Source organism: Streptomyces sp. NPDC001373, from assembly GCF_042895815.1.
Taxonomy (GTDB): Bacteria; Actinomycetota; Actinomycetes; order Streptomycetales; family Streptomycetaceae; genus Streptomyces.
Genome location: NZ_JBIAWQ010000002.1, coordinates 1 through 110,910, shown reverse-complemented (window position 1 = coordinate 110,910; position 110,910 = coordinate 1). Strand labels below are relative to the sequence as shown.

General features: G+C 72.4%; 109 protein-coding genes, 4 tRNA genes and 3 pseudogenes (1 of these 116 only partly in view). 54 read left to right on the top strand and 62 right to left on the bottom strand.

All coding sequences use genetic code 11. The features are described 5' to 3' along the window. Both thiC and ACFY15_RS05835 read left to right on the top strand, forming a co-directional pair. Positions 1-935 carry the 3' portion of a phosphomethylpyrimidine synthase ThiC gene (gene thiC, locus ACFY15_RS05840; protein ID WP_390686158.1) on the top strand. 853 nt of this gene lie to the left of the window's left edge, so only the last 935 of its 1,788 coding nucleotides appear in the window; its start codon lies beyond the left edge, outside the window; it ends in the stop codon at positions 933-935. Between the two features lie 120 nt (positions 936-1,055). Beyond that, positions 1,056-2,105, top strand: coding sequence for an aldo/keto reductase (locus ACFY15_RS05835; RefSeq protein ID WP_390686378.1), 1,050 nt, complete (start codon positions 1,056-1,058; stop codon positions 2,103-2,105). A 24-nt stretch (positions 2,106-2,129) separates the two neighbouring features. Here ACFY15_RS05835 and ACFY15_RS05830 read toward each other — a convergent pair whose 3' ends face one another. From ACFY15_RS05830 to ACFY15_RS05815, 4 genes are all read right to left on the bottom strand, one after another. Next, on the bottom strand, positions 2,130-3,290 hold the full coding sequence (locus tag ACFY15_RS05830) for a glycosyltransferase (RefSeq protein ID WP_390686157.1): 1,161 nt from the start codon (positions 3,288-3,290) through the stop codon (positions 2,130-2,132). A 526-nt stretch (positions 3,291-3,816) separates the two neighbouring features. Next, entirely contained in the window at positions 3,817-4,644 is an 828-nt protein-coding gene (locus tag ACFY15_RS05825) for a hypothetical protein (RefSeq protein WP_390825092.1), read from the bottom strand. Between the two features lie 148 nt (positions 4,645-4,792). After that, complete coding sequence (locus ACFY15_RS05820) at positions 4,793-5,968, bottom strand: metallophosphoesterase (protein ID WP_390686377.1); 1,176 nt, start codon at positions 5,966-5,968, stop codon at positions 4,793-4,795. 217 nt (positions 5,969-6,185) lie between these two features. Continuing rightward, on the bottom strand, positions 6,186-7,301 hold the full coding sequence (locus ACFY15_RS05815; RefSeq protein ID WP_390686155.1) for a LacI family DNA-binding transcriptional regulator: 1,116 nt from the start codon (positions 7,299-7,301) through the stop codon (positions 6,186-6,188). Positions 7,302-7,663: 362 nt separating this feature from the next. Here ACFY15_RS05815 and hisC point away from each other — a divergent pair, with 362 nt between their 5' ends. Continuing rightward, complete coding sequence (gene hisC, locus ACFY15_RS05810) at positions 7,664-8,743, top strand: histidinol-phosphate transaminase (protein ID WP_390825091.1); 1,080 nt, start codon at positions 7,664-7,666, stop codon at positions 8,741-8,743. Between the two features lie 3 nt (positions 8,744-8,746). Here hisC and ACFY15_RS05805 read toward each other — a convergent pair whose 3' ends face one another. Continuing rightward, positions 8,747-9,115 carry a cyclophilin-like fold protein gene (locus ACFY15_RS05805; protein WP_390686153.1) on the bottom strand — a complete coding sequence of 123 codons (369 nt, stop codon included), beginning with the start codon at positions 9,113-9,115 and terminating at the stop codon, positions 8,747-8,749. A 225-nt stretch (positions 9,116-9,340) separates the two neighbouring features. Between ACFY15_RS05805 and ACFY15_RS05800 the strand changes: the two genes are divergently transcribed. Genes ACFY15_RS05800 through ACFY15_RS05785 form a run of 4 tightly spaced genes read left to right on the top strand, consistent with a single transcriptional unit; the run spans position 9,341 to position 17,224 of the window. Then, a complete protein-coding gene (locus ACFY15_RS05800) occupies positions 9,341-10,846 on the top strand; it encodes a cytochrome ubiquinol oxidase subunit I (protein ID WP_390686152.1) in 1,506 nt (501 codons plus the stop codon). 18 nt (positions 10,847-10,864) lie between these two features. Continuing rightward, positions 10,865-11,866 carry a cytochrome d ubiquinol oxidase subunit II gene (cydB, locus tag ACFY15_RS05795; protein ID WP_390686151.1) on the top strand — a complete coding sequence of 334 codons (1,002 nt, stop codon included), beginning with the start codon at positions 10,865-10,867 and terminating at the stop codon, positions 11,864-11,866. Between the two features lie 44 nt (positions 11,867-11,910). Next, positions 11,911-15,450: a thiol reductant ABC exporter subunit CydD gene (cydD, locus tag ACFY15_RS05790; protein WP_390686150.1), complete on the top strand. Its 3,540-nt coding sequence runs from the start codon at positions 11,911-11,913 to the stop codon at positions 15,448-15,450. 37 nt (positions 15,451-15,487) lie between these two features. Then, the gene (locus ACFY15_RS05785; RefSeq protein ID WP_390686149.1) at positions 15,488-17,224 is read left to right on the top strand and encodes a GAF domain-containing sensor histidine kinase; all 1,737 of its coding nucleotides are present in this window, start codon (positions 15,488-15,490) and stop codon (positions 17,222-17,224) included. Positions 17,225-17,261: 37 nt separating this feature from the next. Here the strand turns inward: ACFY15_RS05785 and ACFY15_RS05780 are convergent, their stop codons facing one another. Then, complete coding sequence (locus ACFY15_RS05780; protein ID WP_390686148.1) at positions 17,262-18,143, bottom strand: Cof-type HAD-IIB family hydrolase; 882 nt, start codon at positions 18,141-18,143, stop codon at positions 17,262-17,264. A gap of 93 nt (positions 18,144-18,236) precedes the next feature. Here ACFY15_RS05780 and ACFY15_RS05775 point away from each other — a divergent pair, with 93 nt between their 5' ends. Beyond that, positions 18,237-19,139 (top strand): LLM class flavin-dependent oxidoreductase, encoded by a 903-nt coding sequence (locus tag ACFY15_RS05775; RefSeq protein WP_390686147.1) that lies wholly within the window; start codon positions 18,237-18,239, stop codon positions 19,137-19,139. A 39-nt stretch (positions 19,140-19,178) separates the two neighbouring features. Here ACFY15_RS05775 and ACFY15_RS05770 read toward each other — a convergent pair whose 3' ends face one another. Then, positions 19,179-19,718 carry an RNA 2'-phosphotransferase gene (locus ACFY15_RS05770; RefSeq protein ID WP_390825090.1) on the bottom strand — a complete coding sequence of 180 codons (540 nt, stop codon included), beginning with the start codon at positions 19,716-19,718 and terminating at the stop codon, positions 19,179-19,181. Between the two features lie 129 nt (positions 19,719-19,847). Here ACFY15_RS05770 and ACFY15_RS05765 point away from each other — a divergent pair, with 129 nt between their 5' ends. Then, the gene (locus ACFY15_RS05765; protein ID WP_390825089.1) at positions 19,848-20,633 is read left to right on the top strand and encodes an aquaporin; all 786 of its coding nucleotides are present in this window, start codon (positions 19,848-19,850) and stop codon (positions 20,631-20,633) included. 115 nt (positions 20,634-20,748) lie between these two features. Here the strand turns inward: ACFY15_RS05765 and ACFY15_RS05760 are convergent, their stop codons facing one another. The 4 genes and pseudogenes from ACFY15_RS05760 to ACFY15_RS05745 all read right to left on the bottom strand — a co-directional run bounded on the left by ACFY15_RS05760 (position 20,749) and on the right by ACFY15_RS05745 (position 24,538). Then, positions 20,749-21,663: a MerR family transcriptional regulator gene (locus ACFY15_RS05760; protein WP_390686144.1), complete on the bottom strand. Its 915-nt coding sequence runs from the start codon at positions 21,661-21,663 to the stop codon at positions 20,749-20,751. A 10-nt stretch (positions 21,664-21,673) separates the two neighbouring features. Then, positions 21,674-21,814 (bottom strand): annotated as a pseudogene (locus tag ACFY15_RS05755) (metal-dependent hydrolase); the annotation flags it as partial. A 67-nt stretch (positions 21,815-21,881) separates the two neighbouring features. After that, positions 21,882-23,657, bottom strand: a complete 1,776-nt coding sequence (locus tag ACFY15_RS05750) for an SDR family oxidoreductase (RefSeq protein ID WP_390825186.1) — start codon at positions 23,655-23,657, stop codon at positions 21,882-21,884. Between the two features lie 5 nt (positions 23,658-23,662). Then, a complete protein-coding gene (locus ACFY15_RS05745; RefSeq protein WP_390825088.1) occupies positions 23,663-24,538 on the bottom strand; it encodes a M24 family metallopeptidase in 876 nt (291 codons plus the stop codon). Between the two features lie 223 nt (positions 24,539-24,761). Here ACFY15_RS05745 and ACFY15_RS05740 point away from each other — a divergent pair, with 223 nt between their 5' ends. The 5 genes from ACFY15_RS05740 (at position 24,762) to ACFY15_RS05720 (ending at position 29,014) form a co-directional block, all read left to right on the top strand. After that, positions 24,762-25,757 (top strand): ABC transporter ATP-binding protein, encoded by a 996-nt coding sequence (locus tag ACFY15_RS05740; RefSeq protein WP_390825086.1) that lies wholly within the window; start codon positions 24,762-24,764, stop codon positions 25,755-25,757. Beyond that, positions 25,747-26,634 (top strand): ABC transporter permease, encoded by an 888-nt coding sequence (locus ACFY15_RS05735; protein WP_390686141.1) that lies wholly within the window; start codon positions 25,747-25,749, stop codon positions 26,632-26,634. Before ACFY15_RS05740 ends, ACFY15_RS05735 begins: the two co-directional genes overlap by 11 nt. Next, positions 26,631-27,542, top strand: coding sequence for an ABC transporter ATP-binding protein (locus ACFY15_RS05730; protein WP_042818920.1), 912 nt, complete (start codon positions 26,631-26,633; stop codon positions 27,540-27,542). Before ACFY15_RS05735 ends, ACFY15_RS05730 begins: the two co-directional genes overlap by 4 nt. Positions 27,543-27,560: 18 nt before the next feature. Then, on the top strand, positions 27,561-28,280 hold the full coding sequence (locus ACFY15_RS05725) for an ABC transporter permease (protein ID WP_042818919.1): 720 nt from the start codon (positions 27,561-27,563) through the stop codon (positions 28,278-28,280). A gap of 80 nt (positions 28,281-28,360) precedes the next feature. Continuing rightward, positions 28,361-29,014: a rhomboid-like protein gene (locus ACFY15_RS05720; protein ID WP_390825085.1), complete on the top strand. Its 654-nt coding sequence runs from the start codon at positions 28,361-28,363 to the stop codon at positions 29,012-29,014. A gap of 156 nt (positions 29,015-29,170) precedes the next feature. On the opposite strand, the gene ACFY15_RS05715 is transcribed toward ACFY15_RS05720, so the two are convergent. From ACFY15_RS05715 to ACFY15_RS05675, 9 genes are all read right to left on the bottom strand, one after another. After that, positions 29,171-29,977, bottom strand: a complete 807-nt coding sequence (locus ACFY15_RS05715; protein WP_390825185.1) for an HAD family hydrolase — start codon at positions 29,975-29,977, stop codon at positions 29,171-29,173. 2 nt (positions 29,978-29,979) lie between these two features. Then, the gene (gene serS / locus ACFY15_RS05710) at positions 29,980-31,257 is read right to left on the bottom strand and encodes a serine--tRNA ligase (RefSeq protein ID WP_390686138.1); all 1,278 of its coding nucleotides are present in this window, start codon (positions 31,255-31,257) and stop codon (positions 29,980-29,982) included. 537 nt (positions 31,258-31,794) lie between these two features. After that, positions 31,795-32,730, bottom strand: coding sequence for a prephenate dehydratase (gene pheA, locus ACFY15_RS05705; RefSeq protein ID WP_390825084.1), 936 nt, complete (start codon positions 32,728-32,730; stop codon positions 31,795-31,797). Between the two features lie 42 nt (positions 32,731-32,772). Then, positions 32,773-34,059, bottom strand: coding sequence for an iron uptake transporter deferrochelatase/peroxidase subunit (gene efeB, locus ACFY15_RS05700; protein WP_390686136.1), 1,287 nt, complete (start codon positions 34,057-34,059; stop codon positions 32,773-32,775). Between the two features lie 5 nt (positions 34,060-34,064). After that, positions 34,065-36,110 carry a copper resistance protein CopC gene (locus ACFY15_RS05695; RefSeq protein ID WP_390825083.1) on the bottom strand — a complete coding sequence of 682 codons (2,046 nt, stop codon included), beginning with the start codon at positions 36,108-36,110 and terminating at the stop codon, positions 34,065-34,067. A gap of 22 nt (positions 36,111-36,132) precedes the next feature. Next, complete coding sequence (locus ACFY15_RS05690; protein WP_390825082.1) at positions 36,133-36,660, bottom strand: copper chaperone PCu(A)C; 528 nt, start codon at positions 36,658-36,660, stop codon at positions 36,133-36,135. Then, the gene (locus ACFY15_RS05685; protein ID WP_390825081.1) at positions 36,657-37,310 is read right to left on the bottom strand and encodes an SCO family protein; all 654 of its coding nucleotides are present in this window, start codon (positions 37,308-37,310) and stop codon (positions 36,657-36,659) included. The genes ACFY15_RS05690 and ACFY15_RS05685 overlap by 4 nt, the downstream gene beginning before the upstream one ends. Positions 37,311-37,420: 110 nt before the next feature. Continuing rightward, on the bottom strand, positions 37,421-38,137 hold the full coding sequence (locus tag ACFY15_RS05680) for a YcnI family protein (protein ID WP_390825080.1): 717 nt from the start codon (positions 38,135-38,137) through the stop codon (positions 37,421-37,423). A gap of 110 nt (positions 38,138-38,247) precedes the next feature. Next, a complete protein-coding gene (locus tag ACFY15_RS05675; protein ID WP_390825079.1) occupies positions 38,248-39,051 on the bottom strand; it encodes a hypothetical protein in 804 nt (267 codons plus the stop codon). 326 nt (positions 39,052-39,377) lie between these two features. Here ACFY15_RS05675 and ACFY15_RS05670 point away from each other — a divergent pair, with 326 nt between their 5' ends. Then, positions 39,378-39,857, top strand: a complete 480-nt coding sequence (locus tag ACFY15_RS05670; protein ID WP_390686130.1) for an ATP-binding protein — start codon at positions 39,378-39,380, stop codon at positions 39,855-39,857. A gap of 58 nt (positions 39,858-39,915) precedes the next feature. On the opposite strand, the gene ACFY15_RS05665 is transcribed toward ACFY15_RS05670, so the two are convergent. Next, positions 39,916-41,382: an aminopeptidase P family protein gene (locus ACFY15_RS05665; RefSeq protein WP_390686129.1), complete on the bottom strand. Its 1,467-nt coding sequence runs from the start codon at positions 41,380-41,382 to the stop codon at positions 39,916-39,918. 134 nt (positions 41,383-41,516) lie between these two features. Beyond that, complete coding sequence (locus ACFY15_RS05660; RefSeq protein ID WP_390825078.1) at positions 41,517-43,103, bottom strand: PP2C family protein-serine/threonine phosphatase; 1,587 nt, start codon at positions 43,101-43,103, stop codon at positions 41,517-41,519. A gap of 419 nt (positions 43,104-43,522) precedes the next feature. Here ACFY15_RS05660 and ACFY15_RS05655 point away from each other — a divergent pair, with 419 nt between their 5' ends. Further along, complete coding sequence (locus ACFY15_RS05655) at positions 43,523-44,251, top strand: bifunctional DNA primase/polymerase (RefSeq protein ID WP_390825077.1); 729 nt, start codon at positions 43,523-43,525, stop codon at positions 44,249-44,251. Between the two features lie 109 nt (positions 44,252-44,360). Continuing rightward, on the top strand, positions 44,361-44,918 hold the full coding sequence (locus ACFY15_RS05650) for a hypothetical protein (protein ID WP_390825076.1): 558 nt from the start codon (positions 44,361-44,363) through the stop codon (positions 44,916-44,918). Between the two features lie 213 nt (positions 44,919-45,131). Here the strand turns inward: ACFY15_RS05650 and ACFY15_RS05645 are convergent, their stop codons facing one another. The 3 genes from ACFY15_RS05645 to ACFY15_RS05635 all read right to left on the bottom strand — a co-directional run bounded on the left by ACFY15_RS05645 (position 45,132) and on the right by ACFY15_RS05635 (position 47,927). Next, positions 45,132-46,106 carry a DUF5926 family protein gene (locus ACFY15_RS05645; RefSeq protein ID WP_390686125.1) on the bottom strand — a complete coding sequence of 325 codons (975 nt, stop codon included), beginning with the start codon at positions 46,104-46,106 and terminating at the stop codon, positions 45,132-45,134. 275 nt (positions 46,107-46,381) lie between these two features. Next, positions 46,382-46,984, bottom strand: coding sequence for an ATP-binding protein (locus ACFY15_RS05640; RefSeq protein ID WP_390686124.1), 603 nt, complete (start codon positions 46,982-46,984; stop codon positions 46,382-46,384). Positions 46,985-47,069: 85 nt separating this feature from the next. After that, positions 47,070-47,927 carry a glycerophosphodiester phosphodiesterase gene (locus tag ACFY15_RS05635; protein WP_390686123.1) on the bottom strand — a complete coding sequence of 286 codons (858 nt, stop codon included), beginning with the start codon at positions 47,925-47,927 and terminating at the stop codon, positions 47,070-47,072. A gap of 210 nt (positions 47,928-48,137) precedes the next feature. Here ACFY15_RS05635 and ACFY15_RS05630 point away from each other — a divergent pair, with 210 nt between their 5' ends. The 14 genes from ACFY15_RS05630 to ACFY15_RS05565 all read left to right on the top strand — a co-directional run bounded on the left by ACFY15_RS05630 (position 48,138) and on the right by ACFY15_RS05565 (position 61,727). Next, on the top strand, positions 48,138-49,670 hold the full coding sequence (locus tag ACFY15_RS05630) for a S1C family serine protease (RefSeq protein ID WP_390686122.1): 1,533 nt from the start codon (positions 48,138-48,140) through the stop codon (positions 49,668-49,670). 99 nt (positions 49,671-49,769) lie between these two features. Continuing rightward, complete coding sequence (locus ACFY15_RS05625; RefSeq protein WP_390686121.1) at positions 49,770-50,675, top strand: LysR family transcriptional regulator; 906 nt, start codon at positions 49,770-49,772, stop codon at positions 50,673-50,675. Between the two features lie 102 nt (positions 50,676-50,777). Beyond that, the gene (locus ACFY15_RS05620) at positions 50,778-51,326 is read left to right on the top strand and encodes a cysteine dioxygenase (RefSeq protein ID WP_390686120.1); all 549 of its coding nucleotides are present in this window, start codon (positions 50,778-50,780) and stop codon (positions 51,324-51,326) included. Next, positions 51,326-52,372: a YeiH family protein gene (locus ACFY15_RS05615; RefSeq protein WP_390686119.1), complete on the top strand. Its 1,047-nt coding sequence runs from the start codon at positions 51,326-51,328 to the stop codon at positions 52,370-52,372. The genes ACFY15_RS05620 and ACFY15_RS05615 overlap by 1 nt, the downstream gene beginning before the upstream one ends. Before the next feature lie 187 nt (positions 52,373-52,559). Further along, a complete protein-coding gene (locus tag ACFY15_RS05610) occupies positions 52,560-53,498 on the top strand; it encodes a trypsin-like serine peptidase (RefSeq protein ID WP_390686118.1) in 939 nt (312 codons plus the stop codon). Positions 53,499-53,558: 60 nt separating this feature from the next. Next, positions 53,559-53,643: transfer RNA gene (locus tag ACFY15_RS05605), tRNA-Ser, on the top strand. A 218-nt stretch (positions 53,644-53,861) separates the two neighbouring features. Next, entirely contained in the window at positions 53,862-54,194 is a 333-nt protein-coding gene (locus ACFY15_RS05600) for a DUF6344 domain-containing protein (RefSeq protein ID WP_390825075.1), read from the top strand. Between the two features lie 337 nt (positions 54,195-54,531). Next, positions 54,532-55,683, top strand: coding sequence for an acyl-CoA dehydrogenase family protein (locus ACFY15_RS05595; protein WP_390825074.1), 1,152 nt, complete (start codon positions 54,532-54,534; stop codon positions 55,681-55,683). Continuing rightward, complete coding sequence (locus tag ACFY15_RS05590) at positions 55,680-56,669, top strand: bifunctional MaoC family dehydratase N-terminal/OB-fold nucleic acid binding domain-containing protein (RefSeq protein ID WP_390825073.1); 990 nt, start codon at positions 55,680-55,682, stop codon at positions 56,667-56,669. The genes ACFY15_RS05595 and ACFY15_RS05590 overlap by 4 nt, the downstream gene beginning before the upstream one ends. A gap of 1 nt (position 56,670) precedes the next feature. Then, on the top strand, positions 56,671-57,705 hold the full coding sequence (locus tag ACFY15_RS05585) for an acyl-CoA dehydrogenase family protein (protein ID WP_390825072.1): 1,035 nt from the start codon (positions 56,671-56,673) through the stop codon (positions 57,703-57,705). Beyond that, a complete protein-coding gene (locus ACFY15_RS05580) occupies positions 57,702-58,091 on the top strand; it encodes a MaoC family dehydratase (RefSeq protein WP_390825071.1) in 390 nt (129 codons plus the stop codon). Before ACFY15_RS05585 ends, ACFY15_RS05580 begins: the two co-directional genes overlap by 4 nt. Further along, positions 58,088-59,254: a lipid-transfer protein gene (locus ACFY15_RS05575; protein ID WP_390686093.1), complete on the top strand. Its 1,167-nt coding sequence runs from the start codon at positions 58,088-58,090 to the stop codon at positions 59,252-59,254. Before ACFY15_RS05580 ends, ACFY15_RS05575 begins: the two co-directional genes overlap by 4 nt. 133 nt (positions 59,255-59,387) lie before the next feature. Continuing rightward, positions 59,388-59,921, top strand: a complete 534-nt coding sequence (locus ACFY15_RS05570) for a SigE family RNA polymerase sigma factor (RefSeq protein ID WP_390686092.1) — start codon at positions 59,388-59,390, stop codon at positions 59,919-59,921. A gap of 156 nt (positions 59,922-60,077) precedes the next feature. Continuing rightward, positions 60,078-61,727 carry a long-chain fatty acid--CoA ligase gene (locus ACFY15_RS05565; RefSeq protein WP_390825070.1) on the top strand — a complete coding sequence of 550 codons (1,650 nt, stop codon included), beginning with the start codon at positions 60,078-60,080 and terminating at the stop codon, positions 61,725-61,727. 22 nt (positions 61,728-61,749) lie between these two features. Here ACFY15_RS05565 and ACFY15_RS05560 read toward each other — a convergent pair whose 3' ends face one another. The 3 genes from ACFY15_RS05560 to ACFY15_RS05550 form a co-directional block, all read right to left on the bottom strand. Further along, positions 61,750-62,325, bottom strand: a complete 576-nt coding sequence (locus tag ACFY15_RS05560) for an antibiotic biosynthesis monooxygenase (protein WP_390825069.1) — start codon at positions 62,323-62,325, stop codon at positions 61,750-61,752. 13 nt (positions 62,326-62,338) lie between these two features. Next, positions 62,339-65,599 (bottom strand): PAS domain-containing protein, encoded by a 3,261-nt coding sequence (locus ACFY15_RS05555; RefSeq protein WP_390825068.1) that lies wholly within the window; start codon positions 65,597-65,599, stop codon positions 62,339-62,341. A gap of 119 nt (positions 65,600-65,718) precedes the next feature. Beyond that, positions 65,719-66,138 (bottom strand): SSI family serine proteinase inhibitor, encoded by a 420-nt coding sequence (locus ACFY15_RS05550; protein WP_390686081.1) that lies wholly within the window; start codon positions 66,136-66,138, stop codon positions 65,719-65,721. Positions 66,139-66,349: 211 nt separating this feature from the next. Between ACFY15_RS05550 and ACFY15_RS05545 the strand changes: the two genes are divergently transcribed. Continuing rightward, positions 66,350-66,440, top strand: a tRNA-Ser gene (locus ACFY15_RS05545). 331 nt (positions 66,441-66,771) lie between these two features. Beyond that, positions 66,772-66,844 (top strand) — tRNA-Arg (locus ACFY15_RS05540). Between the two features lie 70 nt (positions 66,845-66,914). Here ACFY15_RS05540 and ACFY15_RS05535 read toward each other — a convergent pair. Then, positions 66,915-67,841 carry an SMP-30/gluconolactonase/LRE family protein gene (locus ACFY15_RS05535; RefSeq protein WP_390686080.1) on the bottom strand — a complete coding sequence of 309 codons (927 nt, stop codon included), beginning with the start codon at positions 67,839-67,841 and terminating at the stop codon, positions 66,915-66,917. Positions 67,842-67,945: 104 nt separating this feature from the next. On the opposite strand from ACFY15_RS05535, the gene ACFY15_RS05530 reads away from it, so the two are divergent. From ACFY15_RS05530 to ACFY15_RS05490, 9 genes are all read left to right on the top strand, one after another. Further along, positions 67,946-68,380 (top strand): Lrp/AsnC family transcriptional regulator, encoded by a 435-nt coding sequence (locus ACFY15_RS05530; RefSeq protein WP_390686079.1) that lies wholly within the window; start codon positions 67,946-67,948, stop codon positions 68,378-68,380. Further along, on the top strand, positions 68,377-69,273 hold the full coding sequence (locus ACFY15_RS05525) for a DUF2797 domain-containing protein (protein WP_390686078.1): 897 nt from the start codon (positions 68,377-68,379) through the stop codon (positions 69,271-69,273). The genes ACFY15_RS05530 and ACFY15_RS05525 overlap by 4 nt, the downstream gene beginning before the upstream one ends. A 102-nt stretch (positions 69,274-69,375) precedes the next feature. After that, a complete protein-coding gene (locus ACFY15_RS05520; protein WP_390686077.1) occupies positions 69,376-69,714 on the top strand; it encodes an antibiotic biosynthesis monooxygenase family protein in 339 nt (112 codons plus the stop codon). After that, positions 69,698-70,579, top strand: coding sequence for an amidohydrolase family protein (locus tag ACFY15_RS05515; RefSeq protein ID WP_390825067.1), 882 nt, complete (start codon positions 69,698-69,700; stop codon positions 70,577-70,579). Before ACFY15_RS05520 ends, ACFY15_RS05515 begins: the two co-directional genes overlap by 17 nt. Positions 70,580-70,664: 85 nt before the next feature. Next, the gene (locus ACFY15_RS05510; RefSeq protein ID WP_390686075.1) at positions 70,665-71,432 is read left to right on the top strand and encodes a response regulator transcription factor; all 768 of its coding nucleotides are present in this window, start codon (positions 70,665-70,667) and stop codon (positions 71,430-71,432) included. Between the two features lie 83 nt (positions 71,433-71,515). Next, positions 71,516-73,024, top strand: coding sequence for a sensor histidine kinase (locus ACFY15_RS05505; protein ID WP_390686074.1), 1,509 nt, complete (start codon positions 71,516-71,518; stop codon positions 73,022-73,024). 25 nt (positions 73,025-73,049) lie between these two features. Then, positions 73,050-74,324 (top strand): glycosyltransferase, encoded by a 1,275-nt coding sequence (locus ACFY15_RS05500; RefSeq protein ID WP_390686073.1) that lies wholly within the window; start codon positions 73,050-73,052, stop codon positions 74,322-74,324. Continuing rightward, complete coding sequence (locus tag ACFY15_RS05495; protein ID WP_390686072.1) at positions 74,321-76,603, top strand: glycosyltransferase family 39 protein; 2,283 nt, start codon at positions 74,321-74,323, stop codon at positions 76,601-76,603. Before ACFY15_RS05500 ends, ACFY15_RS05495 begins: the two co-directional genes overlap by 4 nt. Before the next feature lie 90 nt (positions 76,604-76,693). Beyond that, a complete protein-coding gene (locus tag ACFY15_RS05490) occupies positions 76,694-77,350 on the top strand; it encodes a TetR/AcrR family transcriptional regulator (protein WP_390686071.1) in 657 nt (218 codons plus the stop codon). Here the strand turns inward: ACFY15_RS05490 and ACFY15_RS05485 are convergent. Both ACFY15_RS05485 and ACFY15_RS05480 read right to left on the bottom strand, forming a co-directional pair. Beyond that, positions 77,329-78,999 (bottom strand): MDR family MFS transporter, encoded by a 1,671-nt coding sequence (locus ACFY15_RS05485; protein WP_390686070.1) that lies wholly within the window; start codon positions 78,997-78,999, stop codon positions 77,329-77,331. The genes ACFY15_RS05490 and ACFY15_RS05485 overlap by 22 nt on opposite strands. Positions 79,000-79,012: 13 nt before the next feature. After that, positions 79,013-79,444: a MarR family winged helix-turn-helix transcriptional regulator gene (locus ACFY15_RS05480; RefSeq protein ID WP_390825066.1), complete on the bottom strand. Its 432-nt coding sequence runs from the start codon at positions 79,442-79,444 to the stop codon at positions 79,013-79,015. A gap of 115 nt (positions 79,445-79,559) precedes the next feature. On the opposite strand from ACFY15_RS05480, the gene ACFY15_RS05475 reads away from it, so the two are divergent. Next, entirely contained in the window at positions 79,560-79,793 is a 234-nt protein-coding gene (locus ACFY15_RS05475; RefSeq protein ID WP_390686068.1) for a hypothetical protein, read from the top strand. Between the two features lie 13 nt (positions 79,794-79,806). On the opposite strand, the gene ACFY15_RS05470 is transcribed toward ACFY15_RS05475, so the two are convergent. The 10 genes from ACFY15_RS05470 to ACFY15_RS05425 all read right to left on the bottom strand — a co-directional run bounded on the left by ACFY15_RS05470 (position 79,807) and on the right by ACFY15_RS05425 (position 86,701). Beyond that, positions 79,807-80,673 carry a hypothetical protein gene (locus ACFY15_RS05470; RefSeq protein ID WP_390686067.1) on the bottom strand — a complete coding sequence of 289 codons (867 nt, stop codon included), beginning with the start codon at positions 80,671-80,673 and terminating at the stop codon, positions 79,807-79,809. A 91-nt stretch (positions 80,674-80,764) separates the two neighbouring features. Beyond that, positions 80,765-81,604 (bottom strand): RNA polymerase sigma factor SigF, encoded by an 840-nt coding sequence (locus ACFY15_RS05465; protein WP_390686066.1) that lies wholly within the window; start codon positions 81,602-81,604, stop codon positions 80,765-80,767. 231 nt (positions 81,605-81,835) lie between these two features. Beyond that, positions 81,836-82,726 (bottom strand): RNA polymerase sigma factor SigF, encoded by an 891-nt coding sequence (locus ACFY15_RS05460; protein ID WP_390686065.1) that lies wholly within the window; start codon positions 82,724-82,726, stop codon positions 81,836-81,838. 215 nt (positions 82,727-82,941) lie between these two features. Beyond that, positions 82,942-83,103 carry a hypothetical protein gene (locus ACFY15_RS05455; RefSeq protein ID WP_167747595.1) on the bottom strand — a complete coding sequence of 54 codons (162 nt, stop codon included), beginning with the start codon at positions 83,101-83,103 and terminating at the stop codon, positions 82,942-82,944. 407 nt (positions 83,104-83,510) lie between these two features. Beyond that, positions 83,511-83,801 (bottom strand): hypothetical protein, encoded by a 291-nt coding sequence (locus ACFY15_RS05450; protein ID WP_390686064.1) that lies wholly within the window; start codon positions 83,799-83,801, stop codon positions 83,511-83,513. Between the two features lie 89 nt (positions 83,802-83,890). Further along, a tRNA-Ser gene (locus tag ACFY15_RS05445) sits at positions 83,891-83,975 on the bottom strand. A gap of 77 nt (positions 83,976-84,052) precedes the next feature. Beyond that, a complete protein-coding gene (tadA, locus tag ACFY15_RS05440) occupies positions 84,053-84,481 on the bottom strand; it encodes a tRNA adenosine(34) deaminase TadA (RefSeq protein ID WP_390686373.1) in 429 nt (142 codons plus the stop codon). 110 nt (positions 84,482-84,591) lie between these two features. Beyond that, on the bottom strand, positions 84,592-85,140 hold the full coding sequence (locus tag ACFY15_RS05435; protein ID WP_390686063.1) for a hypothetical protein: 549 nt from the start codon (positions 85,138-85,140) through the stop codon (positions 84,592-84,594). A gap of 216 nt (positions 85,141-85,356) precedes the next feature. Next, a complete protein-coding gene (locus tag ACFY15_RS05430; RefSeq protein ID WP_390686062.1) occupies positions 85,357-85,560 on the bottom strand; it encodes a hypothetical protein in 204 nt (67 codons plus the stop codon). Positions 85,561-85,741: 181 nt separating this feature from the next. Further along, positions 85,742-86,701 carry a universal stress protein gene (locus ACFY15_RS05425; RefSeq protein ID WP_390686061.1) on the bottom strand — a complete coding sequence of 320 codons (960 nt, stop codon included), beginning with the start codon at positions 86,699-86,701 and terminating at the stop codon, positions 85,742-85,744. Between the two features lie 188 nt (positions 86,702-86,889). Between ACFY15_RS05425 and upp the strand changes: the two genes are divergently transcribed. Beyond that, positions 86,890-87,525: a uracil phosphoribosyltransferase gene (upp, locus tag ACFY15_RS05420; protein WP_030225496.1), complete on the top strand. Its 636-nt coding sequence runs from the start codon at positions 86,890-86,892 to the stop codon at positions 87,523-87,525. A gap of 12 nt (positions 87,526-87,537) precedes the next feature. Here the strand turns inward: upp and ACFY15_RS05415 are convergent, their stop codons facing one another. Both ACFY15_RS05415 and ACFY15_RS05410 read right to left on the bottom strand, forming a co-directional pair. Next, positions 87,538-88,212 carry a LytR C-terminal domain-containing protein gene (locus ACFY15_RS05415; protein ID WP_390825065.1) on the bottom strand — a complete coding sequence of 225 codons (675 nt, stop codon included), beginning with the start codon at positions 88,210-88,212 and terminating at the stop codon, positions 87,538-87,540. A gap of 114 nt (positions 88,213-88,326) precedes the next feature. Beyond that, the gene (locus tag ACFY15_RS05410) at positions 88,327-88,623 is read right to left on the bottom strand and encodes a type II toxin-antitoxin system VapB family antitoxin (protein ID WP_008740979.1); all 297 of its coding nucleotides are present in this window, start codon (positions 88,621-88,623) and stop codon (positions 88,327-88,329) included. Between the two features lie 88 nt (positions 88,624-88,711). Between ACFY15_RS05410 and ACFY15_RS05405 the strand changes: the two genes are divergently transcribed. After that, complete coding sequence (locus ACFY15_RS05405) at positions 88,712-90,367, top strand: helicase HerA-like domain-containing protein (RefSeq protein ID WP_390825064.1); 1,656 nt, start codon at positions 88,712-88,714, stop codon at positions 90,365-90,367. Positions 90,368-90,439: 72 nt separating this feature from the next. Beyond that, complete coding sequence (gene opcA, locus ACFY15_RS05400) at positions 90,440-91,375, top strand: glucose-6-phosphate dehydrogenase assembly protein OpcA (RefSeq protein WP_390686058.1); 936 nt, start codon at positions 90,440-90,442, stop codon at positions 91,373-91,375. Here the strand turns inward: opcA and ACFY15_RS05395 are convergent. Then, complete coding sequence (locus tag ACFY15_RS05395; protein ID WP_390686057.1) at positions 91,321-91,797, bottom strand: cupin domain-containing protein; 477 nt, start codon at positions 91,795-91,797, stop codon at positions 91,321-91,323. The genes opcA and ACFY15_RS05395 overlap by 55 nt on opposite strands. A 131-nt stretch (positions 91,798-91,928) precedes the next feature. Then, positions 91,929-92,519, bottom strand: coding sequence for an HhH-GPD-type base excision DNA repair protein (locus tag ACFY15_RS05390; RefSeq protein ID WP_390686056.1), 591 nt, complete (start codon positions 92,517-92,519; stop codon positions 91,929-91,931). Between the two features lie 133 nt (positions 92,520-92,652). On the opposite strand from ACFY15_RS05390, the gene ACFY15_RS05385 reads away from it, so the two are divergent. Next, positions 92,653-93,465 (top strand): VOC family protein, encoded by an 813-nt coding sequence (locus tag ACFY15_RS05385; protein ID WP_390825063.1) that lies wholly within the window; start codon positions 92,653-92,655, stop codon positions 93,463-93,465. Positions 93,466-93,513: 48 nt separating this feature from the next. Next, a complete protein-coding gene (locus ACFY15_RS05380) occupies positions 93,514-94,206 on the top strand; it encodes a DUF6882 domain-containing protein (RefSeq protein WP_390825062.1) in 693 nt (230 codons plus the stop codon). Between the two features lie 34 nt (positions 94,207-94,240). On the opposite strand, the gene ACFY15_RS05375 is transcribed toward ACFY15_RS05380, so the two are convergent. The 3 genes from ACFY15_RS05375 to ACFY15_RS05365 all read right to left on the bottom strand — a co-directional run bounded on the left by ACFY15_RS05375 (position 94,241) and on the right by ACFY15_RS05365 (position 96,788). Further along, positions 94,241-95,113 carry a helix-turn-helix domain-containing protein gene (locus ACFY15_RS05375; RefSeq protein WP_390825061.1) on the bottom strand — a complete coding sequence of 291 codons (873 nt, stop codon included), beginning with the start codon at positions 95,111-95,113 and terminating at the stop codon, positions 94,241-94,243. A 311-nt stretch (positions 95,114-95,424) separates the two neighbouring features. Next, positions 95,425-96,096 carry a DUF4097 family beta strand repeat-containing protein gene (locus ACFY15_RS05370; RefSeq protein WP_390686052.1) on the bottom strand — a complete coding sequence of 224 codons (672 nt, stop codon included), beginning with the start codon at positions 96,094-96,096 and terminating at the stop codon, positions 95,425-95,427. 218 nt (positions 96,097-96,314) lie between these two features. Beyond that, positions 96,315-96,788: a MarR family winged helix-turn-helix transcriptional regulator gene (locus tag ACFY15_RS05365; RefSeq protein ID WP_390825060.1), complete on the bottom strand. Its 474-nt coding sequence runs from the start codon at positions 96,786-96,788 to the stop codon at positions 96,315-96,317. A gap of 70 nt (positions 96,789-96,858) precedes the next feature. On the opposite strand from ACFY15_RS05365, the gene ACFY15_RS05360 reads away from it, so the two are divergent. After that, positions 96,859-97,182 (top strand): HGxxPAAW family protein, encoded by a 324-nt coding sequence (locus ACFY15_RS05360; RefSeq protein ID WP_390686050.1) that lies wholly within the window; start codon positions 96,859-96,861, stop codon positions 97,180-97,182. Here ACFY15_RS05360 and ACFY15_RS05355 read toward each other — a convergent pair whose 3' ends face one another. After that, positions 97,183-97,548: an ATP-binding protein gene (locus tag ACFY15_RS05355; protein WP_390825059.1), complete on the bottom strand. Its 366-nt coding sequence runs from the start codon at positions 97,546-97,548 to the stop codon at positions 97,183-97,185. Between the two features lie 141 nt (positions 97,549-97,689). On the opposite strand from ACFY15_RS05355, the gene ACFY15_RS05350 reads away from it, so the two are divergent. From ACFY15_RS05350 to ACFY15_RS05340, 3 genes are all read left to right on the top strand, one after another. Beyond that, positions 97,690-98,541, top strand: a complete 852-nt coding sequence (locus tag ACFY15_RS05350) for a helix-turn-helix domain-containing protein (RefSeq protein WP_390825058.1) — start codon at positions 97,690-97,692, stop codon at positions 98,539-98,541. Beyond that, entirely contained in the window at positions 98,538-98,723 is a 186-nt protein-coding gene (locus ACFY15_RS05345; protein ID WP_390825057.1) for a DUF397 domain-containing protein, read from the top strand. The genes ACFY15_RS05350 and ACFY15_RS05345 overlap by 4 nt, the downstream gene beginning before the upstream one ends. Positions 98,724-98,859: 136 nt before the next feature. Next, positions 98,860-99,279 carry a molybdopterin-binding protein gene (locus ACFY15_RS05340; protein WP_390686046.1) on the top strand — a complete coding sequence of 140 codons (420 nt, stop codon included), beginning with the start codon at positions 98,860-98,862 and terminating at the stop codon, positions 99,277-99,279. A gap of 28 nt (positions 99,280-99,307) precedes the next feature. Here the strand turns inward: ACFY15_RS05340 and ACFY15_RS05335 are convergent, their stop codons facing one another. From ACFY15_RS05335 to ACFY15_RS05320, 4 genes are all read right to left on the bottom strand, one after another. Then, positions 99,308-99,616: a hypothetical protein gene (locus ACFY15_RS05335; protein WP_390825056.1), complete on the bottom strand. Its 309-nt coding sequence runs from the start codon at positions 99,614-99,616 to the stop codon at positions 99,308-99,310. Between the two features lie 63 nt (positions 99,617-99,679). Continuing rightward, complete coding sequence (locus ACFY15_RS05330) at positions 99,680-100,033, bottom strand: helix-turn-helix domain-containing protein (RefSeq protein WP_390825055.1); 354 nt, start codon at positions 100,031-100,033, stop codon at positions 99,680-99,682. Between the two features lie 40 nt (positions 100,034-100,073). After that, positions 100,074-100,484 carry a MarR family winged helix-turn-helix transcriptional regulator gene (locus ACFY15_RS05325; RefSeq protein WP_390686043.1) on the bottom strand — a complete coding sequence of 137 codons (411 nt, stop codon included), beginning with the start codon at positions 100,482-100,484 and terminating at the stop codon, positions 100,074-100,076. A gap of 38 nt (positions 100,485-100,522) precedes the next feature. Beyond that, entirely contained in the window at positions 100,523-101,365 is an 843-nt protein-coding gene (locus ACFY15_RS05320) for an NAD(P)H-binding protein (RefSeq protein ID WP_390825054.1), read from the bottom strand. Between the two features lie 110 nt (positions 101,366-101,475). Here ACFY15_RS05320 and ACFY15_RS05315 point away from each other — a divergent pair, with 110 nt between their 5' ends. Beyond that, positions 101,476-101,964, top strand: coding sequence for a MarR family winged helix-turn-helix transcriptional regulator (locus ACFY15_RS05315; RefSeq protein ID WP_390686041.1), 489 nt, complete (start codon positions 101,476-101,478; stop codon positions 101,962-101,964). Here ACFY15_RS05315 and ACFY15_RS05310 read toward each other — a convergent pair. Both ACFY15_RS05310 and ACFY15_RS05305 read right to left on the bottom strand, forming a co-directional pair. Further along, positions 101,961-103,346, bottom strand: coding sequence for a carotenoid oxygenase family protein (locus ACFY15_RS05310; protein ID WP_390825053.1), 1,386 nt, complete (start codon positions 103,344-103,346; stop codon positions 101,961-101,963). The two genes, ACFY15_RS05315 and ACFY15_RS05310, sit on opposite strands and share 4 nt — an antisense overlap. Next, complete coding sequence (locus tag ACFY15_RS05305) at positions 103,343-103,897, bottom strand: hypothetical protein (RefSeq protein WP_390825052.1); 555 nt, start codon at positions 103,895-103,897, stop codon at positions 103,343-103,345. The genes ACFY15_RS05310 and ACFY15_RS05305 overlap by 4 nt, the downstream gene beginning before the upstream one ends. 113 nt (positions 103,898-104,010) lie before the next feature. Here ACFY15_RS05305 and ACFY15_RS05300 point away from each other — a divergent pair, with 113 nt between their 5' ends. Then, positions 104,011-104,523 (top strand): PadR family transcriptional regulator, encoded by a 513-nt coding sequence (locus ACFY15_RS05300; protein ID WP_390686038.1) that lies wholly within the window; start codon positions 104,011-104,013, stop codon positions 104,521-104,523. 58 nt (positions 104,524-104,581) lie between these two features. Here ACFY15_RS05300 and ACFY15_RS05295 read toward each other — a convergent pair whose 3' ends face one another. The 7 genes and pseudogenes from ACFY15_RS05295 to ACFY15_RS05265 form a co-directional block, all read right to left on the bottom strand. Then, positions 104,582-105,157: a hypothetical protein gene (locus ACFY15_RS05295; RefSeq protein WP_390825051.1), complete on the bottom strand. Its 576-nt coding sequence runs from the start codon at positions 105,155-105,157 to the stop codon at positions 104,582-104,584. A 76-nt stretch (positions 105,158-105,233) separates the two neighbouring features. Continuing rightward, positions 105,234-105,677, bottom strand: coding sequence for a luciferase family protein (locus ACFY15_RS05290; protein ID WP_042809829.1), 444 nt, complete (start codon positions 105,675-105,677; stop codon positions 105,234-105,236). A gap of 71 nt (positions 105,678-105,748) precedes the next feature. Further along, complete coding sequence (locus ACFY15_RS05285; RefSeq protein ID WP_390686036.1) at positions 105,749-106,300, bottom strand: NADPH-dependent FMN reductase; 552 nt, start codon at positions 106,298-106,300, stop codon at positions 105,749-105,751. A 130-nt stretch (positions 106,301-106,430) separates the two neighbouring features. Continuing rightward, positions 106,431-107,042: pseudogene (locus tag ACFY15_RS05280) on the bottom strand (ATP-binding protein); the annotation flags it as partial. Positions 107,043-107,103: 61 nt separating this feature from the next. Further along, complete coding sequence (locus tag ACFY15_RS05275; protein WP_390825050.1) at positions 107,104-109,539, bottom strand: helicase C-terminal domain-containing protein; 2,436 nt, start codon at positions 109,537-109,539, stop codon at positions 107,104-107,106. Between the two features lie 452 nt (positions 109,540-109,991). After that, positions 109,992-110,414, bottom strand: coding sequence for a PIN domain nuclease (locus tag ACFY15_RS05270; RefSeq protein WP_390825049.1), 423 nt, complete (start codon positions 110,412-110,414; stop codon positions 109,992-109,994). Beyond that, positions 110,411-110,533: pseudogene (locus ACFY15_RS05265) on the bottom strand (type II toxin-antitoxin system VapB family antitoxin); the annotation flags it as partial. The pseudogene ACFY15_RS05265 and the gene ACFY15_RS05270, both read right to left, overlap by 4 nt. Positions 110,534-110,910: the final 377 nt, after the last annotated feature.

The following is a 110,910-nucleotide window of genomic DNA, read 5'->3' as shown; positions in this document are numbered from 1 at the left end:
AGCAGGGCGTCGACTACATGACGGTCCACGCCGGCGTGCTGCTGCCGTACGTGCCGCTGACGGCCCGCCGCAAGACCGGCATCGTCTCCCGCGGCGGCTCGATCATGGCCGCCTGGTGCCTGGCGCACCACAAGGAGAACTTCCTCTACACGAACTTCGAGGAGCTCTGCGAGATCCTCGCGGCGTACGACGTCACGTACTCGCTCGGCGACGGCCTGCGCCCCGGCTCCATCGCTGACGCCAACGACGCCGCGCAGTTCGCGGAGCTGAAGACGCTGGGCGAGCTGAACACGATCGCCAAGCGGCACAACGTGCAGACGATGATCGAGGGCCCGGGCCACGTCCCGATGCACAAGATCAAGGAGAACATCGACCTCCAGCAGGAGATCTGCGAGGAGGCGCCGTTCTACACGCTCGGCCCGCTGACCACGGACGTCGCGCCCGCGTACGACCACATCACCTCGGGTATCGGTGCCGCGATGATCGCCTGGTGGGGCACCGCGATGCTCTGCTACGTGACGCCCAAGGAGCACCTGGGCCTGCCCAACCGCGACGACGTGAAGACCGGCGTCATCACGTACAAGATCGCGGCCCACGCGGCGGACCTGGCCAAGGGCCACCCGGGTGCCCAGGAATGGGACGACGCCCTTTCGGACGCGCGGTTCGAGTTCCGCTGGGAGGACCAGTTCAACCTGGCCCTCGACCCCGACACGGCCCGCGAGTTCCACGACGAGACGCTCCCGGCCGAGCCGGCCAAGACCGCGCACTTCTGCTCCATGTGCGGTCCGAAGTTCTGCTCGATGAAGATCTCCCAGGACATCCGCCGTGAGCACGGCGGCGACCTGAAGGCGGAGGAGATCGAGGCGGGCATGGCGGAGAAGTCCGCCGAGTTCGCCGCCTCGGGCAACCGCGTCTACCTCCCGCTGGCGGACTGAGCCGACCGTACGGACCTGCCCGCGACCTCAGGGGGGAGTCGCGGGACGGTTCGGGCGACTGCCAGGAACGGGGTCTTGTGCTGGAGTGCGCTCCAGCCCCTAGAGTGCGGCCGCATGACCATGCGATACCGGAATCTGGGCGGGACCGGCATAGAGGTGAGTGCCCACTGCCTCGGCACGATGATGTTCGGGGCGGTGGGGAACCCGGATCACGCGGAGTGCGGGCGGATCATCCACGCCGCCCTCGACCAGGGCATCAACTTCGTGGACACAGCCGACATGTACTCGGCGGGCGAGTCCGAGGTGATCGTCGGCAGGGCGCTCAAGGGGCGGCGTGACGACGTGGTGCTCGCCACCAAGGTCCACTTCCAGATGGGAGAGGGCCGCAACCGCAGCGGGAACTCGCGGCGCTGGATCGTGCGGGCGGTCGAGGACAGCCTGCGGCGGCTGGACACCGACTGGATCGACCTGTACCAGGTGCATCGGCCCGACCACTCGACCGATGTAGAGGAGACGCTGTCCGTCCTGGGCGACCTCGTCAGGGCCGGGAAGATCAGGTCCTTCGGCTGCTCGGCCTTTCCCGCCGAGGAACTCGTCGAGGCCCATCACGTCGCCGAGCGCCGGGCCCTGCCCCGGTTCCGTACCGAGCAGCCGCCGTACTCGATCCTCGCGCGCGGCATCGAGGCCGACGTGCTGCCCGTCGCCCGGCGATACGGGATGGGCGTGCTGACCTGGAGCCCCCTCGCCTCGGGCTTCCTGAGCGGGAAGCAGCGGCTCGGCGGCCCGGTCGACCTGACCACCGGGCGGGCGAAGCTGAACCCGGCCCGCTTCGACCCGGCGATTCCGGGCAACGTGGCCAAGCTGGAGGCCGTGGAGAAGCTCGTGGCGATCGCCGACGACCTGGGTTGCACGTTGCCGGAGCTGGCCGTGGCGTTCCCCGTCGCCCATCCGGCGGTCACCTCGGTGATCATCGGGCCGCGCACGATGGACCAGTTCGAGTCCCTGGTGAAGGGGGCCGGGCTGGTCCTCGACGACGCGGTGCTCGACCGGATCGACGAGGTCGTGCCGCCGGGTGTGAACCTCTACCACCCGGACGGTGTCTGGCGCCCGCCGGCCCTCACGGATGCCACCCAGCGGCGGCGCCCGCTCGGTGACCGGGCCGCAGGCTGAGGCTGCCCCTCCGGCAGGACGGCCTCAGGCCCGGCGCTTGGCGCGGCGTTTCGCCGGGGGGCGGCTCCGGGTGGTGGCCGGAAGAGGGGTGGACGGACGTTTCACGTGAAACATCGCCGGTTCCAGCTTTCTCCGCGCGAAGTCCAGGTTCCCGGCGACCCGTTCCCGGTGCGCGTCGGGCAGCCTCCCCTCGCGCAGCAGGCGCTCGCAGCACTCCAGTGACTCGCGGTACTCGCCGACCCAGTAGGAGGCGATGGCGAGTTCGTCGAGCGCCCGCCACTCGTGCCAGGCGTGCTCCACGAAGAGGACGTCCTTCGGGTAGGGGATGCGGGCCGCCTCCTTGGCGAACACATAGGCCAGCGGCCACCGCTCCTCCACGCGGCAGAGACCCGCGAGGTCCCCGATCGCCTCGGCGCGCGAGGGCCTGCTCTCGAAGGCGCGGAGGTAGCGGTCCATCACCTCGGCCGCGGGCCGGCCCAGGCCCGCAGCGGCCCGTGCGGCGTAGACCCGGGCGAGGTACGTCTCCTCGTGGAAGCCGACCATGGCCGCCCGGCGGTCGTAGGCGGCGAGGGATTTCTCCTGCTCGCCCGCGTCCCGCCAGCTCTGACCGAGGTAGAACATGTAGCGGGCGTTGTCGGGCTCCTTGGCCAGCCCCTCTTCGAGGAGGGCCGCATCGCGCAGGTACTTCTGCCGCTGGCCGCCCTCCCGGAGCCGGGCGCCCCCGCCGATGCTGAGGATGTGGGCGCCGTTGAGCGTGCCGAGGCTGTACTCGCCGCCGCAGTCGATGTACTCGTGGAGCACGCCGACGTACCGCCAGGGCAGGCGGGTGGAGACGAGCGCCGCCCGGTAGTGGACGATCGGCCCGTCGTGCAGGGCGATCCGGTACGCGTCGAGGGTCAGCTCCGGCATCCGGAACCCGGGGTCCACCTCCATCGCGTCGTCGGCGTCGATGAACAGCAGGTAGTCGGCACTGGCGCGGGCGAGTTCGATCGCCTCGGTCCGGCTGCCGTCGAATCCCTTCCAGGGGCGTTCGTGGAGGGTGCCGGGGAGGTCGCCGAAGCAGTCCCTGATGACGTCCTGGGTGCCGTCCGTCGAGCCGGTGTCCACGATCACCCACGTGTCGATCAGGGGACGTACCGAGTCGAGGCATTTCCGAATGGTGGGGGCCTCGTCCTTGACGATCATGTTCAGACAGACTTTTGGTCTCACGGGTCCCGTCCGCTGGTGTGGGCCGTGCGTTCTGGCGGCCGGCCGGGTCGGATGGATCGTCGGGGACTCTAGGGAGGGTGTGCCGGGCGTCGGCGGGCGGCGCGCCGGGAAAGCCCGAGTTGGCCCGATTGGGGCATTGGCTCAGGCGGTGTGGAAAGCCCGCCAGTCCGAGGGGGAGCGAGGCCAGGGCGCCTCCCACCAGCCAGGCCCTGCTCCGCGGAAGAGGGCCGAGGGGAGTCCCGTGGTCGTGGTGGCGCGGCAGGCCGGCCCGGCGGTGGCCGCGGCCGGCCCTGCGCTGGGCGTTGGCGAGGGCCACCGCAAGCGGAAGACGCACCACCACGGGGACGATGACGACGACCGGCCGGAGGCCCCTCGGGCCGACCGGGCCCCGCCGGCGGTGGCCAGGACGACGAGGGCTGCCGCGGCCTGCGGGGTCCGTGTCTCACATGCAACCTGGCGTGGCCTCCCGTTCCCGCCCCGGGGGCGGACATCAGGTAGGCGATCAGTCCGGCCGGTGCTCCGGGCCGCCGAAGTCCGGGCTCGTGAAGTCCGGGCTGGAGTAGCCCGGACGCGGGCCGGGCGTCCCGTCGGACGGGCTGCTGAAGTCGGGACGGGTGTATCCCAGGTTGGGGATGCGCCCGGCCTCCGGCGTACGGGGCACCGGGTAGCCCGTCCCGGCGGTCGGATCGGCCAGTGCGTCGCGCAGGAACGGCATGATGCCCCGCTCCAGCAGCGCGTTGCGCCAGGCCTCCCGGGCCCGCGCGAGCTCGTCGGGTATCGGCACGCTCTCCTCCGCGGCCACCTCGGTGGAACTGTTGCGCAGGGCCGCCACCAGCAGCGAGACCACCGTGAAGACCAGCGCGACCACGGTGAGCCCGCCGAAGAGCCAACCCGCCGTCAGCATCGTCCGTGCGAAGGCGGGTGCGGGGTCGACCGCCTTCAGGCAGTAGCCCACCAGCAGGAAGATCAGCATGGCCGTCCCCGCGAGGACCGGTGCGAGGACGGCCACCACCGCGCTCAGGCCGGCGCCGCCCTCCCCTGGCTCGGCGTCGTCCCCGTCGGCTTCCTCGTCGGTGTTCCCGCGGCCCGTCAGGGCCTCGTCGCGCAGTTCCTCCCGTACTTTCACGTAGTGGGCGTACTCGGCGGCCGCCGCGGCGGTCAGCAGCGCGATGGCGCTCAGGGCCATCGCGCGCAGTTGTTCGGCGTTCAGCCGTTCGCCGAGGCCGGCGAGTTCGGGCCGTTCGTCCGCCGTGCGCAGCGCCTCGTCGAGGAGCCGGTCGAATTCGGGTCGGTCTTCGATGAGCAGGTGCGGACCGCTGGTCATGTGCATCCCCCGATGCCCCGTACGAGCCGGTATGCCCGCGTAGAACCGGGCGCCGGCCCAAACGGAGGAGAGCCTGCTACGGACAGGGCGATGGTAGAGCGCCCCGGCCATGGGGTGACAGGGACTTTCGGGAAATACCCCGCTCCGTGAACGCTCAGTCCCGCAAAGGCAGTTGTTGGACCAGCAGTTTGCCCGCCATCGTCACGCCGCCGTCCATCGCGATGGCCAGTCCGTCCGCGTACACGTGCGGTCCGTCGACGGACTCCGGCCCGTGGGCCTCGTCGCCGTCCTCGGTGCCGACCTCGCCGAGCAGGTACGGGATGGGGCTGTGGCCGTGGACGACGCGGCCTCCGCCGTAGGTGGCCAGCAGCTGGCGCACGGCCTGCGGGCCCGTCTCCTCGTCGCGGAAGGCGAAGCGCTTGGTGAACTTGCGGAACAGGTCCCAGGTGGTGTCGGCGTCGTTGCGGTTGAGCAGCTCGTGGATGGTGTCGTTGACGTCCTCGATGGAGTCGCCGTAGTCCAGGTAGGCCGTGGTGTCGGAGTGGAGCAGCAGGTGCCCGTCCGCCAGGGTGGCCGCGTCCAGCCGGGACATCCACTGCAGGTGGACGTCCTCCAGGCGCTCCATGTCGGTGCGCTGTCCCCCGTTGAGGAGCCAGGCGGCCTGGAAGGTGGCCGTGCCGGCGCCGGAGTTCACGGGGGTGTCGCCGAACCGCTTCGCGCCGATGAGCAGCAGTTCGTGATTGCCCATCAGGGCCTTGCAGTAGCCGCCGGCGGCGGCGGCCTCGGCGGACAGCCGCATGACGAGGTCGATGACGCCGATGCCGTCGGGGCCGCGGTCGGTGAAGTCGCCGAGGAACCAGATCCTGGCGTTCCCGGCGGACCAGTGGCAGTCGGCGTCGATGAGGTTCTGCGCCTGGAGCTCGTGGACGAGCTCGTCGAGGTAGCCATGGACGTCGCCCACGACGTAGAGGGGGCCGGGGCCGGCGCCCGGGGCCTCCTGCGGGACGTACTGGACCTGGACGGTGTCCCCGGGCCCGCCCGTGGCACCGCGCCCGATGACGGGCAGGTCGCGCTGGGTCGGGGTGTAGCCGTCGAGGTCGTCCTCGGGCGCGGCCGGGACCTCGGTGTGGGCGGAGGCTGTGCGCTGCTGCGGAACGCTCTCCGGTGCGTAGTACGCGGGGTGCTCGCCGTACGCGGGCGCGTCGCCGGGCAGGCCGGCGGACGCGGCGTACGGCGCGGGTTCGTTGACCGGCACCCGGAAGTCCCGCAGCGTGTCCGTCCGCATCGCGGGTCCCTGACCGGCCCCCTGAGTCATCGACCCCTCCACCACCGTCGCGCTGCCGTACACCTGCGGACCCTGCTCACCTCCGGGGCGGAGGGTCCGTGATGTCGTGCGCCCATCATAGGAATGCGGCTCGCGCTCTGTGACGCACCAGGGGTGGTGAATCCTGGGCGGAACCAAACCTTCCTGCACTTTTGGCCTGATATGAGGGTTGTTGAAATCCTCGGCGGAACCGCCGAACCCGCCGAATGCGGGGGTCCGGCGATCAGTCCTGAGCCGGTGAGCGGGGTGGGCTGACGGTGGTCCGGGGGGTTCTGCGCTGCGAGGACGTGCGGATGATCAGCTCGGTCGGGACGACCTGTTCGACCGGGCGTCCCGTGTCGACCCCCTCGATCGCGTCGATCAGCAGCTGTACGACGGCGGTTCCGATGCGGCGCGGTTTGAGGGAGAGCGTGGTGATGGGCGGCTCGGTGTTCGCGTAGACGGTGGACTCGCTGCAGCAGACGAGCAGCAGGTCCTCGGGGACCCGCAGCCCGTAGCGCCGGGCGGCGGCGAGCAGGTCGGTGCCGTTCGGGTCGAAGAGACCGTAGACGGCGTCGGGTCGGTCGGGCCGGGCGAGGAGGCGGTCGGCGGCGACGGCGCCCGCGCAGGGGTCGTGCGCGGGGTAGGACTCGTAGACGGGGTCCTGGCCGACCCGCGCGCACCAGCTGAGGTAGGCGGTCGTGGAGAGCCGCGTGTAGGTGTCGGTGGTGGTGCCGGTCAGCAGCCCGATCCGGCGGGCGCCGGCGGCGGCGAGGTGGTCGAGCAGGCCCAGTACGGCCGCCTCGTGGTCGTTGTCGACCCAGGCGGTGACGGGGAGGGTGCCGGCGGGCCGGCCGTCGGAGACCACGGGCAGGCCCTGGCGGACGAGCTCGCTGACGACCGGGTCGTGGTCCGAGGGGTCGATGACGACGGTGCCGTCGAGGGCCACGTTGGACCAGACGTCGTGCCGTGAGGTGGCCGGCAGGATGACGAGGGCGTAGCCGCGGGCGAGCGCGGCGGAGGTGGCGGCCCGCGCCATCTCCGCGAAGTACGCGAATTCGGTGAAGGTGAAAGGTTCATCCCCGTACGTCGTCACGGTCAGGCCGATGAGGCCCGACTTTCCGGTACGGAGGGTGCGGGCGGCGGCGGAGGGGCGGTAGCCCAGCCGGTCGGCCACCTCGCGGACGTGGCGGCGGGTGGCGTCCGGCAGCCGTCCCTTGCCATTGAGCGCGTCGGAGACGGTGGTGATGGACACCCCCGCGGCGGCGGCCACGTCCCTGATCCCGGCCCGGCCCTGTCGGCCGCCGACCCGCCGGGTGGTCTCGGCCCGGCTCACGTGATGCTTCCCTGCTGCTGTCATGGCGAGCCGATAGTAGGGCTCGGACGGCAGGGTGGTTCAGGTGCATATGCACGGGTTGACAGGCACGTTTCTGCTTGGTTCGCCACCCATAATGACCTTGGAATTGAAGGTATTTGGTGATTTAGGCCAAGGGTGAGGCTTGTCGGCGGGTACGAGCATGCCAAAGAGCGGCGGCGACTGGCCGCTGGCAACTCACCTGCACGAGGGACGCGCGCCACGGCGCGGGCCACCGGCGCGCGCATATATGCGCGCGCTCCCCCTGTGTTCCTGGCGCCCGCCATTCTCGGATCGGCGGAATCCTCATATGGTGAGCAGTATTGAGTCGACGGAGACGTCGACGGGACGGTCGAGGAGGACCTGCGGTGAGCGAGAAGAGCCCGAAGCTGCGCGCCGAGCTGGACGGCATCCCCACCTACAAGCCCGGCAAGCCCGCTGCACAGGGCGGGGCCGTGGCTTTCAAGCTGTCCTCGAACGAGAACCCCTACCCGCCGCTTCCGGGGGTCCTGGAGACGGCGGTCGAGGCCGCCGGCCGCTTCAACCGCTACCCGGACATGGCGTGCACCGGCCTGGTGAACGAGCTGGCCGAGCGCTTCGGGGTGTCGGCCGAGCACATCGCCACGGGCACCGGCTCCGTGGGCGTGGCCCAGTCGCTGATCCAGTCGACGGCCGGCCCGGGTGACGAGGTCATGTACGCCTGGCGGTCCTTCGAGGCCTACCCGATCATCACGCAGATCTCGGGCGCCACGTCCGTGCGGGTCCCGCTGACCGACGGGGACGTCCACGACCTGGACGCGATGGCCGCCGCGATCACCGAGCGGACGCGGCTGATCTTCGTTTGCAACCCCAACAACCCGACCGGCACCGCCGTGCGCCGCGCCGAGCTGGAGCGGTTCCTGGACCGCGTGCCCTCGGACGTCCTGGTCGTGCTGGACGAGGCCTACCGCGAGTTCGTCCGCGACACCGACGTGCCGGACGGCATCGAGCTCTACCGCGACCGCCCCAACGTCGCCGTGCTGCGCACCTTCTCCAAGGCCTACGGCCTGGCCGGACTTCGCGTCGGCTTCGCGGTGGCGCACGAACCGGTCGCGGCGGCGCTGCGCAAGACGGCGGTGCCCTTCGGGGTCAGCCAGCTGGCGCAGGACGCGGCGGTCGCCTCACTGCGCGCCGAGGACGAGCTGATGGGCCGGGTCGGGGCGCTGGTGTGCGAGCGCAACCGGGTGCACGAGACGCTGCTCGCGCAGGGCTGGACGGTTCCGGACACGCAGGCGAACTTCGTCTGGATGAGGCTGGGGGAGCGGACCGCCGAGTTCGCGGCGGCCTGCGAGAAGGCCGGTGTGGTGGTCCGGCCCTTCGCGGGCGAGGGCCTGCGGGTCACGATCGGTGAGACCGAGGCGAACGACCTCTTCCTGCACACGGCGGAGGCCTTCTTCAAGGAGCTGTAGTCCTCAGACCGGTTCCACGCAGATGGGGTCGCCGTCGCGGACGGTGGCCAGGAGGCGGGGGTCGCCGTCGAACGAGCCGAGCACGTTGCACGGGCTCGCCAGGCGGCTCTCGCCTCCGCGCGAGATGGGCGTGGAGCCGTAGGGCAGCGCGAGCGCGTCGCCCTCGGTCCAGAAGGAGACCGTGCCGGGCTCCACGACCTGGCGGGCGCCGTGCTCCAGGTCCACGGACACGCCCGTGTCGAAGTAGACCTCCTCGCCCCAGGTGTGGGCGGAGGCGGAGATCGGAAGGGCCGCGACCAGCGCCTTGCCGGTCGGGGTCTCGTCGAGGGTCGCGGTGAGCAGGCCCGCAGGCCATGAGATGCGAATCTTCATGAGCACATTCAACAATCTGTTGAATTTCTTCGCCAGGGGGACCCGGGCTCCGGGCTCCGGGAGTCGAGGGGGGTACCCCGCCTGTTTCCGGCCAAAGCCTGTAGGACATAATTGCTTGTGAATGTGAACGCGTTCACAAGCGTGTCCTGCTTCCTCCTGTTATGGGAGGGAACCCGCCAGGCAGACTGCCCGCTGTGACCACGGCGACGACAAGGAGCAGACGACGTGGACCTAGCTTTGGCGCCTGAGACATTGGCGCGCTGGCAGTTCGGCATCACCACCGTCTATCACTTCCTCTTCGTTCCGCTCACGATCTCGCTCGCCGCGCTGACCGCCGGCCTGCAGACCGCCTGGGTGCGTACCGAGAAGGAGAAGTACCTCAGGGCCACGAAGTTCTGGGGCAAGCTTTTCTTGATCAATATCGCGATGGGTGTCGTCACCGGCATCGTCCAGGAGTTCCAGTTCGGCATGAACTGGTCCGACTACTCGCGATTTGTGGGTGACATCTTCGGAGCGCCGCTGGCCTTCGAGGCGCTGATCGCCTTCTTCTTCGAGTCGACCTTCATCGGTCTGTGGATCTTCGGCTGGGACAAGCTGCCGAAGAAGATCCACCTGGCCTGCATGTGGATGGTCTCGCTTGGCACCGTCCTGTCCGCGTACTTCATCCTCGCGGCGAACTCCTGGATGCAGCACCCGGTCGGCTACCGCATCAACGAGGAGCGGGGCCGGGCCGAGCTCACCGACTTCTGGCGCGTCCTCACGCAGGACACCGCGCTCACCCAGTTCTTCCACACCATCACGGCCGCCTTCCTGGTCGGCGGCGCCTTCATGGTCGGCATCTCCGCCTTCCACCTCGCCCGCAAGAAGCACATCCCCGTGATGCGCAGCTCGCTGCGGGTCGGCCTGGTGGTCATGATCATCGCTGGTCTGGGCACCGCCCTCAGCGGGGACATGCTCGGCAAGGTGATGTTCAAGCAGCAGCCCATGAAGATGGCCGCCGCCGAGGCCCTGTGGGACGGGGAGGCCCCCGCGCCCTTCTCCGTCTTCGCCTACGGCGACGTCGACAAGGGCCACAACAAGGTGGCCATCGAGATCCCGGGTCTGCTGTCGTTCCTGGCCAACAACGACTTCGACTCCTTCGTCCCCGGCATCAACGACGTCAACAAGGCCGAGCAGGAGAAGTTCGGCCCTGGCGACTACCGGCCCAACATCCCCGTCGCCTACTGGGGCTTCCGCTGGATGATCGGCTTCGGCATGGCCTCCCTCGGCATCGGCGTGCTGGGGCTGTGGCTGACCCGCAAGCGCTTCCTGCTGCCGCCCGCGCTGCGCACCGGAGAGGACGAGGTCCCCCATCTCGTCCTCTTCAAGAAGGCGCTCAGCCCGAGGTTCTCGCAGCTCTACTGGCTCGTCGCGCTCTGGACCATGTGCTTCCCGCTGCTCGCCAACTCCTGGGGCTGGATCTTCACGGAGATGGGCCGTCAGCCCTGGGTGGTCTACGGAGTCCTGCGCACCCGGGACGCGGTCTCGCCGAACGTCTCGCAGGGCGAGGTGCTGACCTCGATGATCGGCTTCACGCTGCTCTACGCCGTCCTCGCCGTGATCGAGGTCAGACTCCTCGTGAAGTACGTCAAGGCCGGCCCGCCCGAGCTGACGGAGGCCGACCTCGACCCGCCCACCAGGATCGGCGGGGACGACAAGAACGCCGACCGGCCGATGGCCTTCTCGTACTGAGGCAGGAGGGAGCACACCATGCAGCTTCACGACGTCTGGTTCGTACTCATCGCCGTCCTGTGGACCGGCTACTTCTTCCTGGAGGGCTTCGACTTCGGCATCGGCGTACTCACCAAGCTCCTCGCACGCGACCGCACCGAGAAGCGGGTGCTGATCAACACGATCGGACCCGTCTGGGACGGCAACGAGGTCTGGCTGCTCACGGCGGGCGGTGCCACCTTCGCCGCCTTCCCTGAGTGGTACGCCACCCTCTTCTCCGGCTTCTACCTGCCTTTGCTGCTCATCCTGGTCTGCCTGATCGTCCGGGGTGTCGCCTTCGAGTACCGGCACAAGCGGTCCGGGGAGCGGTGGCAGACCAACTGGGAACACGCCATCTTCTGGGCCTCGCTGATCCCCGCCTTCCTCTGGGGCGTGGCCTTCGCGAACATCGTCCGCGGGGTGAAGATCGACCAGCACATGGAGTACGTCGGAAGTCTCTTCGACCTGCTCAACGTGTACGCGCTCCTCGGCGGACTGGTCACCCTCACCCTGTTCACCTTCCACGGCGCCGTGTTCGCCTCGCTCAAGACCGTCGGTGACATCCGGGACCGCTCGCGTGCGCTGGCGACCCGGCTGGGCGCGGTGGCTGCCGTGCTGGCCCTGGCCTTCCTCATCTGGACCCAGGTCTCGCGCGGTGACGGCCGGAGCCTGATCGCCATGGCCGTCGCCGTGGCCGCGCTGGTCGCCGCCATCGGCTGCAACCTGACGGGCCGGGAGGGCTGGTCCTTCGCCCTGTCGGGGATCACCATCGCGGCGGCCGTCGCGATGCTCTTCCTGACGCTGTTCCCGAACGTCATGCCGTCCTCGCTGAACGAGGCGTGGAGCCTCACGGTCACCAACGCCTCGTCCACCCCGTACACCCTGAAGATCATGACCTGGTGCGCCGGTGTGGCCGCTCCGCTCGTGATGCTCTACCAGGGCTGGACGTACTGGGTGTTCCGCAAGCGGATCGGTACGCAGCACATCGCCGACGCGCACTGATCCGTGCGCGACCCCCGCCCGACCCTGCCGAGGGGATGTTTCACGTGAAACCGATCGACCCGCGCCTGCTCCGGTACGCCCGCTCCACCCGCCTCTTCCTGGGGGCGGTGGTGGCTCTCGGGCTCGCCGGGGCGGGGCTGGTCGTCGGCCAGGCGATGCTCATCGCCGAGATCGTGGTCGGAGCCTTCGAACGAGGACGGGACGCGGGGGACCTGCGCACGCCACTGCTGCTGCTCGCGGCAGTGGCGCTCGGACGCGGGCTGGTGGCCTGGCTCACCGAGCTGGCCGCCCACCGGGCCGGCGCGGCGGTCAAGTCGGAGCTGCGCGGCCGGCTGCTGGACCGGGCCGCGGACCTCGGGCCCAGTTGGCTCGGCGGGCAGCGCACCGGATCCCTGGTGTCCCTCGCCACCCGGGGGGTGGACGCGCTCGACGACTACTTCTCCCGCTACCTGCCCCAGCTGGGGCTCGCGGTGGTGGTGCCGGTGGCGGTCCTCGCCCGCATCGTCACCGAGGACTGGGTGTCGGCGGCCATCATCGTCGTCACGCTGCCGCTGATCCCGCTGTTCATGATCCTCATCGGGATGGCCACCCAGAGCCGGATGGACCGCCAGTGGCGGCTGCTCTCGCGGCTTTCGGGGCACTTCCTCGACGTGGTGGAGGGACTCCCGACGCTGAAGGTCTTCGGGCGGGCCAAGGCGCAGGCCGAATCCATCCGCAAGATCACCGATGACTACCGCCAGGCCGCGATGCGCACGCTGCGCATCGCCTTCCTCTCCTCCTTCGCCCTCGAACTGCTCGCCACCCTGTCGGTGGCGCTCGTCGCGGTGACCATCGGCATGCGGCTCGTGCACGGGGAGCTGGACCTGTACACGGGCCTCGTCATCCTGATCCTGGCCCCGGAGGCCTATCTGCCGCTGCGGCAGGTCGGGGCCCAGTACCACGCGGCCGCCGAGGGGCTGGCCGCGGCGGAGGAGATCTTCACGGTCCTGGAGTCGCCGGTCCCCGGCCCGGTCGCCGGGGCCGCCGTGCCGGCCGCCGCACCGGTCATCGAGCTCGACGCGGTCGAGGTCCGCCACGAGGGCCGCAGCGCTTCCTCCCCCGGGCCGGTGTCGCTCGTCGTCGGGCCGGGCGAGTGCGTGGCCCTCACCGGACCGAGCGGCGCGGGCAAGTCCACGCTGCTGAACGTGCTGCTCGGCTTCGTCACGCCGACGGCCGGGCGGGTACGGGTCGGCGGCACGGACCTGGCCGGGCTCTCCCTCGCGCAGTGGCGGGAGCGGATCGCCTGGGTGCCGCAGCGGCCGCATTTCTTCGCCGGAACCATCGCCGAGAACGTCCGCCTGGCACGGCCCGGGGCCGACGACGACGCGGTGGAGGCGGCGCTGAGGGACGCCGGGGCCTGGGAGTTCGTCTCCGCGCTGCCGCGCGGGACGCGGACCCTGCTCGGCGAGGGCGGTACCGGCCTGTCCGCGGGGCAGCGCCAGCGGCTGGCCCTGGCGCGGGCGTTCCTCGCGGACCGGCCGGTGCTGCTGCTGGACGAGCCGACGGCCGCCCTGGACGGGGAGACCGAGGCCGCGGTCGTGGATGCCGTGCGGCGTCTCGCGGTCGGGCGGACCGTGCTCCTCGTGGTGCACCGGCCGGCGCTGCTGGCGGTCGCCGACCGGGTGGTGGCGGTGGGCGAGGGTGTCGCCGACGCGGCGGCGGAGAGCACGTCCCCGGTCCCGGGCAGCGCAGCGGCCCCGCAGGCCGCGGCCGGGATGTCCGATCCCGGGGAGTGGATCCTCGGGACCGCCCGGGAACGGGCCGGCGGCGGGGGTGCGGAGACCGGCGGCGGAGACCCGCTGCGCCGGGTGCGGGCCGTGGCCGCGGCATGGCAGGGACGGTTCCGGCTCGGGCTGTTGCTCGGGGCGCTGGCCGTCGGGTGCAGCGTCGGGCTGATGGCCGTGTCCGGATGGCTGATCTCCCGGGCGTCCGAGCAGCCGCCCGTGCTGTACCTGATGGTGGCCGTCACGGCGACCCGGGCCTTCGGCCTGGGGCGGGCCGTCTTCCGCTACGCCGAGCGCCTGGTGTCGCACGACGCCGTCCTGCGGATGCTGGCCGACCTGCGGGTCGCGGTGTACCGGAGGCTGGAGCGGATCGCGCCCGCCGGACTGCGCGAGCAGCGGCGCGGTGACCTGCTGTCCCGGCTGGTGGCCGATGCCGACGCCCTCCAGGACTACTGGCTGCGCTGGCTGCTGCCGGTGGGCACCGCGGTGCTCGTCGGTACCGGATCGGTGGCCTTCACGGCCTGGCTGCTGCCCGGGGCGGGCGTGGCGCTCGCGGTGGGGCTGCTGGTGGCGGGGATCGGGGTTCCGCTGGTCAGCGGGGTCTGCTCGCGGAGTGCCGAGCGGCGGCTCGCGCCCGCCCGGGGCGAGCTCGCCACCCGGGTGGCCGACCTGCTGACGGGCACCGCCGAACTCACCGTCGCCGGGGCCCTCGCCGACCGGAAGTCCAGGGCGCGGGACGCCGACGGGGCGCTCACCCGGATCGTCTCGCGCGGGGCCGCTGCCGCCGGACTGGGCGGCGGGCTGTCGGCCCTGGTGTGCGGGCTCACCGTGGTGTGCGCCGCGTTCGCCGGTGCCGGCGCCGTCGCGGACGGCCGGCTGTCGGGCGTGGCCATGGCGGTGGTGGTCCTGACCCCGCTCGCCGCGTTCGAGGCGGTCGGCGGGCTGCCGACGGCCGTCCAGTACCGGCAGCGGGTGCGCCGTAGCGCCGAGCGGGTGTACGAGGTCATCGACGCGCCCGAGCCCGTCGCCGAGCCGGCCGAGCCGCAGGAGCTGCCGTCCTCGCCGTTCCCGTTGCGGCTCACGGGACTCGCCGCCCGCCACGCGGGCCAGGAGCGGGACGCGCTGCACGGACTGGACCTGACCCTGGAGGCCGGCCGGCGCATCGCGGTCGTCGGGCCCTCGGGCTCGGGCAAGACCACGCTGGCCCAGGTCCTGCTGCGGTTCCTGGACCCGCGCGAGGGCGCGTACACCCTGGGCGGGACGGACGCGCGCGCCTGCGACGGCGACGCCGTACGCCGCTTCGTGGGCCTGTGCGCCCAGGACGCGCACCTCTTCGACAGCTCGGTCCGCGAGAACCTGAGGCTGGCCCGGCCCGGCGCGGACGGGGCGCAGCTGAGGGAGGCGCTTGCCGCGGCCCGGCTGCTGGAGTGGGCCGACGGGCTGCCGGACGGCCTCGACACCCTGGTCGGCGAACACGGGCAGCGGCTCTCGGGCGGCCAGCGCCAGCGGCTCGCCCTGGCACGGGCCCTGCTCGCGGACTTCCCCGTGCTCGTCCTCGACGAGCCGGCCGAGCATCTGGACCTGGCGACCGCGGACGCCCTGACGGCGGACCTGCTGGCGGCGACCGAGGGACGTGCCACCGTGCTGATCACGCACCGGCTCGCCGGGCTGGACGCGGTGGACGAGGTGCTCGTGCTGGACCGGGGCGCGGTCGTGCAGCGCGGGGCGTACGCAGAGCTGGCGGCCGTTGAGGGTCCGCTGCGGAGCCTGCTGGAGCGGGAGCGGCAGGCAGGTGCGATTCCGGCCGACTCCGTGGGCTGACTTTCTCTCCTAAACGGGACTAACTAGGCTCAAGAGCATGTCAGTGCAGGAGTCGCAGGAATCGTCGGAGCCCGCCCGTCACGCGCAGGACCCGATGGAGGCCGCCACCCGGGCCACCCGCAGCCTCCAGGGGCTGTCCACCGAGCTGACCGCCCGGGTTCCGCAACTGCTGGAGGCCATGCGCTCCGTCGGGACCGGCCTCGAACTACACTCCACGCTCGACCGCATCTGCGAGACGGCCGCCGAGCTCGCGGACGCCCGATACGCGGCGATCGGCGTCGTCGACACGGACGGCCCCGGGCTCTCCGACTTCGTGACCTTCGGGCTCAGCGCCGAGCAGGCGCAGCGGATCGGCCACCGTCCGGACGGCAAGCGGGGCTTGCTCGGCGCGCTGATCTCCCATCCCGACACGGTGCGGCTCGCCGATCTGACGAAGGATCCGCGCTCGGCGGGCTTTCCCCTGCACCACCCGCCCATGAAGACCTTCCTCGGCGTCCCGATCAGGGTGCAGGGGGAGATCTTCGGCAACCTCTACCTCGCCGAGAAGAACGGCGGCGGCGAGTTCAACGACTACGACGTCCACATGGTCCGGGTTCTCGCCACGGAGGCGGGCATCGCCGTCGGCAACGCCCGACTGTACGAGGCCGCCACCCAGCGGGAGCGCTGGATCGACGGCTCGGTGGCCGTCACCACCGCCCTGCTGTCGGGCGGGGACGCGGATGACGCCCTGGCGGTGGTCGCCGAGCAGGCCCGCCACCTCGCCGACTCGGCGGCCGGGATCGTGATGCTGCCGGCGGAGGAGGGCGGGATGGAGATCGTCGCCGTCTCCGCCGACGACCCGGCGACCTCGCTGGGCGTGGTGATCCCCGCCGAGAGCCCGGTGGTGGTTCAGCTCTTGCGGGGCGAGCCGGTCTTCGTGGAGGACGCATCCGTCGATCCCCGCATGATCAGCAGGCTCACCAGCCAGTACGGGCCCTGCATGATGCTCCCGCTGCACAGCGGCGGGCGGGTGCTGGGGGCGCTGGTCACCCCGCGGGCCCGGGGTCGGAGGCCGTTCACCGAGGCGGAGCGGACCCTGGCCACGCAGTTCGCCTCCCAAGCCGCCCTCGCGCTCATGATGGCCGAGGCTCAACGCGACCGGGAGCGGCTCGCGGTGTTCGAGGACCGTGACCGGATCGCCCGCGATCTGCACGACCTGGTCATCCAGCGGCTGTTCGCCACCGGGATGATGCTGGAGGGCGCGCAGCGCCGCTCCATCGTCCCGGAGGTCCGCGACGGGGTGGGGAAGGCCGTGGACGAGCTGGACGTGACGATCCAGGAGATCCGTACCGCGATCTTCGCTCTCCAGCAGGGCCCGGCGGAGGCTCCGTCGGGGCTGCGCACCCGTGTGCTGCGGGAGATCAACATGGCTGCCGTCCCGCTGGGCTTCAAACCCGCGCACCGGTTCGTCGGGCCGGTCGACGCTGCTGTTGGCGAGCTGGTCGGCAAGAACCTGATCGCCGCCCTGCGCGAGGCCCTGTCGAACGCGTTCCGGCACGCGGACGCGTCCCGGATCGAGGTGGTGGTCGACTCCACCGTCAGCCTCTCCGACGGCCGGCCCGGGGTGCGGCTGGAGGTCGCTGACGACGGGGTGGGCATCCCGGAGGGTGGGCGCCGCAGCGGTCTGCGCAACCTGCGCCGCAGGGCCGAGTCCCTGGGCGGCTCCAGCTGGTACGGGCCGGGGATCGCGGAGGACGGCGGCGGGACCGCCCTGGTGTGGGAGGCCCCGCTCTAGAAGGTCCGTGCCGCGGTGCCCGATCCGGGCGGTCCGATCAGGCGCGCGCGGCGCGTTCGGTGAGGAGGCGCTCGATGACTACGGCGACCCCGTCCTCGTTGTTGTCCACGGTGCGGCCTGAGGCGGCCGCGATCACGTCCGGGTGGGCGTTGCCCATCGCGTACGAGGACCCGGCCCAGCGGAGCATCTCGACGTCGTTGGGCATGTCGCCGAAGGCGACGACCTCGGCCGGGGAGATGCCGCGCTCGGCGCAGCACAGCTCCAGGGTGCTGGCCTTGGACACGCCGAGCGCACTGATCTCCAGCAGGGCGGTCGGGCTGGAGCGGGTGATCGAGGCGTAGGCTCCGGCGGCCGAGCGGGCCAGGGCGAGGAACTCGTCCGGGGTCAGCTCGGCGTGGTGCGCGAGCAGCTTGAGCACCGGTGCGGAACTTTCGTCCGCCTCCTCCCGCAGCAGCTTCTCGGCGGTGGCGACGGTGGCACCCGGGTCCTGGAAGAAGGGCGGGTAGGCCGGCTCGTAGTTGATGCCGGTGGTCATCTCGACCGCGAAGGAGGTGCCGGGGACGGCCGCACGCAGGGTGTCGACGACCGTGAGCGCGGTGGCCCGGGGCAGGGCACGTACCTGGACGAACTCCCGTCCGGCGTGCAGGTCGACCACGGCGGCGCCGTTCGCACAGATCGCCAGGCCGTGTCCGTGGACGTGGTCGCTGACCACGTCCATCCAGCGGGCCGGGCGGCCTGTGACGAAGAAGACCTCGATTCCGGCCTCTTCGGCAGCGGCGAGCGCGGCCACCGTGCGCAGCGAGACGGACTTGTCGTCGCGCAGCAGGGTGCCGTCGAGGTCGGTGGCGATGAGCCGGGGTGCGGGGAAGGGCCCGTCCGGGCGCTGGGGAGCCAAGGTCACCGCTCCATCTTCGCCCATGAGTTCCCACCCGTTCACCATGATCGGGAGGAGATGTTTCACGTGAAACGTGGCTCACAGCGCAGGAGCGGATCGCACCGTAGGCTCGGCGCCATGAGTCTTCGCTTGAGCACCGTGATCCTGCCGGTCCGTCCGTGGCACGACGGCGGCCGTGACCAGTGGGAGCGGGCCGAGCGGCTCGGGTTCCACACTGCCTACACCTATGACCACCTGACCTGGCGGACCTTCCGTGACGGCCCCTGGTTCGGCGCGATGCCCACCCTGACCGCCGCTGCGACCGTCACCGACCGGATCCGCCTGGGCACGCTGGTCACCTCGCCGAACTTCCGGCACCCGGTGACCCTGGCCAAGGAGCTGATGTCCCTGGACGACATCTCCGGCGGCCGGATCACCCTCGGTATCGGTGCGGGCGGCAACGGCTTCGACGCGACGGCCCTGGGGCAGGAGGAATGGAGCCCGCGTGAGCGCGCGGACCGCTTCGCCGAGTTCGTCCCGCTGCTGGACCGGCTGCTGACCGAGCCCGCCGTGACCCACCAGGGCACCTTCTACTCCGCCGAGGAGGCCCGCAACATCCCCGGCTGCGTCCAGCGCCCGCGTCTGCCGTTCGCCGTCGCCGCGACCGGCCCGCGGGGTGTGAAGCTGGCGGCCAGGCACGGCCAGGCCTGGGTGACCGCAGGTGACCCCAAGGTCTTCGAGGGCACGCCCGAGCAGTCGCTGGAGGCCCTGCGCGGTCAGGTCGCCAAGCTGGAGAAGGCCCTGGCGGAGATCGGGCGGGAGCCCGCGTCCATCGAGCGGGTCCTGCTGACCGGGTTCACTCCGGAGCGCAGCAGCATGCTGGAGTCCGTGGACGCGTTCGTCGACTTCGCCGGGCGCCACCGCGAGCTCGGCTTCACCGAGCTGGTCGTCCACGCCCCGATCCCGGATTCCGACTTCGCGGCCGACGAGAGCGTCTTCGAGCGGATCGCCACCGAGGCGCTCTCCCAGCTGGGCGCCTGACGCCCGGCCCCCGGCCCTCCGACCGGGGTTCCCTCGCCGCTACTGGAAGCGCAGGAACTCCGGCGGTACGGCGTCCGCCAGCCATACCCCGTTGGCGCTGACCCGGAAGATGTGCCCGGCCGCGCGCATCGCACCCGCGTCCACCGCGAGGACCACCGGGCGGCCCCGGCGTGCCCCCACGCGGGTCGCCGTCTCGCGATCGGGCGACAGATGCACGTGGTGGCGGGCCATCGGGCGCAGGCCCTCGGCGCGGATCGAGTCCAGGGACCGGGCGACGGTGCCGTGGTACAGGTACGCCGGCGGTTCGGCCTCCGGCAGGCCCAGGTCCACCGCGACGGTGTGACCCTGGCTGGCCCTGATCCGGGTGCCCTCGACGGCGAACCGCTGTTTGTCGTTGGCGGCGACCACGTGGTCCAGTTCGGCCCGGCTGAAGGGGAACCTGTGTGCCGCCGCCGCGCGCAGCAGGTCGTCGATCTCCACCCAGCCCTGTGGGTCGAGCGTCAGTCCGATGCGTTCCGGCTGATGCCGCAGGTGTTTCGAGACGTACTTGGACACCTTCACGGCACGTTTCTCGTCCATGTGCCCAGCGTGCCGCCTTGATCGGGTCGCCGACAGGCATTTTCCCCCTCGCCGGCGTCCACCGCCCCTATCGCCATTCCAAGATGCGGAATATATTTTCCGCTGAACGGCTATTCAGAGGGAGAGACTATGACAAATAAGGCTTCACTGCTGCGGCGCACGGCTGCCGAGCTCATCGGCACCGCGAGCCTGCTCGTGGTGGTGATCGGGTCCGGCATCCGGGCCGGGTCCCTCAGCCGCGACACCGGTGTCGCCCTCGTCGCCAACTCACTGGCCTCCGCAATCGGCCTGGGTCTGATCATCACCCTCTTCGCCCCCCTGTCCGGCGCCCACCTCAACCCCGTCGTCACCCTCACCGCGTGGTGGGCCCGGCGTGCCGGCGGCGAGGGGCTTGACGCCCGGGAGGCCTTCGCCTACGCCGTCGCTCAGACCGCCGGGGCCGTCGGTGGCGCCGTCCTGGCCGAGGTGATGTTCGGCCGCACCCCCGGGACCTTCTCCACCCAGGTCCGCGACGGCGGCCATCTGCTGCTCGGTGAGATCGTCGCGACCGCCGGACTGGTCCTGGTCATCCAGGGGCTCGGCCGCATCGGCCGCCCGAGGCTCATCCCGGTCGCGGTCGCCGCGTACATCGCCGCCGCGATCTGGTTCACCTCGTCGGGTTCCTTCGCCAACCCGGCCGGCACGGTCGGCCGCGCCTTCAGCGACTCCTTCACCGGCATCGCCCCGCAGTCGCTGCCCGGGTTCGTCGCGGCACAGTTGGCCGGCGGCGTCCTCGGCCTCGCCCTGGCCACGCTCCTCTACGGGCGCGAGCGCGGCCGGCTGGCGTCCGGGCCGGCGTCCTCCGGGCAGCCGGACGTGCAGACCTCATTGGCCGATATGCCCCGCTCCGGTGCCGGGTTCGAGGCGATCGTCTGACGCGCCCTCCGTGTTGCCCACAGGAAAAGGAGAGTTGTCCACAGCCGTTTCGGCGGGTTTCGCTGTCATCTGAGCGATTCGCCCTGGGGATCGCCTGTGGACTACCGATCGAGCATTACCGGCCGCCCCTGTTGGCCAGGTCGTTCATCGTCCGGGCCTGGAGTTCGCGTTCCGTCGCGGCCCGGACGAACTCCGCCACGTGCTCCGGGCCCACCAGTTCCTGCACCGCCCGCACCGTCTCCGCGGGCAGCGCCACCGGTGCGGGCCCCGTCGGCTGGAGCGCGCCCGGGGCACCCAGGTGGCGCTGGAGGTGCCGGGTCGCGAACAGCCGCATCGCCCGCGCCAGTTCGGCGTCGACCGTCTGCTGGGCCAGGGGCCGCAGCCTGCGCACCATCGTCGCCGCCTCCGCCGCGTCCGAGTCCGTCGGCGGCACCTGCCCGAGGTAGCGGCCGAAGACGTGCTCGGTGGTGAACTCCAGGAAGCGCGAGGCGATGTGCTCGACCTGCCCGCGCAGTTCCCGCAGATGACCGGTGATCGCACCGAGGGGCACCCCGGCCGCGTACAGCTCGGCCGCGACCGCCAGTTCCTGCGGCGAGGGCACCAGGAACTCGTCCGGGCGGCCCGGGATCCGCTCCAGCACCCCGAGGTCGCAGGCCTCGTCCACCGCGCCCTCGTCGGGCAGGCCGCCGAACCGCGCGTCGAGGTCCTCCCGGCTGATCCGGTCGGCCTCCTCGTCGGTCCACGGCCCGTGCACCTCGGCGACCAGGCCGAGTACGCCGCCCAGTCCGCGCCCGGCGTCCCACGCCTCCAGCAGCTCCTTGATGGAGGCCAGGGTGTAGCCGCGGTCCAACAGGTCCGCGATCTGGCGCAGCCGTGCCAGATGCGTGTCCCGGTACACGTTGGACCGGCCCCTCCGCTCCGGCTTCGGCAGCAGGCCGCGGTCCTGGTACGCACGGATCGTGCGCACGGTCGCCCCGCTGTGGTGGGCCAGATCCTCGATCCGGTACTCGGCTGGCGCCTGATCGGACAATCCCGGCTCCCTACGACATGGCGGCTGGGCCGACCGCGCCCGCCGCGGTCCGGGCGGCAGGAGGCGCCGCCAGGTACTCGGCCGCGTTGAGCAGCGAGCCCTCCTGCGAGGGATGGTACGACCGCCGGATGGAGCGGGGTACGCCCGTGCCGGGCCCGGTGCGCGGCGGACCCGGACTCCGGCCGGCCGGGACCGGGCCCGCCCGGCCGGAGCCCGGTTCACAGCCGGGGTTCCAGCCTCGCGATCCTTCGCAGCGTGTTCGGCATGAACCGGGACATCCACAGCGCGCCCTTGGACTCGGGGGTCACCGGCACCACCGCCCGGTTCTCCACCACCGCCCGCAGGACCGCGTCGGCGACCTTCTCCGGTGGGAAGTTCCGCAGCCCGTACAGCCGCGAGGACCGCTCCTGGCGGCGCTTCTCCTCGGCCGCGTCCACGCCCGCGAACCGGGAGGTGGCGGTGATGTTGGTGTTCACGATGCCCGGGCATATCGCCGAGACCCCGATCGACCGGGACGCGAGCTCCGCGCGCAGGCACTCGCTCAGCATCAGCACCGCGGCCTTGGAGGTGCTGTAAGCGGGCAGGGTCCGCGAGGGGAGATAGGCGGCGGCGGAGGCGGTGTTGACGATGTGCCCGCCCTGACCACGGTCGGCCATCTGCTTCCCGAAGATCCGGCAGCCGTGGATGACCCCCCACAGGTTCACGTCGAGGACCCTCTTCCAGTCCTCGGAAGAGGTGTCGAGGAAGGAACCCGACAGCCCGATGCCGGCGTTGTTCACCAGCACGTCGACGATGCCGTACTCGGCGGCCACCTTCCCCGCGAGCTTCTCCATCGCCTGCTCGTCGCTGACGTCGACGCACTCCCCCCAGGCGTCGGCGGCACCGACGAGCCGGGCCATCCCGGCGGTGCGGGCGGCCCCCTCGCCGTCCCGGTCCACGGCCACGACCCGGGCCCCGGCCTCGGCGAAGGCGAAGGCGGTGGCCCGCCCGATACCGCTGGCGGCGCCGGTGACGAGGACCAGCTGCCCCGCGAACCGGTCGGCGTACTTCCCCGGGGCCTTGCGCTCCGGCGCCTTCGCCGTAGGCTCCTCCCGGGCGGTGACGAACTCGCCGATCCAGGCGGCCACCTGGTCGGGCCGGGTCCTGGGGATCCAGTGCTTCGCCGGCAGGGTGCGCCGCACCAGGCCGGGGGCCCACCGCTCCAGGTCGTCGTAGAGACGCTCGGAGAGGAAGGCATCGCCGGTCGGGGTGATCAGCTGCACCGGCACGTGCGCGAACGCGTCGATACGCGGCCGGCGCAGGCGCGGCCGGACGTTGTCGCGGTACAGCCAGGCACCGTGCGCCGCGTCCGAGCGCAGCGAGGCCGTCGGATAGGCGGGGCCGGCCGGGACCTCCTTCAGACGGGCCAGGATCTTCGGCCAGCGGTTGCCCAGTGGCCCGCGCCAGGCGAGCTCCGGCAGCACCGGGATGTGCAGCATGCCCACGTACCAGGACTTCGACCCCTGGTTCAGCAGCTGGGCGGCCCGGCGCGGGGTGGGCCGGGCCATCCGCTTCTTGATCCAGTGCCCGAAGTGGTCGAGGGAGGGACCGGACATGGAGGTGAAGGAGGCGATCCGGCCCTCTGTGCGGGCGACCGTCGCGAACTCCCAGCCCTGGACGGATCCCCAGTCGTGGCCCACCAGGTGCACGGGCCGGTCCGGGCTGACGGCGTCCACCACGGCCAGGAAGTCGTCGGTCAGCTTCTCCAGCGTGAAGCCCCCGCGCAGCGGGACAGGAGCCGAGGACCGGCCGTGGCCGCGCACGTCGTACAGCACCACGTGGAACCGGGCCGCGAGCCGCTCGGCCACCTCTGACCAGACCTCCTTGCTGTCCGGGTAGCCGTGCACCAGGACCACGGTCGGCCGGTCCGGCTCGCCGAGCTCGACGACGCACAGCTCGATCCCGCCCGTGCTCACCCGGCGCTCGCGCGCGCCCGCCAGGGCCGTACCGCTCATCCCGCTCATGCCGCCTTCTCCTCGGTCCAGCGCCGCACGTGCGGCAGGTCGTCGTCCAGCCAGAACGCGCTCTCCTCGGGATCCCGGGAGTCGGTGACGACCAGGATCTCCTCGAACTTCGCCCCCGTGCCCCGGAAGCCCAGGTGCGGCTCCACCGCCCACAGGCCGGGCTGCGGCAGGTGGTCGGAGAAGCGGTAGGGGCTCCACAGCGGGGACCAGCCCTCGCGGTGGCCGTGCAGGGCGTCGGAGGCCAGCCCCCTGAGGGACCGGACGCCGAACCCGAACACGGTCGGGGACCAGCGGCGCTCCCCGACCCGGTCCATCTTGTGCGCGATCACTCCGAACGGATAGGCCCGGTGCCGGTTGGCGTACCCCTGGCGGGTCATCAGCCGCTCGACGTTCTCGTAGATCTCACGCAGCGGGCGGCGCTCGCGCACCTGCTCCAGGATCAGCGCGCGGTGCGGCCGCAGGTCGGACATCAGCCGGTCCTGCACCGGATTGAGGCCGAGGCTGCCCGAGTAGCCGATGTCGGCCGCGTAACCGCGGTGGACCGGCGCCATGTCGAGGATGAACGGCATCCCCGGCTCCAGCCTCCGGTTCGTGGGGAAGAACTGGAGCGGGATCCTGAAGCCCGCGAAGGCGGTGCGGTCCCCGAACCACGCGAAGGGCAGGTGGAACCAGTCCCGCACCCCCCGCTCGCGCAGCCACTCGCGCTGCATCCGGGCCGCCTCGCGCTCGGTCACCCCGGGGCGCAGCTGCGCCGCCACGGTCTCGGCGCACTCGTACGCGAGGCGCTGGACCTCCCTGAAGCCGCGCAGCTCGGCGGTGAGCCGCACCGGGCCGTGCGCGGTGCGTTCCCTCGTGTCCGTGTCCCCAGCCATGCCAGCCGTCCGTCCCTGTTAGCCGTACGCGCCGAAAGTTGACACTGATGAATGTGACAATGACCGGAGATCGCGTCAAGGGCCGTGCACGGACCTGTGGACAACTCCGCGGCCCGCCCGGCCGGCGTCAGCCTCGCGTCAGGGTCCGTAGTCCTCAAGGCGGAGATTGGGTCCCGCTCCAGGTCTGACGACCCGGCCGGGCCCCGCCACTAACGTCGGACCCGTGACTGTCATCGCGACCGAAAGCCTGAGCAAGCGGTACCCCCGAGTGACCGCCCTCGACCGGCTCTGCCTGGACATCGGCCCCGGAGTGACCGGGCTCGTGGGCGCCAACGGAGCCGGCAAGTCCACGCTGATCAAGATCCTGCTCGGGCTGTCCCCGGCCACCGAGGGACGCGCCGCCGTCCTCGGACTGGACGTCGCCACGCACGGCAGTGCCATCCGCGAGCGCGTCGGCTACATGCCCGAACACGACGCCCTGCCGCCCGACGTCTCGGCCACCGAGTTCGTCGTCCACATGGCGCGCATGTCCGGGCTGCCGCCGACCGCCGCCCGCGAGCGGACCGCCGACACCCTGCGCCACGTCGGGCTGTACGAGGAGCGCTACCGCCCCATAGGCGGCTACTCCACCGGCATGAAGCAGCGCGTCAAGCTCGCCCAGGCTCTCGTCCACGACCCGCAGCTGGTCCTCCTCGACGAGCCGACGAACGGGCTCGACCCGGTGGGCCGCGACGAGATGCTCGGCCTGATCCGCCGCGTCCACACCGACTTCGGCATCTCCGTCCTGGTCACCTCCCACCTCCTCGGCGAGCTGGAGCGGACCTGCGACCACGTCGTCGTCATCGACGGCGGCAAGCTGCTGCGCTCCAGCTCGACCAGCGACTTCACCCAGACCACGACCACCCTGGCGGTCGAGGTCACCGACTCCGACGCGCAGCCGGACGGAACGGCCGCCCTGCGCAAGGCACTCACGGCGGCGGGCATCACCCTCCACGCGGGCGAGGAGCAGGGCCTGCCCGGAGCCGGCCACATCCTCCTCGTCGAGGCGACGGGCGAGGACACCTACGACGTCGTGCGCGACACCGTCGCCGATCTCGGTGTCGGCCTGGTCCGCATGGAACAGCGCCGCCACCACATCGCGGAGGTCTTCCGCGAGAGCGACCAGTCCGCGCAGCGGATCCAGATCCAGCAGAGGGGAGCCGGTACCGATGGCGCCTGAGACCTCCACCCAGATCCACAACATCGGCTACCGGTCCTACGACGGTCCCCGGCTCGGCCGCTCCTACGCCCGCACCTCGCTCTTCTCGCAGTCGCTGCGCGGGGCGTACGGGCTGGGCCGCTCCGCCAAGTCCAAGGTCCTGCCGATGATCCTCTTCGCGGTGATGTGCGTCCCCGCGCTGATCATCGTCGCGGTGGCCATCGCGGTGCCCGGCTCCACCGACCTGCCGATCAAGTACACGACGTACGCCCTGACCACCCAGGCGGTCATCGGCCTCTACCTCGCGTCCCAGGCGCCCCAGTCGGTCTCGCGGGACCTGCGCTTCAAGACGGTGCCGCTGTACTTCTCGCGGCCCATCGAACGGGTCGACTACGTCCTGGCCAAGTACGCCGCGATGGCATCGGCCCTCTTCATCCTCACCGCCACCCCGCTGCTGATCATGTGGATCGGCTCGCTGCTGGCGAAGTTCGACTTCGGCCACCAGACCAAGGGATTCGGGCAGGCACTGGTGTCGGTACTCCTGCTGTCGCTGCTCTTCGCGGGACTCGGCCTGGTCATGGCCGCGCTCACCCCCCGCCGCGGCTTCGGCGTGGCCGCGGTCATCGCGATGCTGCTCATCCCCTACGGCGCCGTCTCCACCGTGCAGGCGGTCGCCTACGGGACCGGGAACACCGGCCCGATCGAGTGGCTGGGCCTCTTCTCCCCGATCACCCTGATCGACGGCGTGCAGACCGCGTTCCTCGGTGCGACCTCCGCCTTCCCGGGCGGCGAGGGCCCTTCGGCCGGCACCGGCTTCGTCTACCTGCTCGTCATCCTCGGCCTCATCGCCGGCTCCTACGCCGCCCTGATGGCCCGCTACCGGAAGGCCGGGCTGTGACCACCATCGACATCGACCACGCCTCGCGCTGGTTCGGGAACGTCGTCGCCGTCAACGACGTGACCATGCGCATCGGCCCCGGCGTCACCGGCCTCCTCGGCCCCAACGGCGCGGGCAAGTCCACCCTGATCAACATGATGGGCGGCTTCCTCGCCCCCTCCACCGGCACCGTCACCCTCGACGGCGCCCCGATCTGGCGCAACGAGCAGGTCTACCGCCAGATCGGCGTCGTACCCGAGCGCGAGGCGATGTACGACTTCCTCACCGGGCGGGAGTTCGTCGTCGCCAACGCCGAGCTCCACGGGCTGGACGACGCGGCGGCCCAGCGGGCGCTGGCCACCGTCGAGATGGAGTACGCCCAGGACCGCAAGATCGCCACGTACTCCAAGGGCATGCGCCAGCGTGTGAAGATGGCCTCCGCGCTGGTCCACGAGCCGTCGGTGCTGCTGCTCGACGAGCCCTTCAACGGCATGGACCCGCGCCAGCGCATGCAGCTCATGGATCTGCTGCGGCGGATGGGCGACGAGGGCCGCACCGTCCTGTTCTCCTCCCACATCCTGGAGGAGGTCGAGCAGCTGGCCTCCCACATCGAGGTGGTCGTCGCCGGCCGGCACGCGGCGTCGGGAGACTTCCGCAAGATCCGCCGCCTGATGACGGACCGCCCGCACCGCTACCTCGTCCGCTCCTCCGACGACCGGGCCCTCGCCGCGGCCCTGATCGCCGACCCGTCGACCGCCGGCATCGAAGTCGACCTCAAGGAGGGGGCCCTGCGCATCCAGGCCGTCGACTTCGGCCGGTTCACCGAGCTGCTGCCCCGGGTCGCCCGGGCGCACGGCATCCGGCTGCTGACGGTCTCGCCCTCCGACGAGTCCCTCGAGTCGGTCTTCTCCTACCTCGTCACGGCCTGAAAGGAGCTGGCAACCACCATGTACGAACCCACCGTCGCCCGGCTCACCTACCGGGCCCTGCTCGGCCGGCGCCGGGCCGCGATCCTCTTCGCGCTGCCCGCCCTGTTGATCGTCATCTCCGTCGCCGTCCGGTTCTTCACCGGGGTGGACGACAAGGTCGCAGCGGAACTACTCGGCGGCTTCGCGCTCGCCACGATGGTCCCGCTGATCGGCGTCATCGCCGGAACCGGTGCCATCGGCCCGGAGATCGACGACGGCTCGATCGTCTACCTGCTCTCCAAGCCGGTGAAGCGTCCGACGATCATCATGACCAAGCTGATCGTCGCGATCGCCGTCACGATGGCCTTCTCCGCCGTCCCCACGCTGATCGCGGGCTTCATCCTCAACGGCAACGGCCAGCAGATCGCTGTGGCCTACACCGTCGCGGCGCTCGTCGCCTCGATCGCCTACAGCGCCCTCTTCCTGCTGCTGGGCACCGTCAGCCGGCACGCGGTCGTCTTCGGCCTGGTCTACGCCCTGATCTGGGAGTCCCTCTTCGGCAGCCTCGTCTCCGGTGCCAAGACCCTCAGCGTCCAGCAGTGGGCCCTGGCCCTGGCCGAGAAGATCGCCGGACAGGGGTACGTCGACTCCAGCGTCGGCCTGCCCACCGCCGTGCTCCTGCTCGTCGCGGTCACCGTCGGCGCCACCGCGTACGCGGGCCAGAAGCTGCGCCGCCTCACCCTGGCCGGCGAGGAGTAGCCGCCGCCGAAGGTCCGAAACCGTGCCCCGCCCGGCCCACCGGTCAGGCGGGGCACGGCCGTACGGGGCATCATCGGGGCATGATCGAGCACACCGGACCCGAGCCGTCCAGGCCCGTGCGGGCCTGGATAGGTTCCTCGCCCGGCACGCACATATGGCTGCTGATCGTGGCTCTGACCAGCATCGTCGTGGCGATCGCCCCGGACCGGCTCGACCACGTGCTGCTCCACCGCAACAGCAGCAACATCCACCAGCTGGTCAAGTACCCCTTTCGGGCCCTGCTCAGCAGCGCCTTCTGGATCGAGAACCCGGCTTCGCTCCCCCTCTACGCCCTGCTGTTCGAGGTCTTCCACGCCACGGTGGAACGCTGGCTCGGCACCCTGCGCTGGCTGGTGATCGTCGCGACCGCCCATATCGTCGCCACCCTCGCGAGCCAGAAGGTCCTCCTGATGGCCATTCAGGACAACCGTGCGCCGCACAGCATGACCCACGTCGTGGACATCGGCGTCAGCTACGGGCTCGCGGCCTCCGCCGGCGTCCTGACCTACCGGCTCCCGGACCCCTGGAGATGGCTGTACCTGGTCGGGGTCGTGGCCTTCTTCGGGATCCCCCTCGTCACCGGTGGCACCTTCACCGACCTCGGCCACGCCATCTCGCTGGCCGTCGGGCTGCTGGCCTGGCCGCTGACCCTCCACCCGGAGCCTCAGGGAGACCATGTTTCACGTGAAACATGAGCCGGTCGAACCGGAGGAGCATACGGAAATTCGCTGGTAAGGGGCGTGCGGCCCCGGCACAGTGGGAACTGCGGGGAGCAACAAAAGGTCCGGGACAGCCACTTCGAGCGCGCCTCACGGCACGGGCTGTTCCGGACCCTCTGCGCGGCGGAAGGCTCAGGCGGCGCCCAGCAGGCGCTCCAGCACCACCGCGATGCCGTCCTCCTGGTTCGAGGTGGTCACCTCGTCGGCCACGGTCTTCAGGTCGGCGTGGGCATTGGCCATCGCGACACCGTGCGCGGCCCAGCCGAACATGGGGATGTCATTGGGCATGTCGCCGAAGGCGATCGTCTCGGCGGCCTTCACCTTCAGCCGCCGGGCGGCGAGCGAGAGCCCCGTGGCCTTGCTCAGCCCCAGCGGCAGGATCTCCACTATCCCCGGCCCGGCCAGCACGATGTCGACCAGGCTGCCGACGGTCTGCCGGGCCACCTTCACCAGCTCGTCGTCGCCCATCCCCGGGTGCTGGATGTACAGCTTGTTGAGGGGCGCGCTCCAGACGGCCGTGGTGTCCTCCAGGTAGAGCGCCGGGAGGCCCTCCTGCACCTGGTAGCCGGGGCCGAACAGGACCTCGCCGTCCACGCCGTCCCGGCTGGCGGCCAGCGCCAGCGGTCCCACCTCGGCCTCCATCTTCGACAGCGCCAGGCCGGCCAGCTGCCGGTCGAGCGTCACCGAGGTCAGCAGCCGGTGTGCCCCCGCGTCGTAGACCTGAGCGCCCTGACCGCAGACGGCGATCCCCTTGTAGCCGAGGTCGTCCAGCACGCTCCGGGTCCAGGGCACGGCCCGGCCGGTGACGATGATGTGCGCCGCACCCGCCGCGGTGGCCGCGGCGAGCGCCTCACGGGTGCGCTCCGAGACGGTGTCGTCGTTACGCAGGAGTGTGCCGTCGAGGTCCGTCGCGACGAGCTTGTACGGGAAAGGGGCCAGGGTCACTTGGCGATCGGCTCCAGGACCTCACGGCCGCCCAGGTACGGGCGGAGCACCGGGGGGACCCGCACGGAGCCGTCGGCCTGCTGGTGGTTCTCCAGGATGGCGACGATGGTGCGCGGGACGGCGCAGAGGGTGCCGTTCAGCGTGGACAGCGGAGCGGTCTTCTTGCCCTCGCGGTAGCGGATCTGCAGGCGGCGGGCCTGGAAGCCGTCACAGTTCGAGGCGGAGGTCAGCTCGCGGTACTTGCCCTGGGTCGGGATCCAGGCCTCGCAGTCGAACTTGCGGGAGGCGGAGGCGCCCAGGTCGCCCGTGGCGACGTCGATGACCTGGAACGGCAGCTCCAGGCTGGTCAGCCACTGCTTCTCCCACTCCAGGAGCCGATTGTGCTCGGCCTCGGCGTCCTCCGGCGCGACGTACGAGAACATCTCGACCTTGTCGAACTGGTGGACGCGGAAGATGCCGCGGGTGTCCTTGCCGTACGTACCGGCCTCGCGGCGGAAGCACGGCGAGAAGCCGGCGTACCGCAGGGGCAGCTTGTCGGCGTCGATGATCTCGTCCATGTGGTACGCGGCGAGCGGGACCTCGGAGGTGCCGACCAGGTAGTAGTCGTCCTTCTCCAGGTGGTACACGTTCTCCGCGGCCTGGCCGAGGAAGCCGGTGCCCTCCATGGCGCGCGGGCGGACCAGCGCCGGGGTGAGCATCGGGATGAAGCCGGCCTCGGTGGCCTGCGCGATCGCCGCGTTGACGAGGGCGAGCTCGAGCAGGGCGCCGACGCCCGTCAGGTAGTAGAAGCGCGAGCCCGACACCTTGGCGCCGCGCTCGACGTCGATGGCGCCCAGCGCCTCGCCGAGCTCCAGGTGGTCCTTGGGCTCGAAGCCCTCGGCGGCGAAGTCGCGGATCGTGCCGTGCGTCTCGAGGACGGCGAAGTCCTCCTCGCCGCCGACGGGGACGTCCTCGTGGACGATGTTGCCGAGCTTGAGCAGGAGCTGCTTGGCAGCCTCGTCCGCCTCGTTCTGCTCGGCCTCCGCCGCCTTGACGTCGGCCTTGAGCCGCTCGGCCCTGGCCAGCAGCTCGGTCCGCTCGTCGGGAGTGGCCTTGGGGATGAGCTTGCCGAGGGACTTCTGCTCATTGCGCAGTTCGTCGAAGCGCATGCCGGAGGACCTGCGGCGCTCGTCGGCGGAGAGCAGTGCGTCGACGAGGTCGACGTCCTCTCCGCGGGCACGCTGCGAGGCGCGCACACGGTCAGGGTCTTCACGGAGCAGCCGAAGGTCAATCACCCCTCCAGGCTACCGGGCTGGGCTTCCGAGGATCACACCGATATCACGCTGCGTGTCGTTATGTCCTGATTGGGTTGAAAGCAAATCCCTTGCCCCGATGGCCGGATGACGCCCCCCGGGGTCGCCGATAAACCGGCCCGATTCCCCGAAAAGGGGCGCCGCGGTGAGCTGCGGGCGGGGCCTGAGCAGCGCCGGGGGCTCGGCCTTGTCCACAGGAATTCCCTCCCCACGCTCTTTATCCACAGGCTGTGTGCCGCATCTGTGGACACGGAATTAGATCAATAGGGATCCTTGAGGGGGTGGGGCGGTTCGGGGTTCAAACCGGCCTCACACACTCATTCGGGTGGGAATGGCTCGCTCCAAAGAGTTGATCGGCGATACAGGGGTGACGTCGTTCACCTGTCGCTTCCCCGCGCGAAACGTGAGTCGCCCGACCGATTTGTCGACCTTGTCGTGCCGCTCTGTCGACTTGTCCCCAGGTCCCCTTCTCGCCCTGTGGATAACTCTGTGGACAAGTGGACGGACCCGGGGGACGCCCTAGGCCCGGCCGTCGAGGCAGCGGGCCAGCCAGTCGGAGGCCTCCGTGAAATCGCCATCCGAGGTCCCCGGCCGCGTCGCGCGCACCTCACTCGGAGCGACTCCCGCGCGCGGGTAGGAGCCCAGGAAGCGGACCTGGGGGCAGGTCCGCCGCAGCCCCATCAGGGCCTCGCTCACCCGGCGGTCGGAGATGTGCCCCTCGGCGTCCACGGCGAAGCAGTAGTTGCCGATCCCCTCACCCGTCGGCCGGGACTGGATCAGCATCAGGTTCACCCCGCGGACGGCGAACTCCTGGAGGAGCTCCAGCAGGGCGCCGGGGTGGTCGTCGCCGAGCCACAGCACGACGGAGGTCTTGTCGGCGCCCGTGGGGGCGGCCGGCCGGGCGGGCCGCCCGACCAGCACGAACCGGGTCTCCGCGTTCTGCGCGTCGTGGATCTCCGTGACCAGCGCTTCCAGCCCGTACGTGGCCGCCGCGAACTCACCCGCGAAGGCCGCGTCGAACCGGCCCTCCTGGACCAGCCGCGCCCCGTCGGCGTTGGAGGCCGCCGACTCCCACACGGCGTCGGGCAGGTGGGTCCGCAGCCAGTTGCGCACCTGAGGCTGGGCGACCGGGTGCCCGGTGACGGTTTTGATGTCCGAAAGCTTGGTCCCGGGCCGCACCAGCAGCGCGAACGCGATGGGCAGCAGCACCTCGCGGTAGATCATCAACGGCTCGCCCGAGGCCAGCTCGTCGAGGGTGGCGGTGACCCCGCCCTCCACCGAGTTCTCGATCGGCACCAGCGCGGCCGCGGCCTCGCCGGCCCGGACGGCGTCCAGGGCGGCCGGGACCGACACCATCGGGACGAGCTCCCGGGTGGCGGCTTCCGGCAGGGTGCGGAGGGCCGCTTCGGTGAACGTGCCCTCGGGACCGAGATAGGTGAAGCGCGTGGCCGACATGCAGTCAGCCTAATGCCGGGCCGGCCGCCGCCGTGGCACTGTTCACCCTTCGAGCAGCCGCTGACCGACGTACTCCCCGGCGCGCGGGCCGGGCGGTACGGCGTACAGCCCGCTCGACTCGTGCCGGATGAACTCCGACAGTGCGTCGCCCCGGTCGAGCTTGCGCTGGACCGGCACGAACCCGCGCAGCGGATCGGCCTGCCAGCAGATGAAGAGCAGACCGGCGTCCGGGGTGCCGTCGGGGGCGATCCCGTCGTGGAAGGAGAACGGCCGCCGCAGCATGGCGGCGCCGCCGTTCTGCGCGGGGGCGGAGATCCGCGCGTGCGCGTTGGACGGGATCACCGGCCTGCCGTCGGGGCCGAGCTTGTCCAGGGCCAGCGGGGTGGTCTCGCCGCCGCCGGTCAGGGGCGCGCCGTTGGCCTTGGTACGGCCGATGACCTGCTCCTGCTGGGCCTGGGACTGCTTGTCCCAGTCGTCCAGCAGCATCCGGATCCGGCGGACGACCGCGTACGAGCCCCCGCCCATCCAGGCATGCTCGGCGGGGCCGGGCCCGGCGGCGGGCACGAAGATCCGCTTCTCGAAGTCGGGGTCCGTGGGCTTCGGGTTCCCGGTGCCGTCGACCTGGCCCATGAGGTTGCGGGCGGTCATCGGGGATGCGGTGGCCCCGGGGGTGCGGTTGAAGCCGTTCATCTGCCAGCGTACCCGGGCGGCCTCACCGGCGTCCTTCTGGAGGGCGCGCAGTGCGTGGAAGGCGACGAGGCCGTCGTTCGAGCCGATCTGCACCCACAGGTCGCCGTTGCTGCGCTGGGCGTCGAGCCGGTCCGAGGAGAAGTCGGGCAGCGGGTCGAGGGCGGTCGGGCGGCGGGCGGCCAGGCCCGTGCGGTCGAAGAAGGAGTGGCCGAACCCGAACGTGACGGTCAGGGAGGACGGGCCCGCGTCGAGGGCGATGCCGCTGTCCGCCGTGGGGGCGGTCTCCCCCGCCATCAGCCGCCGTGCCGTCTCGGACCAGCGGCGCATCAGTGCGGCCGCCTCCGTGCGCCCGGCACCCGGCGCCAGGTCGAAGGCGAGGACGTGGCCCTTGGCCTGGAGCGGGGTGGTGATGCCCGCCTGGTGGTCCCCTTCGAAGGCGACCGCGGTGGTGCCGAGGGAGGCCAGGGATCCGGCCGCGCCGGGGGCGGCGGCCGGGGCGTCGGCGACCGCCGAGTGCACGAGGGCGCCCCCGGTGGCGCCGAGTGCGAGCCCGACGGCGCCTGCGGCGCCGACCGTGCCCAGCAGCCGGCGCCGGGAGATCTCGATGTCGGGGTTGCTCGCGGTGGTGCTGTCGGTCACGCTGTTCAGCCGATCTTCACGTTCTTCTGGACGGTCGTCTGGTCGATGTCGGAGGTGCGGACGGTCACGTCGATGCGCCATTCGCCCGCGAGGGGCAGCTGGACCCCGGACGCCGTCCAGTGTCCGGGAGCGGCGCGGTCCGGGGTCACCGGCAGCGGGCCGATCTCCTTGGCCGGGAGGGTGAAGGAGATCTTGACCTCGGGCAGGTCGACGGGCTTCCCGTCGCTGCCGTCGGCCCAAAGGTGGAGGGTGTTGGCGCCGACCCGACCCGGGTCGAGCTCGACCCGGACGCTGCCCTTGCCGTTCTGGCCGCCGGTGTCGTACGGCAGGGTGATCTTGATCGCGCGGTCGGGCACGGCGGTGGCGGCGGAGCCCCGTCCGGCCTCCTGCTCCACGGCCCGGCCCGGCTCGGTGCCGGTCAGGACGGTGGTGACGGCCAGCAGGACCACGGCCACCGCGGTCTCGGCGAGCACGGAGCGGCGCAGGCCCGAGCGGCCGGGGTCGGCGTCGCGCACCTGGTTCTCCAGGGCCTTTTCGCGAGCTGCGGCCTGCCGGGCGAGCTGTGCGGCACGCTTCGGGTCGACGGGCTCGGGGTCGACGGGCTCGGGCTCAACGGGTTCGGCGGCCTTGGTGGCCTGGGCGGGCTCGGCGCCTTCGGCGGATCCGGCCGACCCGGCCGGGCTGCTCCCGGTCGACGTTTCACGTGAAACATCGCTCCCGGCCCCCACCATTGCCGGTTCGGCGGCCCGCTCCTCCGCCACCGTGTCAGCGAGCTGGGCGGTCCACTTGCGGGAGAAGGAGGCGACGGCGACGAGGACGGCCACCAGGGCAACCTTGATCAGCAGCAGCTGTCCGTAGCTGGTGCCGGTCAGCGCCGACCAGCTGCCGAGCTGCCGCCAGGACTGGTAGACGCCGGTGGCGGCGAGGACCAGGACGCTGACGAAGGCGACCCGGGAGAAACGCCGGACGGCGGACCGCTCGATGTCCGGGACCGTACGGAGGGCGACGAGCAGGGCGGCGAGACCGCCGAGCCAGGTGGCCACGGCCAGCAGGTGCAGGATGTCGGCCGGCATCGCGATGCCGGTCTGGATACCGGTGGAGGCGTGCTCGGCGAGTGCCCAGGTGGCCGCGATGCCGGCGGCCACGACCGTGCCGCCGATACCGAGCCCGAACGCCAGGTCGCCGGTGTCCTTGGCCTCCTCGGGGGTCTGCGCGCCGGCGTTCTTCTGGCGGCGTGCGTAGGCACCGAAGAGGACGGCGATGAACAGCGCGGCCGCGCCGAGCAGCAGCAGCCGGGACACGAAGGAGGCGCCGGTCTTGGTCTCCAGGACGGCCTTGAGGCCGTCGAGGTCGAAGGCGTCCGCGAACTTGCCCGACCCGGTGTACGGCGTACGGAGCACCAGCATCGCCAGGGTGGCGGCGGTGAGGGTGACCCAGCCGCGCACCACCAGCTTCTGCAGCGGGCGCTCGGCGGAGCCCCGGCGCCAGCACAGCAGGATGAAGGCGGAGGCGCCGACAAGGACGGCGAACCCGGCGTAGGCGGCGTAGCGGGCGATGCCGTACGCGATGCCGACCGGGCCGCCACCCGCCTTCTGGGCGGGCAGGGAGACGGAGGTGGCCGAGGGGGCGCCGACGGAGAAGGTGAAGGCGCCGGAGACCGGGTGGCTGTCGGCCGACACGGCCTGCCAGGCGACGGTGTAGGTGCCGTCGGGCAGCCCCGAGTGCAGGGCGGTGCCGTAGCGGATGACCGATCCGCTGCACATGTTCCGCAGCTCGCCGGTGTCGACGCGCTTGCCCTGCGGGTCCATGACGCGGATCGAGTCGTCACCCATGGCGACCTCCTCCGAGAAGGAGAGGGTCACCTGGGCGGGCGCCGTGGCGACCACCGCCCCGTCCTTGGGGTCGCTCGCGGTGAGTGCGGCGTGCGCCGTGGCCGGGGCGGCCGCGGTGAACAGGGTTGCCAGCAGGGCTGCGAGAACCAGCGCCAGCCGCGGCAGCGAAGCCGTGGCGCGGACGCGGAAGGGAGGGGGAGCGGGGGCGATGGCCGTCATGGCGTGTCAGTTCCTCGGTCCGTCAGTGGGCGGTGGAGTTCTGGGCGTTGTACGTCCGTTCCTTGACGTCCAGCTCGACCTTGACCGGATCGGCCTTCTCGAAACGCAGCTCGACGGTGACCTTGTCGCCGACGTTCGGCTTGTTCTTGAGGCCCATGAACATGATGTGGTTGCCGCCGCGCTCCAGCTTCAGCTCTCCGGCGGCGGGCACGTCCATGGACTGGACCTGCTGCATCTTCTGGTCCTTGGTCTCATGGACCTGGAGATCGTCCGAGAGCGGGCTGGTGACTCCGACCAGCTTGTCGGCGGTGTTCGAGTCGTTCTTGATGACCATGAAAGCGCCGGCCATCTTGTCGTTGACCGGTTCGGGCATGTAGCCCCCGCTGACGGTCATCTTCGGCTTGGCCGACTCCCCGGCCTGGGCACCGGCGCTCGCGTTCGACGAGGAGCCGGAGCCCGAGGAGGCCGTGGAGGAGGAGCAGCCGGATATGGCGAGCGCGGCCGTCAGGGAGAGGGCGGCGGCCAGGGTGCGGGTGGTGCGGGCGTTCACGGGTTCTCTCCCTTGATGATCTTCGGCAGGTCCTTGGTGTAGTCGTCGACGGTCGTGCCCTCGCCGTAGAGGACGTAGCCCTCGTCGGTCTTGGGCGAGAACGCGATGACCTGGGCCCCGTGCATGGAGACGACGCTGCCGTCGGCCTCCTTCTTCGGGGCCTCGATACCGATGCCGAGGGAGCGGGCGGCGGCCTGGATGGTGCTGAAGTCGCCGGTGAGCCCGGTGAACGCCGGGTCCTGGGCCCTGAGCCAGGCGCCGAGCGACTCCGGGGTGTCCCGTTCGGGGTCCGTGGTGACGAAGACGACCTGGAGCTTGTCCCGGTCCGCCTGGGGGAGCGCCTTCTTGGCGACGGCGATGTTGCTCATCGTCAGCGGGCACACGTCGGGGCAGTTGGTGTAGCCGAAGTAGATGAGCGTCGGCCGGCCCTTGGTCTGCTCGCGCAGGTTCCACGGCTTGCCGGTGGTGTCCGTGAGGACGAGGTCCGGCTTGTCGAAGGGGCGGTCGAGGAGGGTCGCGGCTCCGGCCTTCTTCTCGCCGGTGATCTGCGTGACCGACCCGTTGTTCTTGGCCGGTTCGCCGCCGCAGGCGGTGAGGGTGAGCGCGGCCGCCGCCGCGAGGGCGGCGACCGTCACACGTGTGGTGCGCATATGGAGATGTCCCTGGGATCGGGGGTGCTACGGATGTTCTTGACGGGCCGGGAAAGGCCTGCGGACGGGCCCCGCGGGGCCCGTGACGGCGGGCCCGCGGGCCCGGTGGATCAGGCGGAGCGGCGGCGGGAGGCGATGCCGAAGGCCAGCCCGCCGAGGCCGATGACGATGCCCGCGATGCCGAGGGCGCGCGCGGTGGTGTCGGAGCCGCTGCCGGCTGCGGCCTCGTCGTGCTTCGCCTCGTCCTTGCCCGCGCCCTTGGCGTCGGCCGGCTTGGCGTCGTCGTGGCCGTCCGCGGGCTTGGCGGCGGTCAGCTTCAGCACGGGAGCGGGGGTCTGAGGCTCGGGGGCGCCGTCCTTGGACTCCTCGATCCAGCGGACGACCTCGTTGTTGTCGTAGGTCTGGATGGCCTTGAAGACCATCTTGTCGGCGTTGTCGGGGAGCTTGCCGACGGAGACCGGGAACTGCTGGAACCTGCCGGGCTCGATCTTGCCGCCGGTCCAGGTGACCTTGGTGACGACCTCGTTCACCTGCTTGCCGTGCACGCTCAGCGGCTTGTCGAGCTTGGTCTTCTCGACGGTGGAGGTCCAGCCGGGGATGTCCTGCGGCATGACGGAGGTCAGCGGCTGGTCGACCGGGAAGTTGACCTCGATCTGGGTGGTCGAGGCGTTGTCGCGTTCGTTCGGGACCTTGAAGTTGATCGTCGCGTAGCCGCCCTTGGGGGCCTCGCCGGGCTGCACGCTCACGTGCGCGAAGGCAGTACCGGACAGGGCGAGGACGGCGCCGGCGGCGAGGGCGGCGGCGAAGGAGAGGCGAGAGGTCTTCATGGCGGAAACACTCCACAGAGCAGTGGTGAACGGTGGGTCCGCGCGACGGGCGCGCGGAGGTCACGGCGCCGGTGCTCCCGCCGGATGTCCCGGGGAGTGGAGGTGCCGCGTCAGGCTGCGAGGACGAGCGCAGCCGGCGGCCCACGCCGGATCACGGTGTGCAGGAGTGCGTCCCGGCCGGTCGTCACGGCGGGCGCGGAGGCGGTCCGGCGGGCCCGGGGGCCGCGCGCGGGGGCGCCGAGGAGCCCGGCCGCGAGGACCCGTACGAAGGCCAGCGCGGCGCGCAGCGGACGTATCGGGCCGGCTTCGGCCGAGAGCCGGGACAGTTCGACGAGCCGGAACAGCGCGGCGTCGCCCCGGCCCAGCAGCCAGCCGGCCGCGAGCGCGGCCAGCAGGTGGCCGAGCAGCATGGCGGGGCTGAAGAGCCCGATCTCGGGGGCTCCGGCGGAGGCTTCGGCCAGGTGCATGTGGCCCATGTGCCCCGACGCGGCCAGGGCGGCCGGGTCCAGCCCGGCGGCCTCCAGGATCCGACGGGCGTCGGCCGGGCTCAGCGGCACGGAGTTGCCCCCGCAGACGAGCTGGGCGGCGAGCGCCGCCAGCGAGGTGTCGGAGCCCGCGGCCGGGTCCTGTGCGACGGCGGCGCCGTGCTGTCCGAGGCCGAACAGCGTGTGCAGCCCGAGCTGGCCCACGGCCAGTCCGGCGGCGACGCCGGGCAGTGAACGGCGGCGTCCCGCGAGGGGGGCCGCGATCGCGAAGACGGCGGCGAAGGCCAGGGCCAGCGCCCACCACGGCACGGTCGCACAGGAGGCCACGGCGTGGCCGGCCGCGGCCAGCACGACGCAGACCGCGGTGAACACCGCGGCCCGTGTGGTCCGGAGCCCCGCTCCGGCGCGCGTCGTGTGGGTGGCAGACATGGCCGGGCCATCATCGCACTGGGCCCGGGCGCTGCCTACGGCAGGTGCTGGAGGGACCCTATGGTTCCGGTGTGCGACGGGCGTCCGGTCGGCGCGCGGTCAGCGCGTGGTCAGTGCGCGGACCGGGCCCTGACAGCGCCCCCGCCGGGCGCCGGCCGCCCGCTGACGGGCCGCTGACGAGGGCTCCGGCCCTACGGCCCCGGCTCGGCCGGCCCGTGTGCCTACGCGCCTGATACACGCCGGGCGCACATGCCGCATCGGCCGAATGAGGGCTGTGCCGGCCGCCGGGGGCTTACGCGCCACCGGGGGCGGCAATAGGTACCCGTATGAGCATCTGGTGGTCTCTCCACTTGCGGCGCGAAGCCGCGAGCGTGCCGCTGGCCCGGCGACTGCTGCTGGGGGCGATGGAGACCGCGGGGGTGGATCCGGACGTCTCCTACGAGCTGTCGGTCGCGCTGAGCGAGGCGTGTGCCAACGCGGTGGAGCACGGCGGCCGCGGCGGTCCGGCCGGGGGCCCGGTCGGCGTCCCCGCCGACGACGTCCTGGACGGCACCGAGGCGTACCACGTCACCGCCTACCTCGACGGGGACCGCTGCCGCATCGAGGTCGCCGACTCCGGTCCGGGCTTCCCGCCCTCGACGGTGGCCCGCCGCAGACCCTCCCTGGCCGAGCACGGCCGGGGCCTGCACCTGATCGCGGAGCTCGCCGACCACGTCCGCCTGCGCAACCGGCCGGGCCGGGGCGCGGTGGTGAGCTTCGAGCGGATGCTGAAGTGGCGTGACGACGCACTGCTGAGAGTGTCCTAGGAACGCCAGCGGGGCGGGGACCGGATCCGGTCCCCGCCCCACAGGTACGGCGGTGGCGTCAGCCCTTGAGACGCGCCATCCAGGCCTCGACGTCGGTCGAGGTGCGCGGCAGCCCGGCCGACAGGTTCCGGTTGCCGTCCTCGGTGACGAGGATGTCGTCCTCGATCCGGACGCCGATGCCCCGGTACTCCTCGGGCACGGTCAGGTCGTCGGCCTGGAAGTACAGGCCGGGCTCGACGGTCAGGCACATGCCCGGCTCCAGCGTGCCGTCGACGTACGCCTCGGTGCGCGCGGCGGCGCAGTCGTGGACGTCCATGCCGAGCATGTGGCCGGTGCCGTGCAGGGTCCAGCGGCGCTGCAGCCCGAGCTCCAGGACGCGCTCGACCGGGCCCTCCAGCAGGCCCCACTCCACGAGCTTCTCGGCCAGCACGTGCTGGGCGGCGTCGTGGAAGTCGCGGTACTTCGCGCCCGGCTTGACGGCGGCGATGCCGGCTTCCTGGGACGCGTAGACCGCGTCGTAGATCTTGCGCTGGATGTCGGTGTACGTGCCGTTGACCGGCAGCGTGCGCGTGACGTCGGCGGTGTAGAGGGAGTGGGTCTCCACGCCGGCGTCGAGCAGCAGCAGGTCGCCGGAGCGGACGGCGCCGTCGTTGCGTACCCAGTGCAGGGTGCAGGCGTGGGCGCCGGCGGCGGCGATGGTGCCGTAGCCGACGTCGTTGCCCTCGACGCGGGCGCGCAGGAAGAAGGTGCCCTCGATGTAGCGCTCGGAGGTGGCCTCCGCCTTGTCGAGGACCTTCACGACGTCCTCGAAGCCGCGGACGGTGGAGTCCACGGCCTTCTGCAGCTCGCCGATCTCGAAGGCGTCCTTCACGGCGCGGGCCTCGGAGAGGTAGACGCGCAGCTCCTCGTCGCGCTCCTTGGTCACCTTGTCGGTGAGGGCGGACTCGATGACGGAGTCGTGGCCGCGGACGGCGCGTACCGGGCCGGTGGCCTCGGTCAGGGCCTCGGGCAGCTCGCGGACGTCCTTGGCCGGGATGCCCAGGAGCTGCTCGGCCTCGGTGAGGGAGTGGCGGCGGCCGACCCAGAGCTCGCCCTGGCCCGACAGCCAGAACTCGCCGTTCTCGCGGTCCGAGCGGGGCAGCAGGTAGACCGTGGCCTCGTGGCCGGTCTCCGTGGGCTCCAGGACCAGGACGCCGTTCTCGGTCTGGTCGCCGGTGAGGTACGCGTACTCGGTGGAGGCGCGGAAGGGGTACTCGGTGTCGTTCGAGCGGGTCTTCAGCCGGCCCGCGGGGATCACCAGGCGCTCGCCGGGGAAGCGGGCGGACAGCGCGGCGCGGCGGTCGGCGGTGTGGCCGGCCTGGGCGATGGGCTCGAGCCCGTGCAGCTCGGTGTCGGCCCAGCCGGTGCGCATGCTCTCCGCGAGTTCCTCGCTGACGCCCGGGTACAGCCCGTTCTTGCGCTGCTTGTGCTTCTTCTGGGGCTGCTCTTCTTCTTCCGGGGTCTCCGGGGTGAGCTCGTCAGCCACGTCATCTCCTCAGCCGCTACGACACGCACGGGTCCGGGTGCGAACCCCGTTCATCGTATGTGTGAGGAGGCGGCGCCCGGCCAGTCCTGTGACATACCAGTCAAAACGGGCGCCTGTCGGTGGGTCCCGGCCGCTCAGTCGAACCGGGCCGCGAGCAGGACGACGTCCTCGCCGTCCCGGTACGGGCCGGACGCGGCCGGGCCCGGCCCGTCCTCGGGGAGGAGCGTGCGCAGGATGTGGTCGCAGAGGGCTGCCGGGTCCTCCCGGGCGCCGCGCGGAACCCCGGCGGCCGCCGCGTGCAGCCGTGCGTACGCCCGGTCCATGGGGTCGCCGGTACGCCGCAGCAGCCCGTCCGTGTACAGCAGCACCGTTTCTCCGGATGCGGGCTCGATCTCCACGCTGGGCGCTTCCCAGCAGGCCAGCATCCCCAGCGGCGCCGAGAGGGAGGTCTCGACGTACTCGGTGCGCCGCTCGCCGATCAGCAGCGGCGGCATGTGTCCCGCGCCGGCCAGGAGGATCTTGCGGGCGGCGGGCTCGCAGTACGCGAAGAGGGTGGTGGCCGAACGCGCGGGCTCGGTCAGGCGCAGCAGCAGCTCCAGGTCGGACAGGACCGCGACGGGGTCCTCCCCCTCCATGACGGCGTACGCGCGCAACGAGGCCCGCAGCCGTCCCATCGCGGCGACGGCGCTCGGGCCGGATCCGGTGACCGATCCGACGGCGAGCCCCATGGCGCCCTCGGGCAGCGGCAGCGCGTCGTACCAGTCGCCCCCGCCGAGCGGGCCGCTGCGGTGTCGGGCGGCGAGCCGGACCCCGGGGATCCGGGGCAGCCGGCTGGGCAGCAGCTCCTCGGAGACGGCGGCCAGGCGGGTGCGGGAGCGGTCCACCTCCAGCATCCGGGCCAGGTGTTCGGCCGCGTGCCGGACGTAGAGGCCGATGAGGTCGCGCTGGCGGTCGCTCGGTTCGGCCTGTTCGTCGTAGAGCCAGACAGCCGCGCCGAGCCGGCCGGTGGCGTCGGCGGTCAGCGGCAGCGCGTAGCTGGCGGCGTAGCCGAGGCGGGCGGCGACCTCGCGGTGGCGGGGGTCGACGGGGGGCTCGTGGCCCGCGGGGCCGGGGGCCGGCGCCACGCCGGGCTCCGGGAGCACCTCGGAGCCGCCGTGGGCGTCGGGCAGCCCGTCGAGGATGCGGCCGTACGAGGTGGCGCTGCGCGGCACCGTCTCGATGTGGCCGAGGTCGGCGCGGCCCAGGCCCAGGCCGATGGTGGAGGTGGGGCCGAGTCCGTCGGAGGGCTCCAGGACGACCAGTCCGCGGCGGGCGCCGACGAGGGCGGCCCCGGCGCGCAGGAACTCCTTCAGGGAGGAGTCGAGGTCGCGGGTCCGGGCGAGGCGCTCGGTCAGCTCGTGGAGGGTGGTGAGGTCGGAGACCATGCCCGCCAGCCGGTCCTGGATGACGCTGCTCGCCGCAGGCGGGGCGGCCTGGGCGGGGGCGGTCCGGGCGGAGGTGGCCGCTGCGGCGGACAGGGAGCCGGGTGCGGGCGCGACAGTCTGCGCCGACCCGTTGACTGCTGGATCGATTCCAGCCACTTTCGGCAGATGCGGGGCGCTCATGGCGTCCGCCTTTCCACCTGGTGCGATTCGCCATGTAGCATCGCAAACCCCCAGATTGTGCTGCGCCGCCATCAATGGATCCACATCTACACGCACCCGAGGATCGATGTCCAGCATTGTCCCAGTGGGAATCCTGGTGTCCGTGGGACGGCAACTCACTGTCCAGCCAGGGCTAAAACTTGGCTGGAAAAAGCTGGAAGCGGACGGTTTTTGCGATCGACTGGACAGGCGCTTCCAGGGGTCCGGGTACGTAGTCGCTAGTGCCCGGGGCCAGTTGGCGCCCCCGGCACCGCCGGGAACCGCCCGGCCCGGGCCGTCGTCCTAAGCGGCGGCAGCCGGTCTCGACACCGGTGCGGGTCGCTCGGACCGCTCGCTCCGGGCCCCTGCCGGACGTTTGACGGACCCGTAAGACAACTGCACGAACCGTGTGAACCTGCTTCTGGCGGACTAGTGGCGCAAAACGTGTACGTGTGGTGAAACACCGCTCACGTGGTGTGATGTGGCCCTCGACGTTCAACGGAAAGGAACGAGCGCTCATGCGCGAGATCCTCGGAAGGCGTCTCCAGCGGCTCCGCGATCGCTTGAAGTTCCCGCGCGCCGCCTCCCGTACCGCCGTGGAGGCCGGTGCCGGCGCGGCTCCGTCCCTCCTCGACGCGGCCTTGGCCTGCGCCACCGTCCGGCAGTGGCCCGTACTGCCGGGCGTGGGCCGGGACGGCGCCGACAGCCGGCGCTGCGCCTGTCCCGACCCCGACTGCGTGGTGCCCGGAGCCCATCCCTTCGACCCCGGGCTGCTCGCCGCCACCACGGACGCCCGGATGGTGGCCTGGTGGTGGGGGGAACGGCCCGCGGCCCCGGTGCTGCTGGCCACCGGCGGGGCCGCCCCGTGCGCGGTGAGCCTGCCGGCCAAGGCGGCCGCGCGTGCCGTCGTACGGCTGGACGCGCAGGGCATGCGGCTCGGTCCGGTCGTCGCCACGCCCACGCGCTGGTCCCTGCTCGTGGCGCCCTACTCGCTGGAGCGACTCGGCGAACTCCTGTACGCCAAGGACCACGTGCCCTCCTCGCTGCGCTTCCACGGCGAGGGCGGCTACCTGCTGCTGCCGCCCTCCCCGGCGTCCGGTGGCGGCCAGGTCCGCTGGGAGCGGGAGCCCGAGCCGCGGCAACCCGGCTCGCACGCCCTCTGGCTGCCGGAGGTTGAGGCGGTCGTGGACGCGCTCGTCGAGGCGAGCAGCGGTGCTCCCGGCGGCGGCAGCCGGCTCGCGTACTGAAGCTCGCGCGGCCGGCGTATCACTCGTACGGGTGTCACCACGGCGAGTTTCCAAGGGAATTGGGCGCGGGGATCTCCGCGCCCCATTCCCGCGTCGCTATCTTCGGCGAATGAATCTCCGCCTCATCGGTATCGGCGCCGGCGTGCTGATCATCTTGTCGCTTCCCCTGGCCGGAGCGATCGCCGGGCCGGATTTCGCCGGTCAGGGCGACGGAAAAGGCGGCGGGTTGCTCGCCTCGCTCGGCCTTTCCCCCTCCGGCGCACCGCACGCGGCGCACTCCGCCGGCGATCCCGCACGGCCCGGCCCGCCGGAGCAGCCCCGCACCGATGCGCGGTGCGGACCCGAACTCTCCGCCCCCCAGGGCCTGGAGGCGCAGACGTGCGTGCTCGTGAGCGAGGGACGCACCTGGGGCCGGAGCTACTACCGCAACACCGGCGGCCGCGCGCTGGACGCCGTGCTGACGGTGATGGGGCCGGCGGGGCGGACGGTGCAGATCCACTGCGTGGTGGCGGCGGGTGACGAACCGGGCCTGTGCGAGACGCCCCGGGAGGAGTCGGCGGGGGCGCCGGGCGCCTACTCGGCCGTGGCAGAGTTTGCAGTTCCGGACGATGAAGGGCGGCTGCTCCTGCGGTCCGGGAGCAACTCAGCGGCACCGTCGGGCGGTTGAGCACCGCCGAAAGACAGAGGCCCGGTCGCTGGCGACGGGGGATGCACCAGCGACCGGGCTACAAGAACGGTAACAAGAGATCGCCTGTTCGCAAATTCGATCTCTGATATTCGGACATCGATTTGCAGGCGATTAGCGGGAGTTGTGACACCGGTCACCGGACCGCGTACGGCTCGTGCGCCGTACGCGGTCCACTCCCGCGCCGGGCGGGCGTCAGCTCAGCGTCACCTGGCGGTTGGTGAGTCCGCCGCGCGCCCGCCGCTCCTCGGCGGTCAGCGGGGCGTCGGCGGCCAGGGCCGTGGCCAGGCGCTCGGCGAACTCGGCGGCGGGCTTCTCCACGTCCTCGGCGGTGACCCCGGTGGGCAGGTCCCAGACGGGGACCATCAGGCCGTGGGCGCGGAAGGAGCCGACGAGCTTGGTGCCCTCGCCGAGGGAGGAGGTGCCCGCCGCGTGGAGCCGCGCGAGGGCGTCGAGCAGCTTCTCCTCCGCGTGCGGCATGACCCAGCGCAGGTGGTTCTTGTCCGGGGTCTCGCACCAGTAGGCGGCGTCCACGCCCGCCAGCTTGACGGTCGGGATGGCGGCGGCGTTGGCGCGCTCCAGCGAGGCCGCGATCTCCGGGGAGGCGTTCTGGGCGCTTTCCGCGTCCGGAATCCAGAATTCGAAGCCGGCGTGCACAACCGGCTCGAAAGCGCCGTCCAGGTCGAGGAGATCCTGAAGTCGGGGCCCCTCGGCCGGCACGCGGCGGGCCGCGACCGGGTTGCCCGGCTCGGTGGCGAGCGCGCGCTCCAGGGTGTCGGCCATGTCGCGGGCGAGGTCCCCGGAGGAGGACTCGTTCTGGAGGCCGAGCAGCACGGAGCCGTCCTCGCGCCGCAGGGCAGGCCACGCCATGGGGAGCACGGTCACCAGCGTGACGGACGGGACGCCCTCGGGCAGGCCGCCCTTGAGGTTCAGCGGCACGGTGGCCGCGGGGACGAGCTCGCGCAGCGCCACCCAGTCGCACTCGCCCGGCAGTCCCTCGAAGGGGCGCCGCACGTGCTCGGTGACGGCGTGCGCCGCGGCCGCTCCGTGACAGGCCTTGTAACGGCGCCCGGAACCGCAGGGACAGGGCTCGCGCGCGCCCACCACCGGGATCTCCCCGTTGTCGAGCTGAGGCTTCGCGGTCTTCGCGGCGGGGCGCTTCTTGGCCATCGTGGGTGTCTCCCGGTTGCGGCGGTACGGCGGTGTCTCTGGGCGCGAGCCTAGCCGTTCGTACCGCCGGAACCGGCGGGGTGCGGCCGGGAGCGCGGTCGGCGTGCGCTACCGGACGGCCGCGTGTGCGGATGGCCGGTGGTGCCGGTCGGGGGGCACCGGTGGGCGGCGCCGGTGGGCGGCCCGGGCCGTTGACGCCGGTCCGTGACGCGGTCCGTGACGCGGGCCGGGTCGTCGGGCGTCGAGACCGTCGAGGTCGTCGGGCGTCGAGACCGTCAGGCGTCGAGATCGTCGAAGGCGGCGGCGAAGTCGATGGCCGGAGGAGCGACGCGCGTAGCGAAGTCGTCGTGCCGGTGCCCCCGGGCGACGATCACCCATACGGTGACCTCGCCCGCCGCCCCGTCCCGGACGCCCCAGTCCTGGGCCAGCGCGCTGATGATGTTCAGCCCCCGGCCCCCGTGCGCGGTGACCGAGGGGGTGGCCGGGACCGGGCGGGTCGGACCGCCGCCGTCCGTCACCTCGACGGTCAGCCGTCCCGCCTTGTCGACGCGCCACGCGGCGCGCACCTCGCCGTCACCGACGTCCCGGGCGCCCAGCGGCCGGCCGTGCCGGCAGGCGTTGCTGAGGAGTTCGGAAAGGATCAGTACGGCATCGTCGACGACCGATTCGGACACTCCGCTGACGCGCAGCTGTTCGCGCATCCGGTGTCGCGCCTCGCCCACGCCCGCAGGACCATGGCGAATGTCCATGCACGACGACGTGGGCACTTCCTGTGCCATCACCAACGCCACCCCCGGAACCTCCTTAGCCCCACGCCATGGTCTGGATGCCCCCATGGCCTGGACCGGAAACCGCCGGCACACACGGCTCTGACGCATTCATGACCAACGAATGCGGAGCGGATGCGCCGGGGCACGCCCTGTCACGGGCGGGATGGCTGTGACTGGTGCGCAAATCGGGACGTCAGCGTCCGAGCTGTGACAGAACCTGGCGGGGCCGGTTCGTGATGATCGCTTCTACACCCAGATCAGCGCAAAGCTGAACATCGTCCGGTTCGTTCACGGTCCACACGTGGACGGAGTGCCCCGCTGTCTGGAGCCTGCGGATGAAGCCGGGGTGGCTGCGGACGATCCGCATCGCCGGTCCCGCGATCCGCACGCCCGCGGGCAGGCGGCCGTCGCGCATCCGGGGCGAGACGAACTGCATCAGGTAGACGGTCGGGACCGTCGGGGCGGCCGCGCGCACCCGGTGCAGGGAGCGGGCGGAGAAGCTCATGACCCGGACGGGGTGGGGGCCGGCGGCGGGCGGGGCGTCCAGCCCGAAGCGCTTGAGGAGGAAGAGGAGGCGCTCCTCCACCTGTCCGGCCCAGCGGGTGGGGTGTTTCGTCTCGATCGCCAGCTGTACGGGCCGGCCGGCGTCGGCCACCAGCTCCAGCAGCCGCTCCAGGGTGAGCACGGAGGTGCGCTCGGGGTCGCCGACCCAGTCGGGGGACTCCTCGCGGTCCTTCCAGGAGCCGAAGTCGAGGGCGGCCAGGTCGGCCAGCTCCAGCGCCGAGACGGCGCCCCGGCCGTTGGAGGTGCGGTTCACGCGGCGGTCGTGGACCAGTACCAGATGGCCGTCGGCGGTCAGCCGGATGTCGCACTCGAGGGCGTCGGCGCCGTCCTCGATGGCCTTCCGGTAGGCGGCCAGGGTGTGCTCGGGAGCATCCTCCGAGGCGCCGCGGTGGGCGACGACCTGGATGGGGCGCGGCGTTGCGTGGGTCACCCGGTCATGGTGCCACCGAGGGGCCCCCGCGCGTCGGGGTGACTCCTGGAGGTCCATCCGATATGTCGGATATAAAGGAGAGCGGAGGACGCACAGGTCCGGCTTACAGTGCTCTGACGGGTCATGGGAAAGGCTTCACCCTGGAACTTCTATGGTGCATCGAACGTTCAGTCGGACCGATGCCCGGAGGGTGTCGGGTCGATATCGCCTGATATTTCCAGCAGCCGTATTGGCCGTGCAAGCCCTGTGTGACGAGGAGAGAGAGCTGTGAGCACCGAGAACGAGGGCACCGCGGCCCCGACGCCCCCCGCGGCCCCGTCCGCACCCCCCGTGCCGGTGGCCGCCTCCACCCCCGAACCGGCGGCGCCCGCCGCCCCGGCCCAGGACGCCCCGGCACCGCAGGAGGCCCCGGCCCAGGACGCCCCGGCTCCGGCCCCGGGCGCCGAGCACACCCAGCAGCTGCCCCCCACCCCGCCGGTCCCGCCCGCGCCCCCGGCATACGGCCACGAGCAGCCCCCGGCAGCCCAGCCGGCCGGCCCCGCCACGGCGGCGTACGGCGCCGAGGCCTGGCCCCCGCCGCCGCCGGCGGTCCCCGCGTACGGTGCGGGCGGAGCGGCCGGCGGCCAGGGCGGCGGCACCTGGGGCGTCCCGCTCACCGCGGACGGCACCCCGCACCCCAAGCCCAAGGGCCGGGGCGGGCTGATCGCGGCGGTCCTGGTGGCGGCCCTGCTCGCGGGTGGCGTGGGCGGCGGCATCGGTTACTGGGCGGCCCAGCGCGACCACGACGGCACCGGATCGACCACGATCAGCGCGACCAACACCCCGAGGGACCTCAAGCGGGACGCCGGCTCCGTCGCGGGCCTCGCGGCCTCCGCGCTGCCCAGCGTCGTCACCATCGAGGCCTCCGCCGGGGACGGCGAGGGTGGCACCGGCACCGGGTTCGTCTACGACGAGCAGGGCCACATCCTCACCAACAACCACGTGGTGGCCTCCGCCGCGAACGGCGGCAAGCTCTCCGCCACCTTCTCCGACGGCAAGAAGTACGACGCCGAGGTCCTGGGCCGGGCCCAGGGCTACGACGTGGCCGTCATCAAGCTGAAGAACCCGCCCGCGAACCTGAAGCCGCTGGCGCTCGGCGACTCCGACAAGGTCGCGGTCGGCGACCCGACCATCGCGATCGGCGCCCCCTTCGGCCTGTCCAACACGGTCACCACCGGCATCGTCAGCGCCAAGAACCGCCCGGTGGCCTCCGGCGACGGCTCCGGCGGCAAGAACTCGTACATGAGCGCCCTGCAGACGGACGCCTCCATCAACCCCGGCAACTCCGGCGGTCCTCTGCTCGACGGCCGCGGCGCGGTCATCGGCATCAACTCGGCCATCCAGTCCGCAGGCAACGGCGGGTTCGGCGGCGGCCAGGCCGGCTCGATCGGCCTCGGCTTCGCCATCCCGATCAACCAGGCCAAGAACGTCGCCGAATCGCTGATCAAGACCGGCAAGCCGGTCTACCCGGTGATCTCGGTCTCCGTGGACCTCCAGGCCAAGTCGGACGGCGCCAAGATCTCGGAGCAGGGCGCCCCGGCCAACGAGCTGGTCGACCCGAACGGCCCGGCTGGCAAGGCGGGCCTCAAGCCCGGCGACATCATCACGGAGTTCGGCGGCAAGCAGGTCGACAGCGGACCGACCCTGATCAGTCTGATCTGGACATACAAGCCGGGCGACACCGTGAAGCTGACCTACCTGCGCGGCGGCAAGCCGACCACGGTCGACATCACGCTCGGCTCGCGCGTCGGCGACAAGTAGGGAGAGCGCCGGTAACACCGCTCGACGGTGGCTTGATGGGAGGGGCCGTGGCCGGGAATCCGGCTACGGCCCCTCCCAACATCCGCTTATGCTTCGCTGGTGTTCGATTCACGGCACATACGGACATTCCACGAGGTGGTCGCCGCAGGCTCGTACTCGGCCGCCGCCCGCGTCCTGGGCTACACCCAGCCCGCGATCACCCAGCAGATGAAGGCGCTCGAACGCGCCGTCGGCACTCCGCTGTTCACCCGCGTGGGCCGCAGGATGAAGCTGACCGAGGCCGGGGAGTCCCTGGCCCGGCACGCCGAGTCCATCCTCGGCAGCCTCTCGGCCGCCGAGGCCCAGCTGAAGGCGTACACGAGGCTGCGCACCGGGCGCGTACGGGTCTGCGGGTTCCCCAGCGCCAACGTCACCCTGGTCCCGGAGGCCCTCAGCGGCCTGGCCAAGGACCACCCCGGGGTACAGGTCGAGCTGCTGGAAGGGGAGCCGCCGGAGTCCCTGCGCAGGCTCCAGCGCGGCGAGTGCGACATCACGCTGGCCTTCACCTACCCGGGGCTGCACGAGGAGATACCCGAGGAGGTCGCCGAGGTCAGGCTGCTGGAGGACCAGCTCACGGTACTGCTGCCGACCGGACACCCGCTCGCCCGCCGCCGGGCCGTGCAGCTGGCCGACCTCGCCGAGGAGAAGTGGATCGCCGGCTGTCCGCGCTGCCGGGCCAACCTGCTCCACGAGTGCGCGGAGCTGGGCTTCGTCCCCGACATACGGTTCGCCACCGACGACAACCTGGTGGTCCAGAGCCTGGTCGCGCAGGGGCTGGGGGTGGCGATGATGCCCGCGCTGGTCCTGCCCTCGCTCTCGCTGAGCCGGGTCTGCGGCCGGGGGCTGGAGCCCGCAGCCCGCCGTCACATCGCCGCCTACGTCTATCGCGACCACCTGCGGATCCCGGCGACGGCCGTGGTGCTGGACGAGCTGAAGCGGGTCGCGTCGAACCGGGTCGGCTGCTGACGTCCGGCAGCGTCCCGCCGCCCCCGATCCATAAGCTGTGGTTGGGATTTCAGGTCATAACTGTCGTTGGACGTGATGGATCGGCCGTCGGACGCTGCTTGTATGACCACCACCACGCCGGCCCGTACGACCACGAGGATGGCCGCCCTCGTCAGTGAGATCCGCACGGTCGTCGACCGGGGACTGGCCCCCGACCTGACCGCCTACCTCGTCGGCGAGCGCCTCTCCCCGCACCTGGGCGCGTCCGACCTGCTCACAGCGGAGCAGCAGGAGGGCGACCCGGAGCGCTACCGGCAGCACATCCTGCACGCCGAGCCCGACGGCAGCTTCTCGGTCGTTGCCCTGGTTTGGATGCCCGGCCAGGAGACCTGCATCCACGACCACGTGTCGTGGTGCGTGGCCGGGGTGCACCAGGGAGAGGAGAGCGAGCGCCGCTACCGGCTCGCGCCCGGCGCGGACGCCGCCCGTCTGGTGGCCACCGAGGACGTGGTCAACGCCCAGGGGGAGGTCTGCGGTTTCGCCCCGCCCGGTGACATCCACAAGGTGCGCAACTCCTGTACCGAAAAGGCGATATCGATCCACGTGTACGGAGCCGATGTCTCCCGGCTGGGCAGCAGCATCCGCCGCGTCTACACGCTCCCCGTCGACTGATGGCCCTCCTCCACCGCCCGCAGGCCGAGACGGTCCCCGTTGTTTCACGTGAAACACCCACACCCTGGCCCGGCCTGGCGCTGGCCGCAGGCGGCGCGCTGGTCGCCTGGTGTGTGCACCGACTGGTTCCCGGCGTACCGATGCTGACCGCCTCGGTGGTGCTCGGCATCGCGGTGGCCCATCTGCCCGGCGTACGGACCGTCGTACGCGGACCGGCCCGGCCGGGCCTGTCGCTGGCCGGCCGGCGGCTGATGCGGATCGGCATCGTCCTGCTGGGCCTCGGACTCGGCCTGGACCAGGTGCTCCGGCTGGGCTGGGCGACGGTGGCCATGGTGAGCGCCGTGGTCGCGGCCACCTTCTTCGGCACGATATGGCTGGGCCGCCGTCTCGGACTCCCAGGCGACCAGCCCCTGTTGATCGCCACCGGGTACTCGATCTGCGGCGCGTCGGCCATCGGCGCGGTGAGCGAGGTGTCCGGCAGCGACGAGGAGGACGTGGCCGCCTCGGTGGCCCTGGTCACCCTCTGCGGCACCCTGGCGATCGCCGTACTCCCCCTGCTGCAAGGCCCCTTGGGTCTCTCTGACCTGGCCTTCGGGCGCTGGGTGGGTGCGAGCGTCCACGACGTGGGCCAGGTGGTGGCGACCGCCCAGACCGCCGGCCCCGGCGCGCTCGGCGAGGCGGTGCTGGTCAAGCTGATGCGGGTGGCCCTGCTGGCCCCGCTGGTGGCCGCCGTGGCCTTCTCGATGCGGGCCCGCCGGCGCGGCGTGCGCACCGCCTCGGGGAAGCGTCCGGCGCCGGTGCCGCTGTTCGTCGTCGGGTTCCTCGCGGCGGCCGCGGTCCGTGCGACGGGCCTGCTGCCCCACGCGGCCCTGGACTGGGCGCACACCGCGCAGGAGGCCCTGCTGGCGGCGGCCCTCTTCGGGCTCGGCAGCGCCGTCCACCTGCCGACCCTGGCCCGTACCGGCGGCCGTGCCGCACTGCTGGGCCTCGGGGCCTGGGTGGTGGTGGCGGGGGTCTCCTACGCCGGGGTGCTCGTGACCGCATGACGGGTCGAACCGGGGGGAGTTGGCCATTCCCTGGCCGGAACCGAACGAACGTCCGGACTGCCCGCTGACATCTCGGGGCCCTCGTGCGACCCTGCCCCCGCAAGCTGAACAGCCGATCCGCACCGACAGCTCTTCACCCCACCCTGCCCGGCTCCGTCCGGTCCGGGCACGGAAGAAGGAGTCCTGCGTGAATCGTCCTCGCACGGCGCTGTCCGTCCTCCTCGCCGCGGGCGCCCTGCTCGCCGGCACCGTGACGGCCGCCTCCTCCTCGGCGGCCGCGGAGTCGCCCTCCTCGTTCCGGCCCCGTCAGACCCCCGGCTTCTGGACGGCCGAGCGGATGCGCCAGGCGACACCGCTCGACGTGGCGGCGTCCCCGGCCGGGGTCCGCGCGGCGCCCGCGACCACGGCCCTGCCCACCCGGGTGCCGCCGACCTCCCCCACGGCGTTCCCCCAGGCCGGCGGGGCCTGGACGTCCGGCGGGGCGGTCGTGAAGACCTCCGGCCGGGTGTTCTTCACCTTCCAGGGCCGCACGGCCTCCTGCTCGGGCGACTCCATCACCAGCCAGAACGGCAGCACGGTCATCACCGCCGGGCACTGCGTGAAGTACCAGGGAGCCTGGCACACCGACTGGATCTTCGTCCCGGGGTACGACAACGGCAACGCCCCATACGGCCAGTGGCCGGCCACCAAGACCTTCGCCACCGACCAGTGGGCGGCGAGCGAGGACATGAACACGGACGTCGGCCTCGCGGTCGTCGCCCCGCTGAACGGCCAGAGGCTCAGCCAGGTCGTCGGGGCCCAGGGGATCCAGTTCAACGGGGCCTACAACAAGAAGATGTACTCCTTCGGCTTCCCGGCGGCCGCCCCCTACGACGGCACCAAGCTCGTCTACTGCAGTGCCAACACGGGCAAGGACTTCCTTCTCACCAAGGACCACAGCATGTCCTGCAACATGACCGGAGGCTCCAGCGGCGGCCCCTGGTTCCAGGACTTCGACGAGTCGACGGGCCTGGGCACGCAGGTGTCGGTGAACAGCTTCGGCTACAACTTCCTGCCGAACACCATGTTCGGCCCGTACTTCGGCAACGAGGCCAAGGCGGCCTACGACAAGGCCCAGACGTCCTGACCCCCGCCACGGCAACACCCACCCCAGCCACCCCCACATCCCGGTACTCTGTACCGGCCAGGTGGGTTGCCCGAGCGGCCTAAGGGAACGGTCTTGAAAACCGTCGTGGCGCGAGTCACCGTGGGTTCAAATCCCACACCCACCGCACCAGGCCGGCGCATGCGCCGCCGGCGGGAAGGGGCGCCCCTCAGGGAGGGGCGCCCCTTCTGCGTGCCCGCTGCCCCCGTCCGGCGGGCCCTGGTCTTTCCGGGTGGTGTTTGTCTGAAGATCGGCGCGCGTCGCCGGGGGTGTGCGGTTGCGGTCGCATCATGACGAATGTATGCAGATCCGCCCGTCGGAACATCGCGAATCGAGGCGTTCGTCATGACCCACCGCAGCAGCACCACGTCGATCTGGACCTCCTTCCTTGCCGCGCTCGTGGCGCTCCTGGCCGCTCTCGGCCTGGCGGGCAAGTCGGCTCCGGCGGAGGCTGCGTCGGCCGCGGTGGCCACTCCTTCGGCCGCCGTCGTGCGGCGGACGGCTCCGGTTGCGCGGCGGACATGGCGGGCGATGATGCGCGGCGGTTCGCTCCCGCCGACGATCAAGCAGCGGATCCGGGCCGAGGCCCATGGCAAGAGCCCGTCCGTGCGCCGTTCCTCGACCGCCGCCGCACTGGCGTCCGCCCCGGGCCGGGAGGCGGTCGTGCTTGCCGCGTAGCGCGGGCGGGAGCCGTGGCAGGGGCGTGAGCGGCAGCAGCGGCGGGGAGTGCGGGCATCGTGCGCGACGGCGCACGGGGCGGGACGCAGGGGGCTTGCTCCGGCGGATTGCGGGGGCGCACGGGGCGTGGGGCTTGGTACGGCAGGGTCGCAGGGCCGGGAGACGGCGGGGTTCCCGGACGGCGCGGCCCTCTTCGGCATGCCCGGGGCGGTCGGTCAACCTGCCGCGCGTCCCCGTCGCGCGGCCATCGCCGGGCTTCCCGACCTTGACATCTCCGGTAAATCTGACGGACAGTCAGTTCCATTCGTGTCCGTTGCGATGCCGGGAGGCCAGCGCCGTGCACCTCGCTCCGTCCGAAGGGCAGTCACGGCTTCGCGCCGAACTGCGCGCGTACTTCCGGGACCTGCTGCCGGACGGGGTCCCCGACGACCCGGCAGCCCAACGCGCCCTGCTGCGCCGCATCGGCGCCGACGGCCTGCTGGGCCTGGGCTGGCCCGTCGAGTACGGGGGCCGGGGCCGCGGCCCCGACGAGCAGTTCGTCTTCTTCGACGAGGCCTACCGGGCCGGCGCCCCCGTCTCCATGGTCACCCTCAACACCGTCGGCCCCACCCTGATGAAATACGGGACCCCGGAGCAGAAGGACTACTTCCTGCCCCGGATCCTGCGGGGCGAGACCGTCTTCGCCATCGGCTACTCGGAGCCCGAGGCCGGCACCGACCTCGCCGCCCTGCGCACCCGGGCCGTCCGCGACGGCGACGAGTGGGTGATCGACGGGCAGAAGATCTTCACCTCCAACGCCCAGAACGCCGACTGGATCTGGCTCGCCTGCCGCACCGACCCGCAGGCCCCCAAGCACCAGGGCATCTCCATCATCCTGGTGCCCACCGACAGCCCCGGCTTCTCCTGGACCCCGATCGACACGGTCGGCGGCCTCACGACCACGGCGACGTACTACGACGCCATCCGGGTCCCCGCCGGACACCTCGTCGGCCCCGAACACGGCGGCTGGGGCCTGATCACCAACCAGCTCAACCACGAGCGCGTCGCCCTCGCCGCCATCGGCATGCAGGCCGAGGACTTCTACGAGGCCGCCCGCGCCCGCGCCCGCACCCCCGACCCCGTCACCGGCGAACGCCCGGCCGACCTGCCCTGGGTCCGGGCCCGGCTCGCCGAGGCGCACGCCCGGCTGGCCGCCGTCCGCCTCCTCAACTGGCGCCTCGTCCAGGACGTGGGCGCCGGCACCCTGGCCCCCGGGGACGCCAGCGGCGTGAAGTTCCTCGGCACCGAGTCCGCCGTCGAGGTGTACCGGATCTGCCAGGAGGTGGTCGGGGAGGAGGCCCTCGTCCGCGGCCCGGAGGCCTTCCTCGGCGGAGAACTGGAGCGGATGAACCGCGCGGCCCAGATCAACACCTTCGGCGGCGGGGTCAGCGAGGTCCAGCGCGAGATCGTCGCCATGATGCGGCTCGGCATGAAGGGGAGGAAGCGATGAGCACCGACCGGACCACCGCCGACCGGACCACCACCGCCGACGCGTCGGAAGCCGCCGCGCAGGAAGTGGAGCTGCTCCGGCGCCTCAGGGCCTTCGAGGGCCGCCCCGCCGCCACCGCCGGCCGGGGCAAGGACCCGGTCAACGCGCCGATGATCCGCCACTGGTGCGAGGCCATGGGCGACACCAACCCCGCCTACACCGGCCCCGACGCCATCGCCCCGCCCACCATGCTCCAGGCCTGGACGATGGGCGGCCTCTCCGGCCACACCGGTCACACCGGCCGCTCCCCCGCCTACGACGAACTGCTCGCGCTCCTCGACGGCGCGGGCTGCACCTCCGTGGTCGCCACCGACTGCGAACAGGAGTACCTGCGCCCGCTGCGCCCCGGCGACGAGGTGACCTTCGACGCCGTGATCGAGTCGGTCTCCCCGCGCAAGACGACCAGGCTGGGCACCGGCCACTTCGTGACGACCCGGATGGACGTCCGCGCCAACGGCGAACCCGCCGGAACGCACCGCTTCCGCATCCTCAAGTACGCCCCGGCGGCGAAACGGCCCGCACCGCCGAAGCCCGCGGGGACGGCGGGGCCGCAACGCCCCCGCCCCGTGGTCAACCGCGACAACCAGGGCTTCTGGGACGGGGTCCGGGACCACAGGCTGCTGATCCAGCGCTGCACCGCCTGCGCCACCCTGCGCTTCCCCTGGCTGCCCGGCTGCAACGCCTGCTCCTCCCCCGACTGGGACACCGTGGAGGCGAGCGGCGCCGGCACCGTCTTCTCGTACGTCGTCATGCACCACCCGCCCTTCCCGGCCTTCGACCCCCCGTACGCGGTCGCCCTGGTCGAGCTGGCCGAGGGGGTGCGCATGATCAGCAACATCACCGGTGTCCCGTACGACAAGGTGCGCATCGGCCTCCCCGTCCGGCTGGAGTTCCTGCGCGTCGACGACACCCTCGAACTCCCCGTCTTCCGTGCGGAGGCGGGCTGACATGGACTTCCACCCCACCGAGGAACAGGCCGCGGCGGCGGAACTGGCCGCCCGGATCTTCCGCGACCTCGCCACCCACGAACGCCTCGCCGCGGCCGGCAGCGGCAGCGACTCCGAACTGTGGAAGGCCCTCACCGCCGCCGGCCTCACCGCCGCCGTCGAGGAGGTCGGCCTCCTCGGACTCGTCCTCCTCCTGGAGGAGCAGGGCCGCACCACCGCCCAGGTCCCCTACGCCGCCACCTGCGCCTACGGGATCCTGCCCGTGGCCGCGCACGGCAGCGCCGGACAGCGCGCCCGCCTGCTGCCCGCCCTCGGCTCCGGCGAAGCGGTCGCCACCGGCGCCTTCCCCGCCCGCCGGGCGGTCACCGCCGCCCCCGACGGCCGCCTCACCGGCACCGTCCCCGCGGTCCCCTGGCTGCGCGACGCCACGCACGTCCTGGTCGCGGACCGCGACCGGGCGCTGTGGCTCGTACGGACGGACGCGCCCGGCGTCGGCACGCGGCCGGTGGAGACGACCGCCCCCTGGTCGGCGGGCCGCCTCACCCTGGCCGACGCCCCGTCGGAACGGCTCGGCGGCCCGGACGCGTACGACGCGGTGCTGGCCTCCGCCCGGACCGCCTTCGCCGGACTCCAGGCGGGCGTCTGCGCCGGCTCGCTGGCCCGCGCCGTCTCGCACACCTCCACCCGTGAGCAGTTCGGCCGCCCGCTCTCCACGAACCAGGCGGTCATGCTCCGCGCGGCCGACGCCTACATGGACACCGAGGCCATCCGGGTCACCGCGTACGAGGCGGCCTGGCGCATCGACGAAGGACTCCCGGCACGCGAGCACGCCCTCACGGCGGCCTGGTGGGCCTCCGAGGCGGGTAAACGGGTCGTCCACGCGGGCCAGCACCTGCACGGGGGCATGGGCGCCGACCTGGACCACCCCGTACACCGGCACTTCCTGTGGGGGCGCCAGCTGGACGCCCACCTGGGCTGCGGCAGCGAGCTGCTCTCCGAGCTGGGCGCGCTCATATCCGAAGGGGAGGACGCATGAACGTCGGCGACGCGCTGCCACCACTGGAGATCCCGGTCACCCGCACCCTGATCGTCGCGGGCGCCATCGCCTCCCGCGACTACCAGGACGTGCACCACGACGCGGAACTCGCCCGCGAGAAGGGCTCCCCGGACATCTTCATGAACATCCTGACCACCAACGGCCTCGTTGGCCGGTACGTCACCGACCGGCTCGGGCCGCAGGCCGTCCTGCGCAAGGTGGCCATCCGCCTCGGCGCCCCCAACCACCCGGGCGACACGATGACCCTCACCGGCACCGTCACCGCCCTCGACGGGGACACGGCCGAGATCCGGATCCTCGGCGCCAACGGCCTCGGCCACCACGTCACGGGCACCGTGACCGTCACCCTGGGGGCCGGGGCATGAGCGTCCGCGTCCGCGACGACCTGGGCGGCCGCGCCGCCATCGCCGGCATCGGCGCGACCGAGTTCTCCAAGGACTCCGGCCGCAGCGAGCTCAAACTCGCCGTCGAGGCGGTGCACGCGGCCCTCGACGACGCCGGGCTCACCCCCGCCGACGTCGACGGCATGGTCACCTTCACGATGGACACCAGCCCCGAGATCACCGTCGCCCAGGCCGCCGGCGTCGGGGAGCTCTCCTTCTTCTCCCGCGTCCACTACGGGGGCGGCGCCGCCTGCGCCACCGTGCAGCAGGCCGCCCTCGCCGTCGCCACCGGGATCGCCGAGGTCGTCGTCTGCTACCGCGCCTTCAACGAGCGCTCCGGCCGCCGCTTCGGCTCCGGCGTCCAGCAGCGCGAGCCCTCGGCGGAGGGCGCGGCCCTCGGCTGGTCCCTGCCCTGGGGCCTGCTCACCCCCGCGTCCTGGGTGGCCATGGCCGCCCAGCGCTACCTCCACACCTACGGGCTCACCCCGGAGGCCTTCGGGCACGTCGCCGTCACCGGCCGCAGGTACGCCGCCACCAACCCCGCCGCCTGGTTCCACGGCAAGCCCATCACCCTCGCCGACCACGCCGCCTCCCGCTGGATCGTCGAACCCCTGCGGCTTCTGGACTGCTGCCAGGAGACCGACGGCGGCCAGGCCCTGGTCGTCACCACTGCCGAGCGGGCCCGCGACCTGCGGCGGAAACCCGCCGTGATCACGGCGGCCGCCCAGGGCGCGGGCCGCCGCCAGGAGGCGATGACCTCCTTCCACCGCGACGGCCTCACCGGGCTCCCGGAGATGGGCGTGGTCGCCCGCCAGCTGTGGCGGACCAGCGGGCTGCGGCCCTCCGACATCGACGTGGCCATCCTCTACGACCACTTCACGCCCTTCGTCCTGATGCAGCTGGAGGAGTTCGGCTTCTGCGGACCCGGTGAGGCCGCCGACTTCACGGCCGCCGGCGCGCTCCCGCTCAACACCCACGGCGGCCAGCTCGGGGAGGCCTACCTGCACGGTATGAACGGCATCGCCGAAGCCGTCCGTCAACTGCGCGGCACCTCTGTCAACCAGCTCCCGCGGGCCGAGCACGCCCTCGTCACGGCCGGCACCGGCGTACCGACCTCCGGCCTGGTCCTGGGTGCCGACCTCTGACCCCGGTCCTGGTCGCGAGCCCCTCCTCCACCTTCAGGAGGTGGGGCTCGGCCGGGCCGTACAACCTGAGGGGGACCCCGCTTCGGCACCTTCGGGCGATCCCAGACGCGCCCCGCGCTCCTAGCGTGGAGCCATGACCACGCCTGTGTGCACGCTCGCCTCGAACCCGACGCCGTACCCGTCGTTCTCGGCGTACGTCCGGACCCGTGGCACGGCCCTGATGCGCACCGCGCGCTCCCTGACGGCCAACCCGTGCGACGCCGAGGACCTGCTCCAGACGGCCCTCGCCAAGACCTACGTCGCCTGGGACCGCATCGAGGACCACCGGGCCCTGGACGGCTACGTCCGGCGGGCCCTGGTCAACACCCGCACCTCGCAGTGGCGCAAGCGGAAGGTCGACGAGTTCTCCTGCGGGGAGGTCCCCGAGACCGAGGAGCTGTCCTCCGACGACCCGGCGGAGGTGCAGGTGCTGCGCGACGCGATGTGGCGGGCGGTGACCCGGCTGCCCGACCGCCAGCGGGCCATGGTCGTCCTGCGCTACTACGAGGACCTGAGCGAGGCGCAGACCGCCGAGCTGCTCGGAGTCTCGGTGGGCACGGTCAAGAGCGCCGTCTCCCGCGCGCTGGTCAAGCTCCGCGAGGACCCCGAACTCACCCCGGGGCGCTGACCCCTGTTTCACGTGAAACATCGGCCACCGTGGGCCCGGACAGTGATCGACCAGCCTGTTTGTACTCCCGGGTAGTGACATGCCGACCGGTACGTGCGCAGAATCGGCAGCATCCGACAGCCGCCGCAGCGCCGCAGCGCTCACCGGGAGGACGCTTTGCTGAGCACCATGCAGGATGTACCGCTGCTGATCTCGCGGATCCTGGCCCACGGGTCGACGATCCACGGAGACTCCCAGGTCACGACCTGGACCGGGGAGGCCGAGCCGCACCGGCGCAGCTTCGCCGAGATCGGCGTCCGCGCCGCACGGCTCGCGCACGCCCTGCGCGAGGGGCTCGGAGTCCAGCAGGACGAACGGGTCGCGACGCTCATGTGGAACAACTCCGAGCATGTCGAGGCGTACTTCGCGATCCCGTCCATGGGCGCGGTCCTGCACACGCTCAACCTGCGGCTGCCCCCCGAGCAGCTGGTCTTCATCGTCAACCACGCGGCCGACCGGGTCGTGCTGGTGAACGGCACCCTGCTGCCGCTGCTGGCGCCGCTGCTGCCGCACCTGCCCACGGTCGAGCACGTCGTGGTCGTCGGCGTCGGCGACCGCTCCGCCCTCGACGGGATCGACGTACGGGTGCACGAGTACGAGGAGCTCCTCGAAGGCCGCCCCGACCACTACGACTGGCCCGAGCTGGACGAGCGCCAGGCCGCGGCCATGTGCTACACCTCCGGCACCACCGGGGAGCCCAAGGGCGTCGTCTACTCCCACCGCTCGGTCTACCTGCACTCCATGCAGGTCAACATGACCGAGTCGATGGGCCTCACCGACCACGACACCAGCCTGATCGTGGTCCCGCAGTTCCACGTGAACGCCTGGGGCCTGCCCCACGCCACCTTCATGACCGGCATCAACATGCTGATGCCGGACCGCTTCCTCCAGCCCGCCCCGCTCGCCGAGATGATCGAGCGGGAGAAGCCCACGCACGCCGCGGCCGTCCCCACCATCTGGCAGGGGCTGCTCGCCGAGGTCACCGCGCACCCGCGCGACCTGACCTCGATGAAGCAGGTCACCATCGGCGGCGCCGCCTGCCCGCCCTCCCTGATGGAGGCCTACGACAAGCTCGGCGTCCGCCTCTGCCACGCCTGGGGCATGACCGAGACCTCCCCGCTGGGGACCATGGCGCACCCGCCGGCCGGTCTCAGCGCCGAGGAGGAGTGGCCCTACCGGGTCACCCAGGGCCGCTTCCCGGCCGGCGTCGAGGCCCGCCTCATCGGACCCGGCGGCGACGTCCTGCCCTGGGACGGGGAGTCGGCGGGCGAGCTGGAGGTCCGCGGCAACTGGATCGCGGGCGCCTACTACGGCGGCGCGTCCGGCGAACCTCTGCGCCCCGAGGACAAGTTCAGCGCCGACGGCTGGCTCAAGACCGGGGACGTGGGTGTGATCAGCGCCGACGGCTTCCTCACCCTCACCGACCGGGCCAAGGACGTCATCAAGTCGGGCGGTGAGTGGATCTCCAGCGTCGAACTGGAGAACGCCCTGATGGCCCACCCCGAGGTCGCCGAGGCGGCCGTGGTCGCCGTTCCCGACGAGAAGTGGGGCGAGCGTCCGCTGGCCGCGGTCGTCCTCAAGGAGGGCGCCACCGCCGACTACGCCGCGCTGCGCGCGTTCCTCGGCGAGTCGATCGCCAAGTGGCAGTTGCCGGAGCGCTGGACGTTCGTCGCGACCGTGCCGAAGACCAGCGTCGGCAAGTTCGACAAGAAGGTGATCCGCAAGCGGTACGCCGACGGCGACCTGGACGTCACCACCCTCGCCTAGGACCGCGGCGGCCGGCCGGACGTCAGCCGCGGGTCAGCCACGGCCGCAGCAGCCGGCTGACGGCGGGCATGGCCGCGTAGGTCATCAGGGTGCTGAAGACGGCTGCGAAGGCGGCCGTCCGCAGCACGGAGTTGAGGTTCACCAGGTACGGCCCGAGCACCGCGTTGCCCACCAGCGAGATCGGGAAGATGGCCAGCCCCGAGCTGATCGCCATCTTCCAGCGCGGCGGCGCGGGCCGGGTCGTACCCGGCTTGGCGAACCAGGTCTCCATGCCGTGCAGCTCGCGCCGGGCTGTCTCGGTGTGGTGGTGGCCCTCGCAGTTCGCGAACCACTCGGCCCGCTCGGGCGAGTCCTGCCACCGCTGGAACGCCTCCTGGTCGCGGAAGCGGTGGACCAGGAACCACGGGGCGCCCTCGGCCGCCGGCCGGAACAGCCCGTAGCCGAGGTGGTCCGGGAAGCGCGCGGCGGTCTCCAGGATGCCGCGCGCCCAGGTCTCGAACGCCTCCTCGTGGCCCGGCTCCACCTGACGCGCGATGAGCAGGCTCACCTCCCCGTTGTCGGCGGGGACGCTGTGCTCGGTCGTGTCGGTGAGGGCCATCGGACCAGGATGGCTAGTTGGTGCCGATCTTGGCCAGGAGGTCCACGATGCGGCCCTGCACGTCCGCGGTGGTCGACCGCTCGGCCAGGAACAGGACGCTCTCCCCGGAGGCCAGCCGCGGCCGGTCGGCTGGCTCGATCCCGGTGGCCGTGTAGACGACGAGCGGGGTGCGGTTCAGCAGACCGTTGGCGCGCAGCCAGTCCACGATCCCGGCCCGCCGGCGCCGCACCTGCATCAGGTCCATGACCACCAGGTTGGGCCGCATCCGGGTCGCCAGCTCCACGGCGTCGGTGTCCGCGCCCGCACGGGCGACCTGAAGGCCGCGCCGCTCCAGCGCGGCGGTCAGCGCGGTGGCGACCTCCTCGTGCTCCTCGATCAGCAGGACCCGCGAAGGGTGCTGCTCGCTGTCGCGCGGCGCCAGCGCCTTGAGCAGGACGGCCGGGTCGGCTCCGTACGCCGCCTCGCGCGTGGCGTGCCCCAGCCCGGCCGTGACCAGGACGGGGACCTCGGCGGCCACCGCGGCCTGGCGCAGGGACTGCAGGGCGGTCCGGGTGATGGGCCCGGTCAGCGGGTCGACGAACAGCGCCGCCGGGAAGGCCGCGATCTGCGCGTCCACCTCCTCGCGGGAGTGCACGATCACCGGGCGGTAGCCGCGGTCGCTGAGCGCCTGCTGCGTCTGCGCGTCCGGCGCGGGCCACACGAGCAGCCGGCGCGGGTTGTCGAGCGGCTCGGGCGGGAGCTCGTCGTCCACGGGCTGCGGCACGGGGCGGTTGACCACCTCGACGGCACCGCCCGGGCCGTCGAGCGGCTCGGGACCCTCGGCGGCGCCCGCCTCCGGGGCTCCTATGGCGAAGGCCCTGCCCTGGGGCGCGGGTTCGGAGAGCCTGCGGCGCCGGCCGGAGCCGGTCCCGCCGGGGCCCGCGGCACCCGGGTCCACGGAGAGGCCCTGGCCGAGCGTGCCGAGCGCGCGCACGCTGATCGGCTGCCCGGTCGCGGGGGCGTCCCCGGGCTGCCGGGCGCCGGGCACGGCGGCCGCCGCGGAACCGGCGTCCTCGGGCGCGGTCCGGGCCGCCGGGACGGGCCAGGCGGGGGTCGCGGGCAGGGCGCGGCGCCGCCCGGTCGGGAGCGCGGGGTCCTCGCCGCCGCCGGGGGCGGCCGGGGCCTGCGGGTCGGGGGTCGCGGGCGCGCCGAGCACCCGGCGGGCACGGCGCCCGGCCGGGCCGTCGGCGTCGGCCTCGGCCGAGCCGCCCGGGGCGGCCGCGGACGGGCCGGCGGGCAGGGCGAAGCCGCCCTCGGGCGCGACGCGGGATCCGGCGGGAGCCGCGAGACCGGCCGCGGGCACCGGACCGCCGGGCTGCGCGGGTGCGGCCACCGGCCCCAGCGCACGCCGGCGCCCGGCCGGATGCTCGGTCACCGGTACGGGGGGAACGGCCGGTACGGGCGGCAGCGCCGGCAGGGCGGTGCCCTGCGGGGGCACGGGCCGTCCGCCGCCGGCCTGCCCGGAGCCCGGGCCGTCGTCGCCGTCACGGCCCCGTCGGCGCCCGGTGCCGAGCCCCGCCGGGTTCACCGGGGACTGGGCGAGCTCCGCCGGGCCCGAAGCGGACCCCTGGGCGTCCTGCGCGGGGACCTCACCGTCCGCGCGGCGGCGTCCGGACGGCAGCGCCAGCGCGCCTCCGGCCTCGGGTCCCCCGGCGCCCTCGTCCTCGCCGGTGCCGTCCTCCAGGAAGGCGTCCACCCCGCGCCGGCCCCGCCGGCCGCCGGAGACGGTCGCCGGGGCGGCCTCGGGCTCCGGTGCCGCCTCCGGCTCGGGCAGCTCCACCGTCCCGGCCCCCGCGCCCAGCGGCAGCTCCAGGACGTACGCCCCGCCCGGCGCGCCGGGCACCTCCACCGTCTGCAGGAGCCCGCCGTGCGCGGTGACGACGCCCCGCACGATCGGCTCGTGCACGGGGTTGCCGCCCTCGTAGGGGCCGCGCACCTCGATCCGTACGACCTCGCCGCGCTGGGCCGCGGCCACCACGATCGTGGAGTCGCTGTACCCGCTGCCCTGGCGGGTCTTGCCGGTGGCGTCCACCCCGGCCACGTCCGCGACCAGGTGCGCCAGGGCGATCGCGACCCGCTCCGGGTCCACCTCGGCCTCGATGGTCGGGGCGTGGACGGCGAACTGCGCCCGGCCGGGGCCGATCAGCTCGACCGCCCCGTCGATGCCCGTCTTGACGACCTCGTTGATGAGGACGTTCCGCTTCTTGAGCTTCTCGCTGCCCGCGTCCAGCCGCTGGTAGCCGAGGACGTTGTCCACCAGGGTGGTCATCCGCGAGTACCCGGCGGCCAGATGGTGCAGCAGCTGGTTGGCCTCGGGCCACAGCTGCCCGCCGTCGTCGGCGGCCAGCGTGGCCAGCTCCCCGCGCAGCTCCTCCAGCGGACCGCGCAGCGCGTCCCCGAGCACGGCCACCAGCTGGGCGTGGCGGGCGGCGAGCGCGTCGTAGGGGCGCCGGTCGGTGAAGGTCATGACCGCGCCGACGAGCATGTCCCCGTCCCGTACGGGCGAGGTGGTCAGGTCGACGGCCACGGGCTGGCCGGCCTTGTTCCACAGCACCTGTCCGCGGACCCGGTGCTTGCGCCCGCTGCGCAGGGTGTCGGCGAGTGGGGACTCGTCGAAGGGGAAGGGGGAGCCGTCGGCGCGCGAGTGCTGGATCAGCCCGTGCAGCTCGCGGTTGCCGAGGTCGGTGGCGCGGTAGCCCAGGATCTGGGCGGCGGCCGGGTTGACCAGGACCACGCGGCCGTCGGTGTCGGTGCCCACCACGCCCTCGGCGGCGGCGCGCAGGATCATCTCGGTCTGCCGCTGGGACCGGGCCAGCTCGGCCTCGGTGTCCACGGCCTCGGTGAGGTCGCGCACGACCAGCATCAGCAGCTCGTCGCCGGTGTACGGCTGGGGCTCGCGGTAGGCGTCACGGCCGTCGAGGTGGGCGCTGGTGACCTCGACGGGGAACTCGGTGCCGTCGGTGCGGCGCGCGGTCATCCGCTTCGGCTTGGAGCGGCCCGTCAGCTCGTCGCCGGGACGGCGCATCGAACCGGGGATCAGTTTCGAGTCGAACTCGGGGAAGAGGTCGAGCACACCGCGGCCGACGAGACCGGTGCCGGGGCTCTCCATGACCTCGAGGGCGATCGAATTCGCGTTGACGACCGTGCCGTTGGCGTTGACGAGCAACAGCGCGTCCGGAAGCGCGTCGAGTATTGCTGCGAGGCGAGCAGCGCCTCGGGATGGCCTGCTGCTCACGACGAGCGTCCTCCCTGACCACGACTACCGGCATGTCACGGGAGGAGTCTAAGGGCACCGTCCCGCCGAGAGGGGGCGGATGAACGGGGGAAACCGTCCATCCGCCGCATCCTCCCAGGTCAGGCACCCGCAGTCGGAAGGACGGGTTCCAGGTTGTCCCAGCGGGCGATGGCGCACCCGTTCTCGCGTCCGAACCAGCTGTCCACCTTCTGTCCGTGCCACGTTCCCGTGACGTGCGCGGTGGCCGGTCCGCCGCTCTGGAAGGTGCACACGGCGGGCTTCGGCGCGGGGGCGAAGGGGTCCCTGCCCTGCTTCGCGAGCGCGTCGAGGCGGGCGCAGGCCTCCTCCGCCTTGGGGTGGTCGCCGCCGACGGGGTGGCAGTCGAGGCGGTACCGGCCGTCGAGGCCGCCCGCCTTGGAGATGTCGATCGTCAGCCGGTCGGGGGAAGCCAGCAGCCGGCCCAGGGGCAGCGGCGGCAGTGGTCCGGCCGTCGCGGCGGCCAGCGCGGAGGTGACGGCGAAGGCGGCGAGACGCAGCATGGGGCACTCCAGGTCGTCCGTACGTCGTACGCCTCACCAACGACCCGCCCGCCCGGACGTTGCGAGGGAGAGGGCCCGGGCGAAAGGGATCAAGGAAGAGGGCTTAAGGCTTTGCCCTGTGGGCCCGGCTCCTTGTACCGTGGGAGCGGATTGGTGACCGGCCCCGCGGCTGTGTCATCATCTGCACGCACCCCTGTTACGGGGGTGTGCTGGAGGCGTCGCCTAGTCCGGTCTATGGCGCCGCACTGCTAATGCGGTTTGGGGCTTACACCCCATCGAGGGTTCAAATCCCTCCGCCTCCGCACCTCGCCGAAGCCCCGGTCCTGACGGACCGGGGCTTCGGTGCGTTCGGGGTGCCTGCGTGCCGCCGGTGTGCCGCGCGCCCGTAGGCCGTTCGTCGTGTGCCGGTGTGCCGGTGCGTTCGGGGCTCGAAGGCGCGCCCGGGCGTTTGGGACGGCCCTCCGTGGGTACCCGCCGAGGCTCCCGCGCTCCGCCCGGATCCGGGCCGACGATCTTCGTTCAGTGCGTTTCCGCAGGTCAGAGGCGTTATGGCTAATGGATTTCGCGTCCCGGCGAGGTCCATGTATTGTTGTTCTCGCAAGGCCAACCGGGCAGAAAACGCCGGGAAGCCAAGCACTCGTAGCTTAACGGATAGAGCATCTGACTACGGATCAGAAGGTTGCAGGTTCGAATCCTGCCGAGTGCACAGCCCGAGAGGCCCTCAGGAGAAATCCTGAGGGCCTCTCGCGTATGTCCGGCCGGTTCGTCCCCGTCGGCTAGGGCCGGCGGGCGGGCAGGACGCGGGGGAGACCCGTCACCGACATCACCAGCGAGTAGAGCGAGGTGGTGGCGGTGATGAAGAGGCGGTTGTTCTTCGGGCCGCCGAAGGCGATGTTCGAGACGGGTTCCGGAACGCGCAGGCGGCCGATGAGGTCGCCGTCCGTCGCGTAGCAGTGCACGCCCGACTCCATCGCGGCAGCCCACAGCCGGCCCTCGTCGTCGAAGCGGATGTTGTCGACCGAGGGGCACGCCGTGAAGACCCGGTCCCCGCTCAGCGTGCCGTCGTCCCCGACCGTGAAGGCGCGGATGTGGCCCGCGCGGGTGTCGGCCGCGTAGAGCTCGCTCTCGTCGGGGGAGAAGACCAGCCCGTTCGGCCCGAGGAAGCCGTCGGCCACGAGGCGGACCTCGCCGGTGGCCGGTTCGGCGCGGTAGAGGTTGCAGGAGCCGATCTCGCTCGGGGCGCGCCCGCCCTCGTAGTCGTTGGTGATGCCGAAGTCGGGGTCGGAGAACCAGATCGACCCGTCGGAGCGCACCACCGCGTCGTTCGGACTGTTGAGCCGCTTGCCGTCGTGACGGTCGGCGATGACGGTGAGGCTGCCGTCGGGCTCGGTACGGGTGACACGGCGGTTGCCCTGTTCACAGGTGATCAGGCGGCCCTCGCGGTCGAGGGTGTTGCCGTTGGAGTGGCCGGCCGGGGTGCGGAAGACGGACACCGCGCCCGTCGCCTCGTCCCAGCGGAGCATCCGGTTGTTGGGGATGTCGCTCCACACCAGTTGCCGCCACGCCGGCAGGTACAGCGGGCCCTCGGCCCAGCGGCAGTCGTCGTGGAGGCGCTCCAGACGGAGGTCGCCGTTGGCGCAGCGGCCGGTCCGGAAGCGCTCGTCCAGGATCTCGTACAAGGCGAGGTCGGCAATTCCCAACATGATTCCCCCATAAGAGTGAAAGGCCGAATAGGATTCGGCTTGAAGGTGAGATTGCAGGATCAGGTACCGTCTTCGCAAGGGCGGGCACATGGGAGGAAGAACGCGTGGACGACATCGACCGGGCGCTGCTCCTGCGCCTCCAGGAGGACGCGGGGCAGTCGTACGCCGCCCTCGGGACGGCCGTGGGGCTCTCGGCGGGGGCCACCCACGAGCGGGTGCGCAAGCTGCGCGAGCGCGGGGTGATCCGGCGGACCACGGTCGACGTGGATCCGGCGGCCGTCGGCAGCGGGGTGCTGGCCTACGTGATGGTCGACTCCAACGCGTGGATGGGCGAGTCGGGTGGGGACTTCGAGGCGATCCCGGAGATTCAGGAGGCGCACATCATCGCCGGCAGCGCCTCCGTACTGGTGAAGGTCCGCACGGCCACCACCGAGCAGCTCCAAGACGTGCTGCGCCGCCTCTACGCCATCGACGGGGTCAGCGGGACGCAGGCGACCGTGGTCCTGGAGACCTTCTTCGAGCGGCCGCTGCCCCTGTGACCGGCACCGCCGGGGGCTGGTGGTGCACCGGGATCCGGTGGAGCGGGGAGCGGCCCGCCATCGGGTGGTCCGGGCCCGGGCGCGGTGAGCGCGGCAGCCCGCTCTCCTACGGGCAGCGGCTGGCCTTCGCCGCCCGGGGCGGGCGGCGCTGCCTCGGCGTGCGGCGCGCCGGGAAGCGGACCCCGTGCCCGGCGGGCCGGACCGTACCGGGGCGGGCCGGGAGCGCCCAGTGCCCCGAGTGCGCCCGGCTGGACCGGTCCTTCTCGGTGGCGGCCGACACCAATGCCGCCGATCCGCGCCCGTACCGGGTGTACCTGGCGTGGTTCGGTCCCGGGATGGTCAAGGTCGGCATCACCGCCGAGGAGCGCGGTGCGGTGCGGCTGCTGGAGCAGGGGGCGGTGACCTGGACCTGGCTGGGGCGCGGGCCGCTGATGGCGGCGCGCCGGACCGAGGAACTGCTGCGCGCCGCCCTCGGGGTGCCGGACCGGATCGCCTACGCCCGCAAGCGCGCCGTGCGGGCCGGGCTGCCGCCGGAGGCCGAGCGGGCGCGGGAGGTGGCCGAGCTGCACGCCCGGGCGGCGGGGCTCCCGGGGTGGCCGGAGTCGCTGGAGCGGCTGGGGTGCGCGACCACCGACCACGCCGGGCCGTTCGGGCTGGCCGCACTGCCCGCCCCGGCCCGCGTGGTCACGGAACTGGCGCCCGGCGCGGCCGTCGTGGGGCGGCTGGTGGGTGCCGCGGGGCCGGACCTGCACTTCGCCGACGGGCTGGTGGTGGACACCCGGCTGCTGGCCGGCTGGGAGCTGGCCGCCGCACCCGACCGGGTCGCGACCGACGCCCCGACGGCGGCCGTCGCCCCGCCCGCCCGGGACGACGGGCAGAACGGGCTGTTCTGACCGGGAGCCGCCGGATCCCGAAGGTCAAAACTTGGATCCCTTTGGACTCCCGGGGCTGTTTCTGGTGGACATGCCAAGGGGCTTCCGCAGAGGGTGGCGGGCATGAGCATCCAGCCCGTGCCGGCGTTCGAACCGCCGTATGTCATGGCCGTATTCAGCAATGTCCGCACCTCCGACGACACCGGGTACCCGGAGGTCAACGCCCGGATGAACGAGCTCGTCCGGGAGAACCCCGGCTTCCTCGGGTACGAGTCCGCGCGCACCCCCGGGGGCCTCGGCATCACCGTCGCCTACTTCCGCGACCACGCGTCCCTGGCCGCGTGGCGCACGGACCTGGAGCACCAGGCGGCCATGAGCCGGGGCCGCGACCACTGGTACGAGAGCTACACCCTGCACGTCGCGACCGTCGAGCGGAGCCACGGCTTTGCCCGCAACGGCTGAGACCGTCCGGGCCTTCCGTGACCGGCTGGGCCTGCCCGGACTGGTGGACGTGCACACGCACTTCATGCCGGACCGGGTGATGCGCAAGGTGTGGGACTACTTCGACGCCGCCGGCCCGCTGACCGGCGTGGAGTGGCCCATCACCTACCGGCACGAGGAGGAGCAGCGGGTCGCGCTGCTGCGGGAGTTCGGCGTCCGGGCCTTCACCTCGATGCTCTACCCCCACAAGCCCGCGATGGCCGCCTGGCTCAACGCCTGGGCCGAGGACTTCGCCGCCCGCACCCCCGACTGCCTGCACACCGCCACCTTCTTCCCGGAGGAGGACGCGGCCGCCTACGTCGGGCGGGCCGTGGAGCGCGGGGCCCGCGTCTTCAAGGCCCACCTCCAGGTCGGCGGGTACGACCCGAACGACCCTCTGCTCACACCGGTGTGGGGGTTGCTCGCCGAGGCGCGGATCCCGGTCGTCGTCCACTGCGGCTCCGGGCCCGTCGCGGCCGCGCACACCGGGCCCGGGCCGATCGCCCGGCTGCTCGCCCGCCACCCCCGGCTGCCGCTGGTCGTCGCGCACATGGGGATGCCCGAGTACGCCGAGTTCCTCGACCTCGCCGACCGCCACCGCGAGGTGCGGCTGGACACCACCATGGCCTTCACCGACTTCTCGGCGCAGTTCAGCGGCTTCCCGCCCGGGGACCTCGGACGGCTGGCCGACCTCGGGGACCGGATCCTGCTCGGAACCGACTTCCCGAACATCCCCTATCCCTACGAGCACCAGCTGGAGGCCCTGGAACACCTCGGGCTCGGCGACGACTGGCTGCGCGCGGTCTGCCACGACAACGGCGCCCGGCTGTTCTCCCTGCCCGGCTGACCGCCCGGGCCGCCCCGATCCCTTTCTCAGGAGATTCACAGGTTGGGGCAAGAACGCTCTCACGGGCGCGGGCCAGCGTGGGGGCATGACAGCGACGACCACCTCCCCCGCGTCCATGTCCACCGCCAACCCGACGGCGCTGCGCCGCCCCGACGGGGGCCCCTGCCGGGTCCTCGTCGTCGACGACGAGGCCTCCCTCTCGGAGCTGCTGTCCATGGCCCTGCGCTACGAGGGCTGCGAGGTCCGCAGCGCCGGTGACGGAGCGGGCGCCGTACGGGTGGCGCGGGAGTTCCGGCCGGACGTGGTGGTCCTCGACGTCATGCTCCCGGACATGGACGGGCTGGCCGTTCTGGGCCTGCTGCGCCGGGAGATCCCGCAGGTCCCGGTGCTGTTCCTGACCGCCAAGGACTCCGTCGAGGACCGCATCGCGGGCCTGACGGCGGGCGGCGACGACTACGTCACCAAGCCGTTCAGCCTGGAGGAGGTCGTGGCCAGGCTGCGCGGCCTGGTCCGGCGCTCAGGTGCGGCGCAGGCCGCGCGAGGCGGCTCGGTCCTCACCGTCGGAGACCTGAGCCTCGACGAGGACAGCCACGAGGTGGTCCGGGGCGGCCGGGAGGTCCGCCTGACCGCCACCGAGTTCGAACTGCTGCGCTACCTGATGCGCAATCCGCGCCGGGTGCTCAGCAAGGCGCAGATCCTGGACCGGGTGTGGTCGTACGACTTCGGCGGCCAGGCCAACGTGGTCGAGCTCTACATCTCCTACCTGCGGCGGAAGCTGGAGGGCGGCACCGGGCTGCCCCCGATGATCCACACCCGGCGCGGCGCCGGCTACCTGATCAAGCCGGCCGAGTAGTGGCACTCCGCCTCCAGGGGCCGCGCTCCGGACGCCGAGGGCCGCGCCGCCGGCGGCCGTGGTCGCTGCGGACCCGGCTGGTCGTGTCCGCGGTGGCGCTGATCGCCGTGGTGGGCGCGGCCATCGGGACCGTCACCACCCTCGCCATGCGCTCCCGCCTGATGGGTGAGCTGGACAAGCAGCTGAACAACTCCGTGGAGATGGCCGTCCGGGGTCCGGGCGCGGGCAAGGCGGCCCGCGAGGGCAGCCTCGGCTTCGTCTTCGCCCCCGGCTCCCCCATGGGCGCCGCCGGGATCCGGCTCGACCTCGCCGGGAAGACGATCGGCGGCGCCCGGATCGTCCCCGTGGAGGGACCCGGCCTCGACCACCGCGAGGTCCTCACCGAGGCGCAGACGGCCGTACTGGAGCACGTCGCGCGGACCGCCGGCCCCGGCCGGTCCCGCACGGTGGACGTGGACCTGCCGGGCCTCGGCGCCTACCGGGCGCTGGCCGCGCCCGACGGGGTCCTGGTGCTCGCCTTCCCGCTCAGGGGGGTGGACTCCACCGTGAACACCCTGATCGCCGTGGAGGTCTGCGTCACCCTCGCCGGGCTGATCGCCGCCTCCCTCGCCGGACAGGCACTGGTCGCGGTCGCCCTGCGCCCGCTGCGCCGGGTCGCCGCCACCGCCACCCGGGTCTCCGAACTCCCCCTGCACAGCGGGGAACCGGCCCTGCACGAACGCGTGCCCGAGGCCGAGGCCGACCCCCGTACCGAGGTGGGGCAGGTCGGCGCGGCCCTCAACCGGATGCTGGGCCACGTCTCCTCCGCACTGACGGCCCGCCAGCAGAGCGAGACGCAGGTCCGCCAGTTCGTCGCGGACGCCTCCCACGAGCTGCGCACCCCGCTCGCCTCCATCCGCGGCTACGCCGAACTCACCCGCCGGGGCAGGGAGGAGCCCGGCCCCGACACCCGCCACGCGCTGGCCCGGATCGAGTCCGAGGCCACCCGGATGACCGGGCTGGTCGAGGACCTGCTCCTGCTGGCCCGGCTGGACGCGGGCCGCCCGCTGTCCCGCGAGGACACCGACCTGGCCCCGCTCGTCGTCGACGCCGTCAGCGACGCCCGGGCCGCCGGCCCCGGCCACCACTGGCGCCTGGAACTGCCCGACGAGCCCGCCCCCGTCCTGGCCGACCCGGCCCGGATCCAGCAGGTCCTGGTGAACCTCCTCGCCAACGCCCGCACCCACACCCCGCCGGGGACCACCGTCACGGCTCGTGTTGAACTGGGAACGCCCCCCGCGGTAGCCGGGGGAGAAACATCCGCCGTCCGGCTGCGGATCGAGGACGACGGTCCCGGGATCCCCGCCGAGCTGATGCCGCACATCTTCGAGCGCTTCGCCCGCGGCGACGCCTCCCGCTCCCGCGCGGCGGGCTCCACCGGCCTGGGCCTGGCCATCGTCCAGGCCGTGGTCACGGCGCACGACGGCCGGGTCGACGTACGCAGCGAGCCCGGACGGACCTGCTTCGAGGTGCTGCTCCCCCTCACCGCGGACCCCCGTCCCCTGGCCCCGGCGGACTCACAGAGGGGCCACAGGCTCAGCACACCGAGGTGACAGGGCGCCCGGCGAGGGTCGGAGCATGCCAACCGACACCTCTTCCGGCGCCCTCCCGGCACGGGCGCCCCTCGCGCCCGTGCCCGGCGAGCCCGTACTCGACGTGGTGATCCCGGTCCACAACGAGGAAAGGGACCTCGGCCCCTGCGTGCGCCGGCTGCACGCACACCTCACCCGGACCTTCCCCTACCCCTTCCGCATCACCATCGCCGACAACGCCAGCACCGACCGCACCCCCGCGTGCGCGGCCGAGCTCGCCGCCGGCATCCCCGGCGTACGCAGCGTCCGGCTGGAGGAGAAGGGCCGCGGCCGCGCCCTGCGCACCGTCTGGAGCGGCTCGGAGGCGCCCGTCCTCGCGTACATGGACGTGGACCTCTCCACCGATCTGAACGCGCTGCTGCCGCTGGTCGCCCCGCTGATCTCCGGCCACTCCGACCTGGCCATCGGCACCCGGCTCGCCCGCTCCTCGCGGGTGGTGCGCGGAGCGAAGCGGGAGTTCGTCTCCCGCGCCTACAACCTGCTGCTGCGCTCCTCGCTCGCCGCCCGGTTCAGCGACGCCCAGTGCGGCTTCAAGGCCATCCGTCGGGAGGTGGCGCAGCGGCTCCTGCCGCTCGTCGAGGACACCGGCTGGTTCTTCGACACCGAGATGCTGGTGCTCGCCGAGAGGGCCGGGCTGCGCATCCACGAGGTGCCGGTGGACTGGGTCGACGACCCCGACTCCACGGTCCACATCGTCAGGACCGCCACCGAGGACCTCAAGGGCGTCTGGCGGGTGGGGCGGGCGCTGGCCCTGGGGGCGCTCCCGCTGGACCGGCTGGCCCGCCCCTTCGGCGACGACCCGCGCGACCGCACCGCCCTGCCCGGGGTGCCGCGCGGGCTGGCCCGCCAGCTGCTCGGCTTCTGCGCGGTCGGTGTGCTCTCCACCCTCTGCTACCTCGCCCTGTACTCCCTCTTCCGGCTCGGCACCGGACCGCAGGCCGCCAACGCCGCCGCCCTGCTGGTCTCCGCCGTGGCCAACACCGCCGCCAACCGCCGGCTCACCTTCGGCGTCCGGGGCCGCGACCGCGCCCTGCGCCACCAGGCCCAGGGCCTGGTCGTGTTCGTCATCGGACTGGCCCTGACCAGCGGTTCGCTCGCCGTCCTCGGCGCGGCCACCGACGACCCCGCCCACGGCACCGAACTGGCCGTGCTCATCACGGCCAACCTCGCCGCCACCGTGCTGCGGTTCCTGCTCTTCCGCGCCTGGGTGTTCCCCGAGCGCCGCACCACTCCCGTTCCCGTGAAGGACGACCAGCGATGACCACGGCCCTCCCACCCTTCGACTCCCCGTTCCCCGAGCGGGCCCCCGTCACGGACGGGGCCCCGGCCGCGGCCGCGCACCGGGCCGCCGCCCGGCCCGGCTGGGAACGGCCCGCGTACGCGGCGCTGCTGCTCGCCACCGCCGTTCTCCTGCTGTGGAACCTGGGCGCTTCCGGCTATGCCAACTCCTTCTACTCCGCCGCCGCACAGGCCGGCTCCGAGAGCTGGAAGGCCTTCTTCTTCGGCTCCTCCGACGCCGGGAACTCCATCACCGTCGACAAGCCCCCGGCGGCCCTGTGGCCGATGATGCTGTCCGTCCGGATGTTCGGGCTCGGCTCCTGGCAGATCCTCGTCCCGCAGGCCCTGATGGGCGTCGGCACCACCGCCGTCCTGTACGCCGCCGTGCGCCGCCAGTTCGGGCCCGCGGCCGCGCTGCTGAGCGGGGCCGCGTTCGCCCTCACCCCCGTCGCCGTGCTGATGTTCCGCTTCAACAACCCCGACGCGCTGCTGACGCTGCTGCTGACCGTCACCGTGTACTGCGTGCTGCGCGCCCTCGACGGGGCGCGGACCGGGTGGCTGGTGGCGGCCGGGGCGGCGATCGGCCTGGCCTTTCTGACCAAGACCCTCCAGGCCTTCCTCATCCTGCCGCCGCTGGCCCTGCTGTACGCCGTCTGCGCGCCCACCCGGCTGCGCCGCAGGCTCGGGCAGCTGGTGCTGGCCGGCGCCGCGATGGTGGCGGCCGGAGGCTGGTGGGTGGCGGTCGTGGAGCTGTGGCCCGCCTCCTCGCGCCCGTACATCGGCGGCTCGCAGCACAACTCCTTCCTGGAGCTGACCTTCGGCTACAACGGGCTCGGCCGGCTGAACGGCAACGAGACCGGCAGCGTGGGCGGCAGCCGGACCGGCGGGGCCTTCGGCGGGTCCGGGGGGTACGGGCTGCCCGGGGGCGGGCCGGGCCTGCGCGGCGGGGGCTGGGGGGAGACCGGCGTGGGCCGGCTTTTCTCGGCCGATGTGGGCGGTCAGATCTCCTGGCTGCTGCCCGCGGCGCTGGTGCTCCTCGTGGCGGGGCTCGTGGTGACCTGGCGGGCGGGCCGGGCCGCCGACTCCCTCCAGAGCATGGCCCGCGCGGCCTTCCTGGCCTGGGGCGGCTGCCTGCTGGTCACCGCCGCGGTGTTCAGCTGGATGCAGGGCATCTTCCACCAGTACTACACGGTCGCGCTGGCCCCCTTCGTGGCCGCGCTGGTGGGCATGGGCGTGGCCGTGCTGTGGGAGGAGCGGGGCGGCAGGGCCGCCGCGCTGACCCTGTCCGGCACCCTCGCCCTGACCGCCGTCTGGTCGTACGTGCTGCTCGGCCGCTCCTCCGGCTATCTGCCGTGGCTGCGCTGGGCGGTGCCCGCGGCCGGCCTCCTCGCCGCTGTCGCGCTGCCGTTCGCCGCCCGGCTGGGGCGCCGGGTGCTGCTCGGGGCGGCGGCGCTGGGGCTGGGAGCGGCCCTGGCGGGGCCGTTCGCGTACTGCATGACCACGGTCTCCACCGGTCACACCGGGTCGATCGTGACGGCCGGTCCGGCGGTGGCCGACGGGCGGGGCGGTCCCGGCGGGATGCGTTTCGGTCCGGGCGGGGAGCGGTTCGGGGGCGGCCTGCCGGGCCTTCCCGGAGGCGGTCCGGGCGGCGCCGCGCCGCAAGGGGCCCCGCAGGGCGGCCAGGGCCGCCAGGGGGGCATGCCGCAGGGAGGGCCTCAGGGCTTCCCGCCGGGCGGCGCACCGGGCTTCGGACAGCCGGGCGGTACGGGCGGCACGGGCCGGTCCGGGACCGGCCGGGGCGCCCGGAGCGGCGGCCCGGGCATGCGGGGCGGAGCCGGCGGCCTGCTCGACGGGGCCCGGGTCTCCGCCGAGGCCAAGGCCGCGCTGCGCGCCGACGCCGACCGCCACACCTGGGCGGCGGCCGCCATCGGTTCGCAGAACGCGGCGAGCTACCAGCTGGCCTCCGGCCGGCCCGTGATGCCCCTCGGCGGCTTCAACGGCAGTGACCCCTCCCCGACGCCGGAGCAGTTCAAGGCCTACGTGAAGGCCGGGAGGATCCACTGGTTCATCGCCCAGGGCGGCCTCGAAGGCGGCGCGGGCGGCGGGGAGTCCCGGGCCGCGGGCCGAGCGGGCGGGCAGGGCGGTCCGGGCGGGTCGACCAGTACGGCCATCGACAGCTGGGTGAGGGCGACGTTCAAGCCCACCACCATCGGCGGGGCCACCTTCTACGACCTGACGGCCCCTTCGACCGGCACGTCCTGAACCCGCCCCGATCCACGCGGCACCCCCTAGCATCAAGAGGGCGGACCGGGCATTCCGGGCTGATCCCCTTGTGATGAGGAGGGCACCTCGATGGTGACCGAGGCTGATCCGGGCGAGGCCAGGGCCAGTGTGTGGCTGGCCGCGATGCCCGCCGCCCCCGTCAGACGGCGTACCGAGGCCCCCTCGGGGCTGGACCGGGACCGGATCACCGCCGCCACCGTGCGGCTGCTGGACGCGCAGGGGCTCGGCCGCTTCTCCATGCGGAGGCTGGCGGCCGAGCTGGGCGTCACCGCGATGTCCCTGTACTGGTACGTGGACACCAAGCACGACCTGCTGGAACTGGCCCTGGACAGTGCCCTGGGCCAGCAGCCGCTGCCGGCCGGACCGCCGCCGGAGGAGTCCTGGCCGAGCAGGCTGAGGGGACTGGCCTGCGGCTACCGCAGGCTGCTGGCGGAGCACCCGTGGGTGGCTCCGCTCAGCGCCGTCTACCCGAACATCGGCCCGCACGCGCGGGCCTTCGACGCCGCCTTGCAGCGGCTGCTGGAGGCCGCCGGCCTGGCGGACGCCGGCCGGACCGGCGCCCACCTGGCCGTGTCGCAGTTCCTGAACGGCTGCGCGCTGCACGGCTGCGGGGGCACGGTCCGGCGGGCGCCCGAGGCGGACTTCGCCCTGGCCCTCGACGTCCTGATCGCGGGCATCGAGGCCAAGGCCGCCGACCGCCGGACTCAGGCCTGGGACGAGGCCTGAGAGGAGGCCTTGGAGCCCTCGCCGGACGACTGAGCCGGGATCCCGGCGGGGGTGCCCTCCGCGCTCGGGGCGTGCGCGGCCGGCTTCGACTTCAGCGCGACCTCCTTGATGAAGACGACCAGCACCAGTCCGAGGAGCGCGCTCGGGGCGGCGTAGAGGAAGACGTCGCCGACGCCGTGCCCGTACGCGGACTCCATGACCTGCCGCAGCGGCGCGGGCAGCTTGTCGAGGTCGGGGATCCCGCCCCCGCCGGTGCCGCCGTGCCCCAGGGCCGCCGCCTTCGGGCCGAGTGCGGCCAGCCCGTCCTTGACGTAGTGGGTGACCCGGTTGGCCATGACCGCGCCCAGCGCCGAGACGCCCATGGCGCCGCCCAGGGAGCGGAAGAACGTGACGACGGAGCTGGCCGCGCCGAGGTCCTCGGGGGCGACCTGGTTCTGGGTGGCGAGGACCAGGTTCTGCATCATCATGCCGAGGCCGAGGCCGGTCAGCGCCATGAACAGGGCGATGCGCCAGTACGGGGTGTCGTAGCGCAGGGTGCCCAGGAGTCCGAGGCCCGCGGTCAGCAGCACGCCGCCGGAGACCAGGAAGGCCTTCCACTTGCCGGTCCTGGTGATGACCTGGCCGGAGACCGTGGAGGAGACGAAGAGGCCGCCGATCATCGGGATGGTCAGGATGCCCGACATGGTGGGGGACTCACCGCGGGCCAGCTGGAAGTACTGGCTGAAGAAGACCGTGCCGGAGAACATCGCGATGCCGACGAAGAGCGAGGCGGCCGAGGCGAGGCTGATGGTCTTGTTGCGGAAGAGGCGCAGCGGGATGATCGGGTCGCTCGCGCGGGACTCCACGAAGAGGAACAGCAGGCCGAGTACGACGGCGCCGCCGGTCATCGCCAGGGTGGTCCAGGAGATCCAGTCGTAGGAGTCGCCGGCCTGGGTGACCCAGATCAGCAGCAGCGAGACCGCGCCGCTGATCAGGACGGCGCCCAGCCAGTCGACCTTCACGTCCCGGCGGACGACCGGCAGGTGCAGGGTGCGCTGGAGGACGATCAGGGCGATGACCGCGAAGGGCACGCCGACGTAGAAGCACCAGCGCCAGCCGAGCCACGAGGTGTCGGTGATGACGCCGCCGAGCAGCGGGCCGCCGACGGTGGCGACGGCGAAGACCGCGCCGAGGTAGCCGCTGTAGCGGCCCCGCTCGCGCGGGGAGATCATCGCGGCCATCACGATCTGGGCGAGGGCGGAGAGGCCGCCGACGCCGATGCCCTGGACCACGCGGCAGGCGATGAGCATGCCGGTGTTCTGGGACAGGCCCGCGACCACGGAGCCGAGGACGTAGATCACCAGGGATATCTGGACGAGCAGCTTCTTGCTGAAGAGGTCGGACAGCTTGCCCCACAGCGGGGTCGCGGCCGTCATCGACAGCAGGGCGGCGGTGACGACCCAGGTGTAGGAGGACTGGGTGCCGCCGAGGTCGCTGATGATCTGGGGCAGGGCGTTGGAGACGATCGTGGAGGACAGGATCGCCACGAACATGCCGAGCATGAGCCCGGACAGCGCCTTCATGATCTGGGAGTGGGTCATGGGGGCGCCGTCGGACGTGGTCTCCGACTGGCTGCCTCCCCGCACACCGGAGGGTGTGGTCGTAGCCATGTGTTTCCTTTGCCTAGAAGCTCGATCGGAGTCGGGCCAGCAGGGTGTTGAGTGCGTCGATGTCCTCGGCCGACCAGTCGGCCAGGGCCTTCTCCAGCGCGTCCGTGTAGCGGGCGCCGAGCTCGGCGAGCACGGCGCGTCCCTCGTCGGTCAGGCGCAGGATCCGGCAGCGGCCGTCGCCGGGGTCGGTCTCCCGGTCGATCCAGCCGCGCTGTGCCACATGGGCGACGTGCCGGCTGCTGACGGAGATGTCGACGGCCATGAACTCGGTGAGCCGGCTGAGCCGCATCTCGCCGTGCCGGTCGAGCACGGTGAGGACGGCGGCGGCGCCGGGCGGGCACTGCGGGGGCAGGATCCGGGCGAGGTCGCGTTTGACCGCTCCGATGCCGAGGAGCTGGCGGGCCAGCTCCTCGTACCGGGTGCTCTGCGTCGTCTGCGTGCCCACCGGACCGCCCCTATCTCGTTGCTTAGGGCAACCATAGAAGAGTATGGTTGCTACAGGCAAATGAATTCCCGGGGTGGGGCGGTAAAGGAATCGGAAAACCCGCTAGGGTCCAGCCATGTCCGCACAGCACAACGCACCCGACGCCGAGGGCCCCTACGACCCCGCCGGCAGTACGCAGATGTTCCGCGCGTTCGTGGCGGAGGGCGACGACCGGGCGGCGCGCACCCCGTCGGTGCCGGGATCGCGCCGACGGCCCAAGGAGTCCGGCCCGAAGGGCGCCGGGCGGCTCGCACTGGTCCTCGCGCTGGCGCTGGTGCTCGGGGCGGCGCTGTGGGTGGTCCTGCACTGACTTCCGGGCCGGGTCAGCTCCAGGTCGCTGTGACCCCGCGGGTCTCCACGTGCATGCCCAGGGGGACCCGCCAGGCCTCCACGCAGACCGTGTAGGTCTGGGTCCTGGAGGTCCGGCCCGCGAGGGGGGCGGGCAGGGGCTGGGCGGTGGTGACCGTGGCCCAGTCGATGCCCAGGGCGCCGATGACGTGCGTCGCGAAGCCGACCGTGCCGGAACGGGCCGCGGTGGTACCAGTGTTGGTGAAGGTCACCGTGACGTGCTCGCACCAGCGGTCGGAGGCCGCCGCGCGGACCGGGGCGCTCAGGGTGAGGGCGGCCGGGGTGGCGGGCGGGGGCGTGGTGCCGCCGGACCCACCGGAGCCGCCGGACCCTCCGGATCCGCCGGAGCCGCCGGATCCTCCCGAGCCGCCGCCGGTGGCGCCGCCGCTCGTGCCGCCGCCGGAGCCGCCGGAGGCGCCCGGCTGGGGCGTCGGGGTGGCGGGGCCGCCGGTGCCGCCCGCCGCGGTGCCGTTACCGCCGCCCGCGCCCCCGGCGCCGGGGGCGGCTCCGGGGGCGCCCGGAGCGGGGTCGGAGCCTCCCGGGGCGCCGGCCGTCGCTCCGCCCTGGGCGGAGCCCCCGGCTGCCGATGACCCCGGTGCGCCGGGCGTCGTAGAGCCGGAGGCACTCGCGGACGGGGCCGGGCCCGCCGGGACGATCGGCTGGAACTCCACCCGCCCCTGCGGCGGTACGTTCTGCCCCGCGCCCCGCTCGGGCCCGGCCGCCGCGGCGCCGACGGCGGCGTAGCCGTCGCGGTCCGGGCCGCCGCATCCGGTCAGGGCGGCGGCGGCCGTGCAGCAGAGGGCCAGGGCGAGGGCGCGCGCCGCGCGGGATCCCGTTCGCATCGCGCCAGTTTTCCTGACGCCATGTCAATTATGAACCCCGCAACCGAGGATGACCGGCCCGGTGGGTGCCGGACCGGCCGGCGGGGCGGGGCTATTCGCCGATGAGGCCCGTGCGCAGCTGTGCGAGGGTGCGCGTCAGCAGCCGGGAGACGTGCATCTGGGAGATGCCGACCTCCTCGCCGATCTGCGACTGGGTCATGTTCGCGAAGAACCGCAGCATGATGATCTGCCGCTCCCTGGGCGGGAGTTTGGCCAGCAGCGGCTTGAGCGACTCGCGGTACTCGACGCCTTCGAGCGCGCTGTCCTCGTACCCGAGCCGGTCCGCGAGCGAGCCCTCGCCGCCCTCGTCCTCCGGGGAGGGGGAGTCGAGCGAGGAGGCGGTGTAGGCGTTGCCGACGGCGAGGCCGTCGACGACCTCCTCCTCGGAGACGCCGAGGACGGCCGCCAGCTCCGGCACGGTCGGGGACCGGTCGAGGCGCTGGGCGAGCTCGTCGCTGGCCTTGGTCAGCGCGAGGCGCAGCTCCTGGAGCCGGCGCGGGACGCGGACGGACCAGGAGGTGTCCCGAAAGAATCGTTTGATCTCGCCCACGACGGTCGGCATCGCGAACGTCGGGAACTCCACGCCGCGTTCGCAGTCGAACCGGTCGATCGCCTTGATCAGGCCGATGGTGCCGACCTGGACGATGTCCTCCATCGGCTCGTTGCGGCTGCGGAACCGGGCCGCCGCGTAGCGCACCAGCGGCAGGTTCAGCTCGATCAGGGTGTCGCGTACGTAGGCCCGTTCGGGGCTGTCCGGGTCCAGGGTGGCGAGTCGCTGGAAGAGGGAGCGGGAGAGGGTGCGGGTGTCGATGGCTTCCGAGCGGTCGGCCACTGCCGGCAGCTCACGCGCGTCGAGCGTGAGCACCTTGGAGCTGCCCTGGTCTACGGACATGCCACCCCCTTGAGGTCGCGGACGGTCGCGTATCGGCGCGTCCGTCGGAGGAACGCAGCCTCCACCTGAATACCGGAGGCGGGGCTGCGGCAAACGCGGTTCCAGCAGAATGTCACATGTCGGCAACACGCTGTAGCGTCATGTCGACAAGTATCTCCAGCGACAGACGGCCGACCGAGCGGAATGAGCCGGTTCTGTAGGGAATCGCGGGCCGGGCTCCACCCGATCCGGTTACGCCTCGATCCTGTTTGCGGATCTCAGACGGGCGAAGCTGCGCGCGAGCAGCCGGGAGACGTGCATCTGGGAGACCCCGAGCTCGGCGCTGATCTGCGACTGCGTCAGGTTGTTGTAGTAGCGCAGCAGGAGGATCCGCTGCTCCCGCTCGGGCAGCTGTACGAGCAGGTGGCGCACGAGGTCGCGGTGCTCGACGCCGGCCAGCTCGGGGTCCTCGTAGCCGAGCCGGTCGAGCAGCCCGGGCATCCCGTCGCCCTCCTGGGCGGCTTCGAGCGAGGTCGCGTGGTAGCTGCGGCCCGCCTCGATGCAGGAGAGCACCTCGTCCTCGCTGATCCGCAGCCGCTCGGCGATCTCGGGGGTGGTGGGGGTGCGGCCGTGCAGGGTGGTGAGGTCCTCGGTGGCGGCGTTGACCTGCACCCACAGCTCGTGGAGGCGGCGCGGGACGTGGACGGTGCGGACGTTGTCCCGGAAGTATCGTTTGATCTCGCCCACGACCGTCGGCATGGCGAAGGTGGGGAACTGGACCCCGCGCTCGGGGTCGAACCGGTCGATCGCGTTGATCAGCCCGATGGTGCCGACCTGGACCACGTCCTCCATCGGCTCGTTGCGGCTGCGGAAGCGGGCCGCCGCGTAGCGCACCAGCGGGAGGTTGGCCTCGATCAGGGCCCCGCGCACCCGGTTGTGCTCGCTGGTGCCCGGCTCCAGGTCCTTCAGCTGGCCGAAGAGGACCTGCGTCAGGGCGCGGGTGTCGGCGCCCCGGCCCTGGGGTCTCGCCGTGGCCGCCGCGGGCTCCTGGGGGTCGGCGGGCGGCTCGTGCGGCGGCTCCGGCCTGGGCTCCTGCCGGGGTTCATGCTGGGGAGGCACCTGAGGCGCAGTACTGGCCGGCACGGTCACGCCACCCCTTCGGTCAACTCATCCGTCTCATCCGTCAAAAGCGGTCATAGCATCACAAGAGATGTGGACTATGTGCAAGCACCGTATATAGCCGTGTTGAGGGCAAGTTGGGCATTTAGGGGTATTCTTTTTGCCGGCGAGAACGCGAAAGGCCCCCCACCCGCGGAGTGAGGGGCCTGGATGTCCGGAAATCGCTTCAGCGTACGGGCTCAGGTCACCAGTTCGGTGATGAACTCGCCGATGCCGGATGCGGCATCCGATATGCCCTGGAAGCCTATTCCGACCATCTCCGCCGCCCGCTTGGGCTGGGTGATGATCACGAAGAGGACGAACACCGTGAGGGCGCCCGTGATGAGCTTCTTGGTGTCCATGAACGGTGTCGGCCTCCCCAACCGGTACTGCAAAGTCGGGTGAGTCTAACCGGTCAGGTTTGGACACTCACCTGTCCTTTAAGGACCAATGACCCTGTCGGACAGGTCTTTTGCCAGTGGGCGTCCGGTCGCCGGAGGAGCAGGATGGGACACGAGCCCACCGGTTCTGGCAGGAAACCGGTGGGTGAGGGACAGGGCCTCACTGCGGGGTCCGAGCCGCGGGCTTCCCCCCTGACCGCGGCCCGGGCTGGCGGGTTCCGTCCTCACCGGGGGAAGTGCCTCGTCCCCCGATGTCACTTCCCCCGTCCGCGTGGAAGGCCCCGGCTCCGGTCGGGGCCTTCTTCGCGTGCCCCGGCGCGTGCCGGACGAGCCGGGACGAGGCCGGGACGAAGCCCCTCCGGGCCGGTCTACTGGATGGCGCCCAGCAGGTCCAGCACGGGCGCCACGGGGGCGATCGCGGGCTGGAGCTGGTCCGGCAGCGTCATCAGCTGGTTGAGCTGGTTGGCCCCCTCACCGATCTTCCCCCCGATCTCCTGGACCGAGGACGGCGTGGCACCCGCGGGCATGCCCGGGGCGGCCGTCGGCAGGTCGGGGAGGGTGAGCGGGGCGGGCGGCGCGGCGGAGGCCGCGGGTGCGGCGAGGCCCGCGGCTGCCCCCGCGAGGGCGAAGGCGGCGAGGAGGCGCTGGGTCTTGGTCATGCCGTGTCCAACGGCCGAGCCGACGCCCGGTCACGGCGGGAACGCACGAGAGCCCCGGTTCGTACGAACCGGGGCTCTCGTTTCCAGAGCGGTGGTGGAGGGATTTGAACCCCCGATGGGTTGCCCCATACTCGCTTTCGAGGCGAGCTCCTTCGGCCACTCGGACACACCACCGAGAGAGATCCTAGCCGATGGGGGGGAGTGCTCCGCAACTTCCGGCCGAGTGGCCCTGCTCACCCCTCACCGGCCGGTCACCGCTCCCGGAAGAAATCCGTCAGCTGCCGCGCGCACTCCTCCTCCAGCACCCCGCGGACGACCTCCGGCCGGTGGTTGAGCCGGCGGTCCCGTACGAGGTCCCACAGCGACCCCGCCGCGCCCGCCTTCTCGTCCCCCGCGCCGTAGACCACCCGGGCCACCCGGGACTGGACGAGCGCGCCCGCGCACATCACGCACGGCTCCAGGGTGACCACCAGGGTGCACCCGGTGAGCCGCCACTCCCCGAGGCGGGCGGCCGCCCGGCGCAGCGCCAGCACCTCGGCGTGCGCCGTGGGATCCCCGACGGCCTCCCGTTCGTTGTGCCCGGTGGCGAGGACGGCCCCGTCCGGTCCGAGCAGGACGGCGCCGACCGGCACGTCACCGGCCGGCACCGCCAGGGCGGCCTCCCGGAGCGCCAGGCGCATGGAGTCGCGCCAGGGGTCCCGGACCGGGTCGGGGCCGGCACCGGGCCCGTCCCCGGGTCCGGTGCCGTGCGGGTCCTGCGTGTCGTACGTGAGGTCGTGCGCGGCGCTCACTAGCGGACGGCCTCCAGCACCTCGGTGGCGCCGAGCGCGTCGGCGATCTCCGAGAGGGCCTCCCCGTCGAGGGACATCAGCTCCTTGTGGCCGACGCCGAGGTCGTCCAGCAGACGGGGATCGCCGAGCGGGCCGGCCGGCACCGGCTCGGAGCCGGACCCCGCCCCGGCTTCCGCCTCGTCGTCCTCGTCCGCATAGGCGGCGACGGGCTCGTCCTCCCCGTCCTCGGTGCCGTCCAGGTCCAGTTCGTCGAGTTCGTCGTCCTCGTCGACGCTGCCCAGCAGCTCCTTGGTCAGCATCGATCCGTAGGAGCTCCGGTCGGCGGCGGAGGCGTTCGACACGAAGTACCGGGGGTCCTCCTCTCCGTCCACGCGGATGACGCCGAACCAGGCGTCCTCCTGCTCGATGAGGGCGACCACCGTGTCGTCGTCGACAGCGGCGGAACGTGCGAGATCGATCAGATCACTGAGGGACTCGACGTCGTCGAGTTCCAGGTCGCTCGCTTCCCACCCGTCTTCGGTGCGCGCGAGCAGTGCGGCGAAATACACCGTGACTCTCCCACTGGTCATAGGCGTGCCGGTTGGAGGTCCCCCCGGCCGGAGGTTGGGGTGTGAACGGTCGTGACACAAGCTGTTCGCACCCCGCCCAATCGGCATCGTGGCAGAAACAGCGGCTTTGCGAGAGGTCTTCCGCACGGCGGCCGTGTCGCGGCGCCGGGCGGAGGGCCGGTCAGGTGCCGGTCGCTGCCGTGGGCATCGTGCCCCTCACCAACGGAACGTACGCATCCGCATCTGCTGCCGCATCCGTGCCGCGCGGGCGCGGCGGGGCTGGACCCGGTCGCGCAGCGCCCGGGCCTCCATCAGGTCGCGCAGGAACTGGGCGCGCCGCGCCCTGCGCTGCGCCGCGGTCTCCGGCGCTCGGTCCGCCTCGCTCCCCTTGCCGTCGTTCTCGCGCTGCGTCTCGGGCATCGGCACCACCCCAGGCTGGTCCGGTCGTCCTCCTCCGCCGACGCGAAGCAGACCCCCCGGCTCCCACCTTCCCCCCGCCGGCGCGTTTGATGCCACCCTCTTCCGGATAGGCCCAGGTCAGGAAGGGGAACCCCTGAGGGGTCAGGTCACGCCCGGTGACCTGGGGACGTCTCGGCCCGCCTCAGCCCGCGTCGTCGTCCGTGAGCGCCGGGACGACGGCCACCGGGCCGTGCGCGTGGTGGAGGACGGCGTGCGCCACCGACCCCATCAGCAGGGAGCGCCGGCGCGGATGGTGGCGGCCCACCACGACCAGTGCGGCCGACCGGGACGCCTCCACCAGGCGCCCCGCCGCATCCCCGGGCACGACGGCCTGCTCGACCGGCACGTCCGGGTGACGGGCCCGCAGCGGGGCGAGCCGCTCCGTCTGGGCCCGCAGCATCTCCCGTTCGGCCGGCACCCCGTCCCCGCCGTCGGCGAGTCCCTCGGGCGGGACCACCTCGAAGGGGGCGTCGACCAGCGTCGTCGGACCGGGCGGCACGGCGTACGCCGAGACCACCTGGACGGTGGTCCCCCGGGCGGCGGCTTCCGCGAACGCGAAGCGCAGCACGTCCTCCGGCGTCTCGGCGGCGTGCAACCCGAGCACCACCCGCCCGGCGGAAGCGCCCCAGGGGTCCTCGACCGCGCGGTCCTCGTGCGGGACGACCACCACCGGGCACCTCGCGCTGCCGGCCACGGCCCGGCTGCTGGACCCGAGCATCAGGCTGGCGAACCCGCCGTGCCCCCGCGATCCCATGACGAGCATCAGGGGCGCGTTCTCGGCGCCCACGACCCGCAGCGCCTCGGGCACGGAGCCCTCCAGGGCCTCGTAGCGGACGTGCGCGGGGTACTGCGGGCCCGACTCCAGCAGGGCACGGAGCCGGTCGCCCACGGGGTCGGCGTACTCCTCGGGCTCGTTCGGGTCGCGCAGGGACGAGCGGCGCCCGGCGTAGAGCTGGGAGACGTCGGGCAGGACGTGCGCGACCATCAGGCCGGCGCCGTGGCGCAGGGCGGCCAGACGGGCCCATTCCAGGGCGCGCAGGCTGTGATCGGATCCGTCGACGGCGGCGATCACGAGGCCGCCGCCCGCTTGGCCGTTGCTCACCCGACCAGCGTGCTGGCCGTCGGGGCGGCCCGCATCTCATGGGCCCGGGGCGCGCGCGGGACGCGCCGCGCCCCTTCCACCGCGTAGCCTTTCGGCAGCAGGTCGCGAACAGCGGCCGTTTATCGCAGGTAGCAGGGTCGCAGGTCGCGGATCGCAGGTCGAAGCCCGGCTGAGTCTTGGAGGATGTTGTGCGTTTGCAGGTCGTCGATCACCCCTTGGTGGCGCACAAACTCACCACGCTGCGCGACAAGCGCACCGATTCCCCGACGTTCCGGCGGCTCGCCGACGAGCTGGTGACGCTCCTCGCGTACGAGGCCACCCGCGACGTGCGCACCGAGCAGTCGGACATCGAGACCCCGGTCGGCCCGACCACCGGAGTCAAGCTGTCGCACCCGCGCCCGCTGGTCGTGCCGATCCTGCGCGCCGGCCTCGGCATGCTGGACGGCATGGTCCGGCTGCTGCCGACCGCCGAGGTGGGCTTCCTGGGCATGGTCCGCAACGAGGAGACCCTGGAGGCCTCCACGTACGCGACGCGCATGCCCGAGGACCTCTCCGGCCGCCAGGTCTACGTCGTGGACCCGATGCTGGCCACCGGCGGCACGCTGGTCGCCGCGATCCAGGAGCTCATCAAGCGCGGCGCCGACGACGTGACCGCCGTGGTGCTGCTGGCCGCGCCCGAGGGCGTCGAGGTCATGGAGCGCGAGCTGGCGGGCACGCCGGTGACGGTGGTGACGGCCGCCGTGGACGAGCGGCTCAACGAGCACGGCTACATCGTGCCGGGCCTGGGTGACGCGGGCGACCGCATGTACGGCTCGGCCGAGTAGCGGGGCCCGCCTTCAGCACTTCGGGGAGGGCGCGGGCGCGGGGTTGGCCAGTACGGCCAGCGCCTTGTCCGCGTCCTCCTTCGTGTTCAGCTCCTTGAAGGAGTCGCCCAGGATCAGGTCGACGTCCGCGCCCTCGCGGGTGTCGGTCTGCTGGGTGACACCGGTGAGCTGGGTGCCGAGGACGGAGTACACCGCCTTGTCGGTGCGCGGGGAGCCGAGCAGTATCCCGGGCCCGGGCACCTTCTTGTCGAAGTCGGCGGGGGCGTTGCCGACGTGGCCGATGGTGAAGCCGCGCTTCTTGAGCTCGTCGCCGACGGCCTTGGCGAGGCCCGCGCGCGGGGTGGCGTTGTAGACGTTGACGGTGATCTGGCCGGGCTGCGGCAGGGCGGCCGCGGGGGCGCCGGAGGCGTCCGGGCCGGGGTTCGCGGCCTTGGCGGGTTGGGCGGGGGCGGCGGGGCTCTTGGTCGGGCAGTCCTTCGCGGCCGCGGCGGCACGCCGGTCGCCGTCGCCGCCCCGGAACACGTCGATGAGCTGCAGTGCCCCGTAGCCGAGCAGGGCCAGCGCAAGGACCGATCCGAGCAGGGCGAACACGATCTTCCGGCGTCGCCGAGGCCGGCTCATGCGGGGGTACGCAGTCCCCGTGACGCGGTACTTTCCGCCCATGCCGGGGGGAGTGAGCATGCTCATGGGCGCAGCGTAGTGCCGTACCGGAACGATGCCTACTAAATGATCTGTTGATCGGGTAAGGCAGACCCGAAAGGCGCAACCGGTGCCCTGCCGGGCCCGGTGGAGGGCCGCGGATCAGTCCATTTCGAGCACGCGGGCGTGCAGCACCTGCCGCTGCTGGAGGGCCGCGCGCACGGCGCGGTGCAGCCCGTCCTCCAGGTACAGGTCGCCCTGCCACTTCACGACGTGCGCGAAGAGGTCGCCGTAGAAGGTGGAGTCCTCGGCGAGCAGCGTCTCCAGGTCCAGCTGTCCCTTGGTCGTCACGAGCTGGTCCAGCCGGACCGGGCGCGGGGCGACGTCCGCCCACTGCCGGGTGGTTTCCCTGCCGTGGTCGGGGTACGGCCGTCCGCTTCCGATGCGCTTGAAGATCACACGGAAAGCCTACCGGGCCGGTGCCTACGGGCGCAGCCTCGCTCCGACGGTGCAAAAGTGGCACTCAGGGCTATTCCGGGAGTGACGCATGAGCCAGAGCACCGACCCGCCCACGCCGGCGTCCGCTGCGGGGGGCCTGGCGGACCCGGCGAGTCCGGCCGCCGGGATCGCCGCCGGGTACGCCTTCACCGGGCCCGCGCTGGAGCTGGGGGCCCTGCTCTGGGACGGCGCCTGCCTGCCCGACCGGCGGATCCGTGTCCCGCTGTCGGTGCTCAACCGCCACGGGCTCGTCGCGGGCGCCACCGGCACCGGCAAGACCAAGACCCTCCAGCTGATCGCCGAGCAGTTGTCCGCGAACGGCGTCCCCGTCTTCCTCGCCGACGTCAAGGGGGACCTCTCGGGGATCTCCGCTCCCGGCGCGCCGGGCGGCAGGACGGCGGAGCGGGCGACGGAGGTCGGCCAGGCGTGGGAGGCCACCGGATATCCCGCCGCCTTCTACTCGCTCGGCGGCATCGGCCCCGGAATCCCGCTCCGGGCGAGCGTGACCGCCTTCGGCCCCGTCCTGATGTCCAAGGTGCTGCGGCTGAACCCGACGCAGGAGCAGTCGCTCGGCCTGATCTTCCACTACGCCGACTCCAAGGGCCTGGAACTGATCGACCTCAAGGACCTGCGGGCGGTCGTCGCCTTCCTCGTCTCCGACAAGGGAAAACCTGAGCTGAAGGGGATCGGCGGGCTCTCCACCGCCACCGCCGGGGTGATTCTGCGGGCACTCACCGCATTCGAGCAGCAGGGCGCCTCGGAATTCTTCGGAGAACCCGAATTCGACACCGGCGAATTCCTGCGAACGGCCCCGGACGGTCGCGGGCTGATTTCCGTACTGGAACTCCCGGCCGTACAGGACAAACCGCAGCTTTTCTCTACATTTCTGATGTGGCTGCTCGCCGACCTCTACGCCGGCCTCCCGGAAGTCGGCGATCCGGAGCGTCCCAAGCTGGTCTTCTTCTTCGACGAGGCCCACCTCCTCTTCAACGGGGCCTCCAAGGCCTTTCTGGAATCCGTCACCCAGACCGTGCGCCTGATCCGCTCCAAGGGGATCGGCGTCTTCTTCGTCACCCAGACCCCCAAGGACGTCCCCGCCGACGTCCTGGGCCAGCTCGGCAACCGGATCCAGCACGCGCTGCGCGCCTTCACCCCCGACGACGCCAAGGCCCTCAGGGCCACCGTCCGGACCTTCCCCAACTCCGCCTACGATCTCGAGGAGTTGCTGACCGGCCTCGGCACCGGCGAGGCCGTCGTCACCGTGCTCGGCGAGAAGGGCGCGCCCACCCCCGTCGCCGCCACCCGGCTGCGCGCCCCGCAGTCGCTGATGGGGCCGGTCGACGCGGCGGCCCTCGACGCGGCGGTCAAGGCCTCGCCGCTGTACCCGCGTTACGCGCAGCCCGTCGACCGCGAGTCCGCGTACGAGAAGATCACCGCCGAGCAGGCGGCCGCGGAGGCCGAGGCGGAGGCGGCCGCCGCGGCGGCGGAGGCCGAAAAGGAGGCCGGACGGGAGGCCGGACGGGAGGCCGGACGGGAGGCCGGGGCGGCGCGGCCGTCCGCGGGCCGCGCCCCGAAGCCGGAGCCCTCGCTGGTCGAACAGGTCGTCGGCAGCGGCCTGTTCCGCTCGCTGGCCCGCTCGGTCGGCACCCAGCTGGGGCGCGAGATCTCCCGCTCCCTCTTCGGCACGGCCCGCCGGCGCCGATGAGGCGCGGCGCTCCAGGGGGAATCGAGCGAACCGGTTGTCCGCGTTGCGGCAGCCGCTGACAGACTCGTGGGCATGCGGACCGAACTCACCGACACCACGTCCAGCAGGATCGACCGGGCCATGCTGGCGGCCCGTCGAGCCGTGGGCAGCCCCACCATGGGGCTCGTGCTGACCCTCGTCATCGCCACGGACGAGGAGAACGCCTACGACGCCGTACGCGCGGCCTCCGAGGCCGCCCGCGAGCACCCGTGCCGGATCATCGCGGTGATCAAGCGGACCCACCGCGGCCCGGAGCGGCGGCGGCGGACCCGGCTCGACGCCGAGCTGCGCGTGGGCTCGGACGCCGGGTCCGGGGAGATCGTCATCCTGCGCCTGCACGGCGACCTCACCACCCAGGCCGGCTCGATCGTGCTGCCGCTGCTGGTGCCGGACGCGCCGGTGGTCGCCTGGTGGCCGGCCGACGCCCCCGCCGACCCGGCCCGCGACGACCTGGGCGCGCTGGCGCAGCGCCGTATCACCGACGCGCAGGCGGCGGTGGACCCGGTCGGCGTCCTGGCCGCCCGTGCCTCCGCCTACGCCCCCGGCGACACCGACCTGGCGTGGACCCGGCTCACGCCGTGGCGCTCGCTGCTGGCCTGCGCCTTCGACCAGAAGACCCTGCCGGTGACCGCGGCGGCGGTGGAGAGCGAGCCCGACAACGCCAGTGCCGAGCTGCTGGCGCGCTGGCTGGAGGACCGGCTGGGCGCGCCGGTGGCCCGGGTGGCCACCGGCGGGCCGGTCATCACCCGGGTCCGGCTGGAGACGGCCGCCGGCGAGGTCGTCGTGGACCGGCCCACCGGCTCGCTGGCCACCCTGGTCCTGCCGGGGTGGCCCGACCGGAAGGTCGCCCTCAAGATCCGCAGCACGGCGGAGCTGATCGCGGAGGAGCTGCGGCGCCTGGACGCCGACGAGGTCTACGCCTCGGCGCTGCGCAGCAGCCGGCCGGCCCAGGCCTCGCTCTCGGCGTAGTGGTTGTCGTAGACGGGCTGGCTGTCGATGACGTCCTGCACGGTGGCCTCGCCCGCCCGCACCCGGCCGAGCAGCCGGTAGTAGTCGAAGCGGCCCATGCCGGGGGTGAACCCGACGAACACCTCGGCGGTGTGGCCGGCGGCCGGGGCGAAGGCGTGCTTCACGCCGGGGGCGATGCTGAGGAAGTCGCCCTTGGAGAGGGTGTGGACCTCGTCGCCGACGAGGACGTCGAGGCGGCCGTCGGTGACGTGGAAGAACTCGGTGGCCTTGGTGTGGAAGTGCACCGGGGCGCCGGCCGCGCCGACCTCGAAGCGGGCGGTGTTGCAGGTGAGCTCGGCGGTGTCGGTGAGCAGGGTGATGACGCTGCCGGGGCCGTCGGAGATGCGCTCGGCGGTGGTGGCGCGGGTGAGGTTCTCGGTCATCCTGCCGACGCTAGTCGGCGCCTCGGACATCGGCCCGCCCGGCCGGCGGGTCCGTCAACTCGCCTCCCTGGCAGGGGCCGTGGCGAGCCGTCCGCCGCGCGGGGTGGGGAGACGGCTTCGCGCGGCGGGGGCTACGCGCCGCCGGAGGCCTTGGCAGCAGCCTTGGCCGCCTGCTTGTACGCGCGGACCTTCGCCAGCGATTCCGGGCCGGTGATGTCCGCCGCCGAGCGGTAGACGTTCGCGGGCCCGTAGCCCCCGGCCGCCTCCCGCCACCCCTTCGGCCGCACCCCGTACCGCTTTCCCAGCAGCGCCAGGAAGATCTGCGCCTTCTGCTCCCCGAACCCCGGCAGCGCCTTCAGCCGCTTCAGCAGCTCCGCCCCCGTCGCCGCGTCAGCCCAGACGGCCGCCGCGTCCCCCTCGTAGTGCTCCACCAGGTACGCGCACAACTGCTGGATCCGCTTCGCCATCGACCCCGGGTAGCGGTGGACCGCCGGCTTCTGCGACAGCAGCGCCGCGAACGCCTCCGGGTCGTGGGCGGCGATGGCGTGCGCGTCCAGGTCGTCGGCGCCGAGCCGCTGGGCGATCGTCCACGGCCCGGAGAACGCCCACTCCATCGGCACCTGCTGGTCGAGCAGCATCCCGGTGAGGGCGGCCAGCGGGCTGCGGGCGAGCAGGGCGTCGGCCTCGGGCTGCTGCGCGAGCCGGATGGTGATGTCGTCCATCCCCCCAGCCTCCCCCTGGACCGGGCCCCGCGCCCGTTCGGCGCGCGGTTGTCGGACCCCGGCCCTAGCGTGGGAGGGACGTACGGACAGACGAGAGACGTCGGACGACGGACGACACAGGAGTCGATCGACCATGGCCGAGTTCACGGAGGGCACCCCCTGCTGGGTGGACGCGATGTTCACCGACGTGGAGGCCGCCAAGGAGTTCTACGCCGACGTGCTGGGCTGGACCTTCGGCGAGGTCAGCAGCGAGCACGGCGACTACACGCAGGCCTACTCCGACGGCAAGGCGGTCGCGGCGGTCGTACCGCCGATGCCGGGCGGCGACGCACCGTCCCAGTGGTGCCTGTACTTCGCCTCGGAGGACGCCGCCGCCACCGCGGAGAAGATCAGGGCGGCGGGCGGCACGGTGGTGATGGAGCCGATGCAGGTCGGCACGTTCGGCACGATGGCGATCGCCAAGGAGCCCAGCGGCGCGGTCTTCGGCGTCTGGCAGCCGGGCGAGCACAAGGGCTTCGAGAAGCTGGGCGAGGCGGGCTCGTACGCCTGGGCCGAGGTCTGCACCCGCGAGCCGGGCAAGGTGGACTCGTTCTTGGAGCGGGTCTTCCCGTACTCCTCCCGGCAGATGGCGGCCGGGGACGGCCCGGAGGCGGCCGGGACGGACTTCAAGATCTTCAGCGTGGGCGGCGTCGACCACGCGGTGCTGGGCCGGATGAAGATGGGCGACGAGTTCCCGCCGCAGGTCCCGTCCTACGTCCAGGTCTACTTCGGCGTCACGGACTGCGATCTGGCGGTCGAGAAGACGCGGGCGCGCGGCGGCAGGATCTACTTCGGCCCGATGGACAGCCCCTTCGGCCGCTTCGCCGCCCTCGGCGACCCGCAGGGCGCGGTGTTCGCGGTGATCGACATGAACAGCCGGGTCGGCGAGATGCCTGACTTCACCTAGCTGGACCGCCCGCCCGGGCCCCCGGCCGGGCTCCGTAGGGTTCGGGCCATGACGAACCGGTTCAGTGAAGCGTTCCTCCTGGAGGCCGAGCGGCACGCGGCCTGGGGTGCGGACCAGCTCCAACTCCTCACCTCCTTCCTGCCCGGCGGTCCGTGGACCGCCGAGCTGTCCTCCTGCACGTACCAGCAGGGCGGGCTGGAACTGCGGGTGGCGGTCCTCGGCACCTACGACATGGACGAGCGGTCCTGGATGTGGGGCTGGGCCAACCCGGGGTGGCGGGGCGCCGAGGTGGTCGCCCTCACCGAGGCGGTCGAGCGGTACGGGCGGCAGCACGGCATCCCCGAACTGGCCGCGGAGATGGTCGACCTGTCCGGGTTCGACGATCCGGACCGGGCCGCCGAGATGCTCGCCTTCACCGGAATGGGCGTGGCCCGAGCCCCCGGTTACCTGGGGCAGATGGCGGGACCGGGTACCCGGGTCTACTTCCTGCCGGACGACCCGCAGGTCCCGCGCGCCGCTCTGGAGCCGGTCACCCTGCCGCGCGTTCTGCTCACCGGCGCCGGACTGATCGGGCACTCGGCCCCGCAGGTGGTCCGCGGGTTCTTCGACCACCACGGGGTGCCCCACCGGACCGAGGGGGACCGGATCGTCGCCGAGCTCCGGGACGGCAGCGCGGTCGAGGTCGGCTTCGACTCCGCCGGCCGGATCTCCGGCGTGGGCGTCGACGTCCTTCCCGGCTGACCGGGCCGCCGACCGGGGCCGGGACGGCGGGTCGTCACGGCCCGGTGGACGAGCAGCCCTTGCAGGTGCCCGGGACCGGGCTGCGGAAGGCCTTGTCGCACCTGGTGCAGGACACCAGGGGATCCGGCGGGACGAAGGCGGGCCTGAGGTGGACGGGTGGGAGGGCCGGGGGTTCCTGGGCGGTGAGGCGGTAGAAGATCAGGCCCGCGGGGTTGCGGAGTCCGTCGGGGATGGTCGCCGTGAGGACCGAGATCACCGCTTCCCTGGCCGCGCCGCGTTCCAGCCAGGGTTCCAGCCGGGGGGCGAGGCGTTCGATGTCCCGGCGGCCGAGGAGGAGGCGGGGGTCCGTGCGGCGCAGTTCCGCGAGGAGCGTCTGCGCCGCCCGGAGGGTGGGTGAGGGCGGCCCGGGCCGCGGTTCCGGCTCCGGGGCGGGGGGCGGTGGCGTGGGCCGTGGTGCCGCCTCGGGGGGCTGGGCGGGCTCCGGCTCGGGGTCCGGCTCGGGCTCCGGCTCGGGGTCCGCGGCTCGTTCCGGCTCGGGCTTCGGCGGCAGGGGCGGGCGGGCGGCGGTGGCCTTGGGGTGGTTGTAGGACACCGTGTGGGTGACGAACCGCCCGTCGGGCAGTTGTTCGCGGACCCGTTCCAGGTATCCGTACGCCTCCAGCTCGCGCAGGGCCGCCGCAATGCGGATCTCGCCCTCCGGCAGGCGTCTGGCCAGGTCTTTGATGCCGATGGGTGTTCCGGACGGCAGCGACTGGATGTACGTGCCCAAGCCGCGTGCGGTCAGCGTGAGATGGGGGTGCTGGGCCAGGTGGTTGCCGATGACGGTGAACCTGGTCGTGTGACGGACGTTGGAGTGATGAACTCCGTACGTGGCGCGCGCGGGCGCGCTAGGGTTTGCAAGAGCCATGGGAAGTGGGGCTAACTTCCTGTTTGGTCAGGCCCTCGTCCGGGATTGCAGTCCTGGCGGGGGCCGTCTCAGTTTCCGGGGTTGGTCGGGGCGAGCATATGCCCGGCAACCCGGCCGAAATCCAGCTGAGTTGGACTTCTTCACCCGTGCGAGTGAGACGGCCGCCGCGGGAGGCTGGTGGGGTGGGGAGAGGGTTCTTTTCCCGGTTCTTGCGAAGCAGAAGAAACGTACGGGCGGACCGGATCGCGCTCTCCCGCGCGCCGGTCGGCAGCCCGGATGTGCGGCTCGGCGGCCATGCGGCGCGGGAGCGGTCAGATGCTGCGGGCGGTGATGTCGCCGTAGGCGGTGGTCGCGTGGATGCTCAGGGCGGCGTCGCCGCCCCCGCTGTTGGTGAGGGCGTTGTGGATCCGGCCGTAGGAGGTGCCGGCGTCCAGGGAGGCGGAGACCCCGCGGGCGGCGCCGACCGAGATGCCGCCGTACTGGGTGGAGAGGGTGACCGTGCCCCGGACGGCCTCCGCGATGCTGATGTCGCCCTTCTGGGTGCTGACCTCGACCGGCCCGCCGGTGCGGCCGAGCGCGACGTCACCGGCCTGGACGGTCAGCCGGGCCGAGGCCGTCTCGTCCAGCTTGACCTGGGCGTGCGCTCCGTCGAAGACGACGTCGCCCAGGCGTCCGACGCCCCGGAGATCGGCGGCGGCCGCCTTCGCCTCGACCCGGGAGCCGGCGGGCAGCTGGACGGTCACCTCGACGGCGCCGGAGTTGCCGAGGAGGCGGTTCTTCGCCGGGGAGGCCGCGATCCGCAGGACGCCCTCGCGGAAGTCGACCGTGATCTGCTCCGCCGCCCTCACGTCGCGGCTCTTGGCGGGGTTCGCGGGGCGGACCTCGACGGTGGCGTCGGCGCGGTCGGCGGCGATGAGCTGGATGCGTCCGGCGGGGATGTCGAGAACGGCGGAGACGGGGGTGGAGGTGGCGAACTTCTGCATGGTGGGCTCCTGCGCTCTGCGACGGTCCGTCGGCGTTTCCGACAAGGGAAACGCTATGTTGCGTTCATGGGTGCGGCAGCAGCGGGCTTGCGTGGGATGTGTATTCGCACAGCTCAGAGCCTTGAAATCGTTGCAGTGGGCCTGCGATTTAACGCAATGAATCCAGGGTTTTCGTTGCAATGGATTGCATGTGAACGCCACGGCCGGGGCGGGCCGGGTCAGGAGCCGCAGGACTCCGCGAGGTAGGTGGCGGCCAGGGTGCCCGCGCGGGTGAACCAGTCGTTGAGCACCGCGACCTCCTCCGGGCTGTACCGCGCGAAGAGCTCCGCGAGGAGCGCGTAGTACGGCTCGTAGACGGCGCGGACGCGCTGCGCGGCCTCCGGTACGGCGACCACGCGCACCCGGCGCCGGTCGGCGGGGTCGGGCTGCCGGGTCACGTAGCCGCCGCGCTCCAGCCGGTTGACGATGCCCGTGACGGCGCCCGTGGTGACGTGCGCGCGGGCGGCGAGGTCGCCGGCGGTGACGGGGGTGTCCCCGGCCTGGAGGACGTACGCGAAGCAGATGAGGTCCGTCGGGCTCAGGCCCAGGTTCCGGGCGAACTCCTGCTGGGCCACCATGCTCGTCGCGATCAGGCCGTCCATCGCGCCGATCGCCGCCGGGACGGAGGCAGCGGGGCGGGGTGTGCCCTCCATTGAAAATTCCTTAGTGCCTAAGATAAATTGCTCACTGGCTAAGACATCATAGGTCGGGGAGGGGTGGCGTATGAGTGCGCACGGGTACGACGAGGGGCACACGGTCGCCGGATGGGCCGGAACGGCCGTCGCCGCCGTGGGGGCCGCAGTGGCAGGTCTGGGGGTGGTCGGTTGGACGCCGGGCATCTGGATCGGGACCGGCGTCATGGCCGCGGCCGCCGTACTCACCTGGGTGCTGCACCTGGCGGGCTGGGGCAAGGGGCCCGGACCCCGGCCGCAGCCGCATTGGGCCATGGGCACCCGCGACCACACCGCGCGCGAGGGCCACGCCGAGTGTCTCGGCTGCCGCATGGCCGGACGCCGGCCCGCCTCCTCCGCCGTCCGGCCCCGCTAGCTACGAACTGAGCTCCGCCCACACCGTCTTGCGCGGTGCGGGCCCTGAGGCGCTCCCCCAGCGGTCCGCGAGGGCGCCCACGATGGACAGCCCGTACTGGGGCTCACCGGGGAGCCGGTCGCTCCGGGTGTCGGCCACCTCGATCCGCACGCGTCCGGCGTCGGTGACGCTCAACTCCAGGTGGAAGTCCCGGCCGGGGACCCGGCCGTGGGTGACGGCGTTGGAGCACAGCTCGGCCACGACCTGCGCGGCGTTCTCGAAGGGCAGCCCCCAGGAGCGGAGTTGCTCGACGGCGAGCAGCCGGGCGAGACGCGCGGCGCGAGGGGTGGCGGACAGCTGCACGGCGTAGTGGAGTGGAGGATTCACATCACTTAGCGTGTCGGTGCGTGCTACCCCTGTGAAGTGGCCCGCCCGGTCCGTAGAGGGTTTGTCCAAGGCTTGTCCAATGCTGTCCGGACTGTCTCCACGGGTGTGCGGGGTAGGGCGGGTCGAGGAGGTGGGAGCCGTATGGACAGTGACGGTGTCGAAGAGCACAGCTGGGCCGTGGACCCCGAGGATGCACAGGGCGTGGCGGTGGTCGCCGCGCTGGGCAGGCAGATGCGGGCACGGAGGGAAGCCCTGGGTATGAGAGTCGCCGAGTTGGCGGCGTGCATCGGCTACGGCGAGGACCTGGTCTACAAGGTCGAGGGCGGCAAGCGGATCGCGAAGCCGGAGTATCTGGACGGGGTGGACGAGGCGCTGAAGGCCGGCGGCCTCATCAAGGCGATGCGGGAGGACCTGGTGGGAGTCCGGTATCCGAAGGAGGTCCGCGCTCTGGCCAAGATGGAGGCCACGGCGATCGAGATCGGGGGCTATCGCACCCACAACATCCACGGGCTCCTCCAGACGGAGGGATATGCGCGGGCCTTGTTCGACATGAGGCAGCCGACCCATGGAGTCGAGGAGATAGAGCGAAACGTCGCCGGTCGGCTGGCTCGGCGTTCCGTCTTCGAGCGGGAGCCTGCTCCGGCCATCACCATCGTGCAGGAGGAGGCCTCGATTCGACGGCCCCTCGGGGGCACAATGGTCTGGCGGGCGCAGCTCGAACGGATCCTGGAAATCGCCGAGTTGCGCAATGTCGTGGTGCAGGTCATGCCGCTGGACTGCGAGGTCCACGCGGGCATGGCAGGTGGCATCGAGTTGCTGAAGTTCGCGGACGGTACGGCTGTTGGCCGCTCTGAGGGGGCCTTCTACGGGCGTCCCATCTCGGACCGCAAGCAGCTCCAGGTGCTGGAACTGCGCTATGGGATGATCCGCTCCCAGGCTCTGACGCCAAGGGAGTCGCGGGTCTTCATCGAGCACTTGCTGGGAGAGACATGATCCACCCTTCCGAACTGCACTGGTTCAAGAGCAGCTACAGCGACAGCAACGAGAGCGGCGACTGTGTCGAGGTGGCGACCACCGCCGGCACGGTTCACGTCCGGGACTCCAAGGCCCTCGGCCCCCAGTTCGCGGTCAGCGACGCGGCCTGGGCGGGTTTCGTCACGTCATTGGCGGCATAGTCGAGGCGCACGGGTGGTTTTGGTCCGTGCGTGCGAGGGGCTCACGGCCGGGTGGTTCCAGCCGTCCTACGGTCGTCGGTCCCGCGCGGTTCTTCCCGGACCGCGCGACGTGACTACGTAAGAGGTCGAACCACCCATGAGCCTGAGCATCCGCAACCAGATCACCGGAACCGTCACCGCCGTCACCACCGGTGAGGCCATGGCGACGGTCAGGGTCCGTCTCGACGGCGGCCAGGACATCACCGCCGCCATCACCGCCGAGGCCGTCGAGGAGCTGGGCCTGGCCGCCGGTTCCTCCGTGAAGGCCCTGGTCAAGGCTACCGAGGTGGCCCTGGCGACCGGGCCCGTCGAGGGGCTGTCCATCCGCAACCAGATCGCCGGCACCGTCGTGGACGTCGTCACCGGTCCGGCCATGGCCTCCGTGAAGGTGGACGTGAACGGCGGCGGGCTGACGGCCGCGATCACCGCCGACGCCGTCGACGCGCTCGGCCTGGCCGCCGGCTCCTCCGTCGTCGCGCTGATCAAGTCGACCGAGGTCTCCCTCCAGGCCGCGTAGGGCCCGCAGGGGGCGGCGGCCGGGACCCTCACTCGATGAAGAGGCTCCTGCCGCGCCCGACAGCGCTCGCGCCGGGGTCGATCTGCTGCGTCACCCGGCCGTCGCAGTCCGGGCCGGACCACACCCATGCCACCTCGTCCGTGTGGTTGACGACCTTCGGCGGGGCGAAGTCGCCCAGCCGGTAGCAGCCCGACGGGTCCTCGTGCTCGGTCCCGTCGACGGACAGGACACCTTCCGCCGCCTGCGCGGTGCCCGCCGGAGTGGCCAGTGCCAGCAGCGCGGCCGCCGCGCACGCCCCCAGGGCCTTCCCCGCACGCCGTGCCGTTCGCATCGTCATTCGCCCGCCTCGTTCCTCTCGCCTGACCGGACCGGATGTCGTAACGGACTGTAGCGTCCGTGATTACGGTGTGTGCTGAGGCGTGCGGTGGCGAAAGAGGGGCGCGTGGATCATCCGGTGCGGGCCCGACCGGATCTCCACCCGGGGCCGCGCCGCCACCTCGTCCATCCGGACGGCGGTGACGATCCCCGCGAAGGAGTTGCGCACGGAGGTGGCGGCGGCCCGGTCGGGCACCCGGTGCAGCCCGGCGGCGCGCTCCCTGGCGAAGGCGGCGAGCGCCGGCCCGTCGACGGCCCGCGTCCCGTCGGGCGCGCGCAGGGCGGGCAGCCTCCCGGATTCGGCCCAGCGGCGGACGGTCTCGGGACTCACGCGCAGCAGAACGGCGGCCTGACCGATGGATACGAGGGCACCCGCCACCCTGTCGGCGACCCCCGCGCACCGGCCGGGGCCGGAACGCTCAGACCGCCGCCCGTTCCAGATTGCGGGTCATGCGCTCCAGCACGCCCACGGCGGCCCGGTACTCCTCCGGGGATATGCCGGTCACCGCCAGCTCCCGGAAGGCCCCCACGTGCAGGCCGACTTCGTCGAGGCGGGCGCGACCGCCCTCGGTGAGGGCCAGACGGCCCGGGTCCGGGCGCAGCGCCCAGCCGCCCGCGAGGGCCGCCTCGATGGCGGACGTCAGGGCCTCGGTGCCGGCGTTGGCCGCGAGGACGGACCGTACGCCGGTGTCGGTGGCCCGGGGTTCGCCCTCGACGACCTTGAGGACCTGCCAGGAGAGGCGCGTGAGCCCGGAGTCCGCCAGCAGCGCGTCCATGGTGGCGGTCAGGGCCTTGTCGGTGCGGTTGAGCCAGTAGCCGATGGGCTTCACGGTTCTGTTCCTTCGACGGGGAGGGCCGGGCGGTGCGTTCAGTGCCCGGCGAAGGCGGGGGCGTTCTCGGCGGCCCACCGGGCGTAGCTGCGGGCGGGGAGGCCGAGGAGGGTCTCGGTGGTGTCGGCGACGGTGGCGGGGCCGTGGCTCGCGGCGGCCCACAGATCGAGCAGCGAGCCGACCATCGATGCGGGCATGAAGGCCGACATCTGCTGTTCGGCGGCCTCGCGGGATATGTGCTCGACGGGGATCTCGCGGCCGATGGCAGCGGAGAGGGCGGCCAGCTGGGCGCGGAAGGTGAGCGACTCGGGGCCGGTGAGGGTGACGGAGCGGCCCCTGAGGGAGTCGCCGGTCAGCGCCTCGAAGGCGATGTCGGCGATGTCCTCGGGGTGGATGGGCGCGATCTGCGCGTCGGGGTAGGCGAGCTGGACCGGCATCGAGCGGCCGATGGGGTGCGCCCAGGCGAAGGAGTTGCTCGCGAAGGCGTCGGGGCGCAGGAAGGTGCAGGTCAGGGAAGAGGACGCGAGGGCGCGCTCGACCTTGAGGCTGTGGCTCGCGAGCGGGTCGGCCTCCGCGTCCGGGCCGAGGACCGAGGACGAGGAGAGGAGGACGACGTGCTCGACGCCGGCGGCCTCGGCGGCCTTCACCAGCTCCCGGATGCCGGACGGCTCGGGGTAGAGGAAGACCTGGCGGACGCCGCCGAGCGCGGCGGCGAAGGTCTCGGGGCGGTCGAGGGCCAGCTCGAAGGTCTCCACCCCGGGCGGTACGTCCAGTCCGGCCGGGCGGGCGCTGGCGGCGCGGACGGCGTGCCGGGCGGAGTGCAGGCGGCCGAGGACGGCCCGGCCGACCTTGCCGCGGGCGCCGGTGATGAGAGTGGTCATGGGAAGCTCCGCTCGGCATTTTCATTGACTGAAGACATATGCATGCTGACACGCACACGTTTTCATGTCAACACATGCTTGCGGAGTGTCACGTAGATACGATGGGCCCCATGAAGAATCACGAGGCGGAGACGGCCGTCGAGGCCGCCGTGGCCGAAGAGCTGCTGAACGCCGTGGGCCCCGCCTTCGGGAAGCTGCGCCGCTCCTCGCTCCTGGAGGTGCGGGACCCGATCTCCCCGAAGGACCTCGGCAGGACCCTCGTCCTCAACGTCGTCCTGGAGATCGGCCGGGACGACGCCCGCGAGGTCACGGTCGGCGCCGTCGGCTCCCACCTGGGCGTCGACCCCTCGGTGGCCAGCCGCATGGTGTCCGACTGCATCTCCGCCGGCTACCTGGTCCGCGCCGCCTCCCAGCGGGACGGCCGCCGCACCGTCCTGCATCTCAGCCCCGAGGGCGAGGAGCTGATGGCCCGCTTCCGCCGCCACCAGCGCTCGGCGTACGAGTACATCACCGCCGACTGGAGCGAGCGCGACCGGCTGGAGCTCGCCCGCCTGATGGTCAAGTACGTCGCCTCCCAGGAGGCCCTGCGCCGCCCCTAGGCCCCCTGGGGGCTCGTAGGTCCTCCTGGGGCCGCCTGCGACCTCAGGGGCCCCTGCCCCGCCGCGTCCGGCAGCCAGTTGCCGTGGAAGCCGTGCGGGACGCGGGCCGGGAGGTGGACCGTGGCGACCGGTCCGGCCGCCAGGTCCTCGGCGTCGAGGACGACCAGGTCGCTGCGGCCGGTCCCGGCGTCGTGGACGTACGTCACGAGCCAGCCGGACGTGCCGGACGGCGACCCGTCGGCGGCCGGGGCGAAGGCGGCCTCGCCGGGCGTCCGGGCCGGGCCGAAGTCGTGGGCGGTGGACGCCCCGGTCTCCAGGTCGTAGCGGACCAGGGCGTTCCCGCAGGTCACGTGCCCGTGGTCCGCCCGCAGCCCGGCCAGCCGGTCGTCGATCCGGGGGAACTCGCCCGGCCGGTCGTCGCACTGCTCCTCCCGGACCGTGCCGGTGGCGGGGTCGGCCGTCCACTTCCACAGCACGGCCTCCCCGCCCCCGGCGACCGTCCCGTCCGCGGTGCGCCGGGCGTGCTCGGGGTAGCGCATCACGTGGACCACGACCGTCCCGTCCGGGGCGTCGTAGGCGTTCAGCACGTGGAACACGTAGCAGGGGTCGACGGCGCACCAGCGCACCCGCCCGTACGGATCGTCGCGGCGCAGCACCCCCAGCCGGGCCCCGTACCCGTCGTCCCAGCGGTACGGCATGGTGCCGCTGCCCAGCAGGCCGAGGTCGAGGACCACCGGCAGGTCCAGGAAGACGACGTGCCCGGAGGTGAGGGCGAAGTCGTGCATCATCGTCGCCCCCGGGACCTCGACCGGCCGGCTGACCGTCAGTTCGCCGGAGGCGTCGGCCCGGTGGTAGGTGAGGTGGGGGGCCTCGGCGATGCCGTAGCCGAAGAAGTGCAGCTCCCCCGTGACGGGGCAGGCCTTCGGGTGCGCGGTCATCGCGGTGGTCAGCCGGCCGCCGAAGTCGTACGGGCCGACGGTGTCCAGCGCAGGGGTGAGCTCGTACGGCAGGGCCGTCTCGACGAGGGCGAGGGTGCGGCCGGCGTGCCGGACGACGTGGGTGTTGGCCGGTCCGGCGGTGAGGTCGCGGCGGCCCCGCCGGTCGTACATGCGGGCCCCGTCGGTGAGCTCCGTCGTGCGGACCCAGCGGTTGCGGTACGAGAGGGCCCGGCCGCCCTCCAGGCGTACGCCGTGGACCATGCCGTCGCCGAAGAACCAGTGGCCGGAGGCGGCGTCGGCCGGGTTCGGCCCGTTGCGCAGGTACCAGCCGGCCAGCTCCTCGGGGATCCGGCCGGTGACGGGCAGGTCGTGCGCCGTCAGCTCGTCCATGACCGGGGCGTAGTTGCCGGAGAGGTGGCGGGGGGTCGTGTCGGTGGTGGTCATCGGGCACCGGCCTTCGTCTGGAGGGAGGCGACATAGCGGGAGGTGAAGAGCATCGGGAGGACGAAGCCGGCGGCCTGGACGGCCGTGGCGGCGGTCGAGTGGCCCTGGCCGGCGTGGGCGAGGACCGCGAGCGCGCCGGCGGTCAGGGCGAAGGCGGCCGTCCAGGCACCGGTGATGACCGTGTTGGCCCGGACGAAGGGGCGCAGCCCCCAGACCTCGCGGGGGGTGGTGCGCTTCGCGATGCCCAGCGTGAAGGGCCTGCGGACGAGCAGCGAGCCGGCGGCGATCAGGGCCAGCGTGGCCGAGGAGAGGGCCGCCGAGTAGCCGTGCACGGCCGACCCCGGGTCGGCGAAGGCGATGCCGGCCAGGGCCGCGAAGAAGACCGCCGATCCGATCTCGATGATCAGCGCGTCGGGCCCGGCCCCCTCGCGGCGCTGCTGCGCGGCCACCGCGACGGCGGCCGCCAGCGCGGCGAGCGCGCCCCACTGCCACTGGGCGGAGGGGACCACGGCGAAGACGATCCACGGAAGGAAGGTGCGCAGGTACGACATCGAAGACCCCCTGGTGTGTGCTGCTGCCCGCTTGCCTGACGTTCCTGTTCTGACATGTCGAAGGTAGAACTTCCAGAAGTGACATGTCAAGGATGGAATGTAAGGTGGGGGGTATGAGCCTTCGACACGCCCTCCTCGGACTCCTCGCCGAGCGCCCGGCCAGCGGCTACGACCTGCTGAAGCGCTTCGAGACCTCGCTGGCCAACGTCTGGCCCGCCACCCAGAGCCAGATGTACGGCGAGCTGTCCAAGCTCGCCGCCGCCGGGCTGATCACCGTCTCGGCGGAGGGTCCGCGCGGCCGCAAGGAGTACACCCTCACCGACGAGGGGATGGCCGAACTGCGCCACTGGCTGACGGAGACCAGGCCGCAGCGCAACCCCCGCAGCGACACCCTGCTGAGGGTCTTCTTCCTCGGCGTGCTCCCCCGGGAGCAGGCGAGCGCCTACCTGACCGGACTGATGGACCAATCCGACGAGGAGTACGAGGCCCTGCGCGCGCTGGAGCGGTCGATCGACTGGGGCGAGGACCAGCTGTCGGTGTACGGCCGGATCGCGCTGGAGTACGGCCTGCGCCTCAACGAGATGCAGCGGGAGTGGGCCCGCTGGGCGGCCGACCGGCTGCGCTAGGCCGCTCGCGTCGCGCGCCCGCGTCCCGCGCCGGCTGCGCCGGGGCGTTCGCGCGCCGTCAGAACTTGCCGCCCACCACCACGAGGCGGTGGCCGCCCAGCGCGCGGGCGAACCGTTCGAGGAAGGCGGGGCCGAACGCGGGCCAGTCCCAGAACTCGAAGCCCAGGCAGCCGAAGGCGTAGTAGTCGCCGTCCCACGTCCAGGCCGCGAGCTCGCCGCCGCGCCCGCAGCCGGGGCAGGTCACGGCGGCCCGGCCGGTCGCGTGCCAGGCGTCGATGGCCTCCTCGAACGGCTGCCACGCCTCCTCGACGGTGTCCCACGCCTCGGTGAGCAGCACCACCCGCCCGGCGCAGTGGGGGCACACGGCGTACGCGGGCTCCCCCTGGCCGCCGTGGAAGACGGTCCGCCCCGTCTCGACCTTGAGCCCGTCGGTGGGCTCCCAGTCCGCCTCGCCGACGGCCGTCTGCCAGGAGGGCCCCGGCGGGTGCCCCAGCGGCGCCCCGAGCACGCAGGGCGTCATGTCGGCCCGCACGATCCCCTCGCGCACGAGCCAGTCGAGCCCCGCGGTGGCGAGGGCCGAGGCGTCGGCGGGAGTGGCGTCGAGGTCGACGACGGTCTGGAAGTGGCTGCCCATGGGGCCGACGGTAGACGCCGGAGGGCCGGACCGCCGCCGCGGTCCGGCCCTCTCCTGGCGGAGGTCCCCCCAGGGGTCACTTCATACCGACGGCGTACCGGTACGAGAAGTGGACGATCTTCCAGACCGTCTCCAGCTCCGCGTAGCTGCGGGGGCCGTAGACGAGCGTCACCGCCTGGACCGGGTGGTGCACGCCCCAGCCCGCGGAGATCACCTCCTCCTCGGCCTCCTTCGGAAGCGTCAGGTGGAGGGAGCCGTCGTGGTGGGGGTGGATGTGGGCCCACTCCCTACCGCGCTGGAAGGCCTCGGCCGGGCCCGTGCCCACGCCCTCGGGCAGGAAGAGCGCCCTGGCGTGCGGGACCGAGACGAGCGTGGGCGCCATGTACACGTAGGGCAGCGCGCGCATCCGCCCCCACAGCTCCTCCTGAAGCATGATCGGGGAGATCTGGGAGCCCTGGCCGTGCGGGGCCGGTCCGAAGACCTTCGGGGCCGCGCCCTCGCGGGGAGTCAGGGTGAGCATGGCGGTGTTCCTTTCCGGCCGGTTGCCCGGCAGCAGCGTGAAGGGCCGACGAAGCTGCGGCCGCGGGTGCGTCAGGCGTTCGCCTTGGTGGCGAGCTGCTCCAGGACACCGAGGACCGCGGTGGCGATCTCGGTGTCGTCGGCGGGGTGGGTGTCGGCGAAGCGGGTGACGGATCCGGCGACCGAGAGGCGGGCCTCCTCCAGGACCGCGCCGCCGGCGACGCCGGCGGACTTGCGGGCCTCGTCCTGCGCCCACACGCCGCCGTAGCTGCCGAAGGCGGTGCCGATGACGGCGACCGGCTTGCCGGTGATCGCGCCGGTCCCGTAGGGGCGGGACAGCCAGTCGATCGCGTTCTTCAGGACGGCGGGGATGGTGCCGTTGTACTCGGGGGAGACGAGCAGGAGCGCGTCCGCACCGGACACCGCCTCCCGCAGGGCCGTCGCCGCGGCGGGGACGGAACCCTCGACGTCGATGTCCTCGTTGTAGAAGGGGATCTCGGCGAGGCCCTCGTGGATCTCGACGGAGACGTCGCCGGGCGCGTGCTTGACGGCCGCCTCGGCCAGCTGACGGTTGTGCGAGCCGGCCCGGAGGCTGCCGACGAGGGCGAGGACGCGAACGGTCATGGTCGGACTCCTTGTTGTAAAAGTCGCCTGAGGGCGGAGGACGCGGACACCGCGATCCCGTCCCGACGGTAGGCGCGGGCGCCGGAGCCCCCGTTGAGCGGCGCTAGAGGCCGAGGTCAGGGGCGGGCGCCGCCGCGTACCCGCACGCGCCGGGCAGAAGGCCGAGCATCTCGCCGATGTCGGCCGGGTTCAGCGGCCCCACGACCATTTCCCGGCCCCGCTGGTGGAACGGACGGTCGTAGCTGTTCAACGCCTCCATCATGGACAGGTCGGACCCGACCAGGAGGAGGAGGACGGGCTTGCGGCTGAGCAGGCGGTCCCACGCCCGCTGGAGCATGCCCTCGAAGGCGTCGATGCGGTCCATGAGGTATGGAACCTCGTCCATGACGACCACGCTTGGACTGTCGTCGGGAAGGATCTCCGCGAGCAGCCTGAATGCCGCATTCCACTGCTCCGGAGTCTCCTCCGAGAACAGTTCCCGCTCCGGCAGCGTGGACCTGGCGACGGCGTCGAGCAACTCCGTCAGCTCGTCCTCCGCCGTGCGGCCCGCCGCAGTGAAGAACAGGCACTGGACCTCGGTGCGCCGGAGGAATTCTTCGACGAGGCTGGACTTGCCGACCCGCCTCCGCCCGCGCATGAGGATGCACTGTCCCGGCTTCGCCGCGCCGACGGCATCGCTGACCGACCGCAGGGCGCTGCCGAGCACGTCCAGCTCGCGGTCCCGACCGATGAAACGCCGCATGCAAGCCTCCCGCGAGAAACAGTATCGATAGAGATACTGTCGCGGCCGCTACCATTTTCGCCTATTCGAGTGCGGCGCTCATGACGCTGTGGATGCGGGAGAGGGTGAAGACGCGTTCGTCTTCTCGCAGGTGGCACCAGGCCACGAGGTAGGGCGGGTCGAGTTCGAGGTGACTGAGGGTGCGCACCGTGCGGTTGCCGGAGGTGGCGACGTATTCGACTGTGATGGTCTGGCCTGCGTCGATGGCGTGGGCGAGCTGGCGGATGTCGGTGTACGGCAGGCGCTTCGCCCACCCTGCGACGATCTCCTCGGTGTCCGTGGCGAAGGGCTCTCCGCCCTCGAACGGTGCTGGTTCGGGAGCCGTGGCAGGGGCGGCCAGCAGCCGGGTCGCCAGCGCGCTCGGGTCGAGGGCAGCGGATTTCTTCGCCGTGCTCGGGGCAGCCGTCCGGCCGCCGCCGCTCGCCCTGGAGCCGCGTGGAGTCGGAATGGGAGCGGCGGCCCGCCGAGGCCGGGTCTTCTCGATGCGTACCGTTCCCTCGTCGGTCTCGGCGACGGGGGCGTATCCCTCGGCCCGGAGCGCTGCGAGGGTCGTGTCGAGCGGGCTGCGGCTGATCAGCACCGTCGGTGCCAGCTGCCGGAGTCCGAGCTTGGCCAGCCTGCGGTGGGCGGCGAGTTCGGCCAGGAGGGCGGGCTCGTCGCCATGGAGGACACAGGCGGCAGGGGAGATGCGAACGCGCCCGTGGCCGCGTGCGGTGTCGGTGATCAGGTATGACAGGGGCTGTGGCAGCGGTCCGGCGGCGACGGCGGCCAGGTCGGTCGTGATGTCCTCGGGGGTACGGCCGGCGTCCAGAGCCCGGCGGACGCTGCCGGCACTGAACCGCCACACCGATGCCGTGCCGCTGGTTTCCCGGTCGGCGACGGAGTCCAGGAGTGCGGCCAGCCGCGTGGACGGGGTGCCGGTGACGACGGCGGTCAGGTCGGCGCCGATCCGGGCCGTCGCGGTGGCCGGGGGCAGCAGCCGCCGGCACTCGACGCCCAGGCTCTCCGCGTCGCCGGTCCGCAGGTGGACGCCGATGGCGGACAGAGCACCGCGTGCGAGCACGCCGAGGAGTTCGGCCTCGCGGATCACGGTGGCGAACGGCGGTCCGTCCGGCGACGAGTCGGCGAGCGGGCGGTGCCAGGCGACCAGGGGCCCCAGATGTGACGCGACCCGCGCGCCCTGTCCTGCCGGGAGCCGCGCGGCCGCATCCAGCAGCCCGTGGCGGGCCTGCACACAGCCGTTGCAGGGCGGTGCGCCGACGAGGGCGGGGAGAGCCTTGTTGTCCTCGTCGCGCGCCTGAGTGGGGGTGAGCGGCAGGTTCCGCCATGCCTGGAGCAGTATGGCGAACTGCTCCGAGGGTTCCTGTTCCGCCCAGGCGTCGTATGCATCGGTGGGTGCCACACGGTCACCGTCCCGGGCCAGCAGCCCGGCGGCATGCGCGGTCTCCAGGGTGAGGCGTACGGCGGCGTCGTCGGCCTGGGCCGCCTTGCCGATCCGGGCCAGTTCACGCGCACCGATCCCGCCGGACTTCAGCCGGGCCGGCGCGGTCGTCGAGCAGGCCGCCAGGACCGAGGCGGCGCCGGCGGCGAACGCCGAGGCGGCGGCCGACGCCTCGCGGTCGACCTCCCGCGACGTAATGGGCGCCAAGCCCACGGAAGGCGGGACCGGCTGGAACGGGGCGTGCCAGTCGGGCCCGCGCAGCGCGAGCGCCACCTCGGCGGGCACACGGGCCGGGCCGTAGCGGTGGCGTTCCTGGATCAGGAGTCCCCGATCCAGTGCCCATCGAGCGCCCGGTTCGGGATCGGGGCCCGGACTCCCGAACATGACGAACCGCGCGGGTCCCGCTGGCCCCGCCCCCGCTCGGCCTTCGAGCAGCTTCCGAGTCGCCGCAGGGGCCTTGGCGACCACGGAGAGGATCCGCTCTGGGTCGCTGTGGTGTTCCACCAGCGCGGACAGCCGCTGCGCCTTGCTGCCCGGCGGTTTGACGCCCAGTGCCGCCAGCATTGCGCGCAGCTCGTCGGAGGTCGTGCCGGCGAGCAGTTCCTCCAGCGGGGCATCCAGACCCAGCGGCGCGTCCCATGCTTGCCGCAGCGGTCCGGCCATGCGGAACTTCCCCGCGCCGTCCGGCCAGACCAGACCATGATCGGCCAGTGCCTCCAGTACGGCCTCCAGATCGCCGGTGGTGCCGTCGCCGGCCGCTCCCAGCAGTTCGGCCAGTGCATCGCGCGACGCGGGCGCACGCAGCGCTGCCAGCGCTTCGGCGACCTGGAGATGCGGCAGTGCGAGCTGCGGCAGGGCAAGCGCCACCGATCCCGGGCGCTGAAGACGGTCGGCCAGCTCCCCCACCGAGCGCGGCTCCGGAGGGGACGCGGCGTCCCTTCGCGCCTCCAGCACGCGCGCCAGACGACGGCTGTCGAGGCCGCCCAGCCAAGCCGTCAGCGTCGATCGGGACTTCATACCGGGCACCTCGCAAGATCAGGACCATGGCAGCGGGGACTCGCCGCGGGGTTTCAAGGATGTCGTACCCCTGTGATCCGCAGATCCCGTACGGGACAGGACTCCCCCGTTGGTGGGCGCCGGCATCCGCGGGCGGGCGGGAACCGGGCAGTCCGGATCCTCGAAATGTCCGAAATGGATGCGTGTAAACGCAACCAGAAATGCAACCAGAGCATGACGAGAAGCCGAGTCGCGTATCGCGGCTCGGCTTCTCGTTTCGCCTGTTCAGGCGGCTGCGGAGGATACGGGATTCGAACTCGTGAGGGGTTGCCCCCAACACGCTTTCCACATGTTCGTCGGGGGGTTCGGCGACAGTCGCGGGCGTCCCGACCTGCGGTGAAGGTACCGGCTACAGACTCGCCGAACGGTGCTGTACACCCGCGAATGAGACCAGTACTGAGAAACCAATGGGCTTACTTGCCGGCCTCCGGGCCGTACCACTGCATGGCTTGGCCGGTGACAGCCGCGATGCACTCGAAATCGTGGTCGCGGTGCAGGAGAGTCAGCCCTTGCAGTTCCGCGGTGGCGGCAACGATGAGGTCCACCGCGCCCGCACTGCGGTGCTGCCCGCGCTGGGTCAGTAGCTCCTGGACCTGCCAGGCGCGGTCGTACGCCCGGTCGTCGACGGGCACCCAGCCGAACAGCAACCGCATGTCCTCGATGCCGCGCGCGCGGTCTGCGGCGGATCGGGCACTGTAGAAGAATTCCAGCTCGGTGATCGGGCAGGTTGCGATGAGACCAGCCGCAGCCGCCTGATCCCAGCCGTACTGTTCGGCGTCGCCGTGCAGGAAGCGCGCGAGTGCGCTGGTGTCGATCAGGAACTGTGCCGCGCTCACCTCCGGTAGTTCCTCTTGTCCTCGAAGAGGCCCAGATCGAACGCGCCCTCTCCGGCGGCCGCCCGCAGCCGAGTGAGCGCGAGCGCGCGCCGGCGGTTCTCCAACACCTCACGCAAGGCTGGTGGAGCTCTTCCGAAGATCAAAAAAATGCGGCATGCGAGGTGCTGACTTCGATCTTCGGTGAGGCGAGCATGGTGATGAACGGGACGAGGAGGTGCCAGGCGCGGTGGATCGCCATCGCGGCAGGGGTCCTCTCGCCCGTAGAACTTGCGAGGTGCCTGCTGGTGCAAGTCCGGAAGTTCCTTGCGGAGCTCGCCGAGGTGATTCGGGTGTGGCGCCAGGTCCGGCAGTTGCTGAGGCGACGTCGCCATGGCGGGGAAGGCGGAAGGCCCCGGCCGGTTTCTTGGGTTCTAGGAGTCGTCGCAACACCCCAGCTCAAGGGGTGCGATGGACTTCGAGATCCGCAAGGTGCGGACGGTGGCGCAAGGGCGTAGGA

Bases quoted from the DNA above. Each gene is read 5' to 3' on its own strand.
- ACFY15_RS05835 (WP_390686378.1), top strand. From the start codon at position 1,056: ATGCGATACCGGAATCTGGGCGGGACCGGCATAGAGGTGAGTGCCCAC.
- ACFY15_RS05830 (WP_390686157.1), bottom strand. From the start codon at position 3,290: ATGATCGTCAAGGACGAGGCCCCCACCATTCGGAAATGCCTCGACTCG.
- ACFY15_RS05825 (WP_390825092.1), bottom strand. From the start codon at position 4,644: ATGCACATGACCAGCGGTCCGCACCTGCTCATCGAAGACCGACCCGAA.
- ACFY15_RS05815 (WP_390686155.1), bottom strand. From the start codon at position 7,301: ATGACAGCAGCAGGGAAGCATCACGTGAGCCGGGCCGAGACCACCCGG.
- ACFY15_RS05805 (WP_390686153.1), bottom strand. From the start codon at position 9,115: ATGAAGATTCGCATCTCATGGCCTGCGGGCCTGCTCACCGCGACCCTC.
- cydB (WP_390686151.1), top strand. From the start codon at position 10,865: ATGCAGCTTCACGACGTCTGGTTCGTACTCATCGCCGTCCTGTGGACC.
- ACFY15_RS05785 (WP_390686149.1), top strand. From the start codon at position 15,488: ATGTCAGTGCAGGAGTCGCAGGAATCGTCGGAGCCCGCCCGTCACGCG.
- ACFY15_RS05780 (WP_390686148.1), bottom strand. From the start codon at position 18,143: ATGGGCGAAGATGGAGCGGTGACCTTGGCTCCCCAGCGCCCGGACGGG.
- ACFY15_RS05775 (WP_390686147.1), top strand. From the start codon at position 18,237: ATGAGTCTTCGCTTGAGCACCGTGATCCTGCCGGTCCGTCCGTGGCAC.
- ACFY15_RS05770 (WP_390825090.1), bottom strand. From the start codon at position 19,718: ATGGACGAGAAACGTGCCGTGAAGGTGTCCAAGTACGTCTCGAAACAC.
- ACFY15_RS05765 (WP_390825089.1), top strand. From the start codon at position 19,848: ATGACAAATAAGGCTTCACTGCTGCGGCGCACGGCTGCCGAGCTCATC.
- ACFY15_RS05750 (WP_390825186.1), bottom strand. From the start codon at position 23,657: ATGAGCGGTACGGCCCTGGCGGGCGCGCGCGAGCGCCGGGTGAGCACG.
- ACFY15_RS05745 (WP_390825088.1), bottom strand. From the start codon at position 24,538: ATGGCTGGGGACACGGACACGAGGGAACGCACCGCGCACGGCCCGGTG.
- ACFY15_RS05735 (WP_390686141.1), top strand. From the start codon at position 25,747: ATGGCGCCTGAGACCTCCACCCAGATCCACAACATCGGCTACCGGTCC.
- ACFY15_RS05725 (WP_042818919.1), top strand. From the start codon at position 27,561: ATGTACGAACCCACCGTCGCCCGGCTCACCTACCGGGCCCTGCTCGGC.
- ACFY15_RS05720 (WP_390825085.1), top strand. From the start codon at position 28,361: ATGATCGAGCACACCGGACCCGAGCCGTCCAGGCCCGTGCGGGCCTGG.
- pheA (WP_390825084.1), bottom strand. From the start codon at position 32,730: ATGTCGGCCACGCGCTTCACCTATCTCGGTCCCGAGGGCACGTTCACC.
- ACFY15_RS05695 (WP_390825083.1), bottom strand. From the start codon at position 36,110: ATGACGGCCATCGCCCCCGCTCCCCCTCCCTTCCGCGTCCGCGCCACG.
- ACFY15_RS05685 (WP_390825081.1), bottom strand. From the start codon at position 37,310: ATGCGCACCACACGTGTGACGGTCGCCGCCCTCGCGGCGGCGGCCGCG.
- ACFY15_RS05680 (WP_390825080.1), bottom strand. From the start codon at position 38,137: ATGAAGACCTCTCGCCTCTCCTTCGCCGCCGCCCTCGCCGCCGGCGCC.
- ACFY15_RS05675 (WP_390825079.1), bottom strand. From the start codon at position 39,051: ATGTCTGCCACCCACACGACGCGCGCCGGAGCGGGGCTCCGGACCACA.
- ACFY15_RS05670 (WP_390686130.1), top strand. From the start codon at position 39,378: ATGAGCATCTGGTGGTCTCTCCACTTGCGGCGCGAAGCCGCGAGCGTG.
- ACFY15_RS05660 (WP_390825078.1), bottom strand. From the start codon at position 43,103: ATGCTGGACATCGATCCTCGGGTGCGTGTAGATGTGGATCCATTGATG.
- ACFY15_RS05655 (WP_390825077.1), top strand. From the start codon at position 43,523: ATGCGCGAGATCCTCGGAAGGCGTCTCCAGCGGCTCCGCGATCGCTTG.
- ACFY15_RS05650 (WP_390825076.1), top strand. From the start codon at position 44,361: ATGAATCTCCGCCTCATCGGTATCGGCGCCGGCGTGCTGATCATCTTG.
- ACFY15_RS05645 (WP_390686125.1), bottom strand. From the start codon at position 46,106: ATGGCCAAGAAGCGCCCCGCCGCGAAGACCGCGAAGCCTCAGCTCGAC.
- ACFY15_RS05640 (WP_390686124.1), bottom strand. From the start codon at position 46,984: ATGCGTCAGAGCCGTGTGTGCCGGCGGTTTCCGGTCCAGGCCATGGGG.
- ACFY15_RS05635 (WP_390686123.1), bottom strand. From the start codon at position 47,927: ATGGACCTCCAGGAGTCACCCCGACGCGCGGGGGCCCCTCGGTGGCAC.
- ACFY15_RS05620 (WP_390686120.1), top strand. From the start codon at position 50,778: ATGACCACCACCACGCCGGCCCGTACGACCACGAGGATGGCCGCCCTC.
- ACFY15_RS05615 (WP_390686119.1), top strand. From the start codon at position 51,326: ATGGCCCTCCTCCACCGCCCGCAGGCCGAGACGGTCCCCGTTGTTTCA.
- ACFY15_RS05600 (WP_390825075.1), top strand. From the start codon at position 53,862: ATGACCCACCGCAGCAGCACCACGTCGATCTGGACCTCCTTCCTTGCC.
- ACFY15_RS05590 (WP_390825073.1), top strand. From the start codon at position 55,680: ATGAGCACCGACCGGACCACCGCCGACCGGACCACCACCGCCGACGCG.
- ACFY15_RS05585 (WP_390825072.1), top strand. From the start codon at position 56,671: ATGGACTTCCACCCCACCGAGGAACAGGCCGCGGCGGCGGAACTGGCC.
- ACFY15_RS05580 (WP_390825071.1), top strand. From the start codon at position 57,702: ATGAACGTCGGCGACGCGCTGCCACCACTGGAGATCCCGGTCACCCGC.
- ACFY15_RS05575 (WP_390686093.1), top strand. From the start codon at position 58,088: ATGAGCGTCCGCGTCCGCGACGACCTGGGCGGCCGCGCCGCCATCGCC.
- ACFY15_RS05570 (WP_390686092.1), top strand. From the start codon at position 59,388: ATGACCACGCCTGTGTGCACGCTCGCCTCGAACCCGACGCCGTACCCG.
- ACFY15_RS05560 (WP_390825069.1), bottom strand. From the start codon at position 62,325: ATGGCCCTCACCGACACGACCGAGCACAGCGTCCCCGCCGACAACGGG.
- ACFY15_RS05550 (WP_390686081.1), bottom strand. From the start codon at position 66,138: ATGCTGCGTCTCGCCGCCTTCGCCGTCACCTCCGCGCTGGCCGCCGCG.
- ACFY15_RS05535 (WP_390686080.1), bottom strand. From the start codon at position 67,841: ATGTTGGGAATTGCCGACCTCGCCTTGTACGAGATCCTGGACGAGCGC.
- ACFY15_RS05520 (WP_390686077.1), top strand. From the start codon at position 69,376: ATGAGCATCCAGCCCGTGCCGGCGTTCGAACCGCCGTATGTCATGGCC.
- ACFY15_RS05510 (WP_390686075.1), top strand. From the start codon at position 70,665: ATGACAGCGACGACCACCTCCCCCGCGTCCATGTCCACCGCCAACCCG.
- ACFY15_RS05500 (WP_390686073.1), top strand. From the start codon at position 73,050: ATGCCAACCGACACCTCTTCCGGCGCCCTCCCGGCACGGGCGCCCCTC.
- ACFY15_RS05495 (WP_390686072.1), top strand. From the start codon at position 74,321: ATGACCACGGCCCTCCCACCCTTCGACTCCCCGTTCCCCGAGCGGGCC.
- ACFY15_RS05490 (WP_390686071.1), top strand. From the start codon at position 76,694: ATGGTGACCGAGGCTGATCCGGGCGAGGCCAGGGCCAGTGTGTGGCTG.
- ACFY15_RS05485 (WP_390686070.1), bottom strand. From the start codon at position 78,999: ATGGCTACGACCACACCCTCCGGTGTGCGGGGAGGCAGCCAGTCGGAG.
- ACFY15_RS05475 (WP_390686068.1), top strand. From the start codon at position 79,560: ATGTCCGCACAGCACAACGCACCCGACGCCGAGGGCCCCTACGACCCC.
- ACFY15_RS05470 (WP_390686067.1), bottom strand. From the start codon at position 80,673: ATGCGAACGGGATCCCGCGCGGCGCGCGCCCTCGCCCTGGCCCTCTGC.
- ACFY15_RS05465 (WP_390686066.1), bottom strand. From the start codon at position 81,604: ATGTCCGTAGACCAGGGCAGCTCCAAGGTGCTCACGCTCGACGCGCGT.
- ACFY15_RS05455 (WP_167747595.1), bottom strand. From the start codon at position 83,103: ATGGACACCAAGAAGCTCATCACGGGCGCCCTCACGGTGTTCGTCCTC.
- ACFY15_RS05450 (WP_390686064.1), bottom strand. From the start codon at position 83,801: ATGACCAAGACCCAGCGCCTCCTCGCCGCCTTCGCCCTCGCGGGGGCA.
- tadA (WP_390686373.1), bottom strand. From the start codon at position 84,481: ATGCGCCTGGCGCTCCGGGAGGCCGCCCTGGCGGTGCCGGCCGGTGAC.
- ACFY15_RS05430 (WP_390686062.1), bottom strand. From the start codon at position 85,560: ATGCCCGAGACGCAGCGCGAGAACGACGGCAAGGGGAGCGAGGCGGAC.
- ACFY15_RS05415 (WP_390825065.1), bottom strand. From the start codon at position 88,212: ATGAGCATGCTCACTCCCCCCGGCATGGGCGGAAAGTACCGCGTCACG.
- ACFY15_RS05405 (WP_390825064.1), top strand. From the start codon at position 88,712: ATGAGCCAGAGCACCGACCCGCCCACGCCGGCGTCCGCTGCGGGGGGC.
- opcA (WP_390686058.1), top strand. From the start codon at position 90,440: ATGCGGACCGAACTCACCGACACCACGTCCAGCAGGATCGACCGGGCC.
- ACFY15_RS05395 (WP_390686057.1), bottom strand. From the start codon at position 91,797: ATGACCGAGAACCTCACCCGCGCCACCACCGCCGAGCGCATCTCCGAC.
- ACFY15_RS05390 (WP_390686056.1), bottom strand. From the start codon at position 92,519: ATGGACGACATCACCATCCGGCTCGCGCAGCAGCCCGAGGCCGACGCC.
- ACFY15_RS05385 (WP_390825063.1), top strand. From the start codon at position 92,653: ATGGCCGAGTTCACGGAGGGCACCCCCTGCTGGGTGGACGCGATGTTC.
- ACFY15_RS05380 (WP_390825062.1), top strand. From the start codon at position 93,514: ATGACGAACCGGTTCAGTGAAGCGTTCCTCCTGGAGGCCGAGCGGCAC.
- ACFY15_RS05375 (WP_390825061.1), bottom strand. From the start codon at position 95,113: ATGGCTCTTGCAAACCCTAGCGCGCCCGCGCGCGCCACGTACGGAGTT.
- ACFY15_RS05370 (WP_390686052.1), bottom strand. From the start codon at position 96,096: ATGCAGAAGTTCGCCACCTCCACCCCCGTCTCCGCCGTTCTCGACATC.
- ACFY15_RS05365 (WP_390825060.1), bottom strand. From the start codon at position 96,788: ATGGAGGGCACACCCCGCCCCGCTGCCTCCGTCCCGGCGGCGATCGGC.
- ACFY15_RS05360 (WP_390686050.1), top strand. From the start codon at position 96,859: ATGAGTGCGCACGGGTACGACGAGGGGCACACGGTCGCCGGATGGGCC.
- ACFY15_RS05350 (WP_390825058.1), top strand. From the start codon at position 97,690: ATGGACAGTGACGGTGTCGAAGAGCACAGCTGGGCCGTGGACCCCGAG.
- ACFY15_RS05345 (WP_390825057.1), top strand. From the start codon at position 98,538: ATGATCCACCCTTCCGAACTGCACTGGTTCAAGAGCAGCTACAGCGAC.
- ACFY15_RS05340 (WP_390686046.1), top strand. From the start codon at position 98,860: ATGAGCCTGAGCATCCGCAACCAGATCACCGGAACCGTCACCGCCGTC.
- ACFY15_RS05335 (WP_390825056.1), bottom strand. From the start codon at position 99,616: ATGACGATGCGAACGGCACGGCGTGCGGGGAAGGCCCTGGGGGCGTGC.
- ACFY15_RS05320 (WP_390825054.1), bottom strand. From the start codon at position 101,365: ATGACCACTCTCATCACCGGCGCCCGCGGCAAGGTCGGCCGGGCCGTC.
- ACFY15_RS05315 (WP_390686041.1), top strand. From the start codon at position 101,476: ATGAAGAATCACGAGGCGGAGACGGCCGTCGAGGCCGCCGTGGCCGAA.
- ACFY15_RS05310 (WP_390825053.1), bottom strand. From the start codon at position 103,346: ATGACCACCACCGACACGACCCCCCGCCACCTCTCCGGCAACTACGCC.
- ACFY15_RS05305 (WP_390825052.1), bottom strand. From the start codon at position 103,897: ATGTCGTACCTGCGCACCTTCCTTCCGTGGATCGTCTTCGCCGTGGTC.
- ACFY15_RS05300 (WP_390686038.1), top strand. From the start codon at position 104,011: ATGAGCCTTCGACACGCCCTCCTCGGACTCCTCGCCGAGCGCCCGGCC.
- ACFY15_RS05295 (WP_390825051.1), bottom strand. From the start codon at position 105,157: ATGGGCAGCCACTTCCAGACCGTCGTCGACCTCGACGCCACTCCCGCC.
- ACFY15_RS05290 (WP_042809829.1), bottom strand. From the start codon at position 105,677: ATGCTCACCCTGACTCCCCGCGAGGGCGCGGCCCCGAAGGTCTTCGGA.
- ACFY15_RS05285 (WP_390686036.1), bottom strand. From the start codon at position 106,300: ATGACCGTTCGCGTCCTCGCCCTCGTCGGCAGCCTCCGGGCCGGCTCG.
- ACFY15_RS05275 (WP_390825050.1), bottom strand. From the start codon at position 109,539: ATGAAGTCCCGATCGACGCTGACGGCTTGGCTGGGCGGCCTCGACAGC.